General features: G+C 63.7%; 107 protein-coding genes and 2 pseudogenes (1 of these 109 only partly in view). 56 read left to right on the top strand and 53 right to left on the bottom strand.

The window, feature by feature from the left end; all coding sequences use genetic code 11:
• The 4 genes and pseudogenes from LB566_RS25640 to LB566_RS25625 all read right to left on the bottom strand — a co-directional run.
• Positions 1-345 carry the 5' end (the start) of an IS5 family transposase gene (locus tag LB566_RS25640; RefSeq protein WP_224628492.1) on the bottom strand. 747 nt of this gene lie to the left of the window's left edge, so only the first 345 of its 1,092 coding nucleotides appear in the window; its start codon is at positions 343-345; its stop codon lies off the left edge, out of view.
• Positions 346-651: 306 nt separating this feature from the next.
• Positions 652-1,272, bottom strand: coding sequence for an NADPH-dependent F420 reductase (locus LB566_RS25635; RefSeq protein ID WP_140552447.1), 621 nt, complete (start codon positions 1,270-1,272; stop codon positions 652-654).
• A 73-nt stretch (positions 1,273-1,345) separates the two neighbouring features.
• Entirely contained in the window at positions 1,346-2,299 is a 954-nt protein-coding gene (locus tag LB566_RS25630) for an SDR family oxidoreductase (RefSeq protein ID WP_140552446.1), read from the bottom strand.
• A gap of 46 nt (positions 2,300-2,345) precedes the next feature.
• Positions 2,346-2,993 (bottom strand): annotated as a pseudogene (locus LB566_RS25625) (NADPH-dependent F420 reductase); the annotation flags it as partial.
• 106 nt (positions 2,994-3,099) lie between these two features.
• Here LB566_RS25625 and LB566_RS25620 point away from each other — a divergent pair.
• Positions 3,100-3,678, top strand: coding sequence for a TetR/AcrR family transcriptional regulator (locus LB566_RS25620; RefSeq protein ID WP_140552444.1), 579 nt, complete (start codon positions 3,100-3,102; stop codon positions 3,676-3,678).
• 267 nt (positions 3,679-3,945) lie between these two features.
• Here LB566_RS25620 and LB566_RS25615 read toward each other — a convergent pair.
• Both LB566_RS25615 and LB566_RS25610 read right to left on the bottom strand, forming a co-directional pair.
• Positions 3,946-4,335 (bottom strand): annotated as a pseudogene (locus LB566_RS25615) (LysR substrate-binding domain-containing protein); the annotation flags it as partial.
• A gap of 46 nt (positions 4,336-4,381) precedes the next feature.
• Positions 4,382-5,275: an NAD(P)/FAD-dependent oxidoreductase gene (locus LB566_RS25610; RefSeq protein WP_140552443.1), complete on the bottom strand. Its 894-nt coding sequence runs from the start codon at positions 5,273-5,275 to the stop codon at positions 4,382-4,384.
• Between LB566_RS25610 and LB566_RS25605 the strand changes: the two genes are divergently transcribed.
• Both LB566_RS25605 and LB566_RS25600 read left to right on the top strand, forming a co-directional pair.
• Entirely contained in the window at positions 5,274-5,525 is a 252-nt protein-coding gene (locus LB566_RS25605; RefSeq protein ID WP_181172576.1) for a hypothetical protein, read from the top strand. The genes LB566_RS25610 and LB566_RS25605 overlap by 2 nt on opposite strands.
• 29 nt (positions 5,526-5,554) lie before the next feature.
• Positions 5,555-6,202 (top strand): TetR/AcrR family transcriptional regulator, encoded by a 648-nt coding sequence (locus tag LB566_RS25600; RefSeq protein ID WP_140552442.1) that lies wholly within the window; start codon positions 5,555-5,557, stop codon positions 6,200-6,202.
• A 73-nt stretch (positions 6,203-6,275) separates the two neighbouring features.
• Here the strand turns inward: LB566_RS25600 and guaA are convergent, their stop codons facing one another.
• The 4 genes from guaA to LB566_RS25580 form a co-directional block, all read right to left on the bottom strand.
• A complete protein-coding gene (gene guaA, locus LB566_RS25595) occupies positions 6,276-7,838 on the bottom strand; it encodes a glutamine-hydrolyzing GMP synthase (protein ID WP_224628491.1) in 1,563 nt (520 codons plus the stop codon).
• 55 nt (positions 7,839-7,893) lie between these two features.
• Positions 7,894-8,562 (bottom strand): 5'-methylthioadenosine/S-adenosylhomocysteine nucleosidase, encoded by a 669-nt coding sequence (locus tag LB566_RS25590; RefSeq protein WP_224628484.1) that lies wholly within the window; start codon positions 8,560-8,562, stop codon positions 7,894-7,896.
• Between the two features lie 155 nt (positions 8,563-8,717).
• On the bottom strand, positions 8,718-9,176 hold the full coding sequence (locus tag LB566_RS25585) for a PaaI family thioesterase (protein ID WP_027146613.1): 459 nt from the start codon (positions 9,174-9,176) through the stop codon (positions 8,718-8,720).
• A 128-nt stretch (positions 9,177-9,304) separates the two neighbouring features.
• On the bottom strand, positions 9,305-10,594 hold the full coding sequence (locus tag LB566_RS25580; RefSeq protein ID WP_140552439.1) for an RsmB/NOP family class I SAM-dependent RNA methyltransferase: 1,290 nt from the start codon (positions 10,592-10,594) through the stop codon (positions 9,305-9,307).
• A gap of 318 nt (positions 10,595-10,912) precedes the next feature.
• Here LB566_RS25580 and LB566_RS25575 point away from each other — a divergent pair, with 318 nt between their 5' ends.
• Complete coding sequence (locus tag LB566_RS25575) at positions 10,913-11,590, top strand: MIP family channel protein (RefSeq protein ID WP_224628482.1); 678 nt, start codon at positions 10,913-10,915, stop codon at positions 11,588-11,590.
• A gap of 76 nt (positions 11,591-11,666) precedes the next feature.
• On the opposite strand, the gene katG is transcribed toward LB566_RS25575, so the two are convergent.
• A complete protein-coding gene (katG, locus tag LB566_RS25570; protein WP_224628480.1) occupies positions 11,667-13,865 on the bottom strand; it encodes a catalase/peroxidase HPI in 2,199 nt (732 codons plus the stop codon).
• Positions 13,866-13,993: 128 nt separating this feature from the next.
• Between katG and LB566_RS25565 the strand changes: the two genes are divergently transcribed.
• Complete coding sequence (locus LB566_RS25565; protein WP_224628473.1) at positions 13,994-14,902, top strand: hydrogen peroxide-inducible genes activator; 909 nt, start codon at positions 13,994-13,996, stop codon at positions 14,900-14,902.
• 224 nt (positions 14,903-15,126) lie between these two features.
• Here LB566_RS25565 and LB566_RS25560 read toward each other — a convergent pair whose 3' ends face one another.
• The 5 genes from LB566_RS25560 to LB566_RS25540 form a co-directional block, all read right to left on the bottom strand.
• Positions 15,127-15,810 (bottom strand): SGNH/GDSL hydrolase family protein, encoded by a 684-nt coding sequence (locus LB566_RS25560; protein WP_224628472.1) that lies wholly within the window; start codon positions 15,808-15,810, stop codon positions 15,127-15,129.
• Between the two features lie 92 nt (positions 15,811-15,902).
• Positions 15,903-16,856: an ABC transporter permease gene (locus tag LB566_RS25555; RefSeq protein WP_224628471.1), complete on the bottom strand. Its 954-nt coding sequence runs from the start codon at positions 16,854-16,856 to the stop codon at positions 15,903-15,905.
• 3 nt (positions 16,857-16,859) lie between these two features.
• Positions 16,860-17,822 (bottom strand): ABC transporter permease, encoded by a 963-nt coding sequence (locus LB566_RS25550; protein WP_318012874.1) that lies wholly within the window; start codon positions 17,820-17,822, stop codon positions 16,860-16,862.
• 9 nt (positions 17,823-17,831) lie between these two features.
• Entirely contained in the window at positions 17,832-19,343 is a 1,512-nt protein-coding gene (locus LB566_RS25545; protein ID WP_224628462.1) for a sugar ABC transporter ATP-binding protein, read from the bottom strand.
• 68 nt (positions 19,344-19,411) lie between these two features.
• Entirely contained in the window at positions 19,412-20,458 is a 1,047-nt protein-coding gene (locus tag LB566_RS25540) for a substrate-binding domain-containing protein (RefSeq protein WP_411910515.1), read from the bottom strand.
• 348 nt (positions 20,459-20,806) lie between these two features.
• Between LB566_RS25540 and LB566_RS25535 the strand changes: the two genes are divergently transcribed.
• The gene (locus LB566_RS25535; RefSeq protein WP_140552430.1) at positions 20,807-21,457 is read left to right on the top strand and encodes an SGNH/GDSL hydrolase family protein; all 651 of its coding nucleotides are present in this window, start codon (positions 20,807-20,809) and stop codon (positions 21,455-21,457) included.
• A gap of 57 nt (positions 21,458-21,514) precedes the next feature.
• Positions 21,515-22,609: an ROK family transcriptional regulator gene (locus LB566_RS25530; protein WP_224628458.1), complete on the top strand. Its 1,095-nt coding sequence runs from the start codon at positions 21,515-21,517 to the stop codon at positions 22,607-22,609.
• Positions 22,610-22,814: 205 nt separating this feature from the next.
• Here LB566_RS25530 and LB566_RS25525 read toward each other — a convergent pair whose 3' ends face one another.
• Positions 22,815-23,471 (bottom strand): class I SAM-dependent methyltransferase, encoded by a 657-nt coding sequence (locus LB566_RS25525; RefSeq protein ID WP_224628453.1) that lies wholly within the window; start codon positions 23,469-23,471, stop codon positions 22,815-22,817.
• Positions 23,472-23,691: 220 nt separating this feature from the next.
• Here LB566_RS25525 and LB566_RS25520 point away from each other — a divergent pair, with 220 nt between their 5' ends.
• Positions 23,692-25,236, top strand: a complete 1,545-nt coding sequence (locus tag LB566_RS25520) for an alpha/beta hydrolase (RefSeq protein WP_224628452.1) — start codon at positions 23,692-23,694, stop codon at positions 25,234-25,236.
• Between the two features lie 157 nt (positions 25,237-25,393).
• Here the strand turns inward: LB566_RS25520 and LB566_RS25515 are convergent, their stop codons facing one another.
• Both LB566_RS25515 and LB566_RS25510 read right to left on the bottom strand, forming a co-directional pair.
• Positions 25,394-25,921, bottom strand: coding sequence for a c-type cytochrome (locus tag LB566_RS25515; protein ID WP_411910514.1), 528 nt, complete (start codon positions 25,919-25,921; stop codon positions 25,394-25,396).
• A 121-nt stretch (positions 25,922-26,042) separates the two neighbouring features.
• The gene (locus LB566_RS25510) at positions 26,043-27,266 is read right to left on the bottom strand and encodes an acetylserotonin O-methyltransferase (protein WP_224628451.1); all 1,224 of its coding nucleotides are present in this window, start codon (positions 27,264-27,266) and stop codon (positions 26,043-26,045) included.
• 656 nt (positions 27,267-27,922) lie between these two features.
• Between LB566_RS25510 and LB566_RS25505 the strand changes: the two genes are divergently transcribed.
• Positions 27,923-29,359, top strand: a complete 1,437-nt coding sequence (locus tag LB566_RS25505; RefSeq protein ID WP_224628450.1) for a PLP-dependent aminotransferase family protein — start codon at positions 27,923-27,925, stop codon at positions 29,357-29,359.
• A 12-nt stretch (positions 29,360-29,371) separates the two neighbouring features.
• Here LB566_RS25505 and LB566_RS25500 read toward each other — a convergent pair whose 3' ends face one another.
• The gene (locus LB566_RS25500) at positions 29,372-30,331 is read right to left on the bottom strand and encodes a DMT family transporter (protein ID WP_224628448.1); all 960 of its coding nucleotides are present in this window, start codon (positions 30,329-30,331) and stop codon (positions 29,372-29,374) included.
• A gap of 260 nt (positions 30,332-30,591) precedes the next feature.
• Between LB566_RS25500 and LB566_RS25495 the strand changes: the two genes are divergently transcribed.
• The 3 genes from LB566_RS25495 to LB566_RS25485 all read left to right on the top strand — a co-directional run bounded on the left by LB566_RS25495 (position 30,592) and on the right by LB566_RS25485 (position 33,417).
• Entirely contained in the window at positions 30,592-31,548 is a 957-nt protein-coding gene (locus LB566_RS25495) for an AraC family transcriptional regulator (protein ID WP_224628447.1), read from the top strand.
• Positions 31,549-31,677: 129 nt separating this feature from the next.
• Positions 31,678-32,379, top strand: coding sequence for a nitroreductase family protein (locus tag LB566_RS25490; protein ID WP_224628446.1), 702 nt, complete (start codon positions 31,678-31,680; stop codon positions 32,377-32,379).
• Between the two features lie 120 nt (positions 32,380-32,499).
• On the top strand, positions 32,500-33,417 hold the full coding sequence (locus LB566_RS25485) for an NADP-dependent oxidoreductase (protein WP_224628445.1): 918 nt from the start codon (positions 32,500-32,502) through the stop codon (positions 33,415-33,417).
• Positions 33,418-33,610: 193 nt separating this feature from the next.
• Here LB566_RS25485 and LB566_RS25480 read toward each other — a convergent pair whose 3' ends face one another.
• Positions 33,611-34,516, bottom strand: a complete 906-nt coding sequence (locus LB566_RS25480; RefSeq protein WP_224628433.1) for a LysR family transcriptional regulator — start codon at positions 34,514-34,516, stop codon at positions 33,611-33,613.
• Between the two features lie 117 nt (positions 34,517-34,633).
• Between LB566_RS25480 and LB566_RS25475 the strand changes: the two genes are divergently transcribed.
• Positions 34,634-35,056, top strand: coding sequence for a DoxX family protein (locus tag LB566_RS25475; protein WP_224628432.1), 423 nt, complete (start codon positions 34,634-34,636; stop codon positions 35,054-35,056).
• Between the two features lie 99 nt (positions 35,057-35,155).
• Entirely contained in the window at positions 35,156-35,974 is an 819-nt protein-coding gene (locus tag LB566_RS25470; protein ID WP_411910511.1) for an NmrA family NAD(P)-binding protein, read from the top strand.
• 245 nt (positions 35,975-36,219) lie between these two features.
• Here LB566_RS25470 and LB566_RS25465 read toward each other — a convergent pair whose 3' ends face one another.
• The 7 genes from LB566_RS25465 to hisS all read right to left on the bottom strand — a co-directional run bounded on the left by LB566_RS25465 (position 36,220) and on the right by hisS (position 44,345).
• Positions 36,220-37,041 (bottom strand): transporter substrate-binding domain-containing protein, encoded by an 822-nt coding sequence (locus LB566_RS25465; protein ID WP_224628430.1) that lies wholly within the window; start codon positions 37,039-37,041, stop codon positions 36,220-36,222.
• A 56-nt stretch (positions 37,042-37,097) separates the two neighbouring features.
• Positions 37,098-37,748, bottom strand: a complete 651-nt coding sequence (locus LB566_RS25460; protein ID WP_224628429.1) for an amino acid ABC transporter permease — start codon at positions 37,746-37,748, stop codon at positions 37,098-37,100.
• 9 nt (positions 37,749-37,757) lie between these two features.
• Complete coding sequence (locus LB566_RS25455) at positions 37,758-38,429, bottom strand: amino acid ABC transporter permease (RefSeq protein ID WP_224628428.1); 672 nt, start codon at positions 38,427-38,429, stop codon at positions 37,758-37,760.
• Positions 38,430-38,814: 385 nt separating this feature from the next.
• Positions 38,815-40,587 carry an AMP-binding protein gene (locus LB566_RS25450; RefSeq protein ID WP_224628427.1) on the bottom strand — a complete coding sequence of 591 codons (1,773 nt, stop codon included), beginning with the start codon at positions 40,585-40,587 and terminating at the stop codon, positions 38,815-38,817.
• Positions 40,588-40,847: 260 nt separating this feature from the next.
• Positions 40,848-41,546, bottom strand: a complete 699-nt coding sequence (gene hisG / locus LB566_RS25445) for an ATP phosphoribosyltransferase (protein WP_224628426.1) — start codon at positions 41,544-41,546, stop codon at positions 40,848-40,850.
• On the bottom strand, positions 41,543-42,664 hold the full coding sequence (locus tag LB566_RS25440) for an ATP phosphoribosyltransferase regulatory subunit (RefSeq protein ID WP_224628424.1): 1,122 nt from the start codon (positions 42,662-42,664) through the stop codon (positions 41,543-41,545). Before LB566_RS25440 ends, hisG begins: the two co-directional genes overlap by 4 nt.
• A gap of 175 nt (positions 42,665-42,839) precedes the next feature.
• Entirely contained in the window at positions 42,840-44,345 is a 1,506-nt protein-coding gene (hisS, locus tag LB566_RS25435; RefSeq protein ID WP_224628422.1) for a histidine--tRNA ligase, read from the bottom strand.
• A gap of 248 nt (positions 44,346-44,593) precedes the next feature.
• Here hisS and LB566_RS25430 point away from each other — a divergent pair, with 248 nt between their 5' ends.
• Positions 44,594-44,845: a hypothetical protein gene (locus LB566_RS25430; RefSeq protein WP_224628419.1), complete on the top strand. Its 252-nt coding sequence runs from the start codon at positions 44,594-44,596 to the stop codon at positions 44,843-44,845.
• Positions 44,846-44,847: 2 nt separating this feature from the next.
• Here LB566_RS25430 and LB566_RS25425 read toward each other — a convergent pair whose 3' ends face one another.
• On the bottom strand, positions 44,848-45,486 hold the full coding sequence (locus LB566_RS25425; protein WP_224628415.1) for a DNA-3-methyladenine glycosylase I: 639 nt from the start codon (positions 45,484-45,486) through the stop codon (positions 44,848-44,850).
• Between the two features lie 213 nt (positions 45,487-45,699).
• On the opposite strand from LB566_RS25425, the gene LB566_RS25420 reads away from it, so the two are divergent.
• Both LB566_RS25420 and LB566_RS25415 read left to right on the top strand, forming a co-directional pair.
• Positions 45,700-46,443, top strand: a complete 744-nt coding sequence (locus LB566_RS25420) for a L,D-transpeptidase (protein WP_140552410.1) — start codon at positions 45,700-45,702, stop codon at positions 46,441-46,443.
• A gap of 252 nt (positions 46,444-46,695) precedes the next feature.
• The gene (locus tag LB566_RS25415; protein WP_140552409.1) at positions 46,696-47,616 is read left to right on the top strand and encodes a bifunctional 5,10-methylenetetrahydrofolate dehydrogenase/5,10-methenyltetrahydrofolate cyclohydrolase; all 921 of its coding nucleotides are present in this window, start codon (positions 46,696-46,698) and stop codon (positions 47,614-47,616) included.
• Positions 47,617-47,779: 163 nt separating this feature from the next.
• Here LB566_RS25415 and glcF read toward each other — a convergent pair whose 3' ends face one another.
• The 5 genes from glcF to LB566_RS25390 all read right to left on the bottom strand — a co-directional run bounded on the left by glcF (position 47,780) and on the right by LB566_RS25390 (position 53,891).
• The gene (gene glcF / locus LB566_RS25410; RefSeq protein WP_224628412.1) at positions 47,780-49,105 is read right to left on the bottom strand and encodes a glycolate oxidase subunit GlcF; all 1,326 of its coding nucleotides are present in this window, start codon (positions 49,103-49,105) and stop codon (positions 47,780-47,782) included.
• Between the two features lie 10 nt (positions 49,106-49,115).
• Complete coding sequence (gene glcE / locus LB566_RS25405) at positions 49,116-50,321, bottom strand: glycolate oxidase subunit GlcE (protein ID WP_224628410.1); 1,206 nt, start codon at positions 50,319-50,321, stop codon at positions 49,116-49,118.
• A 76-nt stretch (positions 50,322-50,397) separates the two neighbouring features.
• Entirely contained in the window at positions 50,398-50,820 is a 423-nt protein-coding gene (locus tag LB566_RS25400) for an endonuclease domain-containing protein (protein WP_224628408.1), read from the bottom strand.
• Between the two features lie 92 nt (positions 50,821-50,912).
• On the bottom strand, positions 50,913-52,409 hold the full coding sequence (locus LB566_RS25395) for an FAD-linked oxidase C-terminal domain-containing protein (RefSeq protein ID WP_224628406.1): 1,497 nt from the start codon (positions 52,407-52,409) through the stop codon (positions 50,913-50,915).
• Positions 52,410-52,568: 159 nt separating this feature from the next.
• Positions 52,569-53,891, bottom strand: a complete 1,323-nt coding sequence (locus LB566_RS25390) for a DUF3422 family protein (protein ID WP_224628404.1) — start codon at positions 53,889-53,891, stop codon at positions 52,569-52,571.
• A 210-nt stretch (positions 53,892-54,101) separates the two neighbouring features.
• Here LB566_RS25390 and LB566_RS25385 point away from each other — a divergent pair, with 210 nt between their 5' ends.
• The 3 genes from LB566_RS25385 to LB566_RS25375 are packed head-to-tail and all read left to right on the top strand — an operon-like array spanning position 54,102 to position 56,874.
• The gene (locus tag LB566_RS25385) at positions 54,102-54,905 is read left to right on the top strand and encodes a FadR/GntR family transcriptional regulator (protein WP_224628403.1); all 804 of its coding nucleotides are present in this window, start codon (positions 54,102-54,104) and stop codon (positions 54,903-54,905) included.
• A gap of 25 nt (positions 54,906-54,930) precedes the next feature.
• Positions 54,931-56,067, top strand: coding sequence for an alpha-hydroxy acid oxidase (locus LB566_RS25380; protein WP_224628402.1), 1,137 nt, complete (start codon positions 54,931-54,933; stop codon positions 56,065-56,067).
• Positions 56,068-56,106: 39 nt separating this feature from the next.
• Positions 56,107-56,874 (top strand): metallophosphoesterase family protein, encoded by a 768-nt coding sequence (locus tag LB566_RS25375; RefSeq protein ID WP_140552402.1) that lies wholly within the window; start codon positions 56,107-56,109, stop codon positions 56,872-56,874.
• 41 nt (positions 56,875-56,915) lie between these two features.
• Here LB566_RS25375 and LB566_RS25370 read toward each other — a convergent pair whose 3' ends face one another.
• The gene (locus LB566_RS25370) at positions 56,916-57,056 is read right to left on the bottom strand and encodes a hypothetical protein (RefSeq protein ID WP_181165325.1); all 141 of its coding nucleotides are present in this window, start codon (positions 57,054-57,056) and stop codon (positions 56,916-56,918) included.
• Positions 57,057-57,338: 282 nt separating this feature from the next.
• Positions 57,339-58,037 carry a type 1 glutamine amidotransferase gene (locus tag LB566_RS25365; protein WP_224628401.1) on the bottom strand — a complete coding sequence of 233 codons (699 nt, stop codon included), beginning with the start codon at positions 58,035-58,037 and terminating at the stop codon, positions 57,339-57,341.
• 88 nt (positions 58,038-58,125) lie between these two features.
• Here LB566_RS25365 and LB566_RS25360 point away from each other — a divergent pair, with 88 nt between their 5' ends.
• The 5 genes from LB566_RS25360 (at position 58,126) to LB566_RS25340 (ending at position 62,528) form a co-directional block, all read left to right on the top strand.
• Positions 58,126-58,773, top strand: coding sequence for a hypothetical protein (locus LB566_RS25360; RefSeq protein ID WP_224628399.1), 648 nt, complete (start codon positions 58,126-58,128; stop codon positions 58,771-58,773).
• 31 nt (positions 58,774-58,804) lie between these two features.
• Positions 58,805-59,539 carry a 16S rRNA (uracil(1498)-N(3))-methyltransferase gene (locus tag LB566_RS25355; RefSeq protein WP_224628397.1) on the top strand — a complete coding sequence of 245 codons (735 nt, stop codon included), beginning with the start codon at positions 58,805-58,807 and terminating at the stop codon, positions 59,537-59,539.
• 238 nt (positions 59,540-59,777) lie between these two features.
• Positions 59,778-61,151, top strand: coding sequence for a glutamate--cysteine ligase (locus tag LB566_RS25350; RefSeq protein ID WP_224628395.1), 1,374 nt, complete (start codon positions 59,778-59,780; stop codon positions 61,149-61,151).
• Between the two features lie 98 nt (positions 61,152-61,249).
• The gene (locus LB566_RS25345) at positions 61,250-62,266 is read left to right on the top strand and encodes a DUF937 domain-containing protein (RefSeq protein WP_224628393.1); all 1,017 of its coding nucleotides are present in this window, start codon (positions 61,250-61,252) and stop codon (positions 62,264-62,266) included.
• Between the two features lie 37 nt (positions 62,267-62,303).
• Positions 62,304-62,528 (top strand): type II toxin-antitoxin system HicB family antitoxin, encoded by a 225-nt coding sequence (locus LB566_RS25340; protein WP_224628391.1) that lies wholly within the window; start codon positions 62,304-62,306, stop codon positions 62,526-62,528.
• A 136-nt stretch (positions 62,529-62,664) separates the two neighbouring features.
• On the opposite strand, the gene LB566_RS25335 is transcribed toward LB566_RS25340, so the two are convergent.
• A complete protein-coding gene (locus LB566_RS25335; protein ID WP_140552396.1) occupies positions 62,665-62,955 on the bottom strand; it encodes a DUF1127 domain-containing protein in 291 nt (96 codons plus the stop codon).
• A gap of 234 nt (positions 62,956-63,189) precedes the next feature.
• On the opposite strand from LB566_RS25335, the gene LB566_RS25330 reads away from it, so the two are divergent.
• The 3 genes from LB566_RS25330 (at position 63,190) to LB566_RS25320 (ending at position 66,982) form a co-directional block, all read left to right on the top strand.
• The gene (locus tag LB566_RS25330; protein WP_224628389.1) at positions 63,190-64,146 is read left to right on the top strand and encodes a LysR substrate-binding domain-containing protein; all 957 of its coding nucleotides are present in this window, start codon (positions 63,190-63,192) and stop codon (positions 64,144-64,146) included.
• Positions 64,147-64,222: 76 nt separating this feature from the next.
• A complete protein-coding gene (gene xseA / locus LB566_RS25325; RefSeq protein WP_224628387.1) occupies positions 64,223-65,854 on the top strand; it encodes an exodeoxyribonuclease VII large subunit in 1,632 nt (543 codons plus the stop codon).
• A gap of 9 nt (positions 65,855-65,863) precedes the next feature.
• Positions 65,864-66,982 carry a P1 family peptidase gene (locus LB566_RS25320; RefSeq protein WP_224628386.1) on the top strand — a complete coding sequence of 373 codons (1,119 nt, stop codon included), beginning with the start codon at positions 65,864-65,866 and terminating at the stop codon, positions 66,980-66,982.
• A 52-nt stretch (positions 66,983-67,034) separates the two neighbouring features.
• Here LB566_RS25320 and LB566_RS25315 read toward each other — a convergent pair whose 3' ends face one another.
• From LB566_RS25315 to LB566_RS25305, 3 genes are all read right to left on the bottom strand, one after another.
• Complete coding sequence (locus tag LB566_RS25315) at positions 67,035-67,286, bottom strand: DUF768 domain-containing protein (RefSeq protein WP_140498383.1); 252 nt, start codon at positions 67,284-67,286, stop codon at positions 67,035-67,037.
• Between the two features lie 409 nt (positions 67,287-67,695).
• A complete protein-coding gene (locus tag LB566_RS25310; protein ID WP_224628383.1) occupies positions 67,696-68,385 on the bottom strand; it encodes an SDR family NAD(P)-dependent oxidoreductase in 690 nt (229 codons plus the stop codon).
• 326 nt (positions 68,386-68,711) lie between these two features.
• Positions 68,712-69,731 (bottom strand): isopenicillin N synthase family dioxygenase, encoded by a 1,020-nt coding sequence (locus LB566_RS25305; RefSeq protein WP_140552391.1) that lies wholly within the window; start codon positions 69,729-69,731, stop codon positions 68,712-68,714.
• A gap of 373 nt (positions 69,732-70,104) precedes the next feature.
• Between LB566_RS25305 and LB566_RS25300 the strand changes: the two genes are divergently transcribed.
• Entirely contained in the window at positions 70,105-72,102 is a 1,998-nt protein-coding gene (locus LB566_RS25300; protein ID WP_224628381.1) for an ABC transporter ATP-binding protein, read from the top strand.
• Positions 72,021-73,853, top strand: coding sequence for an ABC transporter ATP-binding protein (locus LB566_RS30520; RefSeq protein WP_224628597.1), 1,833 nt, complete (start codon positions 72,021-72,023; stop codon positions 73,851-73,853). Before LB566_RS25300 ends, LB566_RS30520 begins: the two co-directional genes overlap by 82 nt.
• A 200-nt stretch (positions 73,854-74,053) precedes the next feature.
• Here the strand turns inward: LB566_RS30520 and LB566_RS25290 are convergent, their stop codons facing one another.
• From LB566_RS25290 to LB566_RS25275, 4 genes are all read right to left on the bottom strand, one after another.
• Positions 74,054-76,333 (bottom strand): xanthine dehydrogenase family protein molybdopterin-binding subunit, encoded by a 2,280-nt coding sequence (locus LB566_RS25290; protein ID WP_224628379.1) that lies wholly within the window; start codon positions 76,331-76,333, stop codon positions 74,054-74,056.
• A gap of 2 nt (positions 76,334-76,335) precedes the next feature.
• Positions 76,336-77,355 (bottom strand): FAD binding domain-containing protein, encoded by a 1,020-nt coding sequence (locus tag LB566_RS25285; protein ID WP_224628378.1) that lies wholly within the window; start codon positions 77,353-77,355, stop codon positions 76,336-76,338.
• A gap of 1 nt (position 77,356) precedes the next feature.
• Positions 77,357-77,977, bottom strand: a complete 621-nt coding sequence (locus LB566_RS25280; RefSeq protein ID WP_224628376.1) for a (2Fe-2S)-binding protein — start codon at positions 77,975-77,977, stop codon at positions 77,357-77,359.
• 215 nt (positions 77,978-78,192) lie between these two features.
• Positions 78,193-79,032 (bottom strand): 3-keto-5-aminohexanoate cleavage protein, encoded by an 840-nt coding sequence (locus LB566_RS25275; RefSeq protein ID WP_411910510.1) that lies wholly within the window; start codon positions 79,030-79,032, stop codon positions 78,193-78,195.
• A gap of 74 nt (positions 79,033-79,106) precedes the next feature.
• On the opposite strand from LB566_RS25275, the gene LB566_RS25270 reads away from it, so the two are divergent.
• Positions 79,107-80,522, top strand: a complete 1,416-nt coding sequence (locus LB566_RS25270; RefSeq protein ID WP_224628372.1) for an amidase — start codon at positions 79,107-79,109, stop codon at positions 80,520-80,522.
• Positions 80,523-80,531: 9 nt separating this feature from the next.
• Here LB566_RS25270 and LB566_RS25265 read toward each other — a convergent pair whose 3' ends face one another.
• The 5 genes from LB566_RS25265 to LB566_RS25245 all read right to left on the bottom strand — a co-directional run bounded on the left by LB566_RS25265 (position 80,532) and on the right by LB566_RS25245 (position 85,232).
• Positions 80,532-81,290 carry an ABC transporter ATP-binding protein gene (locus LB566_RS25265; protein ID WP_224628370.1) on the bottom strand — a complete coding sequence of 253 codons (759 nt, stop codon included), beginning with the start codon at positions 81,288-81,290 and terminating at the stop codon, positions 80,532-80,534.
• Positions 81,290-82,045, bottom strand: coding sequence for an ABC transporter ATP-binding protein (locus tag LB566_RS25260; RefSeq protein WP_224628368.1), 756 nt, complete (start codon positions 82,043-82,045; stop codon positions 81,290-81,292). The genes LB566_RS25265 and LB566_RS25260 overlap by 1 nt, the downstream gene beginning before the upstream one ends.
• Positions 82,035-83,015 (bottom strand): branched-chain amino acid ABC transporter permease, encoded by a 981-nt coding sequence (locus tag LB566_RS25255; protein ID WP_224628360.1) that lies wholly within the window; start codon positions 83,013-83,015, stop codon positions 82,035-82,037. The genes LB566_RS25260 and LB566_RS25255 overlap by 11 nt, the downstream gene beginning before the upstream one ends.
• Positions 83,016-83,025: 10 nt before the next feature.
• Entirely contained in the window at positions 83,026-83,925 is a 900-nt protein-coding gene (locus LB566_RS25250) for a branched-chain amino acid ABC transporter permease (protein ID WP_140642468.1), read from the bottom strand.
• Positions 83,926-84,002: 77 nt separating this feature from the next.
• Positions 84,003-85,232 carry an ABC transporter substrate-binding protein gene (locus tag LB566_RS25245; RefSeq protein ID WP_140552379.1) on the bottom strand — a complete coding sequence of 410 codons (1,230 nt, stop codon included), beginning with the start codon at positions 85,230-85,232 and terminating at the stop codon, positions 84,003-84,005.
• A gap of 107 nt (positions 85,233-85,339) precedes the next feature.
• Here LB566_RS25245 and LB566_RS25240 point away from each other — a divergent pair, with 107 nt between their 5' ends.
• Entirely contained in the window at positions 85,340-86,224 is an 885-nt protein-coding gene (locus LB566_RS25240) for a MurR/RpiR family transcriptional regulator (RefSeq protein ID WP_140552378.1), read from the top strand.
• Positions 86,221-87,552 carry an aspartate aminotransferase family protein gene (locus tag LB566_RS25235; protein WP_140552377.1) on the top strand — a complete coding sequence of 444 codons (1,332 nt, stop codon included), beginning with the start codon at positions 86,221-86,223 and terminating at the stop codon, positions 87,550-87,552. The genes LB566_RS25240 and LB566_RS25235 overlap by 4 nt, the downstream gene beginning before the upstream one ends.
• Before the next feature lie 25 nt (positions 87,553-87,577).
• Here LB566_RS25235 and LB566_RS25230 read toward each other — a convergent pair whose 3' ends face one another.
• Positions 87,578-88,603, bottom strand: a complete 1,026-nt coding sequence (locus LB566_RS25230; RefSeq protein WP_140552376.1) for a substrate-binding domain-containing protein — start codon at positions 88,601-88,603, stop codon at positions 87,578-87,580.
• A gap of 200 nt (positions 88,604-88,803) precedes the next feature.
• Here LB566_RS25230 and LB566_RS25225 point away from each other — a divergent pair, with 200 nt between their 5' ends.
• The 13 genes from LB566_RS25225 (at position 88,804) to LB566_RS25165 (ending at position 103,555) form a co-directional block, all read left to right on the top strand.
• Positions 88,804-89,640 (top strand): inositol monophosphatase family protein, encoded by an 837-nt coding sequence (locus tag LB566_RS25225; RefSeq protein WP_140552375.1) that lies wholly within the window; start codon positions 88,804-88,806, stop codon positions 89,638-89,640.
• 35 nt (positions 89,641-89,675) lie between these two features.
• Positions 89,676-90,716: an ABC transporter substrate-binding protein gene (locus tag LB566_RS25220; RefSeq protein WP_224628358.1), complete on the top strand. Its 1,041-nt coding sequence runs from the start codon at positions 89,676-89,678 to the stop codon at positions 90,714-90,716.
• Positions 90,717-90,818: 102 nt separating this feature from the next.
• A complete protein-coding gene (locus LB566_RS25215) occupies positions 90,819-93,005 on the top strand; it encodes an ABC transporter permease (protein ID WP_411910513.1) in 2,187 nt (728 codons plus the stop codon).
• 13 nt (positions 93,006-93,018) lie between these two features.
• Complete coding sequence (locus tag LB566_RS25210) at positions 93,019-94,128, top strand: ABC transporter ATP-binding protein (protein WP_224628354.1); 1,110 nt, start codon at positions 93,019-93,021, stop codon at positions 94,126-94,128.
• Positions 94,129-94,366: 238 nt separating this feature from the next.
• Complete coding sequence (locus LB566_RS25205; RefSeq protein ID WP_140552373.1) at positions 94,367-95,575, top strand: ABC transporter substrate-binding protein; 1,209 nt, start codon at positions 94,367-94,369, stop codon at positions 95,573-95,575.
• Entirely contained in the window at positions 95,572-96,372 is an 801-nt protein-coding gene (locus LB566_RS25200; protein WP_224628351.1) for an ABC transporter ATP-binding protein, read from the top strand. The genes LB566_RS25205 and LB566_RS25200 overlap by 4 nt, the downstream gene beginning before the upstream one ends.
• On the top strand, positions 96,365-97,069 hold the full coding sequence (locus LB566_RS25195) for an ABC transporter ATP-binding protein (protein ID WP_224628350.1): 705 nt from the start codon (positions 96,365-96,367) through the stop codon (positions 97,067-97,069). Before LB566_RS25200 ends, LB566_RS25195 begins: the two co-directional genes overlap by 8 nt.
• Before the next feature lie 7 nt (positions 97,070-97,076).
• Positions 97,077-97,964, top strand: coding sequence for a branched-chain amino acid ABC transporter permease (locus LB566_RS25190; RefSeq protein ID WP_140498405.1), 888 nt, complete (start codon positions 97,077-97,079; stop codon positions 97,962-97,964).
• Position 97,965: 1 nt separating this feature from the next.
• Complete coding sequence (locus LB566_RS25185; protein ID WP_140552371.1) at positions 97,966-98,943, top strand: branched-chain amino acid ABC transporter permease; 978 nt, start codon at positions 97,966-97,968, stop codon at positions 98,941-98,943.
• Between the two features lie 227 nt (positions 98,944-99,170).
• Positions 99,171-100,253, top strand: a complete 1,083-nt coding sequence (locus LB566_RS25180; protein WP_224628596.1) for an ABC transporter ATP-binding protein — start codon at positions 99,171-99,173, stop codon at positions 100,251-100,253.
• 38 nt (positions 100,254-100,291) lie between these two features.
• Positions 100,292-101,617 (top strand): ABC transporter substrate-binding protein, encoded by a 1,326-nt coding sequence (locus tag LB566_RS25175; RefSeq protein WP_224628349.1) that lies wholly within the window; start codon positions 100,292-100,294, stop codon positions 101,615-101,617.
• 143 nt (positions 101,618-101,760) lie between these two features.
• Positions 101,761-102,660 (top strand): carbohydrate ABC transporter permease, encoded by a 900-nt coding sequence (locus tag LB566_RS25170; protein ID WP_411908888.1) that lies wholly within the window; start codon positions 101,761-101,763, stop codon positions 102,658-102,660.
• 1 nt (position 102,661) lies between these two features.
• Positions 102,662-103,555 (top strand): carbohydrate ABC transporter permease, encoded by an 894-nt coding sequence (locus tag LB566_RS25165; RefSeq protein WP_140498410.1) that lies wholly within the window; start codon positions 102,662-102,664, stop codon positions 103,553-103,555.
• A 241-nt stretch (positions 103,556-103,796) separates the two neighbouring features.
• Here the strand turns inward: LB566_RS25165 and LB566_RS25160 are convergent, their stop codons facing one another.
• Both LB566_RS25160 and LB566_RS25155 read right to left on the bottom strand, forming a co-directional pair.
• Positions 103,797-104,915, bottom strand: coding sequence for a mandelate racemase/muconate lactonizing enzyme family protein (locus LB566_RS25160; RefSeq protein WP_224628348.1), 1,119 nt, complete (start codon positions 104,913-104,915; stop codon positions 103,797-103,799).
• 28 nt (positions 104,916-104,943) lie between these two features.
• Positions 104,944-105,690: an amino acid ABC transporter ATP-binding protein gene (locus tag LB566_RS25155; protein ID WP_140498412.1), complete on the bottom strand. Its 747-nt coding sequence runs from the start codon at positions 105,688-105,690 to the stop codon at positions 104,944-104,946.
• Positions 105,691-105,810: 120 nt separating this feature from the next.
• On the opposite strand from LB566_RS25155, the gene LB566_RS25150 reads away from it, so the two are divergent.
• The 10 genes from LB566_RS25150 (at position 105,811) to LB566_RS25105 (ending at position 113,878) form a co-directional block, all read left to right on the top strand.
• Positions 105,811-106,494 (top strand): GntR family transcriptional regulator, encoded by a 684-nt coding sequence (locus LB566_RS25150; RefSeq protein ID WP_140552367.1) that lies wholly within the window; start codon positions 105,811-105,813, stop codon positions 106,492-106,494.
• A gap of 15 nt (positions 106,495-106,509) precedes the next feature.
• Positions 106,510-107,181: an amino acid ABC transporter permease gene (locus LB566_RS25145; protein ID WP_140552366.1), complete on the top strand. Its 672-nt coding sequence runs from the start codon at positions 106,510-106,512 to the stop codon at positions 107,179-107,181.
• Positions 107,178-107,837, top strand: coding sequence for an amino acid ABC transporter permease (locus LB566_RS25140; RefSeq protein ID WP_210243380.1), 660 nt, complete (start codon positions 107,178-107,180; stop codon positions 107,835-107,837). Before LB566_RS25145 ends, LB566_RS25140 begins: the two co-directional genes overlap by 4 nt.
• Positions 107,838-107,872: 35 nt before the next feature.
• The gene (locus LB566_RS25135; protein ID WP_224628347.1) at positions 107,873-108,649 is read left to right on the top strand and encodes a transporter substrate-binding domain-containing protein; all 777 of its coding nucleotides are present in this window, start codon (positions 107,873-107,875) and stop codon (positions 108,647-108,649) included.
• Positions 108,650-108,719: 70 nt separating this feature from the next.
• Positions 108,720-109,829 (top strand): enolase C-terminal domain-like protein, encoded by a 1,110-nt coding sequence (locus LB566_RS25130; protein WP_140552363.1) that lies wholly within the window; start codon positions 108,720-108,722, stop codon positions 109,827-109,829.
• A 7-nt stretch (positions 109,830-109,836) separates the two neighbouring features.
• A complete protein-coding gene (locus tag LB566_RS25125; protein WP_224628346.1) occupies positions 109,837-110,868 on the top strand; it encodes a zinc-binding alcohol dehydrogenase family protein in 1,032 nt (343 codons plus the stop codon).
• Positions 110,865-111,626 (top strand): SDR family NAD(P)-dependent oxidoreductase, encoded by a 762-nt coding sequence (locus tag LB566_RS25120; RefSeq protein WP_224628345.1) that lies wholly within the window; start codon positions 110,865-110,867, stop codon positions 111,624-111,626. Before LB566_RS25125 ends, LB566_RS25120 begins: the two co-directional genes overlap by 4 nt.
• A gap of 26 nt (positions 111,627-111,652) precedes the next feature.
• Positions 111,653-112,342: an RraA family protein gene (locus tag LB566_RS25115; protein WP_224628344.1), complete on the top strand. Its 690-nt coding sequence runs from the start codon at positions 111,653-111,655 to the stop codon at positions 112,340-112,342.
• Positions 112,343-112,349: 7 nt separating this feature from the next.
• The gene (locus LB566_RS25110) at positions 112,350-112,646 is read left to right on the top strand and encodes a UxaA family hydrolase (protein ID WP_224628343.1); all 297 of its coding nucleotides are present in this window, start codon (positions 112,350-112,352) and stop codon (positions 112,644-112,646) included.
• Positions 112,643-113,878, top strand: a complete 1,236-nt coding sequence (locus tag LB566_RS25105) for a UxaA family hydrolase (RefSeq protein WP_224628341.1) — start codon at positions 112,643-112,645, stop codon at positions 113,876-113,878. Before LB566_RS25110 ends, LB566_RS25105 begins: the two co-directional genes overlap by 4 nt.
• Before the next feature lie 224 nt (positions 113,879-114,102).
• Here LB566_RS25105 and LB566_RS25100 read toward each other — a convergent pair.
• Positions 114,103-114,351 (bottom strand): TOBE-like domain-containing protein (locus LB566_RS25100; RefSeq protein WP_411910509.1); only part of this gene is annotated, 249 nt, incomplete at its 5' end.

The following is a 114,351-nucleotide window of genomic DNA, read 5'->3' as shown; positions in this document are numbered from 1 at the left end:
CAGCCGGTCACGATTCTTCGAGAACACTGAAGGGTTCCATGCCGCATCGTCGACGCCGATGCCGACGAACCAGCGGAATAAGAGATCGTATTCCAGCCGCTCCATCAAAAGCCGCTCCGAGCGGATCGAATAGAATGCCTGCAACAGCATCGCTCTGAGCAGCTTCTCGGGCGGGATCGATGGCCACCCGATCGACGAATACAGCGCCGCGAACTCCCCCTCCAGCGCCGACAGCGCCTCGTTCACGATCGCACGAATGGCCCGCAGCGGATGATCTCGTCGCACCCGCGCCTCATGGTCCACGTAGCTGAACAACTCGCCAGTTCGATCGTCGCCGCCGCGCACCCTTCACCTCCGAATCCCTTCGAAGCCAATGAATCACGCTCATGGCTCGGCGGCGAGTGACTTTTTCAACGGCCTGCTAGCGGCGTATAGGCGCCGTTCGAAGAGCGGGGGCGGTCAAGCGTGCGCCATGCGGCGGCCGCAATTGGTCGTAGAGCTTTGGGCTGCGGACTAACCGATTGCGCCGGCAGCGATGCCATGCGGCGGCGCGAAAAGGCACCTGGTTGCTGGGCGACGTCCCAAAGGGCGGAAGTATCGCGGTCAGTCTAATGATCCCTGACCAGCTGCATGAGGGCTGATGTCGGTGATTCAGCCGATATCGACGTTCATGGCGAAGTCCCAGGTGCCGGCGCCATTTTTGGCGAGGCCAATCATCATCAAACCGAGCGCCTCCAGCGTCTGGGCCATGTGCAAGCCGCCCACGTCGAGCGGACGCAGCCCGAGACTTTCGAGGAACGTCGAGACGCGCGCTTTCGCCTCCGCATCGTCGGCTGCGATGAACGCGTCGAGGCGTCCACCCTTCGCAAGCACGTGACCAAAGATCGTGTTGAACGCCTTCACAACATGCGCGCCGGCGGGGAGGCCCTTTGCGCTCTCCTGCGCGCCAGAACTGCCGTGGGGCGTGACGAGGCCCGAGAGGTCGGGGGCAACCGGGTTGGCGATGTCGACGATCACCTTGCCATCGAGCGCTTTCCCAAAGTCGGCCACAGCCGCCGCTGCACCGCTGTACGGCACGGCGAGGATGACGATATCGCCCGCGGGGGCGGCTCCGTATATCCCAGTGGTCGCTCCGGCTCCAAGTTGGTCGGCGAGCGCCCGCGCCTTGGCGGGGTCGCGGCCGACCACCTCGACAGTGTGTCCGGCCTTGGCGGTACGGCCCGCGATCGCGGCAGCCATGGTTCCAGAGCCAATGATGCTGATAATGCTCATGTGCTGTCTCCTATTGAGTGGGGGTATTGCTGGTAGTTTCTAAAAGGGGGATCCCGTTTGTTGGTTTGACGAATTACGGGGTCGCGATATGGCCCGCCGGGAAGTAATGGCCGTTGTCGAGGTCCTCGATCAGGCCCGGCTGAACTGGATGCCAGCCGAGAGTCCGGCGGGTGATGGCGTTGGACGCCGGAAGGTCCAGCGTGACCAAATTCGCGAGAAAGCCGAAGAAGCCCGGCAACATCAGTACGTCCGCAGGGATGGGCACGGCGGGCACGCCCATACGGGTGCCAATGGCCTCAGCGATCTCGCGGAACCGGATGCCGTCGCCCTCAATCCCGTGCCAAGTTTTGCCAGCCGGCCCCTTCTCCAGCGCCAGGCGGAACAGGGAGGCCAGGTCGCGGGCATGCACGGCTGGCCAGAGGTTCGCGCCGTCACCGGGGTAACCGATAACGCCCTTCTCCTTCGCGAGACCGATCAGCAGCTGGAGGAAGCCGGCATCGGTCGTGCTGTGCGCGATGGGAGGAATTCGGACGACCGAAGACCGCACGCCCCGCTCCGCGAGGCCGATCACGGCGAGCTCCACGGCGTTACGAACCCGCAGGGTGCCCTTGTATGCTTCGCCGCCGGGAAGAGCCGGATCTTCCTCGGTGGCTGGCCGGCCCAGGCCTTCCCACCCCGGCGAGCCGATGCTCCCCGAGACGACGAGCGGCTTTCCGGTCCCCGCCAGCGCCTCGCCGTAGGCGAGCATGATCTGGAGCTCCGCGGCGGCCACGGCGTCGATCCCGCCAGAGGGCAGCAGGTCTTGCCGGTGTGCGACGTGGATGACGCCGTCGGACTCCGCCGCCGCGGCCTTGAGCTTGTCGAGGTCGGTGATATCTCCGCGACGTACCTTGGCGCCGAGCGCCGACACCGCAGTCGCGGACGTGTCCGACCGGGCCAGGCCAATGACCTCATGGCCGGACGCGATGAGCTCGGGAATGATGTGCGAACCGATATGGCCGGTCCCGCCAGTAACTAAAACGCGCATACTGCTGCTCCTTGGGTAATGTGATGCGAGGCGTGGTGCCGCGGGCTCAGCCGAGGAGGCTGACGCGGATTGAGAAGTTGGTGTGTTTGATGGAGCGGGTCATGAGGCCCAGCCACAGCATGCAGGCGTGCTCCAGCGTCCGCGCCATAATCAGCCGCCCGGCATCCATCGGGCGCAGTCCGAGGCTGTCGATGAACGCCGAGACGCGCGCCTTAGCCTGAGCATCGTCCCCGGCGATGAACACGTCCAATGGATGGCCCCCGATCGGGCCGGCAGCCAGGACATGGGCGTTCTGGGTGTTGAACGCCTTGACGATAGTGGCATTTGCAGGAGCAACCTTGGCGATCTCCTGCGCGCCGAAACTGTCTTCAGGAGTCAGGAAACCCGTGAAGTCGGAGTTGATGGGGTTGGTGATGTCGACGAGGAGCTTGCCTGCCAGTGCTTTGCCGTACTGCTTCACCACGTCGAGAACGGCCGAATAAGGAACCGCCAGGATGACGATGTCCCCGACCGGGGCGGCGCCAAATGTTCCGGTCGTCGCGCCGGCTCCAACCTGCTCGGCCAGCGCCCGCGCCTTGGCGGCGTCGCGGCTCATCACCTGGACGGCGTGTCCGGCCTTGGCGGCGGCAAGGCCGCCGATCGCTGCGGCCATACCGCCTGACCCGATGATGCTGATAGTGCTCATGTTCGTGTTCCCATGACTTCGCTTTTCGGGTTGCCGGAAAGCGCCTTCGGCTCCATATACTTATGGATCAGTGATCCGTATATCTGGATCACTGATCCGATTGTCAAGGTGAACTATGCGAGCCGACGCCAAAAAAAATTACAGCCACATCCTTGCGGTCGCGCGCGAGGTCGTCACCCAGCACGGCGCCGACGCATCGATGCGCGATATCGCCCGTCGAGCCGAGGTCGGGCTAGCCACACTGCTTCGTCATTTCCCGACGCGAGAAGCCCTGTTCGAGGCGCTACTGTGTACGAATCTGGACGCACTGACGCAGAAGGCAGATGAACTCGAAACGTCGAACTCACCTGACCAGGCACTCATCTCCTGGTTCCAGGAATGGTTGGTGTTCGCCCAAAGCTACAGGGGCGTCGTCGCCATGATGGCCGCCGCCCACACGAACCCGGACTCCGCTCTTTATGCTTCATGCGCTGCGGTGCACTCGGCGAGCGCGCGACTGCTGGTCCGCGCACAGGCCGAAGGCGCGGCGCGGCCCGACATGAATGGGGATGACCTGTTCGCCCTGATGACGGCGCTCGGCTGGGTGGTCGACCAACCCTCATTTGCGCTGCGGGCCGATCATCTCTTTCGCATCATTACGGGCGCCATCCTGGCGAACCCGTCGAGCAAGGACGTCAAAAAGGCGACGCGGTGAATTCGATAGCATCGGATAGTCGATCGTCGCCCGGAAGCAGGCGAAAAACCGGCTGAGCGCCATCCGTCCATAAATGGGTCCACCTTGTTCCAGCCGTAGCAGCTGACGCAGACTGGTCCCCGCGCACAGAGGCCGTCAGCGATGGTGAAGTCCGTCGCGTCGGTAGCGTGGCCCTCGCGCCGGTTGCGCGCAACATTCGCGAATTGAACGGCGCTGCTTCAAGCGGACGCAGCTCGGCTTTCGACCGGATTATGGCAAGCGTCGCCGTCAACCCGCCAAGCGTCGGTCGCGCGATATGGACAGTCCCGCGAGAAGCGGAGCGTACGCCGCGAGCCTGCGGGATACGAATTCCGTGAAGAGCCGCACGCGCTTCGTCTTGCGTGTCTCCTCCTGCGTGAGAAGCCAGAGCGTTCCGTACATGTGCAGGTCGGTGTCCGGCACCCTCACCAGCAGGGGGTCGGCATCTCCGACGAAGCACGGCAGTGTCGTGATCCCGAGCCCTTGCCGTACAGCAACGATCTGCGCCTCGGCGTCCGTGGTCCTGAATGGAACCCCCGTGGTGCGAACCTCGCCCTCGCCGGCCCAGTCCGGAATTCCATGAATGCTTATGACGATCCACCGGATGGGATCAGGCGCGCCCGCATGCCATGCGGCCAGTCAGAATATGATTGTCCGCGGTAACCGGAGAAGGGAATCTGTGCTCTCAAACCAGCATCGACTGTTGGGCGAAGATGCCTGCCATGGCGCCTTGCCATGATGCCGTGGTGACCGAGGGCATTCCGGGGGTGGCGAGGTCGCCGGCGGCGTAGATGCCGGGCATGCTGGTTTCGCGGCGCTCGTCGACCTTGAGGGCGATGCCGCCGGGCGTATCGACCGTAGCGAGGCCCAGTGATTCATGCAGGCTTGCGGAGGGCTTGTTACGCGGATGGGCGAACAGGATGTCGACCGCGACATTGCGGCCGGTATCGAGATTGACGGTGGCGATATGGCCCCCGGGATGGGCGATCCCGGTGATCCGGCCATCGACGACAGGTATGTTGCGGCGCGCCAGATCAGCCCGGACATCGGGGGGAATGTCGTGACCATCGGCAAAGAGCGTCAACGTGTCGGTCCAATCGTGGAACAGCCTGACATGATTGGGCGACTGCGGGCCGGACCAGACGAGGCCCCAATGCCGGCCGGCGACTTCAAAGCCGTCACAATAGGGGCAGGGCACGATGGACGTGCCCCAGCCTTCGGCAAAGCCCGGAACATCAGGCATCTGGTCGGCGATGCCATAGCTCAGGATCAGGCGGCGCGCCGCAAGGCTTTCGCCATCGCCAGTGAGGACGGAGAAATCGTCGATGGCACCGGAGACGCTGTCGGCCCGGGCATTGACCAGCCTGATCGTGGGATAACGCGCCAGTTGCTGCCGCGCCTCGGCCAGGATGTCCAGCGGTGGCTTGTGATCGTGGCCGAGCAGGCCATGCGAATGGCCGGCGAAGCGGTTGCGCGGCAGGCCGGTATCGAGAACGGTGACCTTGCGGCGGGCACGGCCGAGCTGCAGGGCGCCGGCGAGACCGGCAAAGCTGCCGCCGATGATGATGACGTCATCCATGATGATGGGCTCCGTGTTGCGGATGGAGGGGTTGGGGCTGGGCCTGGCGCGAAATATCGTCCAGCGATACGCGCTCGAGACGGGCAGCGAGCAGGGCTTCGGCATCGACGAGAAAGTCGCCCATCACTGTTTTGGCCGGCCGGACAATGCCGCATCGATATCGCCGGGCGGCCCGAGGAAACTTGATTTGGAGGACACCTACCCATCGGCTTGCACATTTCAGATACTACATGGTATCGTAATGCAATAATTAGGATACTGTCAAGTACTGGAATTCTCGTGACCGAAGACAGCCAGGGCCGGCGCGGCCGGCCCGCCAACGAGGCGCTTGGCCAAACGATAGTCGACGCCGCGTGCGAACTCTTTGTGGAATTGGGTTTTCAAGCGACGACGTTGGACAAGGTCGCCCGGCGGGCCAAGATATCCAAGCTCAGCATCTATCGGCACTTCGAGAACAAGGAGGCGCTGTTCAGCGCGGCCATCGCGGCCCGCTGCCATCAGTTTGCACCACGGGCCCTTTTTGAAGGCGTCGACGGTTCGGCCGAAGATCAGCTCATGGCGGCGGGATCATCCCTGCTTCGCACGCTGTTGAGTTCGGACGTCCGCAATGTCGAAGCCATGATCATGGCCGACAAGACGAATCAAAAGTCGTTAAGCAGGCTCCATTACGAAGCCGGCCCCGCCCATGTCATCGCCGAAATCGAGGCCCTGTTGCGTCAGTTGCACGCGAAAGCGGTTCTGAACGTGCCCGATCCTCTCCGGTCCGCCCGCTTGTTTGCCGCGCTTTTCAAAGGATCCGATCTCCTGATCATCGCGCGCTTCGATCAGGCGAGAGCAGAGGACGACAACGAAATCGAATCCTATTGCCGGTCGGCCGTCGCCATGTTCATCGCCGCGCACGGTGGCAACGACCCCGCGGGCGAATAGCCTAGAGGAGGCCGCGAAGGAGTACTTGCTGGTGCCGAAGTAGGACCAGAACTCCCGCCTTCGGCGCGCCCCATCACTCCCACTCGATTGTCCCCGGCGGCTTCGAGGTCACATCATAGACCACGCGGTTGATGCCTTTTACTTCGTTGATGATGCGCGTGGCGGCCGCACCCAGGAAGGCCATGTCGTAGTGGTAGAAATCGGCGGTCATGCCGTCGACCGAGGTGACGGCGCGCAGCGCGCAGACGAATTCATAGGTGCGGCCGTCGCCCATGACGCCGACCGTCTGCACCGGCAAGAGCACCGCGAAGGCCTGCCAGATGGCGTCGTACAGCCCCGCCTTGCGGATCTCGTCGAGATAGATGGCGTCAGCCTCGCGCAGGATCTCCAGCTTTTCGCGCGTGATGCCGCCGGGGCAGCGTATGGCAAGACCCGGTCCCGGGAACGGGTGGCGGCCGATGAAACTTTCGGGCAGGCCGAGTTCCTTGCCCAGCGCGCGGACCTCGTCCTTGAACAGTTCGCGCAGCGGCTCGACCAGCTTCATGTTCATGCGCTCGGGCAGGCCGCCGACATTGTGGTGCGACTTGATCGTCACCGACGGGCCGCCGGTGAAGGAGACGCTTTCGATGACGTCGGGATAGAGCGTGCCTTGTGCCAGGAAATCGGCGCCGCCGAGTTTCTTGGCCTCCTCTTCGAACACCTCGATGAACAGCCGGCCAATGGTCTTGCGTTTCTTCTCGGGGTCCGCCTCACCTTCGAGCGCACCGATGAAACGATCCGACGCATTCACCAGAATGAGCGGCAAATTGTAGTGTTCGCGGAACATCGCAACGACGCCGGCGGCCTCGTCCTTGCGCATCAGACCATGGTCGACGAGGATGCAAGTGAGTTGATCGCCGACCGCCTCATGGATGAGCAGCGCGGCGACCGAGGAGTCGACGCCGCCCGAAAGCGCGCAGATGACCTTGCCCTTGCCGACCTGCTTGCGGATCGCCTCGACCGCGTGCTCGCGGTAGGCGCGCATCGTCCAGTCGCCCTCGATGCCGGCGATGTTGTGGACGAAATTCCTGAGCAGCCGGGCGCCGTCGGGCGTATGCACCACTTCCGGATGGAACATGATGCCATACATCCTGCGCTCGACATTGCCGAAGATGGCGAAGGGCGAGCCTTCCGACTTGCCGAACACCTCGAACCCCTTGGGCAAGGAGATGACGCGGTCGCCATGGCTCATCCACACCTGGTGGCGCTGGCCGATCGCCCACAGGCCTTCGAACAGCGGACTTTCCTTCTCGATCTCGACGAAAGCGCGGCCGAATTCGCGATGGTTGGAGCTTTCGGCGACGCCGCCCATCTGTACGCACATGGCCATCTGGCCATAGCAGATGCCGAGCACCGGCACGCCGGCGTCGAAGACGATCTGCGGCGCCCGCGGGCTGCCGATATCCGTGGTCGAGGCCGGACCGCCGGACAGGATCACGGCTTTTGGATTGATGCGCTTGAATGCCGCCTCGGCCGACTGGAACGGCACGATCTCGGAAAACACGCCGGCTTCGCGGATGCGGCGGGCGATGAGCTGGGTGAACTGGCTGCCGAAATCGACAATCAGGACGGTGTCGGGTTGATTGGCTGTTTTCATGGCGAGCGTTTAGAGAAAGAAACGAGTCGGCGCAATGGGTTGCGAAGCCTGACTTTCAGACCGGTCCTGCCACGTCACCAGGAGAACCCTTCCGAAGCAAGCCCGATCCGATCGCCTGTTCGAGGCGCATGACGGCATCCGCCAGCTTTTCGTCGATGACGTGCAGATATTCGGTCCAGTCGCCGACATGCCTGAGATCAGCCGCACCGTCGGAAATGCCGCGCAGCCCAATCAGGGGCACGTCGAACAGCTGGCAGGCGCGCAGGCAGGCGAAGGTCTCCATGTCGACCATGTCGGCGGCAATTGCATCAAAGGCCGCGCCGGTGATGATCGCACCGCCGGTCGACAGCGTCGCCTCCTTGACGTCAGGGATGCGCAACGGCAGCGGCACCGTAACCGGCAGGTCGAGGAACGGCGTCGCGCCTTTCTCGAAGCCAAGCGGCGAAGCGTCGATGTCACGATAGCTGACCGAGATGGCCTGGTAGATCTCCGTCTGCTCCAAGGTCCGGCTGCCGGCAGAGCCGAGCGATACGACGAGGTCCGGCAGCGCCTCTTGCGACTTCAGCCAGGACAATTCGGCGCCAAGCCGGACGGCTGCCTCGACCGGGCCGACACCGGTCATCAGCGGGGTGAACAGCCGCTGCAAATGCGGCCCGTATTCGGCCTGCGCCGCCATGACGAAGAGGACATCCTTGCCGGACAGTCGCGACACTTTGTCGGTCATGATGATCTACTCCTCCCTGCCCTGCCCGACCGCCGATGCTTGCGATAAAGGGGGTGATGTGCCCTCACCCGCGCCCGGCCCTCCGCTATGGCTCCGGGCGTTCGTCGCTCGAAAAGCCCATTTAGGGGCTTTTCGCCCGCTACGCGGGCCGCTCCTCACCCGGCAATCCCATCACGGCCGACCATGGTCATCATGGTGCCGGTCATGGTGGCGATCAACTTGGCCTCGCCGTCGGCGGCGAAGGCATAGGCCTGGCCGTCGGCGACGATGATGGTGCGGCCGGGCTTGGTCACCGAACCGCGGAACAGGAAGCGCTCGCCCCTGCCCGGCGCCAGCAGATTGACCTTGAACTCGATGGTCAGCACGCCGGAATTCTCCGGCATCAGCGAAAAGGCCGCATAGCCGCAGGCCGAGTCCAGCGCGGTCGAGATGACGCCCGCATGCAGGAAACCGTGCTGCTGGGTAAGTGCGGCCGAATAGGGCATCTCGATTTCGATGATGCCGGGCGTCACCAGCGTCAATTCGGCGCCGATGGTCGCCATCGCCTGCTGGCGCGCGAAGGACGCCCTGACGCGGTCTTCATAATCCGGGGCGGGTACGATCTTTGCTGCCATGGCCGTCGCTGCTTTCACCTTTGCCGAAAAGCTTATTGCAGAGGCGTGACCGGCAAGCAATCATCCGATGCTGCACTGCAGCAATTTGACCTCGAGGGCGCGCAGGACGGCTTCGCTTTCCGCTTCATTCAGGCTGCCCTGCGCAGCGCGCAGACGTAGAAACCGTCGGTGCCGCTCAGCGCCGGCGACAGGCAGATACCGCCCAAAGCGCCAAGCCGCATCGCCGTTTCATGGCCGGGAAAACGGCTGTCCCAGAGCCGGCGATGATCGACCGGGGCAAAACCGCCATTACGCTGGCAAAACGCGGCGACCTGTTCGCCATTCTCCTCGTCGAACACCGAACAGGTGACGTAGACCAGCAGGCCACCCGGCTTGACGAAGCTGCTGGCGGTATCGAGGATCGCCATCTGCTCGCCCTTGCGGGCGTCGAGCTGCCTTTGCGTCAGCCGCCATTTGGCGTCCGGGCGCCGTCGCCAGGTGCCGCTGCCGGTGCAAGGCGCGTCGACCAGGACAAGGTCCATATGGCCGGTGAGCGGCGACAGCTCCGCCGGCCTTGTGACGATCTGCACGTTGCGGTTTTCCGAGCGGCGGATGCGGTCGAAGATGGGCGCCAGCCGCGCCTTTTCGGCATCATGGGCGAAGACCTGGCCTGTATTGGCCATCGCCGCTGACAGGGCCAGTGTCTTGCCGCCGGCACCAGCGCAGTAATCGAGCACCTGCATTCCAGGCTCGGCGCCGGCAAGGGCGGCGGCGATCTGCGATCCCTCGTCCTGGACCTCGAACCAGCCTTTCTGGAAAGCCGGCTCGGCCTGCACGTTGGGATGCCTGCCGTCGCCGTCGATCGGCGGAATGCGAATGCCTTGTGGGGCGATGTGAGCTGCCTTGGCGCCGGTTTCGGCAAGTTCCGCCAGCACTTTGGCCCGATCGGCCTGCAAGGTGTTGACGCGGATGTCGAGTGGCGGGCGGGTGGCGAGCGCTGCGCCCTCCTCGACCCAAGTCTCGCCAAACGCGCGTTGCAAAAGCGGCTCGCACCAATCCGGTATGTCGGCGCGCACCGCGGGCGGCGCGTCGGCAAGCCGCCGCTCGTCGGTTGCCTGGAGCTCCGTGGCCGTCAGCAGCGGCGGCGCGAACCTGTCGCCGTCGAGCGCTTCGTTGAGCGAGCGCGCGGTCTGGCCCCATTCGAGCAGCAGGGCGCCGAAGCCGATGGCGCGCGGCGTGTCCCCGCCCAGCAGCCAGCCTGCCGAGCGCTTGCGGCGCAGCGCATCGTAGACGATGTTGCCGATCGCCGCGCGGTCGCCGCCGCCGGCAAAGCGGTGCGACAGGCCCCAATCCTTCAGCGCATCGGCCACCGGCCGGTGACGCCGGCCAATGTCTTCCAACACTTCGATGGCCGCAGCCAGCCGTCCGCCTAGTCGCATTCTTCAGTCCACCAAATCGAACGCATCATCTCGGCCTGCTCTTAGAGCCTTTCACGGTGAGATTGAACCCCGCTCCGTTTTGCGACGACAGGCAGCCTGTTGGCGATCGGCGAAAACTGCCCGAGCAATGAATCTGCCGGTGCGGTCAACAGCAAACCGTCAATAGATGCAAGATCTCTAATGTTCGTAACTGGCGGCTGCAAGCACCGCAGGGGTGCGACAGCTCAGCTTTCCAAGTTTTTCGGTTGGGAATACTCTTGCCGCCATGATTCGCGGCGCGAAAAGCGTGGACCGACGGATCGTCACGAGGAGAGGGCAATGAAGACTTATCTGGCGGAAGTTCTAGGCACATTTCTGTTGGTGTTCATCGGTACGGCGTCAGTGGTGACGGGCGGCTTCGGCGGCGCGCTGCCGCTCGGGCAGGAAGGCATAGGACTGGCCTTCGGCATCGGCCTTATCGCGGCCGCTTACGCGATCGGCCCCATTTCGGGCGCGCATCTCAACCCGGCTGTGACACTCGGCGTGTTCCTTGCCGGCCGGTTGCCAGCCAAGGACGTCATCCCCTACTGGATCGCACAGATCATCGGCGCCATCCTGGCCTCGCTGGCGCTGTGGATCATCGTCTCCGGCCAGGCCGGCGGACACACTGGCGGCTTCGGCGCCAATGGCTGGGACGAGACGAAATGGGGCGTCTCTTCGGCGTTCCTGTGGGAGCTGATCGGCACCTTCACCTTCGTCACGGTGATCCTCGGCGTCACCGCGGAAAGGCATGCCACGGCCTTCGCCGGACTGGTCATCGGCCTGACACTGGCGGGCATCCACTTCGCCATGATCCCGGTGACGGGAACCTCGGTCAATCCGGCCCGTTCTATAGGCCCGGCGCTGTTCTCGGGCGGCGCCGCGATCAGCCAGCTCTGGCTGTTCATCGTCGCGCCGCTGATCGGCGGCGCCATTGCCGGCGTCATCGCCAAGGCGCGCGTCTTCGAAAAGGACTGATTTCGAAAGCCTGGACAGGGAAAAGGCGCGGGGCCGAGCCTCGCGCCTTTTTTATTGGGTGGAAAATCCGCCTGGATCAGGCGGCGATATCGAAGCGGTCGGCGTTCATCACCTTGGTCCACGCCGCGACGAAATCCCTGGCGAATTTCTGCCCGGCATCCGCTGACCCGTACACCTCCGACAGCGCACGCAGTTGCGCGTGCGAGCCGAAGATCAGGTCGGCGCGGGTGCCGGTCCACCTGACCGCCTTGGTCTTGCGGTCGCGCGCTTCGTAGATCTCATCCGAACCCGCGACCGGATCCCAGACCGTGCTCATGCTGAGCAGGTTGACGAAGAAGTCGTTCGTCAGCGTGCCCGGCCTGTCGGTGAACACGCCGTGCCTGGACTTGCCGGTGTTGGCGCCGAGCACTCGCAGGCCGCCGACGAGCACCGTCATCTCCGGCGCGGTCAGCGTCAGCAACTGCGCGCGATCGACCAGCATCGCTTCGACCGACATTGGCTGCGGCCCCCGGACATAGTTGCGGAAGCCGTCGACTTTCGGCTCGAGCGCGGCAAAGGAGGCGACATCGGTCTGCTCCTGCGAGGCATCCATGCGGCCAGGCGTGAACGGCACCTTCACCTCGTTGCCGCCGTCCTTCGCCGCCTTCTCGATCGCGGCGACGCCGCCGAGCACGATCAGATCGGCCAGCGAGATCTTTTTTCCGCCGGTCTGTGCCACGTTGAACGCCTTCTGGATGGATTCGAGCGTGGCCAGCACCTTGGCCAATTCAGCAGGCTGGTTGACGTCCCAGTCCTTCTGCGGCGCCAACCGGATGCGCGCGCCATTGGCGCCGCCGCGTTTGTCGGAACCCCTGAACGTCGAGGCCGAAGCCCAGGCGGTCGAGACCAGTTCGGAAACGGACAGGCCCGAGGCCAGGATCTTGGCCTTCAGCGATGCGATATCCTGTTCGCTGACCAGTTCATGGTCGAGGGCCGGGATCGGATCTTGCCAGATCAGCTCTTCCTTCGGCACCAACGGGCCAAGGTAGCGCACGACCGGGCCCATATCGCGATGGGTGAGCTTGAACCAGGCGCGGGCGAAGGCGTCGGCGAACTGATCCGGATTCTGGTGGAACCGCCGCGAGATCTTCTCGTAAGCCGGGTCGACCCGCAGCGCGAGATCGGTGGTCAGCATGGCCGGCGCGCGGCGCTTGGAGGGATCATGCGCGTCCGGCACCGTGCCGGCACCGGCGCCGCCCTTGGGCGTCCACTGATGGGCGCCGGCCGGGCTCTTGGTCAGTTCCCATTCGTAGTTGAACAGGTTGTCGAAGAAGTTGTTGCTCCATTTGGTCGGCGTCGTGGTCCAGGTGACCTCGAGGCCCGACGTGATGGCATCGCCGGCAATGCCCGACGCGTGCTTGCTCGACCAGCCGAGCCCCTGCGCCTCGATGCCGGCGCCTTCCGGCTCGGCGCCGACCAGCGAGGCATCGCCTGCGCCGTGGGTTTTGCCGAAGGTGTGGCCGCCGGCGATCAGCGCCACAGTCTCCTCGTCGTTCATCGCCATGCGGGCGAAGGTTTCCCTGATGTCGCGTGCCGAGGCCAGCGGATCAGGCTTGCCGTTCGGGCCCTCCGGATTGACATAGATCAGGCCCATCTGCACGGCGCCGAGATGGCCGCGAAGTTCGCGGTCGCCGGAGTAGCGCTCGTCGCCCAGCCATTTGGTTTCCGATCCCCAATCGACGTCCTGCTCGGGTTCCCAGACGTCGGCGCGGCCGCCGGCGAAGCCGAAGGTCTTGAAGCCCATCGATTCCAGGGCGACGTTGCCGGTGAGGATCAACAGGTCGGCCCAGGAGATCTTGCGGCCATATTTCTGCTTGACCGGCCACAGCAGGCGGCGCGCCTTGTCGAGGTTGGCATTGTCAGGCCAGCTGTTGAGCGGCGCGAAACGCTGCTGGCCGGCGCCGGCGCCGCCGCGGCCGTCACCGATGCGGTAGGTGCCGGCGCTGTGCCAGGCCATGCGAATGAACAGCGGCCCGTAATGGCCGAAGTCGGCCGGCCACCAATCCTGCGAATCCGTCATGACATGGTGCAGGTCCTTGATCACAGCGTCGAGATCGAGGCTCGCGAATTCCTTGGCATAGTCGAAGTCCTCGCCCATCGGGTCGGAGAGGCTCGACTGCTGGTGGAGAACGCCGAGGTCCAGCTGGTTGGGCCACCAGTCACGGTTGGTCCTGGCACCGGGTCCATGCGCGACAGGGCATTTGCCCGCGCTGTTGTCGTCGGTTTTCGCGTCCATCTTGCACTCCAATTTTTGCCGAGGGTTCCGGGGCAGCCAGCGGCCGCCATCCTGGAATGATTCCAGACTAGGCCAGGCTGCCGATAAAAACAAATTGCCTTTCCTGTTCATTTCAATAGGATTTCCTTATGATAGGCCTGACCGTCCGGCAGATGCATTATTTCGACGCTCTTGCGCAGACGCTGCATTTCGGGCGTGCGGCAAAACTCGCAGGCGTCAGCCAGCCGGCGCTGTCCTCGCAGATCGCGGAAATGGAGCAGCGGCTGAATTGCCGGCTGTTCGAGCGCGGCGGCAAATCGGTGCGCATGACCGACGAGGCGGCAGCCCTTTTGCCGCGCATCGAAGGCATCCTTTCAGACATACGCGAGGTCGAGACGATGGCCCGGCGCGGCCGCCCGGCCATGGGAGGACGCTTCCGGCTGGGCATCATCCCGACCGTCGCGCCCTATCTCCTGCCGCGCGCCTTGCCCGAACTGAAGACGCGTTTCCCGGACTTGCTGCTCGAACTGCGCGAGGCGGTGACCGCCTCGCTCGTCGAGGACATCGCGTCGCAAAAACTCGACGCTTTCATCGCCGCGCTTCCGCTCGACCATCCCGGCCTGGTAACGGAGGCTTTATTCCCGGACCGGTTTTTCCTGGCCGTGCCGTCAGGCGATCCGGCTTTCGCCTCGCCACCGGTGCCGCCTGAAAGCCCGGCGCTGGAAAGGCTGATGCTGCTGGAGGAAGGCCATTGCCTGCGCGAACAGGCGCTGGCTGTCTGCGGCAATGTGCGGCCGGTGGCGATGGCAAGCTACGGCGCCACCAGCCTGACCACGCTTTTGCAGATGGTGGCGCACGGGCTCGGCGTGACGCTGATCCCCGAAATGGCCGCGGGACCTGCCGGCACTATCCCCGACCTCAAGATCGTGCCGTTCCAGGAACCCATGCCGCAGCGCACGATCTGCTTTGCCTGGCGGCGCAACAGCACCTTGCACAATGAGTGCATGGAGCTGGCAAGGATCATTCGGGGGCTGGGGTCGGCGGTGCAGGCGGCGTGAAGGACGACGAGCCCAAGCTTGCTATCGGCCAAGGCAAACCTCGAATGTGCGCTTGTTGGACGGCTCGAGCGGATATAGCTCGCCTTCATCCCAAGCAAGTGGATCAAGTGCCACGCTACGCATTGGGCAGAATTACGGACCGAACTCATCGTTGGGTCCGCAATGTGTATCGCAAATGCGACAAGCGACCCGGTCTGTGCGGCAAGCCGGCGGGTGTTGCGGCTTCAGGCGGCGGTGCTGGCGCGGCTTGGCTCAAGAATAGACTTGACCTTGTCGGCGACCGCGCGCCCGAGATCGGCGTTATTGCTAGCGGTGAAATGGATGCCGTCGACACCGTCCGTGGTGACGAAATCGCCGGCATTCAGGAAGTCGATCTTCATGAAATCCGCCATCGCCTTGTACTGCCTCGCCAGATCCCTGGATTTTTCGTGGCCGCCGCCGAACATGCCCTCGAACCAGGGATCTGGCATCGGGGTCAGCGGCGGCGGCGCGATGACCAGCGCCTTCGGAGCTGGATAAGGCGTGCCGATACCGCCGGCGCTCGTCAGGATCTGCCCCACCAGTTTCGCCATTCCGTTGGCGATCTCGTAGGGTGTCCGGCGAAAATAGGACTTCGTGTCATTGGTGCCGAGCATGACGATGACCAGATCCAGCGGCAGATGGCTGGCGATGGCCGAGGGCAGATAGTTGGCGCCATTGAGGCGCGGATCGTTGGGGTCGTCGAGACAGGTCGTGCGCGCACTCAAACCTTCTTCGATGATGTGGTAGCCTGCTCCCAGCGCCGCCGCCATCACACCCGTCCAGCGTTGATCATAGGGGTAGCGGTAGGTCGGCGACCCTTCCTTGACCGGCACCCAGCCCCAGGTCAGTGAGTCGCCGTAGCACATGATGTTTTTTGGCGGTGACATCCATGTTTCTCCATCTGTTTGCAGTTGTCTGAAGGTGCAGATTTATCGATCCAGGCGAACGCCGGTGCCGGCTTGCCTTTGGCTGTTTCGATTTATGGGGTTCGCACGCGCACTCCATAGAAGATCGCCGCGCCGAGGATGATGGCGCCCTGGGCGATGAGCTTGCCGGGTTCGTCGATGCCGAGCACCGTCATCACGACGAACAAAAGCGCGAAGCACAGCGAGCCGAAGAAAGGCCCCCAGACGCCGCCGTCGCCGCGACCGAAGGCGACGCCGCCAAGGATCGTCGCCGCGACTGCAAGGATCGGCAGGTCGAGACCGACGCGCACGCTGCCGACGGCGATCGAACCGGTCTGTACCAGGGCCGCGATCGCCGCGATCAGGCCGGCGAGCGTATGCGCCAGGATGACCGTGCGCTGGACGGGCACGCCGGAAAAATGGGCGGCTTCGGCATTCTCGCCAACCGAGGCCACGTAGCGGCCAAATACGGTCTGCGACAGAAGCAGCCACACTACGGCGGTCAGCATGATCCAGAACAGCACCGGCGTCGGAACCGACAGGAACTTCGTGTTGTAGAGGTCGTTGAACAGTTTCGGCACATCGCCGGGTGGATTGCCGCTCGACAGGAACTGCACCAGTCCGACCAGGATGATGCTTACTGCCAGCGTGACGATGACGGCCGACACCCGCCGGATGCCGATCATGAAGCCGTTGAACAAGCCGATGACGAGGCCCGTGGCGAGCGCCAGTACGATGAAGAAGGGCAGCGACGCACCCGGGAAACTGCCCGACGAGATGAAATAGTTGATCAGCAGGATAATGCCGCCGCCGGAGAGGTCGATCGACTTCACGCGCATGACGACGAGCTGCCCCAGCACGAGAATGCCGAGCGGAACGATCTGCCTGATGAAGATGCCCATGATGTTGAGGTTGAGCATGTTCGGCCGTGCGATCCACAGCGTGGCCAGAAGCACGAGGAAGACAAAGTAGGACGGCGGTATGCGAAGCAGACGCCGGGCGATCGGGTTTGCGAGAACGGCAGTCATCGCTCAGAGCCCCATCTTCTTGCGGGATTGCAGCCCGACCACCGCCAAGAGGATGCCGCCCTTGATCGCCGTCTGAACAAAGGGCGAGACGTTGGCGAGATTCATGCCATTGGCCAGCAGTGCGATCACAAGCGCGCCGATCACCGTGCCGTGCAGGCTGCCGATTCCGCCTGAAAGCTGGGTGCCTCCAAGTGCGACGGCGGTGACCGTGTCGAGTTCGAAAAGCAACCCGACATTTGGATCACCCGACACGATGCGCCCGGCCAGGAAGACACCGGCAACGGCCGCGAAACAGGAGCAGACCACATAGGCGAGGATGATGTTGCGGCGATCGGAGACGCCGAAATTGCGGGCAGCGCTTTCGGCCCCCGACGCGATGCCGCCGCCGATCGCAAACAGATGCAGGCCGTATCGCGATCCGTAGAGCAGCTTCCAGGCCAACAGCATCACGACGATTCCCCAAAAGACCGGATAAGGAATACCGAGGAAACTGCCTGAGACGGCAGCAATGACGATCTCCGGAACGGTGCCGCCGGAGACGGGACGCAAGATGCGCGTGATGCCAAGGACAATGTACTGCGTTGATAGCGTGGCGATGATTGGATGGACGTTGAAACGGGTGATCGCCACGCCGTTGATCAGCCCGATGAATGCGGCCAGCACGAAGACCGCCGGGATCAGCACGATCGCCGGCTGGTCGAGCGCCAGCACCGCCGTCGTGAAACTGATGACAGAGCCGACCGACAGATCGAGCCCGCCGACGAGCACGACGACGAGTTGTCCGACCGCCGCGATGACCAGCGGCATCGCCTGCGCAACCAGGTTGAACAGGTTTTCGGCCGTTGCGAACTGCGTCGCCTGAACAGACAGCCACAGCGAAATGAGTAAGGCAACCAACAATGGCAGACCCCATTGGCCCTGCCGTGTGTTCCGGCCACCCAGGATATTGGACAGGCTACGATACATGGCAGGCCCCTAGTGCCGGCGCGCCGGGCCGCCCGTCAGGGCCGCGTCGAGGATCTTGTGCTCCGTCGCCTGTGCTGCCGGCATTTCGGCCACGATTGTGTCGTGGTGGACGACATAGATGCGGTCACACAGCCCGATCAGCTCGATCGTTTCGCGCGACAGCACCAGCACCGCGCCACCCTCGCGGGTGAAGTCGCGCAGCAGATGGTAGATCTCGGACTTGGCGCCGATGTCGACGCCGCGGGTCGGCTCCTCCACCAGGAGAAGATCGAGATCCGCGGCGAGGTAGCGGCCGAGCAGCACTTTTTGCTGATTGCCGCCCGACAGCGAACCGACCGGAGCGGAGGGCCCTGTTGCCTTAATGTTCATGACCTCCATCATGCGGGCGATAACGCTTCGGTAGGGCCGCGCCGGCGCAAGTTCGCGGCGCCTCGAATGCAATCCGATGGCGATGTTGTGGGCGATCGGCAAAGCGAGAAAGAGCCCCTCCTCCTTGCGGTCCTCGGGGACGAAACCGACCTTCAGCTGCTGCAAATGGCGAACGCCTGATGATGTCGAGAGCGGCATGTCGAGCGTTTTGCCGTTGATGGAAATCGTCCCGGCAAAAGGATGGTAGCGGCCGATGAGGGAGCGCAGGAAGCGCTGCTGGCCCTGTCCCTCAAGCCCGGCGAGGGCGACGATCTCGCCCTTGTGCAACGTCAGCGACAGAGGCTGCGATGTCTCGGTGATCCTGAGATTCTCGACGCGCAGGATTTCGCCGCCCTTCTCGCCCGCGCGATCTGGGAACAGGTCCTGGAGTTCGCGCCCGACCATCATGGCGATGAGTTCGTCGGTGGTGATCTCGGACACCGTCCTGGTGCCGACCAGTGCGCCGTCCTTCAGCACCGTTACGGTGTCGCACAGATCGAAGATTTCTTCCATGCGATGCGAGATGTAGACGATTGCCTTTCCCTTATCGCGCAGGCGGCGGATGTTGCGATTGAGCATATCGACATCGGCCGCGTTGAGAGCCGCCGTCGGCTCGTCGAGAATAAGCACGCCGGTGTCAGCCTGGATGCAATGCGCGATCTCGACGAATTGCCGCTCGGCAATGGTCAGGTTGGAAACGAGGTGCGAGGGGTCTAGCGTGAGGCCGAGTTCGCCGAGTGCCTCGGCGGTTCGGCTGTTCATCGCGGAATAGTCGATCGAGCCGAACCGGTTCGTCGGCTCCCGGCCGAGAAACATGTTCTCGGCGATCGACAGATTGGGCAGCAGCGAGTGTTCCTGGAAAACGGTCGAGATGCCGGCATCGAGCGCGGCGCGCGGTGACTTCAGATCGAGCTTTTCCCCATTCATGAAGATCTCGCCGGAATCGGGCTGATACACGCCCGCCAGGATCTTCATCAAGGTCGATTTGCCGGCGCCGTTCTCGCCCATCAGGGCGTGAACGCTGCCGGCCTTCAGCTCAAGGGAAACGGAGTGAAGCGCCTTGCTCCCTCCGAATGCCTTCGAAATGTGCGACATCTCGATAAGATTGGCCACGAAATCCTCGCTTCACCATATGAAGGGCCTGCGGGGAATCCTTGTCCACTCCCCGCCGGCCACGCCTGTCACTTCTTGCCGTAATATTCCTTGAGCTTGTCTTCGGGGAGTTCGCTCGGCCACCAGACATTGGCCGTCAGGTCGTCGCGATAGTACTTCGCGGCCTTGTCCTTGTCCCAGCCGTCGGGGTTGTAGACATAGCGCTTGTAGAGCTGCTTGCCCTCGAGCAGGGCCACAGCGGCGCGCACGCCGGCAGCACCCTGGGCCGGGCTGTATTCCGGAGAGATCGACTTGAATCCATCCGTGATCCACTGGCCGAAATAGCCATTGTTGCCCTCGCCCGAAATCGGCGGGATCGGCGTGCCGAACTGCTTGAAGACATCGACGCAGGCGCGCGTCATGTCGGCGCCGGACGACCAGATGCCGTCGACCTGCGGATTGTTCAGATAGAGGGTCTCGCACAGCTTCTTGGCTTTGTCGTACTGCCAGTCGCCATGCTCCTCGGCGATGATCTGCACATGCGTGCCCTTGAGCGATTCCAGTAGCCCGTTGTAGCGGTTGGTGTCTTCCGGGTGGCCGGCAAGGCCGCGCAGGACCCAGATCTTGCCGTTGTCGCCAACGGTTTTCACCAGCCAGTCACCCATCACCTTGCCGAAGTGCTCGGCTCCACCCTGGATTTCGGTGGTGTAGGCATCGGAATCGATGCGGCCGGTGTGAAGGATGACGGGGATGCCGGCGGCGACCGCCTTGGCGATGCTGGCGTTGGCCGACGTGCTGGTCACCGGCTGAACGATGATCGCGTCGACATGCTGGGCGATCAGATCCTCGATATCGGCTACCTGCTTCTTCTGGTCGAAGCCGGCATCGAGCAGGATGAACTTCGAGATTCGCTTGTCCTTCGCCGCGGCATTTTCCGCCTCATGTGCGACCTGCACGGTCCAGGTGTTGGCGTTGACGCCGAAGTCGCTCATTCCAATGACCCAGGGGGGGTCCTTCTTGAATGCGCCGGCCGCGGTCATGCGCGTGTCGTCGGCGCGCGGCGTGACGCCATCCATCAGCTTGACATCTTCCGCATGCGCCAGCGACGTCACGGCAAGCGCTGATACAACGAGCATTCCCAGCCCGACGGTTTTCAGCAATCCTAACATTGAACTCCTCCTTGTGGTTGCTCCGGCCGTACGGACGCGCACGGGCCGCGAGACGCTCTCCCGATGCATGCTTGTCGTCGCGAACCGACCACGCAATTCTTCCGCCCCCGAACACATGTGTATCGAGGCCCAATTTCGGCTGGACGATGATGACGGTCGAGAACTCCTCCGGGCACTTTAGAAGCACAGTGGATTTGGCCTGTCAATAGTTAGTCATGTTGAATGACTATTCCTTTGCTTGCCTTTCACCACTCCGCTATTCATCATAAAGAGCGCTCGCCGAACCGGCGCGCGGTCGGTCCGGCGGGAAAAAACATGCGATCAGTCTTGTGCTACGGCGACTCCAACACACACGGCCAGATCCCCGGCAAGGGGCCGCTCGAGCGCTATGGTCCGGCTGAGCGCTGGCCGGGCATACTGCGCGCTCAGCTAGGCCCCGACTGGTATGTCATCGAGGAAGGATTGAGCGGCCGAACCACCGTCCACGACGATCCGATCGAGGGGGCACACAAGAACGGCAGAACCTATCTTCGCCCCTGTCTGCAGAGCCATGCGACGCTCGACCTCGTCATCATCATGCTCGGCACCAATGACCTCAAGATTCGCTTCAACAAACCGCCGTCGGAAGTGGCTATGGGCATCGGCTGCCTTGTCTACGACATTAAGGAACTGGCGCCCGGTCCGGGCGGCACCACACCCGAAATCATGATCGTCGCGCCGCCGCCGATGCAGGACGACGTCAAGGAGTGGAAGTCCATCTTCGCCGGCGCACCTGAGAAATCGCGCCTGCTGGCGCTTGAGTTCGAGGTGCTGGCGGATTCGCTCGAACTGCACTTTTTCGATGCCGGCTCGGTGGTGTCCTGCAGCGAAGCGGACGGATTTCACATCGATGCCGAAGCGCACAGACTACTTGGCACCGCAATCGCCCGCGCGGTCGATGCGATCGGCTGGAGCCGCTCGACATGAGCAACCAGCCCGCCGCCAGGCAATGCCCTCTTACCGACGGGGCGGCCCTTGCCTGACATGAGATTCGCACCACCCAATCCCTTGCGCATCGCCGATCGTGCGAGCGGGCTGAACGCGTTGAGCGTGCGCAGCTACAACGAGCGTCTGGTGCTCTCGCTGCTGCTTCAGAACGAGGGCATATCGCGGATGGAAATCGGCGAGAAGACCGGTCTGTCGGCGCAGACGGCCTCGGTCATCGTCCGCTCCCTCGAACGGGAAGGCCTGGTCTCGCAGGGCGAGGCGCAGCGCGGCCGTGTCGGGCCCCCCACCATCCCGCTTTCGCTCAACCCGGAAGGCGCCTACGCGGTCGGCGTCGGCTTCAGCCGGCGCAGGATCGACATCGCGCTCATCGACTTCATCGGCACCGTGCGCTTCCATACGCAGTTAACTGCGGACGAAGCCAATCCCTTTCCACAAAGCAGCGATTTGCTGGGGGCGATCAGGCAAGCCATGACGAGCCTGCCCGTCGAGGCGCGCAGCCGGGTCGCGGGTATCGGGCTGGCCGTTCCCGATGAGGTCGACGCCATGGCTGCAACCCGCAACGGATCGAGCACGTCTCTGAAGGCTTTGCAAAGCGAGATCGAAGAGCAGATCAAGCTGCCGGTCTTCGTGCAGAACGACATCACCGCGGCGGCAGGCGGCGAGAGCATGTTCGGCGTCGCAAAGCCGCTGAACGACTATTTGTTCTTCTATCTCGGAGCTAGGCTGCAGAGCAGGCTCATCCTCAACCACCAGATCTATAAGGGAAACTCCAGCGCCAGCTTCGATCATGGCCTCATGCGCCTGGAAAGCGAACTGACCATGCGCGGACGCTCGTCCGAAATCATCTGGAGCAGCAGCCCTGAGTGGCCTGATCTTGGAGAGGCCTACACCGAATGGCTGGGGGAATGCTCAAACCGCCTGAAAGCATCGATCTCGGCGCTGACCCAGTTTGTCGAGTTCAGGACGGTCCTCCTGTCCAGCTATGCGCCGCAGAAAATCGCCAAGACCTTATGCGCCGATATCGGCCAGGAATTTGCCGCTGTCCAAGCATTGCCAGCGCGGGTGACCATCAGCCCGAAAGCCGTCGGCGCGGCCAGCCTGCCGTTCAGCTCGCGGTTCATGATCCAATGATCGGAACACTAACAACAGAAGGGGTGCAGAGCCCATCTGAGACGGGATGCACCCCCGTTTGAATGTCGGTTAACTCCGGTGGAAGAAGCTGTCCCTCACGCCGTCTTCTGTGGCCTCGCGCATCAGGAACGGGATGCCGCAGACCGTCATCGGCAATTCCGCGCGGAAGCGGATGTGCGTGGGACCTTGTAATGCGCGATCTGGCCTACGGTAACGACTCGTCAGCCTGTCGGAGCACCGCGACGCCGGCGTAGTGGCTTCCCAGTTGCCAGAAGGGCAGCGGGAACCGCCCGCGCTCCTCTTCAACGATGCGGAAGCCCGCCGCTCGGATCAAGTGCAGCGGTTGGCGGTTGAGATGACAGCCGCCGGCGAGCCGTCCCCACGGCTTGTTCAGCCGCTCCTGCCATCTGCGGCCATGCGGCCCCTCGGCCTGGCCGTGCTCGATGAAGATCAACCGGCCCATAGGTTTCAGGATGCGGCGGATCTCGGTCAGCGCCGCGTCAGGGTCGGGAATGGTGCAGAAGGCATAGGTGACGACGACCGTGTCGGCGAGGCCATCGATCAAGGGCAGCCTTTCGCCGCTGGCACGGATGCAGTCGACGTCGAACGGCAGCGAACGGATCTTCGGTTCGGCCAGGCCGAGCATAGTGCCGTCGGGATCGATGCCGACCAGCCGCTCCACCCTGGCGGCGTCGTAATAGGGAAGGTTCAAGCCAGACCCGAAGCCGACTTCGACGACAATGCCCTGCGCCCGCGGGATCATGCGCCTTCGCATGCGCGCGAACACGTTTGCCGAACAGCCGGCGTGGACGAAATAGGGAGCAATGCAGCGTGCATACCACGAGAGACAGGATTGGCACATGTCTCAGCTTCCTTGCCCTGCGCTCGTGAAGTCGACAGGGGCGCTGCCCCCGGCAACTCGCTCGGACATGCAATGGTGGGATAGAGTATTGACCGGTGACATTTCTCGCTCCAAGGAGTCTCCTGATCGGGCCCGATCGGCCCGACGTCGTGGGGATGGATAGAAGGCCGGCGTCCCCTGAACGTCCTCTCAATATCCCGGGGCGGCCGCGTACAGGTCGATGGAGCGATTGGAGTTCCGACTTCTGGGTTTTCCGGAGTTCCGTCTGAACGGGCAGCGGGTGGAGCTCGCCTTGCGCAAGGCGGCCGCGCTTCTCATCTATATCGCCGAGGCCGGTGGTCCCGTGGGCCGCGAGGTCGCCGCCACGCTTCTGTGGCCCGAAACCGACGAAGAGGCCGCACGAGCGCGCCTCCGGCGCACATTGCATAAAATCCGCATCGCGTTCGGCACGGAGGTCATCGCCGCCACGGGGGCATCCCTCAGCCTGCACCCGGCGCTTGCCGTCGAGCTCGACTCCAAGGTTTTCGAGCATGCCTGCAATGTCGGCCCTCTCGACGAGGCGTCCGACATATATAAGGACGACTATCTCGGCGGGTTCTCACTCCCGGACTGTCCGGAATTCGACGAATGGGTCTTTTTCAGGCGCGAGGCCTTGCGTAGCCGGTTGGTGCAGGCGCTGGAGCGTACCATCGAAGCGAAGATCGCCGGGGGCGAGCCACGCAGCGCGGTCGTGCATGCAACGCGCCTGGCGGCACTCGACCCCTTGAGCGAAAGCGCGCACCGTCACCTGATCCGCGCGCACCTGGCGGCCGGGAACAGGGCGGCAGCCGAGCGCCAGGCCGAAAGCTGCGTACGGCTGTTACGAGACGAACTCGGCGTAGCGCCGGACCCGGCCACGCTTGCCCTGGTGCGGGAGCCAACTCAAGATGTCACTTTGGACGTGCCCAGGACGCGCTACGTCGAAGTGGACGGCATCCATCTCGCCTATCAGACCGTCGGTAGCGGACCGACCGACATCGTGCTTGTTCCCGGCTTCATTTCGCATGTCGAGCGTATCTGGGAAGACAGTCGCTGCCGCGCCTGGATATCAGCGGTTTCGCGCCTGGGCCGCCTGATCCTGTTCGACCGGCGCGGCATGGGACTTTCCGACCGCGTCGGCGTGCGCCCCACCGTCGAAACGACTGCGCAGGACATCTTGGCGGTCATGGATGCGGCCGGCAGCCGCCGGGCCTTGCTCATCGGCGCCTCGGAGGGCGGGCCGGGTTGTGTCCGTTTTGCTATCGATCATCCCGATCGGCTTATCGGCCTTGTCCTGTGGGGTTCGCTCGCGAAAGGCAGCCGCGCGTCGGACTACCCCTTCGCCTTGACCGCCGCGCAATACGATCTGTGGAAGCAGCGGCTGATCGCCGGCTGGGGCGGCCCGGCGGAAATCGAGACGTTCGCCCCGAGCCTCTCCGGAGACCGCCAGGCTCAGACCTGGTGGGCGGGATTGCTCAGGGCAGCCTCCAGCCCCGGCGCGGTCGCAGGCCTGCTCGAAGCGCTGCGTGATACCGATGTCCGTTCCCTGCTCGCAAAGGTCTCGGCCCCCACGATGGTTCTGCACCGCTCCGGCGACCGCGCCGTGCGCGTCGAGGCGGGGCGGCTCCTGGCGGCCGGAATCCCGGGCGCGCGGTTCATCGAGCTGGCCGGTGACGACCACTGGTTTTGGGTCGGCGACCAACAGCCGCTGCTCGAAAGCATCGGCGCGCTTGCACGAAGCAGCTGACGCGCGATGCGGCGTCAGCCGCCGTCAGTTCCGCTGTGGAAATGGCCGTGGGACTGGCCGCGAATAGCGAGGCCGGCGCGGATGCCATTTTGGCCATGCTCCGGGACGACGCCGGGCGGCGTCGAACATGACGTCCGGTGGAAGGCCGGTTTCCGGCCTATTTCGGTGCAGCGGCAGCGGTTCCGCCCGGCGGTATGATCCGCATCATGGGTGTCGACACCATGTCGCCAGGCTTGAACGGGCCCGGGACCTTGTTGCTTACCGGCTTCACGCTTTGCAGGAACGCCGCGATCGCCATGGCATCGTCCGCTGTGAGATGGGCAAAAGCAGGCCAGGGCATAATCGGCGCCAAGGTGCGGCCGTCCGGCCGCTGGCCGGTCTGGATCGCAGCGACGATCTGCTCCGGGGTCCAGCTGCCGATGCCGGTCTCCTTGTCGGGCGTGATGTTTCGACCGGGAAAGACACCGACGCCAGGTATCTCAAAGCCCACATCCGAGCCGCCGAGAAAGCGCGACATATCGGGTTTGCCGAAGAAGTAGCCGGGCGTGTGGCAGTCGTTGCAGCCGGCGATCGTAACCAGGTACTCGCCACGCGCAACCTGCGCGTCGTCGGCCATGGCGGCGTATGATGGAAGGGCGACGACCGAGGCTGTGAGCAATGCGAGACGAATTGACGCTGGAAACATGATTTCCTCCCTTGGTTTGTTCTTGGCTTCTCCTACGGCCTTGTCGTGCTCCCGTCGGGGGCTGCCGTTACGCAGCTCCCCCAGCCGATTGCGGCGCACCTGATCCGCTCCACGTTGCGCCTTACGGTTTGCGGCCGATCACGGCGCCGTTCGCGGCGGGAGCATCGAACCAGACCGTCTCGACGTGCCTGAATCCGGCTTCCTCGAGCCACTCCGAATACTCGGCCGGGGTGTAGTTTCGTCCTTCCGTCTCGATCAGCATGTTGAGGCTCATCAGCGCGGCCGGCGCCGGTCCGGTCTTTTCATCATTGACGAGAAGCTCGCTTATGACGACCGCGCCGCCGCTTGGCAAAGCCTCGAAGGACCGGCGCAGCAGGGCGCGGTTCTTCGCCTCGTCCCAATCGTGCATGATCATCGACAGGAGATGCACGTCGTGATCCCCGGGAAGCTGTTCAAAGAAATTGCCGCCCGCGGTCTCGATGCGGTCGGTCAAGCCGGCCTCGGCGATCTTGCCCGCGGCGATCGCGGCGACATGCGGCAGGTCAAACACGGTCGCACGCAACGCCTCATACTGTTTGCAAAGCTCGATGTCGTACGCGCCAGATCCGCCGCCGATGTCCAGGAGGCGGCGGAACTGACCGAGATCCACGGCTTCGCCGAGCTTGCGCGCGGTCATCGTGGAAAGCGAATGCATTGCCTCCCAGAAAAGCGCCAGCATCGTAGGATCCGCGCCCTCGAACATCGAGGATTGCACTGCCGGATCCCATGTGGTTGGCCGGTTCGTGCGCAGCGCCTCTGCAAGCCTTCCCCAGCCCGCGTAGAGCCGCTTGTCGGCCATCTGCACGAAGCCGCCGAAGTAATACGGCTTACCCTTCACGAGATAGGTTTCGCTCAAGGGCGTGTTGCGATAGCGGCCGCCGGCTTTCTCCAGGAGCCCAAGTGCAGCGCAGCCGGTCAACAGCATCTCTGCCGGGCGTTGATGCAGGCCGAGCGCTTCCGCCAGCTCCGCAACCGTGATGCCGGCGCCGCTCGCGAGGCGGCTGAAGAGGTCCAACTCATGCGCGGCGGCCAGAGTCTTGAAGGCCCAGAAACCGGTCGAAAGCGCCATTAGCGGGACAGCGGGAGGAAGCTCTTGCGTGGTGACGATCGATCGGTCGGCCGCGCGCAGCCCTGTCTCGCCCGGGATCGAACCGGGCTGGTGGGCAAGCGTTGTCATGCGCGTAGCAGCGCGCTGATGGTTGGGCATGGCACTCTCCCAAATGTTGACGGGTGGTTCGAAGCTTTTGAGCCGCGCGGTGACGGCGCGGGTTTCGAAAATGGCGCCGATCGAAGGGGCCACCAGCATGCGACGGCCGCCTTGTGCTCGCAAGGCTGCGCCGATGGCGCGCAATAGGGTCAGCCGTGGCGGCCGGTGTCGGGTCGGCTCCGTGGTCCGACAGACCGATGGCATGGACCCGATGTCCGCGCTCTTCGGGCGCCGTCACCCTTCCCCAGCACCAGCCGCCGTGCCATCCGCCATGAACGGGCAGGAACCGCATCACGCGTTACCTCATCGACATCAAGTTCGTGACTAAACCTGGCTTGACTTCAACCACTGGCGCGGGGGCCTCGCCATGACCGATGTCCCTCAACAGTTCGGCGGGCAAATCCGCGATTGCCCGACGTCCTGAGACGCATAATTGCCAGGTCTTGAGGGCCGCGACTGTGGTTTTCAGCACAGACCAAGGTAGTCGCACCCTCGACGGGTTATGGATTCGAGTTTCCGCTCGAGGCATTTCAGCCTCCCATTGCCGGCCATCCGCTTCTTCCCTTGCCGCCGAAGCAATGGTAAGGAGGCTAGAGGACCGATAGAAGTGCCAATTCAGGGATTCTTGGCCAGTCCAATTCCGGTTGGCATAGTGACACTTGCAAGGTCCTGCCGCTAAGGCGGCGCAGGACGCTGGAGGACTGGCCGCAGGCCGAATTCCGGTGCCTGCGTCAGACCAATTCCGTTGCTGAACAATGACGGCCTTTCACATAAGCCTGGTCGGGCGCAAGAATCTCAGCGGCGAGATTTATCGTCAGATACGGCGCGCCGTTCTGGATCGACGGCTGCGGCCCGGCGATCCTCTGCCGCCCGGCCGCGAACTGGCGCGGACGCTTGCCGTGTCGCGTGCCACCGTGACAGTGGCGTATGAACGGCTCGCCGCCGAAGGGTTCGTGACATCCAGGCAGGGGTCCGGGACGTTCATCGGCGAATTGGTGATGCCGGCCGGGCGAGAAAAGACCGGACGCCGATCTACCGGCGTGCTCCAGCCACGCCAGATCTGGGAGGCGATAGCCCCACCACCCGCATTCGAGCCGGTTCGTTTCGACTTTCACGCCGGGTTTTGCGATGCTTCGCTGTTTCCGCACGGGGCATGGCGGCGGTCGGTGGTTTGGGCGCTGCGTTCGGGCGAAGCGACCGCCGGCACTTACGAGCATCCCGCCGGACATCACGATCTCAGGGTCGCAATCGCCAGGCACATAGGCATCTCCCGAGGGATCGGGGCGGCTGCGGACGACATCATTGTCACAAACGGCACCCAGCAGGCACTGGATGTCCTGGCACGCGTCCTGCTGGCACCGGGCGATGCAATTGCCATCGAGGATCCGGGCTACGGCCCTCCGAGGCATTTGTTCAAGGCCTTGGGTATTCGTGTGGTCGGTGTACCGGTGGATCGCCAGGGGCTGGTCGTTGATGCGCTACCGCGCGGAATCCGAGCCGTGTATGTCACGCCGTCTCATCAATTTCCGCTTTCGGTAACGATGACGCTGCCGCGCCGACAGGCGCTGCTGGCCTGGGCCGAGCGAAATAACGCGGCCATCATCGAAGACGACTACGACAGCGAGTTCCGTTTCGGGGGCCGTCCCCTCGAGCCGTTGCAGACGCTCGACGCAAAAGGCCGGGTCATCTACGTCGGCTCCTTCTCGAAGACAATGCTGCCGACGCTTCGGCTGGGCTTCATATTGACGCCGCCATCGCTGCGAGCGGCCGTGCACAAAGCGAAATTCGTCAGCGACTGGCATTCGTCGACCCCGGCGCAAGCAGCGCTCGCGCGTTTCATCGATGAGGGCGCTTTTGCGCGTCACATCCGTCGGGTGAACGCAATCTATCGGGAACGGCACCAGATCATCGCGAACGCCATCGCCAATGATTTTGCCGAGCATCTCGAGCTCATCCCATCGACAACGGGGCTCCATCTCACCGCCCTTGCCCGGAAAATGTCGGCGGACCGGATCGCCGAGGTCGCCCGCCGCGCAGCCGATCGCGGCGTCGCCGTCCAGATTCTGTCACGGTTCGCCGTGAACGCCATCCCGCGGGCCGGGATCATGCTGGGGTATGGCGCCATTCCGACGCCCCGCATCGAAGAAGGGGTGCATTTGCTGCGCGCCTGTTTCGACGGTGAATCGCCCTGACCTTCAATTTGTCTACGCCACGCGTGGCTGGGCTGGCCTGGGTTTGACCACGGTGGCGAGGACGATACCGGCGACGATGAAGGCCGCGCCGACCAGATCGTAATCGTGCAAGCCCTCGCCGAGCAGCAGATAGGCAAGCATGGCGACGAACACCGTCTGCAGGTAGAGCAGCATGCTCGCTCGGCTCGCGCCGAGCGTTTCCACGCTTTTGTTGTAGAGATAGTACATCAAGGCGCCGCCCGGACCGGCCAGATAGGCGAGCGCGAGTATGCTATGGACGTCCATGGCGGAGCGTTCGTCGTTGAACAATTCCCAGACATGGAACGGCAAGGCGACCAGCGCACCGGCGCCGAGCAGCAGCACGACCATCGGCAGGAGTTCGATGCCGAATTTGGCACGCCGCAAAAGTACGGTGTACAGGCCCCAGCAGAACGCACTGCCGACGATCCAGAGCTCGCCGGCGTTGAACTTGAGTTGCAGCAGCGCCGTCAGGTTCCCGTGGGCAACGATGAAGATCTTTCCGGCGAGCGCAACCAGCGCGCCAAGCGACTTCCACAGCCCGAGCGGCTCGCCAAGCACGAAACGGGCGAGCACCATCGTCATCACAGGCGACAGCGCCATGATGATGCCGGCGGTGGTGGCGTCGGTGTCGTTGAGGCCATGATAGATCATGCCCTGGCACAGGGTGAGGCCGATCGCCCCGACGGCGACGACCTCCACGGCGCGCGTTCGCAACAGCCCGATCATCGCGTCGTGATGACGGTGCACGATCGGCAGCAGGATGGCGCAAGCAAGCGTCAGCCGCCAGAAGCACAGGCCCCAGGGCGGCATTTCAGGCGCCACCCATTTGGCCGCGATATAGACACCGGCCGAAAGCAGCCAGCACAGGACGGCGGCGGGATAGCTGGCCAAGGAGGATATGGGCCCGAGCTCGGGTTGCGCAGCGTGATGCGCTATCGGCATTGCCTGCATGTCATGCCCTCCCCTTCGATGACGTCGGCCCGATGGGACAATATAGCCTGCGCGGTTGGGTCGTGCATCCGTTTTGAAAGGCGAAAGGCATCTGCGCTCGATCGCGGCGTCTGATACAGGCCTCTGTTCCGATCGTGGGGCGCTCGGTGGCTCGCTCCCGATCCAGACGCGGTCGAAGCCAGGTTGGAAATGTGAGCGACAGATAGAACCAGTGCACAATTGCGATAAGATGCTTCACTATCTCCGGTTCTCGAGGTCCAATGTCTGAAGCGGACTGGCTCAGCCATCTCTTGCAAATCATCACCGTCACCGGCCAGCTCGAGGTCCGCTGCGCCTACGGTGCGCCGTGGCGCGTTGCCTGGAGCAAGGCTGCCGCCAACGAAATTCCCTACCACGTCATAGTCAAGGGCCGGGCCATTTTGGAGGATCCGGAGACGAGAGCAGCAAGGGAGCTGGTGAGCGGAGATATTGTGCTGCTGCCTCACGGCGCGGCGCATGTACTGCACGACGGCAGCGGGCAAACACCAATCCCTACCCAGCAACGCCGGGGGGCTGCCGGATGGATGCTGAGCGAGAACGATGGCCGGGGCGAGCAACTGGATCTGCTGTGCGGGCGATTTTTTATCGCGCCGCCCCATGATCGGCTGGTCCGCAACTACCTGCCTGCGGATCTGGTGGCGCGGTCCATGGACGGCGATGAAGAAAACGGCATCGGCTCCGCCTCCAGCCAACTGGCCGGTCTGGTGAGGCTGATGCGACTGGAGTCCGTCGGTGACAGAGCCGGAGGACGCGCCATTCTCAACGCGCTTTCTTCGGCCCTGTTCACACTGGTGCTGCGCGCGGCGAGCCAATCCGGGAAAGCCCCCGAAGGCTTGTTGGCCCTGGCCGGCAATCCACGACTTGCTCCAGCCATTTCCGCGATGTTCGCCGATGCGGCACGGCCCTGGAAACTGCCCGATCTGGCCGATTTGTGCGGGATGTCGCGCGCTACATTCATGCGCCAGTTTCAGGACAAGCTGGGTTGCTCTGCCCTCGATTTGTTGACCGATCTGCGCATGAGCCTGGCCGCCAACGAATTGAAGAAGCCGGGGATCAGCACCGAGGCCGTGGCCGAGACCGTCGGGTATCAATCCGTTTCGGCATTCCGGCGTGTCTTTGCCGAAAGGATGGGAATGACGCCGGGGGAGTGGCGGCGGCTGGCGCACAAGGGCGAATAAGACCGCGGCCTGGAATCGGGAAGGCACAGTTTGATCCTTTCACGCATTAGATTGAGCCAATTCAGTCTCGAAATAATCACTCCTCCTCGTAAATTAGGCTCCGCAATCACTTGATAAGGGAGCCATCCAATGAACTGCCTCGCCACCACCGGACCCGCAACCCGCGTAGCCGCCGAAAGCCTCGGGGAGACCGGGAAGAGCGAAAACGCATTCGCGACGAATGCCGTCATCGAAACGATCCTGAGCCGCAGTGCCGCCAAGTACTACGACCCTGCTGCCACCCTGAGCGACGACCAGATCCGCGACCTGGTGCGTATCGGCACGTCCGCGCCAACCTCCTTCCACCTGCAGAACTGGCGCTTCATTGCCGTACGCTCGGCAGAAGCCAAGGCGCGGCTGCGTCCGATCGCCTGGAACCAGCCCGCGATCACCGACGCGGCCGTGGCTTTCATCATCATCGGCAGGCTGGCCGATGCCAGCACGGTCCCCGACCGTCTGGCGCCCGTGGTGGAAGCCGGTATCATGCCGGCGCAGTTGGTGCCGGAATGGGAGATCCCCGCTCGCGGTCTGTATGACGATCAGCCGCAGCGCCAGCGCGACGAAGCCGTGCGCTCGGCGACCTTCGGCACCGCGGCGATCATCTACGCGGCCCGTTCGCTGGGCCTGGGTTCGACGCCGATGATCGGTTTCGACGCCGAGGCGGTGCACCGCGAGTTCGGCCTGGCCGAAGACGAAGTGCCGGTCATGCTGCTGACCGTAGGGCTGGAGCGAGCCGGCAACTGGCCGCAGAAGCCGCGCATGCCGGTGGCCGATGTGCTGGACTTTGCATAATCGCCAGCCAAGTCAAGATCTTACGGAGGCTACAACGGCAAGAACTGCGTGAGAGATCGAAAAGTCCTTCCACGCCGGTAAATTACCCCGAACCAACAAATGTCTGAGGAGACAATTCCCATGAAAGCGATCGTAGTGACGGACCAGGCCGCAGGAACGGCCGGGATGAAGCTGGTGGAGCGGCCCGAGCCACAGGCGGCGATAAACGATGTCGTCGTACAGGTTCATGCGGCGGGATTCGTCAACACCGAACTGGAGTGGCCCTCGACTTGGGCCGATCGAGCCTTCCGCGACCGGACGCCGTCGATCCTCGGCCATGAGCTGGCCGGTGTGGTCACTGCGCTCGGCTACGGCACCACGGGGCTTTCAATCGGTCAGCGGGTGTTCGGCATCGCGGACTGGCATCGCGACGGCACCCTTGCCGAGTATATAGCCATCGAGGCTCGCAACCTCGCGCCATTGCCGGGCGACGTCGAGTTCACGGTGGGCGCGAGCCTGCCGATCTCGGGCCTGACCGCGTGGCAGGGACTGTTTCAGCATGGCCGCCTTCAGGCGGGGCAGAGCGTCCTTGCGCATGGTGCGGCCGGCGCCGTCGGGTCGATGGTGACGCAGCTCGCACGAGAGGCCGGCGCCTACGTCATCGGTACCGGACGCTCTGCCGACCGTCAGAAGGCGCTCGATTTCGGCGCGAATGAATTCGTCGACCTCGAGAACGACGCCCTGGAAGACGTGCGCGGCATCGATCTGGTGTTCGATGTCATTGGCGGTGACATCCAGAAACGGTCCGCGGCGCTGATCCGAGCCGGAGGTACGCTGGTGACCGTCGTCGGACCGACCGACGCGCGGCCCGTGGATGGCCTGGCGGTCGACTTCGTCGTCGAGTCCGATCGTGCCCAGCTAAGCGAGATCGTCCAGCGGGTGCGGGACGGACGGCTGCGGACGAACATCGGCAAAGTCGCGACCATCGACGAGGCGATCGCCGCCTTCAACTCGACCGAGCGACGCGCGGGGAAAACGGTCATCCGCGTTCGCCCGTGAGGATTTGGGGGAGAGAGGACGGTTCCTCTCTCCCCGATTTCGTCTAGACGGGCGGCCCCGGATAGGTTGCGAGCGGCGAGACCTGATGTCTGGTTCGCCGGCTTAGGTGTCGCATTCTGTTGGGCCGCCGACCGCCGACTGGCAGACACACTCGGAATGGTGATTTCGAGGCCGGACGAAGATGTTCGTCTCGCTATTCCAGATACGGCGTCAGCACATCTTCGATCCATTTCATGAATGCGCGGACTCGGCGCGACAGATTGCTGCGATGCGCGACGACGAAGGACACGGGGATCGCCCGGCGACGCAAATTGGGCATGATCTCCACCAGCGCTCCACTCTTCAAATATTGGCCAATCCCCAGGAGTGGCGCCTGAATCAGGCCAAGGCCGGCAACGGCAGCAGCATCGTAGGTCTGCGCGCTGTTGACGTGTAGCGCGCCTGGCAAGTGAAGCGTCGCGTAGCTGTCGCCGTCCGGATATTCCCATCCATGGGGCCTCGCGCCGAGCATCGTCGAAAAATGAACTGTCCGATGTTCCTGGCGCCGGAGATCGTCCAGCGATCGAGGGATGCCATAGCGCGCCAAATAGGCGGGACTGGCGGCGTTGACCACGCGCAACAGGCCCAACGGGCGGGCAATCAGCGTCTCGTCCCCGATGGGACCAAGCCGCAACACGCAGTCAAACCCCTCTTGAACCAGATCGACTTGCCGATCGGTACTCGACACCTCCAGCTCCAACTCGGGGTGAGCCGCCATGAAATCCGGCAAGGCCGGGACGATCGTCGTGCGCGCCACTTCGGTCGGAAGATCGACCCGTAAACGCCCGCGAAGCGCGACGCGATCGCCTGCGAACATCGAGTGCAGATCATCGACTTCAGCAAGCAGATCGCGGGCACGGGCATGAAATGCGCGCCCGTCCTCCGTCAACCGCACGCTGCGCGTCGTCCGGTGCAGGAGCCTGACACCGACATCTTCTTCCAGTTTCCGGACCGCCGTCGAGGCCCTCCCCTTCTGGATACCCAGGCTATCGGCCGCGCGGGTGAAGCTCCCCATTTCCGCTACCGTTATGAAAATGAGGACGGGTTCGAGATTCTGCATTTCGTGCCTCGTATTGTTTTATAAAAATAGAACAGTTGGTTCATTTCCTCGGTGTTTATCACACTCAGGAGGCACAGTAAGTTTCGGATATGGGATCTCCCCATCGGAGAACGACAAGTGTCCGAAACCATGAACCCACGTGAGACAGCCGAAACCATGACCTTGCATCGCGCCCTGTGGGCCGGCCGGATCATGAGCGCGTTTGTCGTCATCGTCCTGGTGGCAGACGGCGCCATTCAGCTTTTCGCGCCGGCACAGATCGCGAGCACGTTGCAGGAAACCGGGTTCGCGATGGACCTGACCCGTGTCGTGGGTCCAATCATCCTCGCCTGCGCCATCCTTTACGCCATTCCGGCCACCGCCGTACTCGGCGCGATCCTGGTGACGGGCTTTTTGGGCGGTGCCATCTGCGCCCATGTCCGCATCGGTGAGTTGGGGTCGCCGCCGGAGATCATTTCGCTGCTTCTGGGAGCGCTGACATGGGGCGGCCTCTATCTGCGCGATCCCCGAGTCCGGGCCATTCTACCGCTCATCCATTGAACCAACCGGGGTAGCGCCCCGTCCCTCGACATCAGGAGAAAACACATGTTTCTAGTAACGGGAATCACGGGAAAAGTTGGCGGCGCGACGGCAAGGCATTTGCTGGCGCAAGGCAAGAAGGTGCGCGCGCTGGTCCGCGACCGCGAGAAGGCGGTTAACTGGGCGAACCAGGGCGTGGAGCTGGTTGACGGCGATTGGAATGATCCGGCAGCCATCGAGCGAGCGCTCAAAGGCGTCGAAGGCGCGTTCGTCATGTTGCCCCCTGTCTGGGCGCCGTCGCCCGATTACAAGGAAGCAAAGGGCGTGATTGCAAACTATGTCGAGGCGCTCACCAAGGCAGCGCCGCCGCGAGTGGTTGCGCTTTCGTCGATGGGTGCGAACCGAACCAGCGGGCACGGGGTGATCGCAGCCCTGTCGCTTCTGGAGCAAGGGTTTCGCGACCTGAAATCGCCAGTCGCATTTGTGCGCGCCGGCGGTTTCTTCGAAAACTTCCTCTACGGCTTGCAGGTTGCGCAGGGCGGAACGCTACCGGTCTACTACAATCCGACAAACCGGAAATCGACCATGGTCGCAACGAACGACATAGGCGCGGCGGCCGCAACCCTTTTGACCGGACCGGCGTGGTCGGGGCGGCGCTTCGTCGAGCTTGGTTCCATGGTCACCGCGGATGACGTCGCGGGGCAGTTGGGCGAAGTCCTGAATCGCGACGTGAAAGCCTTTGCGATCCCGCGTGCGGGGTGGTCGGAAGCCTTCGAGCAATTCGGCATCCCGAAAGGCCACTCCGGACCTGCCGAAGAAATGTTCGAAGCCGTGAATGCAGGGTGGATGGACCTCGGCGTCGAGGGAACGGAGCACGTAGCGGGTACCACGTCCGCACGCGATGTATTCGAGGCTGCACAGAACGCCGCCAAGGCGTAAGTCCGGGAGAGACGGAGACTTCCCGCGTCAGACGCGGCGCGGGAAGTCTCAACAATTCAAAGTAACGTGAAGCACTCCCGTCTTTTCGTATCTCCGGGAGGATTTCGTTTCTGTTTCCTGCTGCATGCATGCGGTGGCGCGTACGTGACGCGTGTCCCAGTATTCACGGTCCACGCGCTCTTGATGACGAACAGGAGAAAACGCCAGATGCCCGTCCGTGATTCAGATCGTGCCGATCACGTTGACTAGAGTTTGGGCATCGGCGGCAACTCGCCAAGGGGAGCGCCGAACCAGCGTTCGTTGATTTTAGACAGCTCGCCATTCTTTTCGATCTCGGCAATAAATGTGTTCGCGTATTCCTGCAGCGCCGTATTGGACTTGCTGAATGCCATGCCGTTCGCCTGGGACTTCAGCGTAATCTTCGGCTCGATCTCCATTTTCGGATAGTCTTTGGTGAGTTGCGCCAGGATGGTGTTGGAAGCGCCGAGCGCCTGCACTTGTCCGGAAATGAGCGCCTGCAGTGCAGTGGCGTCGTCGTCGAAGCGCTTGATTTCTGTCCCCTGCGGGGCCATCGCCGTAATAGCTGTATCCTGCGTCGATGCGCGCGCGACGCCGATGCTGACGGATTTGAGATCTTCCGGACCTTTAACCGTCAGACTTTTCGGGGCAAGCACATAGATCGTCAGCGCGGAATAGGGATTGGAAAACAGCACCTGCTTAGCTCGCTCGGCTGTGATGCCGAAGGTAGCGATCAGCACGTCGATCTTATTGGTCAAAAGATAGGGAATGCGGTTGGGGCCAGTGACGGGAACAAGCTCTAGTTTCACGCCGAGCGATTTCGCCAGAAGCGCTGCGACGTCGGCGTCGTAGCCCGCAGGCTGCTGGTTGGCATCGGTGCCGCCAAACGGCGGATAGTCGACTAGAACGCCAACTCGGAGGGTGCCGGCTTGCTTGATTTCGTCGGGAGTTGCGGCGCTAGCCGTGCCAGTGCTCAGAAACGCTGTGGTTATGCCGGCGGCAAAGAGCGTGGCGAAACCGCGTCGCGTGATCGAGTTCAAGATCGTCATACACATTTCTCCCAGGATGTTAGTTTCGACTGCTCTGCGATCCGCGTTTGCCGTTTTCAGCGTCCGGTGACGCCAAGCTTACGCTCCATGCGTCTGCTGTAGGCCGACAGCGGCCAGCAAACGACAAAATAGGCCAGTGCCACAAGCCCGAAAATCGTGAATGGATGAAAGGTTGCATTGTTCACTACCTGCGCAGCGCGCGTCAGTTCGACGAAACCGATGATGGAAGCAAGCGAAGTCCCTTTGATGAGCTGTACCAAAAAGCCGACAGTTGGAGGAATGGCGATCCGTACAGCCTGCGGTGCGATGACCAGCATCATTTTCGGCCAGTAACGCAGCCCCAGAGCCGTCGCGGCTTCAGATTGGCCCCCCGGGACGACCTCGATGGCGCCCCGCCATATTTCGCCTAAGAAGGCGCTGGCGTGGAGCGACAGGCCAAGCGCCGCCGCCGTCCAGGGATCGACGGAGATACCGAAGATGCCGGGCGCGAAGAAGGCGAGGAAAAGCTGCATCAGAAGCGGTGTGCCCTGAAAGACCTTGATGTAGCCAGAGACGAGCATTCGCAGCCACGGGAACTCGCCGGTACGCGCGAGTGCGACAAGCACGCCGCCGATGGAACCGCCTATAAAAGCGATGATCGACAGAAGCAGCGTCCAGCGGACAGCGCCGATAATATAGAGAATGTCGCCGGAGCTAAGTTCGCGCACGGTCGCCTCCTATTGCCGCGCCGGCTTGCGCAGCAGGGCTCTCTCGATTGCGCCAAACACGCCCCAGAAGAACAGGGACATGACGAAGTACATACAGGTGATGACGAAATACACCTCGAACGAGCGGAAAGTCCGCGACTGAATGTCGCCGGCGGCGGCCGTCAATTCGGTAGCGGCAATAGCCGAACAGACGCTGGAATTCAGTAGGAGCAGGATGAACTGACTGGTGAGCGAAGGATAGATCGCCTGGATCGCGGGTTTGAGTACGATGAGGCGGAAAATCTGGAGCGGCTTCAGGCCGAGCGCCCGGCCTGCCTCGATCTGTCCCTTGCCGATACTTTCGATGCCGGCGCGGATGATCTCGATGCCGTAGGCGCCGACATTGACGACCAGCGCTATCACCGCAGCCGTATTGGAAGATAAGCGAATGCCGAGCGACGGCAGGCCGAAGAAGATCATGAAAATCTGGATGAGGAACGGTGTGTTCCGGATCAACTCGATATAGACATCTATGACGATACGTAACGGCTTTGGGCCGGAGGTCTTGCCGAGCGCGCCGGCAACCGCAACGACCATGCCCATGGCCATTGCAAGGCCGGACATGACAAGAGTATTGAGCGCGCCTTGTGCTAGCTCGGGCCATGCGGCAAAGACGTCCGCGAAATCAAACTCATAGCTCATCGTATATATCCATGTACAAGTTAATTTCGCACATTACACATAGTCGTGCTCGACCTTGCGCCAGAGATTCGGCTCCAGCTAATTCCAAGCAGACTTCACGCCCGTCATGAATTCTTGGTATCGACCGGATCACTGATATCTACGTCGAAAATCTCATAAGCTGCCATTGAGGTCCCGATCCATCCATATGGACGTCCATCTCGTCATGGATTTGGGGCATTGTGTCCGTGTAAGTCAAATTGCGTGCCCGCAATGGGTCGCCGGCGGAATGTCAGCTTTCTGGCTCATGCATCCTGAAGCCCGACTGACCACTCTCCGCCCCAAACGCGACATTTCACAATTGTCTTGGCAACCGCGCAGCCCAATCCGGCGCGCGGAAACGCCCTCACGCGGTCTTCTGCGTCACCAGCCCCAGTTCCTCCACCATCGCCTGGCGCATCAGGAATTTCTGCGGCTTGCCGGTCACCGTCATCGGCAGTTCCGTGCGGAAGCGGATGTGACGCGGAACCTTGTAATGCGCGATCTGGCCGGCGCAGAAGGCCTTGATCTCCTGCTCGGTGGCGATCTGGCCGGGCTTGAGCACAATCCAGGCGCAGAGCTCCTCGCCATATTTGGCGTCGGGAATGCCGAACACCTGCACTTCCCTCACCTTGGGATGGCGGTAGAGGAACTCCTCGACCTCGCGCGGATAGACGTTCTCGCCGCCGCGGATGACCATGTCCTTGACCCGGCCGACGATGTTGCAATAGCCCTCGGCGTCGATCGTGGCGAGGTCGCCCGTATGCATCCAGCCGTCGGCATCGATCGCCTCGCGGGTCTTGTCGTCGTCGTCCCAATAGCCCTTCATCACGGAATAGCCGCGCGTGCAGAGCTCGCCCGGCGCACCGACCGCGACGGTTGCGCCATCGGCATCGATGGCCTTGACCTCGACATGGGGATGAACGCGCCCGACGGTCGAGACGCGTTTTTCCAGGGGATCGTCGACGCTGCTCTGGAACGAGACCGGGCTGGTCTCGGTCATTCCGTAGGCGATGGTCACTTCGGACATATGCATCAGCGACACCACCTTCTTCATCACCTCGATCGGGCATGGCGAGCCGGCCATGATGCCGGTGCGCAGGCTGGACAGGTCGAAGGCGGCGAAATCGGGATGGTCGAGCAGGCCGACGAACATGGTCGGCACGCCGTAGAGACCGGTGCAGCGCTCCTGCGCCACGGCGTTCAATGTCGCGCCGGCATCGAAGCCCTCGCCGGGAAAGACCATGGTCGCGCCCTTGGTGACGCAGCCCATCGTGCCCATCGACATGCCGAAGCAATGGTAGAGCGGCACGGGAATGCAAAGCCGGTCGTCCACCGTCAACTTGATCGCCGAGGTGACGAAATTGCCGTTGTTGACGATGTTGTTGTGGGTCAGCGTCGCGCCCTTGGGCGCGCCCGTGGTGCCACTGGTGAACTGGATGTTGATGGCATCGTCCGGCTTCAGCCCTTCGGAGATGCGGTCGAGGCTGTCATGCTCGTCGCGCCCCGCCATGGCCAGCACATCGGCGAAGTTGAACATGCCTGGCGAGTTCTCCTCGCCCATGCGGATGACGATCCTGAGCGCCGGCAGCTTCTGCGCCTTGAGCTCGCCGGGTGTCGCCTTCGCGATCTCCGGCGCCAGCGTCTCGATCATGCCGAGATAATCCGAGCTCTTGAAGCTGGCCGCGGTGACCAGAGCCTTGCAGCCGACCTTGTTCAGCGCATAGTCCAGCTCGGTGAGCCGGTAGGCCGGGTTGATGTTGACCAGGATGAGGCCGATGCGGGCGGTGGCGAATTGCGTCACCAGCCATTCCCAGCGGTTGGGCGACCAGATGCCGACGCGATCGCCCTTTTCGAGGCCCAGCGCCAGGAAGCCGGCGGCCAGCGCATCCACCGTGTCGGACAGCTCGCTCCAGGTGAAGCGCTTGTCCTGGCCGACGAAGACGGCGGCATCGAGCGTGGCGTATTTGACGGCCGTGTCGGAGAACAGCGCGGGGATGGTCTTGTCGAGCAGCGGCACGGCGCGCTCACCGGAGACATGCGCCTTGCCGTCGACGGGCGCGACAAAGACGCTGCCGGCGTACGCGCCGCGTCCGCGCAGATTGGTGGCGTTCTTCAGCTCGTCGAGATTGACCGGCATCGCTCTCTCCTCCCAGAACATCCGAGCCTATCAGCCTGCCGGGACGGTGGAAATCCCGCCGAAGGTAGGGCGGGCTTCGGAAGGCGGGCCGCGCCGCCTTCCAGGGTCGTGAGAATGGCGCAGAAACGAAAAACCCGCCTCGACGGGCGGGTGGCGCAAATCATCACCATACCGATATTTGTAGCATAGTTGCCGGCACAAAGCAAGAACAAAATTTGTCCGCCGCCAGGCACGACGATCGCCGAGGCATGCTGGACGGGCTATGCCTTCACCGAGGCCATGCTCGCCGCTATGTCGCGCAGGATCGCCTCGTCGGCCGTGGAACGCACCTTTCGCGACGCGACAAGGCACGCCTGCGACCGCAGCACGACGCCGTCGGCCAGCACCTTGAGATGGTTGGCGCGCAGGGTCGAGCCCGTGGTGGTGATGTCGACGATGACGTCGGCAAGGCCGGCCGCCGGCGCGCCCTCGGTGGCGCCCAGGCTCTCGACGATGCGATAGACCTGGATGCCGTGCTTTTGCGAGAAGAATTGCTGGGTCAGCCGCCAGTATTTGGTGGCGATCCTGAGCCGCCTTCCGTGACGCTGGCGGAAATCGGCGGCGACATCATCGAGGTCGGCCATGGTCTCGACATCGAGCCAGATGTCGGGCACGGCCACCACGACATCGGCATGGCCGAAGCCGAGACGGGCGACGATTTCGGCGCGCGCCTCCCAGTCGGCGAGGTTCTCGCGCACGAGGTCCTCGCCGGTGATGCCGAGATCGACGGCCCCTTGCCCGATCTCGCCCGATATTTCGGAGGCGGACAGGAAAACGACCTCGACATTGTCCATGCTTTCGACGCGGGCGTGATATTTGCGCTCGTCACCGGGCAGGCTGATGGCGAGGCCGGCTTTTGCCAGCACCTCCAGCGCCTGCTCCTTCAACCGGCCCTTGGACGGGATCGCCAGCGTGATCATCGCGCGTGCTCCCGCAATGCCTCGATGCGGTCGAGCCAGACCGAGAAGCCGACGCCGGGGATCGGCGTCTTCGCGCCGAGCAGCGTCAGCAGCCGGTCGTAGCGGCCGCCGCCGGCCAGCGGCCGGTCGGCATCCTGTGCCGCGATCTCGAAGACCACGCCGGTGTAGTAATCGAGCGGGCGCCCGAAAGCGGCATCGTAGCGGATTCCTTGCGCCGGCAAGCCATGTGCCTCGATTGCCTTGGCGCGCGCCGCGAATTTTTCCAGCGCGGCACCCAGCGATAGGCCCGCGTCGGCGGCAAAGCTCTCCAGCGCCCGTGTCGCCGCGTCGAGCGGCACGTCGATCGCCAGAAAGGTCTTCAACGCCGCGAAGGCTTCGTCGGACAGCCGCACGCTGCGCAGCTCGGCCTTTTCGATCAGCCGCCGCGCGATATCGGCCGGCGCGCGTCCAGCCGAAGCCGACAGGCCGGCCTCTTCCATGCCGCCGGCTATATGCGCGGAGAGACCGTCCAGGTCACCGTCGAGCACGAGTGCCGCGACCGGGCCGGAGAGCTGGCTGTTGCGCGGCGGGTTGGCGAGATCGGCAAGGGCTGCCTCCAGCATCGGCGCCGAGCCGAAGGCGCGGGCGAGCCGCATGCGCCAGCCGCGCGGCAGGCCGAGAGCCGCCAGCACCGCCTCGAAGACGGCCTGGTCGCCGAGCGTGATCGCCAGCTTCTGGTCCGGCAGCGCCAGGGACAGCAGCGCATGCGCATCGGCCACCGAACGGGCATCGGCCGCAGCCGTGTCGCGGTCGCCGAGATCCTCGATGCCGGCCTGGAAGAACTCGTTGCCGCCTTCGCGGCGCTGGCGGAACACCTCGCCCAGATAGGAGTAACGGCGCGGCGTACCGGCCTGGCTGGCGATATGGTCGAGGCAAACGGGAATGGTGAATTCCGGCCGCAGGCAGAGCGTCTGCCCGGTCTCGCTCTCGGTCAGGAAAATGCGGCGGCGCAAATCCTCGCCCGCCATGTCGAGGAAGGGATCAGCCGGCTGCAGCACGGCGACCTCGACGGCGTGCGTGTCGCGGGCGGCGAAGAGGTTGGCGATGTCGGCGGAGATGGCGGGATAGCGGGAGGTCATTGATAGGTTGGGCGCGAGGCCCCCCCCTCTGTCCTGCCGGACATCTCCCCCTCAAGGGGGGAGATCGGCAGCTTGAGGCTTGGCGCCTCTTCAACGCTGGAGATTGGCGAAAGCCCAAACGACGTCCAATCTCCCCCCTTGAGGGGGAGATGGCCGGCAGGCCAGAGGGGGGCGCTCAAGCGCCATCCTTCGCATGATCGGAGGCCTGCGCCGCCAGTATCTTCTTCACCTGCGCAACCAGCTCGCCTTCCGGCACCGTGACCTGCGCCGGGCGGGCGGCGCGCCATTCGGCGTTATCCGTGATCTCGGCCGACAGCCGCGCGCCTTCGATCAGGTCCTTGATCTGCAATTCGCCCTTGGCGCGCTCGTCGCCGCCCTGGATGACCGCCACCGGGCAGCCGCGGCGGTCGGCATATTTGAGCTGCGCCTTCATGCCGGCGCCGCCGAGATACATTTCGGAGCGGATGCCTGCGGCGCGGAGCTCGCCCACCATCTTCTGGTAACGGCCGAGGCTTTCGGTGTCCTTGTCCATGACCAGCACGACGACCGGCGCGATCACGTCGGCGCTGTCGAGCTTGCCGAGGTTCTTCAGCGCCGTCATCAGCCTGGAGACGCCGATCGAAAAGCCGGTCGCCGGCACCGGCTCGCCGCGGAAGCGCGACACCAGCCCGTCATAGCGGCCGCCGCCGCCGACCGAACCGAAGCGCACGATCTGGCCATCCTCGTTGGGGATCTCGGCCAGGAGCTCGGCCTCGAAGACCGGACCGGTGTAGTATTCGAGGCCGCGCACAACGGAGCGGTCCATGGCGACGCGATCTTCGCCGTATCCCGCCGCCCTGACCAGGGCCTCGATGGTCGCGAGCTCGCCAACGCCCTCCTGGTAGACGGCGTTCGCACTGACGCTGGCATCCTGGCCGGCCTGCGCATTGCGTGCGGTCGCCAGAAGAACCGCCTCGGCTTGCGCATCATCCAGCCCGGCGCCCTTGGCGAAGTCGCCCTCGCCTTCCTTGCCGCCGTCCCAGCGCCCCGGGCCAAGCAGTAATCGGACGCCTTCCGGCCCGAGCTTGTCCAGCTTGTCGATGGCGCGCAGCACGGTAAGCCGGCGGCCGGCATTTTCTTCGCCGCCGAGGCCGATCGCCTCGAGCACGCCGTCCAGCACCTTGCGGTTGTTGACGCGGATGACGTAGTCGCCGCGCTTGATGCCGAGCGCCTCCATGACATCGGCCATCATCATCGCCATCTCGGCGTCGGCCGCGACGCCCGGCGTGCCGATCGTGTCGGCGTCGAACTGCATGAACTGGCGGAAGCGGCCGGGACCAGGCTTCTCGTTGCGGAACACCCAGCCGGAACGATAGCTGCGATAGGGTTTTGGCAAGCGCTCGAAATTCTCGGCGACGAAACGCGCCGTCGGCGCGGTCAGGTCGTAGCGCAGCGACAGCCACTGGTCGTCGTCGTCCTGGAAGGAGAACACACCCTCGTTCGGCCTGTCCTGGTCGGGCAGGAATTTTCCGAGCGCATCGGTGTATTCGATCAGCGGCTGGTCGGCGGGTTCGAAACCGTAGAGTTCGTAGACCGAGCGGATCGTCGCCATCATCTTCTCGACGGCGCGGATGTCCTCGGCGCTGCGGTCGGCAAAACCGCGCGGCAGCCGCGCTTTCGTCTTTTCCGATTTGTCGGCCATGGGATTCGCCCGGTGTTTTGTGTTGCTGAAAACTCACAGCGTTGCGATTTTCGCAACGGGCGTGTCCTAACCGAACAGGTCCTACCGGGCAAGGCCGGCGGCAGGCGCTGTCTCTACGCATACGAGGAGGCACGCGGGCGTTCGCCGAAACAAAAACGCACCGAAAATGAAACAATCCCGCCATCGGCGCGGCATCGTGCCGACATAATCGAGGCCGATACAGCGCACCGCAATGAAGGGGTCGGGACATGATCAGCGCGGTGGAATTTCAGGACAACAGGGATGCGGGCGACATGCCGGCACGCCTGCGCGCGGCGGGTGGCCATGCTCCCAGGATGATCGGCCAGCCGGCCGGACCGTTCGAGGTTTCCGCCGATACCGGCAAGGGGCCTTCCATGCGCGATGCATTGGTGACCGGCCTGCTGGTGATCTATCCGACGGTCGCCACCGTGGTCGCGATCGTCGCCGGCCTGTTCCTGGGAAGTGCCAATGGCAGCTGAGGCTATCTCGGCCGTTTAAAAGCCTTCCGCTCCTTCTCGACCTGCTTGCGGCACACACATCCCTCGAGATGATCGTTGACCAGACCCATCGCCTGCATGAAGGCGTAGACCGTGGTCGGGCCGACGAAGGTCCAGCCGAGCTTCTTCAGGTCCTTGGAAATGCGGATCGAGACCGCCGTGGTCGGATTGGCGCGCAGATGGGCGAGGTCGACGACCTGCGGCCGTTCCTCCTTGCCGGGTTCGAACTTCCAGAACCAGGCAGCCAGCGAGCCAAATTCGTCGACCATTTCGCGGGCGCGTTTGGCGTTGTTGATGGTCGAGACGATCTTGCCGCGATGGCGAATGATGCCGGCATCGCCAAGGAGGCGCTCGACATCCTTCTCGGTGAAGGCGGCGACCTTGTCGAAATCGAAGCCGGCGAAAGCGGCGCGAAAATTCTCCCGCTTGCGCAGGATGGTCAGCCAGGACAGGCCCGACTGGAACCCTTCGAGACAGATCTTCTCGAACAGCCGGCGGTCGTCCGCCACCGGGCGGCCCCATTCATGGTCGTGGTAATGCAGATAGTCTGGTAGATTGCCGTGCCAGAAGCAGCGCGCGACACCGTCCGGTCCGGCGAGAAGGCCGGTTTTTTCATTGTCCATGGCGAGAATCCATTCGTTAACGCGCTGGTTGCGCTGCTTTACCTTGGCTTTACCAGATTCCTGAACGCGGCGGTAACCACACCGAAAGGTTTACTGACAATTCCGCATTTTACACATTCCGATTCATGTTTCGGTTGCTGTTCCCGCGCCAATGATCGCTGAACCGGGAGGCCGTTTCCACCCGGTTTGTCAGACGATCAAGGTGCGTTCCCGATGAAGAGAGTCTTGTTTCCCGTGCTCGGCGCCGTGGCTGCGTTTGCTGCCGGCGTCACACCTTCCACGGCCGGAGACCGCTATGCCGACAGACCGCCGGTGATGGTGAGCCCCGACCTTTCCGCCCCCTGGGTGCTGCAGCTTGGCCATGCGCCGGGCATCGTGCGGCAGAACCGGCAGGTCACGCAGCAGCCGCGCCCGCGTTATGCGCAGCCGGCGCGGCCCGACCGCGTGCAGACGGCGGCCGTGCAGGCACCGGCCAAGCGCATGGTAATGCGCCCCCAGATCAACCCGATCTACCTGCCGCAGGAAGTCGCCTATGACGGCACGCAGAAGCCGGGCACCATCGTCATCGATACCCGCGAGAACTTCCTCTATCTGGTCGAGAAGAACGGCAAGGCGCGGCGCTATGGCGTCGGCACCGGGAAGCCGGGCTTCGAATGGTCGGGCACGCACAAGATCACCAACAAGCGCGAGTGGCCGGACTGGCGCCCGCCGGCTGCAATGATCAAGCGCGAGGCCGCCAAGGGACGCTACCTGCCGACCTACCTGGCCGGCGGCATGGAGAACCCGCTCGGCGCGCGCGCGCTCTATCTCGGCAGTACGGAATATCGCATCCACGGCACCAACCAGCCCTGGACGATCGGCGGCGCCGTGTCGTCGGGCTGCATCCGCATGCGCAACGAGGATGTCGTCGACCTTTACGAACGGGTCAATGTCGGAACCACTGTCGAGGTGATATAATAGTTGCTGCGAATCACCCGATCCGGAAGCGCGGCGCTTCCCGGGATCGGAAGAAATAACGGGGGACGGGCCGTATGGGGATGCGGCCGGTCAGAAAGGGCGGCACGGGAAACCGTGCTGCCCTTTCCGTTTCGGGCGAAGCACTGCCGCGCCCGCACGTCGCGCAAAAGGCATGACGGTTCGCATTCGTGCTGCCATTGCCGCTGTTCTTTTGCTATGGCAAGGCAACGCCCAGGTCAGAAGAGTCCGATCATGTCACTGTCCGACGACAGCCGCTATCTCAAGGGCGGCCCGGTTGCCCGGCGCATCATCGCCGCCGTACGCGAGGATGCGGCGATCGCAAGGGCCGAAGGGTTCCCGCCCAAGCTGGTGTCGATCACCGTCGGCGATACGGCGGCGGTGGATGTCTACGTACGCAACCAGCGCGCCAAGGCGGAGCTGGCGGGTATCGATTTCGAAGAACGGCGCTTTCCCGCCACGATTACCGCGGGCGAACTGGAAGCGGCGATCCACGGCCTGAACGCCGATCCGCGCGTTACCGGCATCATCATCCAGCGGCCGGTGCCGGCACATATCCCGATCAGGACGTTGCAGGCGGCGGTGCATCCGCTGAAGGACGTCGAAGGCATGCATCCGGCCTCGATCGGCAACATCGTCTACAACCAGCTCGATCTGGCGCCCTGCACGGCGGCCGCCTCGGTCGAACTGCTCAAGGAAACCGGCCTCGACCTCAAGGGCCTGGAGGTGGTGATCGTCGGCCACTCCGAGATCGTCGGCAAGCCGATCGCCTTCCTCTTGATGAGCGAGGGCGCGACGGTCACGGTCTGCCATCACATGACGCGCTCGGTCGCCGCGCACGCGCGCCGCGCCGATGCGCTGTTCGTCGCTGTCGGCAAGCCGCGCCTGATCAAGGCCGACATGGTAAAGCCCGGTGCGGCCGTCATCGATATCGGCATCAATTCCGAGACGCTGCCGGACGGTTCCACCCGTATCGTCGGCGACGTCGACACCGACAGCGTGAAGGACGTTGCCTCCTGGATCACGCCGGTGCCGGGCGGTGTCGGCCCGATCACCGTTGCGATCCTGCTCCGCAACACGATGGTGGCGCTCAGCCGCCAGCGCGCGCTCTACGAGGCGACCTACGGCACGATCGACAGGCTGGCAGCGGAATAACGCAGGGGGGCGCCAGCCCCCTCACCCAGCCTCCGCTTCGCTCGGCTGACCTCTCCCCGAGGGGAGAGGAGATTTCCCACGCCTGCGCCAACCTCTTCTCCCCAGCTGGGGAGAAGGTGGCCGCGAAGCGGCCGGATGAGGGGCGGCGCCTACGACCGTCTTATCACTCCGCGGCAACGAGGCCGGATTCCGCGACACCTTCCGGCCTCGGCCCGCCATAGGCCCAGTCGAGCAGCTTGATCGTATGCACCACCGGCAGCTTCGCGGCGGACGCGATCTGCGTTATGCAGCCGATATTGCCGGTGGCGACGACCGAAGCGCCTGTCGCCTCGATGTTTTTCACCTTGCGGTCGCGCAGCCTGGCCGAAATATCCGGCTGCAGAATGTTGTAGGTGCCGGCCGAGCCGCAGCACAAATGCCCTTCGCGCGGCTCGCGCACGACGAAACCGGCTTTGGCCAGCAATTCCCTAGGCTGTCGGGTGATCTTCTGGCCGTGCTGCATCGAGCAGGCCGAATGATAGGCGACGACCGTGCCCGGCTTGCGCACCGGTTCGGGCAGGTCGATGGCGACCAGGTATTCGGTGATGTCCTTGGCCAGCGCGGAGACACGTGCAGCCCTTTCGGCGTAGGCCGGATCGAGCCGCAGCATGAAACCGTAGTCCTTGATGGTCGTGCCGCAGCCCGACGCGGTGATGATGATGGCATCGATCCCGCCTTGTTCGATGGCGCGGGTCCAGGCATCGACATTTTGCCTTGCCGAAGCAAGGGCGGTGTGCTCGCGGCCCATGTGATGGACGAGCGCGCCGCAACAGCCCTCGCCCGGCGGCACCACGACCTCGACGCCAAGCCGCGTCAGCAGCGAAATGGTCGTGTCGTTGATGGCGGGATCGAGCACCGATTGCGCGCAACCGGTGAGGATGGCGACGCGCCCCCTCTTCGCCCCCTGCCCGGTATGGGTGCCCGGCGAAGTCATAGGCGATGGTCCCGGGATCGATTCCGGCGCGAGCTTGAGCATTGCGCCAAGCGGCTTCAATGCCGGGATCTTCTCGAACAGGCCGATGAACGGCTTGCCCAGTTTCGCCAATTTGAGCGCCGCGCGAAAACGCCGGGGATAGGGCAGGACGAAGGCCAGCATGGCGCGGGTCAGGCGATCGAGCAGCGGCCGCCTATAGGTCTGCTGGATGTGGGCGCGGGCATGGTCGACCAGATGCATGTAGTTGACGCCGGACGGGCAGGTGGTCATGCAGGCCAGGCACGACAGGCAGCGATCGATATGGGTGACGATCTCCTTGTCGGCCGGGCGGCCATTTTCCAGCATGTCCTTGATCAGGTAGATGCGCCCGCGCGGTGAATCGAGCTCGTTGCCTAGCGTCACATAGGTCGGGCAGGTGGCGGTGCAGAAACCGCAATGCACGCATTTGCGCAGGATCTTTTCCGACTCGGCAACATGCGGGTCGGCAAGCTGTGCGGGCGAGAAATTGGTCTGCATCTCTGATGTCCTAGGCCATGCGGCCGGGATTGAGAATGTTCTTGGGGTCGAATTCCTGCTTCAGCCGCTGGCTGAGCGCTGCCAGTGAGGGAGCCTGCGGCTCGAACACCGGCAAGGCGGCGCGATGCGAAGGTGCGGCGCGCACCAGCGTCGCATGGCCGCCGCCATGCTTTCTCAGGAGTCCGCGCAGCAGCGCCGCTTCCGGGTCACCCTCCTCCATGCGCAGCCATACCAGTCCGCCCTGCCAGTCATAGAAGGCGCTGACGGCCGCCTGCATGCGCAGCGTCAGAACCATCTGGTGCGCCTGGGCCGGCGCCATCGATACGCGCCAGACCGGTTTGTCGCTGTTGTCCGCGAAAGGCCTGCAATCGCGCACGTCACGCCACAGGGCAGCCGACGCTTCGCTGGAAATCTCCTCCAGCGGTCCGGCATCTCCGAGCAACGCCTTCAGCGCGGCGATGCGATAGGCGACGGAGGGGCCAAAACCTTCCACCCGCAGCAGCGTGGCCGCATCATTGCCGAGCACGCCTGCGGCAACCCGTGCGGCAATCCGCTCCGGCAGGTGCGCAGCGCTCGATACTTCCGCACTGGAGCCGAGCGCCAGGGCCATGGCCGCGGCGGCCGCATCGTCGAGCAGGCCGCGGACGGCGAGCGTAACCTCGGTCTCGGCCGACGGCAGCACCTTGAAGGTGACGTCGGTGAACACGGCCAGCGTGCCCCAACTGTTGGCCATCAGCTTGGACAAATCGTAACCGGTGACGTTCTTCACCACGCGGCCCCCGGATTTGAAGGCCTCGCCGCGCCCGGAAACCACGTGGATGCCCAGGATATGGTCGCGCGCCGCGCCCGCCTTCAGCCGGCGCGGGCCGGAGAGGTTCGCTGCAAGCGCACCACCAAGCGTGCCCTTGCCCGGCTCACCGCCGAGCAGCGGGCCGTAATCCATCGGCTCGAAAGCGAGTTGCTGGCCGTTTTGAGCCAGCAGCGTCTCGATTTCGGCCAGCGGCGTGCCGGCCTTTGCCGACAGCACCAGTTCGGCCGGTTCATAGAGCGTCACCCCGGCGAGCTTCGACAGGTCGAGCGTGTGCTCGGTCTGCAGCGGACGGCCGATGCCGCGCTTGGAACCATGGCCGAGGATTTCGAGCGGCGAGCCTTCCGCCGCCGCCCAGGCGACGGTGGAGAGGACTTCGGCAGGGGTGGTGGGAGTGAAGGTGGTCATGTTCGCGCCCAGTTCCTCGCCCCCGCAAAGCGGGGGAGAGGTGGCTCGGGCGAAGCCCGAGACGGAGAGGGGGCCATCATAGAGCACTATCTCCTATGCTCTTGGCAGCGAAAACAAACCTCAGATCTGCTGCAACTACATCTTCAGAAAGCCGTCCTTCCAGCGCTGCAAAGATCGTCTCGCAAACGCTCCTCGTGTCCTTCAACACATCAAGATTCCAGAAGCGCAAAACCGAGAAGCCTGCGTTACGCATAAATTCGTCACGCCGCCTGTCGTAGCTGCTTTCGGCGTGCTGGCTGCCGTCCAACTCGATAATCAATCGTTGTTTTCGACACGCGAAATCCGCGAAGTATGGACCGATGAGCATCTGGCGAACGAATTTGTACCCACTCAGCTTTTTGGCTTTCAGCTCATTCCAGAGGGTTGCCTCCGCCTGGTTGTCACCGTGGCGAAGCGCTCGTGCGCGAGCAATCTTTTCCGGCGAGCGGCGGCTCGGCACGTCGGGCGTCCCCCTCTCCGTCTCGGGCTTCGCCCGAGCCACCTCTCCCCCGCTTTGCGGGGGCGAGGAGCCCAAATTCTGAGACGCTGCCATCAAAACCTCGGAATATCCGGAAACGCCATCTGTCCGCGATGCACATGCATGCGCCCCAGCTCCGCGCAGCGGCGCAGCTGCGGGAACACCTTGCCCGGGTTGAGCAGATGGTTGGGATCGAAGGCGCATTTGACCCGCATCTGCTGGTCGAGGTCTATCTCGTTGAACATTTCCGGCATCAGGTCGCGTTTCTCGACGCCCACCCCATGCTCGCCGGTCAAGACGCCGCCGACCTTGACGCACAGTCGCAATATGTCCGCGCCGAAACTCTCGGCCTTGTCGAGTTCGCCCGGCACGTTGGCGTCATAGAGGATCAGCGGATGCAGATTGCCGTCGCCGGCATGGAAGACGTTGGCGACGCCAAGCCCGTATTTCTCGGAGAGCTCACGCATGCCGGCCAGCACGCGCGGCAGTTCCTTGCGCGGGATGGTGCCGTCCATGCAATAGTAGTCGGGCGAGATGCGGCCGACCGCGGGGAAGGCCGCCTTGCGCCCTGCCCAGAAGCTCAACCGCTCCTGCTCCGACTGCGAAATGCGGCAGGTGGTCGAACCGTTGCGGATGGCGATCGCCTCGACCTCGGTGATGAAATGATCGACCTCGACGCTGGGCCCATCGAGCTCGACGATCAGCAGCGCCTCCACATCCAGGGGGTATCCGGCATGGACGAAATCCTCCGCCGCATGGATCGCCGGGCGGTCCATCATCTCCATGCCGCCCGGAATGATGCCCGCGCCGATGATGTCGGCGACGCATTGGCCACCCTGCTCGCTGGTCGGGAAGCCGATCAGCAGCGCACGTGCCGTCTCCGGCTTCTTCAGAATGCGCACCGTGATTTCGGTGACGACGCCCAGCAAGCCTTCGGAGCCGGTCATGACGCCGAGCAGGTCGTAGCCTTCCGCGTCCAGATGCCTGCCGCCGAGCCGCACCACCTCGCCGTTCATCAGCACCATCTCGATGCCGAGCACATTGTTGGCGGTCAGGCCGTATTTGAGGCAGTGCACGCCGCCGGAATTTTCGGCGACATTGCCGCCGATCGAGCAGGCGATCTGGGAGGATGGATCGGGGGCGTAGTAAAAACCCTTCTGCTCGACGGCGGTGGTGATGCCGAGATTGGTGACGCCCGGCTGGGCGACGACGATGCGATTGGGGAAATCGATCTCGATAACGCGGTTGAAGCGGCTCATGACCAGGAGCACCGCGTCCTCCAGCGGCAGCGCGCCGCCCGACAGCGAGGTGCCGGAGCCGCGCGGCACGACACGGATGTTGCGGTCGTTGCAGTATTTCAGCACGCGCGAAACCTGCGCCACCGTTTCGGGCAGCACCACGACCAACGGCAATTGCCGATAGGCGGTCAGGCCATCGCTCTCGAAGGCGCGCATTTCGTTGGCCGCGTCGACCACGCCCTCGCCCGGCACGATGATGCGCATGTCGGCGACGATCTCGCCGCGCCGGCGCATCGTGGCGTCGTCTGGCTTGGGCATGGCAAGGCCGGACATCGGCAGCCTCATCTCGCTTGACTGGTCAAAATCTTTTACCAGTGAAGCGCGTCGGTTGCAAACCCGCTTTGACCGAGAGCGGGCACGGACGCAACGGACGCCTTCCGCAGCGGCAATCTGCCGCTGGCAGGCCTTATCCTGTGGGAAGTAAAGGCGCGCCTACTCGCCCGGATGTTTCGCCGGCTCGGAATGCATGCGCCGCACCCGCCGCACGCCCCACCAGACCAGCAGGATGGCGAGCGGCACGCACGCCGCCGTGACCACTTCGGGCGCGAAGGCATGGCCGAAGATCGAGGCGCCCTTGGCGACATAGCCGACGAGGCCGACGACATAGTAGGAAACGGCCGCGACCGACAGGCCTTCGACGGTCTGCTGCAGGCGCAGTTGCAACCGGGCGCGATTGTTCATCGAGGCGAGCAGGTCGCGGTTCTGCTTCTCGACCTCGACATCGACCCAGGTTCGCAGCAGCGTGGTTGCGCGCGTCAGCTTGCGCGACAGATTGGCCTGACGCTCCTCGACCGAACGGCAGGTGCGCATGGCGGGCGCCATGCGCCGCCGCAGGAACCCCGCCCAGGTGTCATATCCCTGTACGGCCTCTTCCTCGAGCGCTTCCAGCCTTTCGCCGACGATGCCGTCATAGGCACGGCTGGCGCCGAAGCGGTAGAGGCTCGACGCCGCGTCGGCCTCCAACTCAGCCGCGAGTTCGGTCAGGTCGGCAAGCAATTTCTGGCTGTCGCGGGTCTCGGCGAGCTTCATCTCCAGCGTGATCTGGGCCAGCCTGTCCTCGATACGACGGGCGCGGCCCGACAAGGCCAGCGCCAGCGGCAGGCCGAGCATGGCCAGCGTGCGGTAGGTCTCGATGTCGATCAGCCGCTGCGACAAGGCGCCGGTGCTGGCGGGCGTCAGGGCGCGGTCAAGGATCAGCATACGGGTCAGGCCGTCGCCATCCTGGCGGAAATCGGTGACGATCGCAGCATTGCCGCGTTCGACCAGCGAATAGCAGAGGCTGGTCGGATCAAAGCCGGCGATCGACCGCTCGCCCGCCTGCGTCCATTTGCGGATCTCGAGCCGAATGCCTGAAATAACGGTTCCGGGTGGAGAAAATCCGTTGCCGAACGGCGAATCCTCCTGGCCCTTGCCGCCTTCGGCAAGCGGCCCTTCCCACAGATAGGTGGAGAATTCGGTATGCCGCTCCCAGCGCAGCGAGCCCTGGCCCCATCTCATGGCGTGATGGCGGGCCTGACGGTCGGGCGCGGCTATGCCGAGCCGGCGCGACAGCTCGGAAAGCACCGAATGATCGACGCCGGCGCCACCCTCGGTCATGAAGGCGAGCTGGATCAGCACACGCGGCTTCTCGATCAGCGGGTGCGGACGGGCATGGACTTCGCCCAGCGCACCAGGCCGTCCCTCATGCGCCGGAAAGCCGAGCACGCTGCCCTTGGCGCGCGGTTGAAATTCGAGATTGGACGGGTCCTGCGACACGGCTTGTTCCCCGGGTTTCTTTGAACCCTCTTGCAGTTGCGTCCTCTAGAGCCAATAGGCCGGTGACGCAAACAGCAAAGTTTAGCCGAAGACGATATGGACGCGAGCGGGGAAGCCGACACGCTTCGACCAATTGGATAAATAATTTGACCAGTTGGCGACGCTGGCTTTATCTTGCGCGACACCGGTTCAACACTCCCAGGCATGCAGTTGAGCGACATTTTTTCCAGGATCGAGCACTCGCGAACCGCCGACGAGGTGGTGCAGCAGATCGAAAGCCTCATCCTCGAAGGCGTGTTGCGCACCGGCGACCGGCTGCCTGGCGAGCGCGAGTTGGCGCGCCAGTTCGATGTGTCCCGGCCGATCCTGCGCGACGCGCTGAAGGCGCTCGAGGGACGCGGCCTTTTGACGACGCGGCCGGGCGGCGGCACATATGTCGCCGACATCATCGGCCAGCTGTTCACCAAGCCGGTGGCGGACCTGATCTCGACGCATCGCAAGGCGGTGGCCGATTACCTGGAGTATCGCCGGGAGGTGGAGGGGATCGCCGCCGAATATGCGGCGCGGCGCGCCACGCCGGAGGACCTGGCCCTGCTCGACCGCATCATGGCACGCATGGACGAAGCGCACAGCACCGGGGATTTCGACGACGAAGCCGAGATCGATGTCGAGTTCCATCATGCGATCTGCGAATGCGCGCACAACATCCTGCTCCTGCATACGCTGCGCTCCTGCTATAGGCTGCTGTCGGAAGGCGTGTTCCAGAACCGGTTGCTGGTGTTCACCGTGCCCGGCGCGCGCGATGCGCTGCTGGCCCAGCACCGGGCGATCCACATCGCGGTCAAGGCCGGCGACCCGGCCGGCGCGCGGCAGGCGGCGATGGACCACATGATCTATGTCGAGCGGTCGATGGCACAAGCCGAGCGCAGCGGCGACTGGCAGCGCGTATCGCGGCTCAGGCTCAGGCAACGCTCTGAAGCCGGCGATGCCGAGCCGGCGCGCAAACGCTCCTGAACGATATCGATCAAGCGGGGACACGATGAGCGACATTCTCACCATTGCCGACCTCAAGGACCTGGCGCGACGGCGCGTGCCCAGGATGTTCTTCGAGTATGCCGATTCCGGCGCATGGACCGAGAGCACCTACCGGGCCAACGAGGACGACTTCCAGAAGATCAAGTTCCGCCAGCGCGTGCTGGTCGACATGAGCAACCGCTCACTGGAATCGACCATGATCGGCGAGAAGGTGGCCATGCCGGTGGCGCTGGCCCCAACCGGCATGACCGGCATGCAGCATGCCGACGGCGAGATGCTGGCGGCGCAGGCGGCCGAGGAATTCGGCGTGCCGTTCACCCTGTCGACGATGAGCATCTGCTCGATCGAGGATGTCGCGTCGGTGACGAAGAAGCCGTTCTGGTTTCAGCTTTACGTACTGCGCGACAAGGACTTCGTGCTCGATCTGATCGACCGGGCAAAGGCGGCGAAATGCTCGGCGCTGGTGCTGACGCTCGACCTGCAGATCCTCGGCCAACGGCATAAGGATGTCCGCAACGGACTTTCGGCGCCGCCCAAGATGACGCTGGCCAACATCGCCAACATCGCGGTCCGTCCGCGCTGGTGGATGGGCATGGCCGGCACGAAGCGCCGCACGTTCCGCAACATCGTCGGCCACGCCAAGGGCGTCGGCGACGTGGCTTCGCTGGCGTCATGGACGACGGAGCAGTTCGACCCGCATCTGTCGTGGAAGGATATCGCCTGGATCAAGGAACGCTGGGGCGGCAAGCTGATCCTGAAAGGCATTCTCGACAAGGAAGACGCGTTGATGGCCGCTGAAACGGGCGCCGACGCGATCGTGGTTTCCAACCATGGCGGGCGTCAGTTGGACGGCGCATCCTCGTCGATCATGGCGCTGGAGGAAATCGCGGACGCGGTCGGCGACAGGATCGAGGTGCACATGGATGGCGGCATCCGCTCCGGCCAGGACGTGCTGAAGGCGCTGTGCCTCGGCGCCAGGGGCACCTATATCGGCCGGCCGTTTCTCTACGGCCTGGGCGCGCTCGGCAAGGAAGGCGTTACCAAGGCGCTGGAAATCATCCGTAAGGAGATGGACATCACGCTGGCGCTGTGCGGAAAGCGTCTGGTGACCGACATGAGCAAGGACCAGATCCGGCGCTAGCCAGGTCGGCGACGGCCTGATCACGGAGACAGCGATACGTTGGCAGAACCCGACATTCATTTCCTGGACGCGCGCGGTCCGGACGGCATGCGGCTCTACGCAATCGGCGATGTCCATGGCCGGCTCGATCTGCTGGCCGCCATGCATCAGCGAATCGAGAGCGAGCTCGAATGGAAGCCGGCTCGCGACTGGCGCGTCATCCACCTCGGCGACTATGTCGACCGCGGACCGGACTCCAAGGACGTCGTCGATTTCCTGATCGAGGCGCGCAAACGCGATCCGCGAAACGTGATGCTCGCCGGCAATCACGATCTCGGCTTTCTCGATTTTCTCGATACCCCTGACCCGGACGGGCTTTTCATGCGCTATGGCGGGGTCCAGACGGCGCTATCCTACGGTGTGCCGCTCGCTGCCGACGCCGGCTGGTTCGGCAGGATGGAGACGATGAGACGGGGACATCAGGCTCTGCTCGAAGCCGTACCGCAACGCCACATCGACTTCCTGCGTTCGCTGCCCTTCTCAATCAGCTTCGGCGACTTCTTCTTCTGCCATGCCGGCATCAGGCCAGGAATTGCCCTGGAGAACCAGAATCCGCAGGATCTGATCTGGATCCGCGACGTTTTCCACGATCACGCCGGCCTTTTCCCGAAGATCGTAGTGCACGGCCATACGCCCGTTCCCGAGGCGGAAGTCATGGCCAACCGCGTCAATGTCGATACGCTCGCCTGGCAATCAGGCATGCTGAGCGCGCTCGTTGTCGAGGGCGCCGACAAACGCATTCTGACAATGACAATAAGGGAAGCTTGAGTGGCGCGCGCCGCGGATAGGACGCGAACGGTCCGGCTGTTTCAGCGCAGCGAAGCGGTGACCCCGTAGCCATCGACGGCGTTGTGGTTGTTGGCGGCATCGGCCGCATAGATGCCGAGACCGCAAATCACGATGGCGGACATCATGGCAAAGGACAGAAGCGCTGCTTTCACGGACGTCATCTCTTGTTGAGCTTCCTGCATCTGTGCACGAGGCGGTTACCAATGCGTTGAAACGGAAAATACGTCTCAAAGTTTCGACGATTTCGCGCTTCTAGGCATGTTCTGTATCGGCGGTGTGTCGCACGGGCCACACCAAGGTCCCATCGCGGTTGCACCGGTGATGCAGAGCGCGCGCCTTCTAGGATGGCGGGCGTACACAAGCCAAGGACGAAACCGGTTTTCCCCAGGCGGATTCACCGCCGCGTGCCAATTTTGCCACGCCCTGGTCCGCAGAGATGATGCTCAGATCGTCGCCACCCATGCGCGGGCGATGGCCAGGCCGGCAGCATCGGCATCCGGTCCGTTACGGGCCATTTCGCCATCGAGCTTGCCGGCCCAGTCGGGGTGGCGCGCTGCAATGATCGGCGCGAAAGAGGTGCTCCAGTCCTTTACCAGCGGCCGGTCGGCCTCGAAATGGAACTGGAAGCCGTAGACGGCGCGGCCGACACGGAACGCCTGGTTCTCGGCGACATCATTGCTGGCGAGCCGCACCGCGTCTTCGGGCAGCACGAAAGTGTCGTCGTGCCATTGGAAGATCGGGAACTTTTCCGGAAGCTCGGCCAGCACCGGATCGGCCTTGGCGTCCGGCGTCAGCGACACGCCGCGCCAGCCGAATTCGTTGGCGCCGCCGATGCGGTTCTCGCCGCCGAAGGCGCGGGCCACCAGCTGGCTGCCGAGGCAGATGCCGAGCACGGCGCGGTCCTGGCCGGCGAAATCGCTGATAAGTTCGAGCAGCGCCGGAAAATAGGGATATTCCTCGTCGGCCAGCGCGTTCTGGCCGCCGCCGAGCACCACCATGGCGTCGTGGCCGTTCGCATCGTCCGGCAGCGGATCGCCCCTGTAAGGAAGGCGGATGTCGAGATCCGCACCGGCTTCCGCCAGAGCCGCGCCGACCTGGCCGAGGCCGGTATTGTCGTAGTTCTGGACCACCAGCACCCGCATCGCAAAACCCTGCTGACATGAAAACGGTGCGGCGAGCGATATCATGGCGCCGGCATTTCAGCCAAGATGCGGGCGCGCGGAGAAAACTATGCCACTGCAAAACCGGGTCGATCCGTTCGGCGCCATCCACGCCGTGCCCGAGCGCGGCCTGTTCATGGGCAATCGCGGCATCATCCACGATCCCGAGACCAGGACGCTGTTGAAAAAACGCTGGGCGCTTCACGCCTGGATCATCTGCGTCTGCGACTTCCGCGGCGTGCGGCGCGAGCCGATGGGCCGCAACCGGCCGGGAGGAAAGGCCGGCTGGACCGAGCTGTTCTTCCTCGACGAGGTGACGGCACTGGCCGCCGGACATCGCCCCTGCTTCTTTTGCCGGCGCGAACGGGCCAAGGACTTTGTCCAGCGCTTCGGCGAAGCCTTCGCCATTGCCGAGCCGCGCGCGCCGCAGGTCGACAAGCGGCTGCACACGGAACGGCTGGCTTCGGGCGGCAAGCCCTCGGTGGTGGCGGCCGACGAGCTTGCAGGCCTGCCAGACGGCACGATGATCGACGGCGGCGGCGATGCCTACGCCCTGCGTCGCGGCAGGGCGCTGCGCTGGTCGTTCGCAGGATATTGCGGGGCGCGGGATTTCGACGGCCTCGCTGGCCGGACACTGCGGCTGTTGACGCCGCGGACCACCGTGCGCGTGCTGAGGCAAGGCTACCAACCCGTCTGGCATCCTTCCGCCAAGACTTGACGCCAACCGCCGCCTCGCCCATTCCTCGGCGATGCGCGCCAACTACAAGATGCAACGCCTGTTCGTGCCCGACGATCTCGGGCCGGACGCCGAATTCGATGCCGGTCAGCAGCAAAGCCATTATCTTCAGCATGTGCTGCGGCTTGGCGAGGGCGCCGAGATCCTGTTGTTCAACGGCCGCGACGGCGAATGGTCGGCGGCCATCGCGGCCAAATCCAAGAAGGCGGTGAAGCTGAGGGTGCTGGCGCGGCAACGGCCGCAGCCGCCGCTGCCCGATCTCGTCTACTGCTTCGCACCGCTGAAGCAGGGCCGGCTCGACTATCTCGTGCAGAAGGCGGTCGAGATGGGCGCCGGAGTGCTGCAGCCGGTCATTACCCAGCACACCCAAGTGGCGAAACCCTCCATCGACCGGTTGCGCGCCAACGTCGTGGAGGCGGCCGAGCAATGCGGCATCCTTGCGGTGCCGCAGGTGCGGGAAGCGGAAAGGTTCGAACGCCTGCTGACCGGCTGGGACAAGGAGCGGCGGCTGATCTTCTGCGACGAGGACGCTTCGACCAACAATCCCTTGTCCGCGCTGCAAGCGTTGAGCGAAAGGAAGCTCGGCCTGCTGGTCGGGCCGGAAGGCGGATTTTCCGACGAGGAGCGCAAGGTGCTGCGCGCCTTGCCCTTCGTCACCGCCATTCCGCTCGGCCCGCGCATCCTGCGCGCCGATACGGCAGCCGTGGCCGCACTGGCGGTGATGCAGGCCACGATCGGGGATTGGTAGGGTTCTTCCTTCTCTTTTGTGGAAATGGGAAGAGCCGCATCGTTCAATTCCTGTTGACCTCTGGCTCAGGATTTTTCGCTTGATCGGCTACTGACATTTCGTCCATCTAGCGCCGGCGGTCGTCCGGCCGCCCTGCAGTGCCACGCGTCGACGCGCAAAGGCTGCTGTAGTACTTTGATTTTGGCGCATATCCCGGAAATCGAGGTCGATTTCGGTCGTGTGCCGCAGGGGCTTGATGATGGCGCGCGACACAACCGATTTCCGGCCGATCGAAGGCATGGACGAACTCGTCGAGCACCTGGCCGAGGGCAACAAACCGCGAGACAAGTGGCGCATCGGCACCGAGCACGAGAAATTCCCGTTCTACGTCGACGGCAACGAGCCCGTGCCCTATGGCGGCGAGCGCGGCATACGCGCCATCCTCGAAGGCATGCAGTCAAAGCTCGGCTGGGATCCCATCATCGATGACGGCCGCATCATCGGCCTGGTCGAGCCGACCGGCCAGGGCGCGATTTCGCTGGAGCCCGGCGGCCAGTTCGAACTCTCCGGCGCGCCGCTGGAGACAATCCACCAGACCTGCCGCGAGGGCAACGCCCACCTGGCGCAGGTGCGCGAGATCGCCGAGCCGATGGGCATCCGCTTCCTCGGCCTTGGCGGCAGCCCGAAATGGTCGCTGGCCGAGACGCCGAAAATGCCGAAGTCGCGCTACGAGATCATGACGCGTTACATGCCCAAGGTCGGCACCAAGGGCCTCGACATGATGTACCGCACCTGCACGATCCAGGTTAACCTCGACTTCGAGAGCGAGATGGACATGCGGCGCAAGATGCAGGTGTCGCTGAAGTTGCAACCGCTGTCGACGGCGCTGTTCGCCAACTCGCCCTTCACGGAGAGCCGGCCGAACGGCCTGCAGAGCTGGCGCGGCGACATCTGGCGCGACACCGACAACCAGCGCTCGGGCCTGCTCGAATTCTGCTTCTCGCCCGATTTCGGCTTCGCCGATTATGTCGAATGGGCGCTCGACGTGCCGATGTATTTCGTCATCCGCGACGGCCAATACCATGACATGACGCACGTCACCTTCCGTCAGTTCATGGCCGGGGCCGCCCGCAATGAAATCCCGGACGGATTGCCGACGATGGGCGACTGGGCGAACCATCTGTCGACGCTCTTCCCCGACGTGCGGCTGAAGCGCTTTCTCGAGATGCGCGGCGCCGACGGCGGGCCGTGGCGACGCATCTGCGCCCTGCCGGCCTTCTGGGTCGGGCTTCTCTATGACGAGGCTGCGCTCGATGCGGCCGAGGCGCTGACCTCGAGCTGGACCTATGAGGAAGTGCTGGCGATGCGCAATGCCGTGCCCGAACAAGGCATTTCGGCGCCGTTCCGCAACACCACGCTTCGCGACATCGCGCGCGACGTGCTCGCCATCTCGCGCATGGGGCTGAAGAACCGCGGCAAGAAGAACCGCGACGGCTATGACGAGACCTCGTTCCTCAACACGCTCGACGAAGTCGTGGCGCGCGGCACCACCAGTGCCGAGGAGTTGCTGTCGGCCTACCACACGCGCTGGGGCGGCTCGATCGAGCCGGTGTTCATGGAATACGCCTATTGACCCTCGGCTTCGAGGCGGCCGAGGTCTTCCAAAAGGCGCTTCAATCGGCGGTGGAAACGAATTAGGCTTCTCCGGCGGGATTTCCGGAGGAGAGACCAATGCCTTCCTTGTTCGACATGCTGGCGCAGGCCCAGAACGGCAACGGCATGCAGGCGCTTGCCCAACAATATGGGCTTTCCATGCAGCAGACGCAGGCGGCGGTCGCCGCGCTGCTGCCGGCCTTTTCGCAGGGGCTGCAGCGCAACACCGCAGACCCCTATGGGCTCGGTGCCTTCATGACGGCGATGGCAAGCGGCCAGCACGCCAAATATTTCGAGGACGCGACCCGGGCCTTCTCGCCGCAAGGCGTCGATGAGGGCAACGGCATTCTGGGGCATCTGTTCGGCTCCAAGGATCTGTCGCGCGCCGTTGCCAGTCAGGCGGCGCAGGCGAGCGGCGTGAGCCAGCAGGTGCTGCAGCAGATGCTGCCGGCCCTGGCCTCGATGCTGATGGGCGGGCTGTTCAAGCAGACGACAAGTCAGATGCAGGCGGCCGGCGGTTTCGGCGGTGGCGGCAACAATCCTCTGGGCGAGATTATCGAGCAGATGATGCGGCAAGGCGGGGGCGTGCAAGCCCCGGCGCCACAACCGCGCCAGGCACCACAGCCGCAGGCCCCGATGGACAATCCGCTCGGCAAGGTCTTGCAGGACATGTTCGGTGGCGGAACGCCGCAGCCACAAAGCCAGCCTCAGCCGCCCCCCGATCCCTACGGCGACAATCCGCTCGGCAAGGTGCTGCAGGATATGTTCGGTGGCGCGCCGCAGCCGCAAGGCCGGCCCCAGCCGCAGCAGACCCAGAGCCCCTATGGCGACAGTCCACTAGGCAAGATCTTCGAGGAGATGCTGCGCCAGGGCGGCGGCGGTGTATCCGGCGGCGGGCAGCCGGCGCCGCAGCCTCAAGCTCGGCAGCAGCCCCAGGCGCCGCAGCCGCAGACCAATCCGAGCGGCAGGCCGAGGAACCCATTCGACGATCTGTTCGGCAAAATGTTCGAGACCGGGGCGCAGCAGCGCGACGACTACCAGAAGGGCATGGAGTCGATTTTCGACCAGTTCAAGCGCGGCATGGATCGGCGATAGCGAAAACTCGTAACATTCATCGACGAGGCAAAGAGACATGATGGGCAGGCTTGAGTATCCGGTCATCATCGCGCCGCTTGCGATGGAGGACGGAGGTGGGTTTTCGGCCCTTGTGCCAGATCTTCCGGGTTGCATGAGCGACGGTGAAACTCCCGAAGAAGCCATCGCGAACGTTCAAGACGCCATTGCGTCCTGGATAGAAGCCGCGCACGAACTCGGTAGATCGATACCAAGACCGTCGCGCAAGCTGGCGTTGGCCTAAAAAGAAAGCCCGGTCCTTGGGAGGACCGGGCAGCGTGCAGGCAGGCCGGCGGGGGACCGGCAGGGAGTGGGAAGCCTGCATGAACCTTGGTCGCGCTGATTGCTGAAAAGGTTCAGCGGGACCGAAACTCAACCGATCAGGCCACCCTGCGGGCGATGTCCTCGATCGTTTCGACGCGATCGCTGGCGATTTCGCGCAACATCGCCGTCGGATCTCGGCCAAACGGCACGTCGATGGCGACGTGCAGGTCGGCGCGCGTGAGGCCGATATCGGCGAGTTCGGCGTCCGACATCTCGCCGAGGCGATAGAAGGCACGGCGGTTTTTCCAGGCGCGGTAAGCGTTGGAGACGGTATTTGCCACGCGCGTCGCAACGGCCGGACGCGTGGTGATGCGCGAGGTCTCGGTGGCGAAATCAAACGTGGCCATGTCGGTCTCCTTCAGACTCGAACGGGCAAAACCAGGCAATCGGCGCTTAGCAAACAGCGACCGTTCCGGTTTCGATTCACTTCAAGAAATGCATGTCTTTGGCCCAGAGCCGGTGTCCACTTTGGGCGACATGCATTGGTTTCATGTGGACAATGCCAATTTGCCACCACGCGATTGATTAATCCAACGAATGTTTCTAATCTTTAGCATCAACATCAATGATGGATTGAACCGATGAAAGCGCCGCTCGATCTCGATCAGTTGCAGACCTTCATCTCGATTGCCGATACCGGCAGTTTTACGCGTGCGGCCGAAGAGGTGCACCGCACCCAGTCGGCGGTGTCGATGCAGATGCGCCGGCTGGAGGAGCGGATCGGCAAGCCGCTGTTCGAAAAGGAAGGGCGCAGCAACCGACTGACGGAGGAAGGCGACAAGCTGCTTTCCTACGCAAGACGGCTGCTCTATCTCAACCGCGAAACGCTTGCCGCCTTCGACGACCGGCGGCTCGAAGGCACCATCCGCATCGGCACGCCGGACGACTACGCCGACCGTTTCCTGCCCGAGATCATGGCGCGCTTCACGCGTTCCAATCCACGCGTCGAACTGACCGTCGTCTGCGAGCCGACGCCGGGGCTGGTCGAACACATCAAGCGCGGCAATCTCGACCTGGCGCTGGTGACGCATAACGACGTGCGCGGCCAGTCCGAGGTGGTGCGGCGCGAACCGCTGCTGTGGGTCACATCGGCCAACCACGCCACGCACGAGCAGGAAACGCTGCCGATGGCCTTTGGCCGGCCAAACTGTATCTGGCGGCGCGCCGCCGTCGACGTGCTTGACCAGCAGAACCGCGACTATCGCATCCTGTTCACCAGTTTTTCCGCAACCGTCATCACCGCAGCGGTGCTGTCGGGCCTGGCGATCTCCGTGCTGCCGGAATGCGCTTTGCGGCCCGGCATGCGGGTGCTGGGCGAGGCCGACGGCTTCGGCACCCTGCCCGACTGCCGCATCGGCATCATGCGCGGCCAAACCTCGCGGCCGGAGATCGTCGATGCGCTGGCCCGGCACATTTCGGAAAGCCTGGACAACATCTCGGTGCCGCTTGGCGAAGAGACGGGAACGTTCGATTTCGCGGCACTCGCCTTCAGCAAGATGCGGCGAACCAAGCCGAACCAGATCCTGCCGGGCTGGTAGGCGGTCGGACGCAACTGAACGCTGACCTGAAAACAGCCAGCTTGACGCCGGCGCGCAACCACCCCCCAATCGGCCGATGAGCGAAGCAGCATCCGAATCACGCAGCAACGCCACCGAATACACGGTGAGCGAAATATCAGGCGCGCTGAAGCGCACGGTCGAGGATGCCTTCGGCAATGTGCGGGTGCGCGGTGAAATCTCGGGTTATCGCGGGCCGCACTCCTCCGGCCATGCCTATTTCACGCTGAAGGACGACCGCGCGCGGCTCGACGCCGTGGTGTGGAAAGGCACGATGGGCCGGCTGAAATTCCGCCCCGAAGAAGGAATGGAGGTGATCGCCACCGGCAGGCTCACCACCTATCCCGGCAAATCCAACTACCAGATCGTCATCGACAATCTGGAACCGGCGGGCGCCGGAGCCTTGATGGCGCTGCTGGAAGAGCGCAAGCGCCGGCTGCAAGCCGAAGGCCTGTTCGATGGGGGCCGCAAGCGGTTGCTGCCCTTCATGCCGCGCGTCATCGGCGTCGTCACCTCGCCGACGGGTGCCGTCATCCGCGACATCATCCACCGGATCAAGGATCGTTTTCCACTGCATGTGCTCGTCTGGCCGGTGCGGGTGCAAGGCGAAACCGCGGGCGCCGAAGTGACCGCCGCCGTCAATGGCTTCAACGCGCTGGCATGGGACGGCATCATCGAACGCCCGGACCTGCTGATCGTGGCGCGCGGCGGCGGCAGCCTCGAGGACCTGTGGGGCTTCAACGACGAGGCGCTGGCCCGTGCCGTCGCCGCCTCCGCCATTCCGGTGATCTCGGCCGTCGGCCACGAAACCGACTGGACGCTGATCGACCTTGTCGCGGATGTGAGGGCGCCGACGCCGACGGGGGCGGCCGAAATCGCCGTTCCGGTGAAGGCCGACCTCGAAGCGGCGCTCGCCAGTCTCGGCGCACGGCTCAAGGCGGCGGTTTCGCGCAATTTCGAGCGCAAGCGACAGTCGGTGCGCGCGGCGGCGCGTGCGCTGCCCTCGCCCGATCAGTTGCTGGCGCTGCCACGTCGTCGCCTCGACGAGGCGGCGAGCCGGCTCGGGCGCGGCCTCATGGTTTCGACCGAACGCAAGCGGGGACGCTTCCTCGCCCTGAAACTGACACCGGCAATGCTGTCGCAGCGAATTGCCGAGGCGCGGCGGACCAACGAGCGCAATCTCCTGCGGGCACAGGGCGCGTTGCGCACGCTGACGAGAGCGCGGCGCGCGGAGCTCAATCGCGCCGCCGATCAGTTGCCGAAATGCGCGCGGGCGTCGCTGCAGCGGCACCGGCAGCAATTGGCGGCGCTGCAGGGCCGCATCACCATAGAGCCTACGGCGCGGCGGCAGCGGACCCAAAGGGATTTCCTGACCGCGCTGACGCGGCGCAGCACGCATGCGGCATCGCTGAGGCTTGAGCGACTGCGCAGCCGCGTCGCCCAGGCCGACCGCTTGTTGGCGACGCTGTCGCACAAGGCCGTGCTGGCACGCGGCTTCGCCCTGGTGAAGGATGCCGACGGCGCCGTCGTCAAGCGTGCGGCAGAATTGTCGGCGGGGATGGCGCTGTCCCTGGAGTTCGCCGACGGCACGGCGGATGCGGTCGCAACCAGCGGCTCGGCGCGGCCAAGACCCGTCGTCAAACCCGCGGCCAAGGCCAAGGAGCCCGGCAGCCAGGGTTCCCTATTCTGAAGCCGTGACATGACAGACAATCCGCATCATCGGAAAACGCCCTCCGGCAAGCCGCGCGCGCGAAGCTTCGGCATCGGCTTCGACGGCACGCCTGGCCCGTTCAACGCGATCACCGACGTAGCCGGCGTGTCGGTCGGTTATTCCACGCTGATTTCCGGCGACGGCCCGCTCGTCGTAGGCCAGGGACCGGTGCGCACCGGCGTGACCGCGATCCTGCCCAGGCCGCGCAGCGAGCTCGCCACGCCGGTCTTTGCCGGCATCTTCAGCCAGAACGGCAATGGCGAACTGACCGGCTCGCACATTGTCGAGGAGACCGGCGCCTTCAACTTCCCCATCACCGTCACCAACACGCATTCCTGCGGCGTTTCGCGCGACGCCACGCTGCGCTGGATGAGCCAGGTGCTGCCGGCGGCACTCGACAGCGGCTGGGGACTGCCGGTGGCAGCGGAAACCTATGACGGCTTCCTCAACGACATCAACGGTCACCATGTGACATCAGACCATGTTGCCGAGGCGCTCGACGGTGCCGCCAGCGGACCGATCGAGGAAGGCAGCGTCGGCGGCGGCACCGGCATGATCGCCTTCGGCTTCAAGGCCGGTTCGGGCACCGCGTCGCGCATCACCGAATGGCAAGGGCGTGCCTATACTGTCGGCGCCTTCGTGCAGGCGAATTTCGGCAAGCGGCGCAATTTCACGCTTCGCGGCCTGCGCGCCGGGCCGGAGCTCGTCGAACCGGCGATCCGCGAAGGCACGCCACGTGCCGAAAAAGGCTCGATCATCGCCGTTATTGCCACCGACGCACCGTTCCTGCCGCATCAGATGAAGCGGCTGGCCCGTCGCGTGCCGCTCGGCGTCGCCATGACCGGCGGCTTCGGCTATCACAGTTCCGGCGACATCTTCCTCGCCTTCTCTACCGCCAATCCCGACGCGGCCCTGGCGCCGCCGGGCCGGATCGCTCGCGCCGAGTTCATCCCAGACACCGACATCGATCCGTTCTTCGATGCCGTGGTCCAGGGCGTCGAGGAAGCCATCCTCAATGCGATGATCGCCAACGAGGACATGACCGGGCGCGACGGCAATTTCGTGCCGGCGCTGCCGAAGGCGTGGCTGAAGGAGAAATTCGGCTGAGACAAATACGCGGACCGAATGGTCCGCGTATTCATACAGGATTGCTTCTGAATTATTCCGCGGCCTTGCTCGCGGCCTGCTGGTGTTCGTCGGCCTCGGCCGCTTCCTCGAGCCGGGAGGCAATGAGTTCCTGGATATCGCCGACTTCTTCCTGGATATCCTCCAGCGGTATGCCGACCTCGGCCGCCTTGGCAGCGCATTCCCTGGCCAGTGTTTCGGCCTGCTTCTCGATCCTGGCGTGGGACTGGCAATGGACTTTTTCGCCAATCCATCCCTGCAAGAATTCGATGGCGTGCTCACTCATATTGCTTTTCCCTGGCGGCGAAGCCGGTTGGTAATCATAAACGTCGGCATCCGGTGAAGGATGCATGTCCCCATTCCAGCCGAGTCGCCACCGGACGGCAAGCCGATGTCGTCCAAGGTCCACAGAGCCAAAGGAAATAGAGGATTGAAGAACATTTTCTGTTTCTGGGGGGCGGGTATCGATTGGCGGGAAGCCTGTCCCGCCTCGAGAGGCTGCTTCTACTTGCTTCTTACGGTTTTCAGGTCCGTTTGCATCTCAATGGCTGTCACAACAGCTGCCCGATGACGTTGCCGTTTCCAGGCACAAGCCATCGAAGCCGCCGCTATATAGTGACATCGCCATGCAATGTCGACTCTCCCCGCCGCCTTGCATGGAAGCCCCGCGAAAGCCGCATAGGTCACCGTGCCGATCAGAAGGTCTCGACCCAGGGTCTGAGCTCGAGTTCCCAGGTCCAGGCGCTGCGGTTCTGGCGATGGATGCCGAGATAGGCCTCGGCGATCGCGTCCGGCGACAGCCGTCGCTCCTGCGGGTCGGGAGCCTCTCCCGGCGCGGTCGAGGCAATGGCGCCATCGATGACGAAATGCGCGACATGGATGTTCTTGGGGGCCAGTTCGCGAGCCATGGATTGCGCCAGTCCACGCAAGCCGAACTTGGGCATCGCGAAACCGGCCGAGCCGGCGAATCCCTTGACGCTTGCCGTCGCGCCGGTGAAGAAGATCGAGCCCGAGCCTTGCGAAAGCAGCCGGTTGGCCGCTTGCTGGCCAACCAGGAAGCCGCCATAGGCCCCCACCAGCAAAGCCTGCCTGACGGCCTCTGGATCGAGTTCGGCGATCGGGCCACGGGCGCGTCCGCTGGCATTGAAGACCACGAGCGACAGCGGCCCGGCCTTGTCAACTATCTCGAACAGGCGCTGCACCGACGCGGCATCGGAGACATCGGTTGCCACGGCTTGGGCGCGGGTCTGCGCCAGCAATGGGTCGAGCTTCTCGACGTTGCGGGCGGCCAGCACGACACGAAACCCTTCCCTTGCAAGAAGGCGCGCAAGCGAGGCGCTCAATCCGGATCCCGCTCCGGCAATGACGGCGACATTGGATGTCATGAGCATCTCTCTTTCGCGGTGGTGACTGGATTTGGACAGGGTTGCGCCTTCCCAGGTGGAACGCAAGAGAAAGCACTCCAAGAAAATCGCGTGTCGTCGTGGCGCGCTTCCCAGGCCGCCAAAACTGCTCCCGGCAAAGAAAAATGGCCGGGCGCGAAGACGGCCCGGCCAGAAAGAAGGTCATAACCTTCAGAGGGGAACACCGTTCGGAGGAATGGGAGGAAACCTCGAACGATAATTTTATCTTGAGCCCATTTTCGTGCGCTGGCGACGAATAGGATCCTAAAATCGTGCTGTCCTACAAAAATTTCTACCTGCCGAATGGCTCAGCCTGCCCGGGTCTCGGGCTCAAGCAAATCAGCATAATGACGCCGCGCGACGTCGGGATGGGAGCGCAGCCTGCTCTTCAGCACATTTGTTCCGACATCGCGAAACAGCGGATTGTCGGGATCGCTGGCCGGCCCGCGCGCCTGCGCCGCCAATTCCTCGGGAAGCTCCAGCAGCGGTATCGTGGCATCGAGCCTGGCGCTGAAGAAGAACGGCACCGAGATGCGTTCGACGCCGGCGGGCGGCGTCACGACGCGATGCACGGTGGCTCTCAAATAGCCGTTCGAGGCGAGTTCCAGCAGCTCGCCGATGTTGACGACGAGCGTTCCGGGAATCGGTTCCACGTCCACCCAGCTTCCGTCATAGTCGACCTGCAGGCCCTTGTTCTCGTCCTGGAGCAGCAGCGTCAGGAAGCCGCCATCCTTATGCGCGCCGACGCCCTGGTCGCCGCCGGTCGCTTCGCGGCCGGGGTAGCGCACGATCTTCATGCGATGATTGGGTTCGCCGCGATAGATCGGATCGAAAGCGTCCTCGGCCTGGTCGAGCGACAGCGCGAAGGCCTTGAGCAGACGAATGGCCACGGCCGTCGCCTTGACCTGCCAGGCCAGCAGCGCCGGCTTCAGCTCCGGCAACGCCGACGGCCACTGGTTCGGGCCCTGCAGCCGCGTCCAGGCAGGAATTCCCGGACCTTGCGCGATGGGCGGGCGCTCGACGCCGATGTCGAGCTGCTCGCGCCAGTCGGCACTGCCCCTGGTCAGTTCGCCGCCAGCGCGGGTATAGCCGCGGAACTGCGAGGAATTGACCATCTCTATCGACAGCTTGTCGGCTTCCGGCAAGGCAAAGAAACCCCGCGAAGCGGCGAGAGTCTCGCTGATGTCGGCCCATGGGATGCCGTGGCCGGCCAAATAGAAAAAACCGATATCGCGCGAGGCGGAGCGCAGATCCGCCAGAAACGTCCGGCGCTCCGACGCGCCTTGGTCGAGACGGCTCAGATCGAGCACGGGCACTATTCTGGGCATGTCAGCTCCTTTCCGGGTTCTTTCCGGGCGCTGCTTGAAAACGTCGCCCGGAAAACCGGGCCCGTGGATGTGCTGCTCCTTTTCCAGCGGCCGAAGCCACCATCGATGCCCCAAATCTCACGGAGTTCAGTGCGCCGGGAAAGGAACGATCGGCTTTTCGATGCCGCCGGGACGAACAATTTTTCTATTTGGGCGGGCAGCCTGACGATGAGCGCGATCATTGCGCGAAACACCGGTGCGTCATTTCAGGCACAGTGCGAAGCCGTCATTGGCCCTTGAACGGCCGCGCGGGAGGCGCGTAACATCACGCCACTTGAATTTGAGTCTGTTTCATTCGTCCGGGCTAAAGTCCGGATCGGTTTGGATAATTTCCTTGAACACGCAAGCAATCGGCAGCGCGGCGGGGCGCGGCAAATCGTTTGCCCATGTGGCGCAAGCCTCGTGGGGCAAGGGCCTTGGCACCTTGCTGCGCATCATGCGCATGACGCTGCGCCACCCTTGGCAGGTCGCCATTACCATCATCTCGACCTTCATCGCCGCGACGCTGCAGCTTTTCATTCCGCGCCTGCTGGGACACGCCATCGACCAGGCGCAAGGCGTGGTGGCTGCCGGTGCAAATGCCGCGGCCGAGCAGGCGCTGTGGAATACGGCGCTGACGCTGCTCGTCGTCAGCATCCTGCGCGGCCTCTTCACGATGGCACAGAACTATTTTGGCGAGGCGGTCGGCCATCGGACCGGCTATGAGCTGCGGCTGGCCTTCTACGAGAAGATCCAGCGGCTGAGCTTCTCCTTCCACGACAAGGTCCACACCGGCGACCTCATCACGCTCGGCCTGCTCGACCTCGACGGCGTGCGCATGTTCTTTTCCACCGGCATACTGCGCGTGGTGCTGCTTGGCGTGCTGATCGGCGTCGGCGCCTATCTGTTGATCAGCACCGATCTCGTGCTCGGGCTCTTGAGCCTGAGCTTCGTGCCGTTCGTCGCCTGGCGGTCTTCGGTTACCCAGCTCAGGCTGCGCAGCACCTGGCTGATGCTGCAGGAGCGGCTGTCGGTGCTGAGCCGGGTGATGGACGAGAACCTCGGCGGCATCCGTGTCGTGCGCGCTTTCGCGGCGCAGAAGCATGAGATGGAAAAGTTCGATCGGGCCAAGCAAAACGCGCTGGACCTCGCCAATGAGCGCGTCGATATCCGCGTCAGCAACACCAGCGCCATGAATTTCTCGTTCCTGGCCGCCATGGGCCTCGTGCTGTGGTTCGGCGGCCAGAAGGTGATGGCAGACCAGATCAGCGTCGGCACGCTGGCCCAGTTCCTCACCTTCATGACCATTTTGCAGATGCCGGTTCGCCAGCTCGGCCTGATGGTCAACTCCTTCGCGCGCGCTTCGACTTGCGGCACGCGGCTGTTCGAACTGCTCGACGCCGAACTCGACATCAAGGATGCGCCCGACGCCAAGGACCTCGTCATCAGCGACGGCGTGCTGCGCTTCGAGGATGTCGGCTTCCGCTATGAGGGTGCGGGCGAGCGGCCGACGCTTTCCGGCATTTCCTTCGAGGCCAGGTCCGGCGAGACGATCGGTATCGTCGGCCCGCCAGGCAGCGGCAAGTCGACCATCGCACACCTGATCCCGCGCTTCTATGACGTCACCTCGGGCGCTATTACCATCGACGGCCAGGACATCCGCGGCGTCACGCTGCAATCGCTGCGCAAGGCGGTCGGCGTGGTACAGCAGGACGCGTTCCTGTTCACGACCTCGATCGAGAACAACATCGCCTATGGCAATCCCTGGGCGCGGGAGACCCGCATCGGCCAAGCCGCAGAGTATGCCCAGCTGCACAATTACATCATCGGGCTTCCGGCGGGCTACACCACGGTCGTCGGCGAACGCGGGGCGTCGCTCTCCGGCGGCCAACGCCAGCGCCTGACCATCGCGCGCAGCCTGATGCTGCGACCGTCGGTGCTGGTTTTCGACGATTCGACCGCCGCGATCGATGCCGGCACCGAGCAGCGGATCCGGGCGGCGATGAAGCGCTTCGCCAGGGACCGTGTGACGCTGATCATCTCGCACCGGCTGAGTTCGCTGATGCATGCCGACCAGATCCTGTTCGTCGAGGGCGGCCGCATCGTCGAGCGCGGCACGCATGAGGAATTGCTGGCGCTCGGCGGACGCTACCGCGCGCTTTACGACCTGCAGCTGCGGCCGGACGACGACCGGCTCGAGGGAGCCGCGCGATGTCGACGCAGGACGATGACGAGAAGGAAGACAAAAGCGGGCGGCCGACAAAGGCGGTCGTGGGCTCGCACCGCGACGAGGAGGAGGTTTTCGGCAAAGCCTATGATCCGCGCATCGTGCGGCGTATCTGGAGCTTCGTGAGCCCGTATCAGGGGCGGATTTACATCTCGGTCGCGGCGGTGCTGGTGTTCACGCTGACGCAACTGGCGATCCCGCTGGTCATCCGCTACGCGATCGACCATGGCATGGCGCCAGGCAGGCTCGACCGGTCGGTGATGATCTGGGCGACTGGCATCTTCGCCGTGATCATCCTGATCAACTATGCCGCCAGCCATGTGCAGGAAAGCGTCGTCGGCAAGGTAGCCGAGAACGTGCTGTCGGATCTGCGCCGCGCCATGTTCAGCCACCTCCAGCGCGTCTCGCTGAGCTTCATGGACAAGACCGAGGTCGGCCGCCTGATGTCGCGCCTGCAGGGCGACGTCAATTCGATGCAGGAATTCCTCGAAACGTCGGTCATGTCGGTGGGCGATATCGTGCTGCTGTTCGGCATCGTCAGCGTGCTTTTGTGGCTCGATTTCCGGCTCGGGCTGCTGACGCTGTCGACCATGCCGATGCTGTTCATCGTGCGCCTGTTCTGGCTGCCGCGCGCCAAGGTCGCCTTCATGGCAGCGCACGAAACCAATTCCATCGCCAACGGCGCTCTGGCCGAAGGCATTCACGGCGTGCGCACGGTACAGAGTCTCGAACGCCAGCACGTCAATTTCGACCTCTATGACGAGAAGGTGCTGTCCAATCTCAATGCGCATCTGAGGTCGGCGAAATACGCGCAGGTGATGGTGCCGATCGTCGACACGCTGACCGGCATCGCGATGGCCACGGTCATCGTCGTCGGCGGCTCCATGGTGCTCTCGCACAAACTCGACGTCGGCATCATGGTGGCGTTCCTGTTCTATATCCAGCGCTTCTTCGACCCGATCCGCTCGCTTACCATGCAGTACAGCGTCATGCAGCGCGCCATGGCCTCGGGGCAGCGCATCTCCGAAGTGCTCGACGTGCCGGTGGAGGTCAACGACAGGCAAGGCGCCATCGCGCTGTCGGGCGCCATGGACGGCTCCGTCGAGTTCAGGAACGTCACCTTCGGTTACCGGCAGAACCTGCCGGTGCTGAAGAACATCTCCTTCCGCGTCAATCCGGGCGAGACCGTGGCCCTTGTCGGCCCGACCGGTTCGGGCAAGTCGAGCTCGATGGCGCTGGTGCACCGCTTCTACGATGTCTGGTCGGGCCAGGTGCTGGTCGGCGGGCATGACGTGCGCGACCTCACGCAGGACTCGCTCGGCGAGCAAGTGGCGATGGTGCTGCAGGAGCCGTTCCTGTTCTCCGGCACGGTGCTGGAGAACATCCGCTATCACAAGACCGATGCCACCCGTGAAGAGGTGGTGCGCGCCGCGCAAGCCGTAGGCGCGCACGACTTCATCGAGGACCTGCCCGACGGCTACGACACCGAACTCGAGCAGCGCGGCGGCAATCTCTCACTCGGCCAGCGCCAGTTGATCAGCTTCGCGCGGGCCCTGGTGGCCGATGCCAAGATCCTTGTCTTGGACGAAGCCACGGCCAGCATCGATTCCTACACCGAGATGCTGATCCAGAAGGCGCTGATAAAACTGCTGGAGGGCCGCACCGGCCTGGTCATCGCCCACCGGCTGGCCACCATCCGCGGCGCCGACCGCATCATCGTGCTGCAGAACGGCGAGATCGTCGAAAGCGGCAACCACGACCAATTGATGCAAAGACAGGGCCTCTACGCCCGCCTCTACAACATGAACTACGCCTCGTTCGACGACATTTCGGAAGGCGAGATGGAAATGGATGGGGCCGTCGGCAAGGCGACGTGATCGCGCATCGACCCAACGCTGAGCGCTCTTACGGTCAGTTCCGTCCGATGGGGCACGAAGGGTTCCGGCTGTTCCGATCACCCTGGCACGAAACAGTCAGGTCTCCTGACGCATCAGCCATCCCGATCCGCAAGGCAGTGAACTCGGGCGAGGACAAACCCGCGCCTGTTGCGCCGCAGCACTCCTCATCGCCAGGGTCTTCAAACGATCAGATCGTCAATTCTGATCGGCAAGTCGCGGATCCGCTTGCCGGTCGCGTGATAGACGGCGCTGGCGACGGCAGCGGCGGTGCCGACATTGCCGAGTTCGCCCAGGCCCTTCACACCAGCCGGATTGACCTCATGGTCGATCTCCGGAACGAGTATGACCTCGAGATCCCTGATGTCGGCATTCACCGGTACCAGATAATCCTGCAGGTCGCGATTGACGTAGCGGGCATAGCGGGTGTCGATCTCGGTCGCCTCATGCAGGGCCTGGCCAATGCCCCAGATCATGCCCCCCATCAGCTGGCTGCGCGCGGTGCGCGTGTTCATGATGCGGCCGGCGGCGAACGCCCCGACAATGCGCGGCACACGGATTTCGCGGGTGTAACTGTTGATGTGCACCTCCACGAATTCGGCCCCGAACGCATATTTCACCGAATCCTCATCGGACTCGCCGCCGTGGAATTCCGCCTGGCCGGCATAGAGTTTCTTGAGCGCTTCGGGGGTCGAGCCCTTCGGCGCGAATTCGGCATATTCCTCGATAGCGCCTACCTGCATGGCCTTGAATATATCGGCAGTGCTTGCCGATGCCCCGCCCTTGGTGCGGATCCGTCCCTCGTGGAGGTCCAGCTCTTCATTGTGCGAGCCTGCAAGAGGCCCGCCCTCCGCGACCGCTGCCGCGAACAATTTCGTGCGCACAGCATCACACGCCTTGAGCACTGCGGAACAGACGCTGGCGGTGGAAATCGAACCTCCCGATACTGGTGCCGGCGGCAAGGCGCTGTCGCCCATCTCGACGGCGACCTTGCCGATGTCGACACCGAGGCGTTCCGCCGCCATCTGGCCGGCAACGGTTCGCACACCGGTGCCGATTTCATGCGAGCCGCACTGCACGCGCACGTCTCCTTCGGCCGTCAGGCGCACGCGGGCCGCGCATGGCGCGGCCGCGGTCGGGTAGACTGCCGTCGCGCATCCCATGCCGATAAGCCAGTCGCCGTCACGCATCGAGCCGACTTTCGCATCCCGTCTCGACCAGCCGAAGGCATCGGCGGCCTGATCGTAGCATTTCATCAGCGACCGGCTGGAGAACGGCTTGCCGCCGATCGGCTCCTTCTGGGGCTCGTTGACCCGGCGAAATTCGACCGGATCCATGCCGAGCGCGAGGGCCATTTCGTCCATGGCGCTCTCGAGCGCATAGACGTAGGGCGTCTCGGGCGGCGAGCGCATATAACCGGGCGTGTTGCGATCCGCCTGCACAAGCGAGACATGCGTCAGCACCGAGCCATAGGCATACATGCGACCGGTGGCCGAAGTCCCGCCGACGACATAGGAATCGGGTCTCGAGGTCACCTCCCAGCCTTCATGGCCGAAAGCAGTGATGCGGCCGTCCTTGCCGGCGCCGATGCGGATGCGGTGCCGGGTTTCGGCCCGATAGGTCTGGGTGCCGAACGCCTGCATGCGGCTGACCACACAGCGCACCGGCCGACCAAGCCGCCTGGCGGCCACAGCCGCGATGGCCGTTCGCGCCGTCATCGGCCCCTTCGAGCCGAACGCGCCGCCTACGTTAGGGCAGACGATGCGCACATTCGCGGGGTCGAGCCTCAATTGCCGCGCCAACTCGACCTTCCAGCCGGTCACGTTCTGCGAGGGCTCGTAAACGGTCAGTTGGTCGCCTTGCCAAACAGCGGTGGTCGAGAACAGCTCTATCGGGTTGTGATGCTGGGTCGGCGTCGAATACCGCGCATCGATCTTCAGCGGGGCCGATTCATAAGCGGCATCGAAGTCGCCGGCCTTGACGTCCTCCTTGAACAATGGGCTTTTGCCGGCGGCGTCGATGGTCTTTGTCCCCGGCATGTCGAAACTGGCAGTCGGTTTTTCCTCGGCATAGTCCGCGCGGATTCTTTGCCCCGCCTCCTCGGCCGCCTCGAAGGTCTCGGCGACCACCAGCGCAATGATCTGACCGTCGTGGAAGATCGCCTTGTCATGCAGCGGCCCGATAGAACTCGCGCCGGTGTTGCCGAATTTCGGCGTCTCGACCTTGTCGAGGTCGCCATAGGTGACGATGTCGAGCACGCCGGGCACCGAGCGCGCGTCATCCAGGTAAAGCCTGGCGACCTTGCCCCTGGCGATGCTGCTCGTCGCGAGCACGGCGTGCGCAATGTTGGCGGCCGGGAGATCCGCCGCATATTCGGCCTGACCAGTCACTTTCAGCCGCGCATCGATACGCGGCAGCGGCTGTCCCATATTTTCCTTCGGCTGTGGAGCGGCGACGTTCATGATCACACCTTCATGTCACGGGTTTCGAGCAGCCCCCTGATCAAGGTTCGCTTGCCGAGTTCTATCTTGAACGCGTTGTGCCGACGCGGCTGGGCCTCGGCGAACGCGGCTTCGGCCGCCTCGGCCGCCGCTGTCTCGTCGAGCACCTTGCCGCGCAGGGTCTCCTCCGCCGCTCTCGCCCGCCAGGGTACGGTCGCGACGCCGCCAAGCGCGATGCGCGCCTCGTTCACGGTCTCGCCGTCGAGGTCGAGGGCGACCGCGGCCGATGCAAGGGCAAAGGCGTAGGATTGCCGATCGCGGATCTTGAGATAGCGCGAACGCCTGGTCCATGCGCCGGCGGGCACCTCTATGGCGGTTACGATCTCGTCGGGCGCCAGGTCGGTCTCTATGTGAGGGCTGTCTCCTGGCAGGCGATGCAGGCTGGCAAATGGGATCTTTCGCCGCCCGCCATGCCCCTGTACATGAATCGTGGCGTCAAGCGCGATCAGGGCTTGGGCAAAATCACCGTGATAGGTGGCGATGCAGTTCTCACTGGTCCCTAGCACGGCATGCTGGCGGTTGAACCCCTCCATCGCCGCGCAGCCCGAGCCGGGCTCGCGCTTGTTGCATGGCCATGAGGTTTCGCGGAAATATTCGCAGCGGGTCCGCTGCAGGATGTTGCCGGCAAGGCTTGCCATGTTGCGCAACTGGCCGCTTGCCGCCAGTTGCAGGCTTTCCGCGATCACCGGATACCGACGCTTGATCTCGGCATTCTCGGCCGCGTCGCCCATCCGCACAAGAGCGCCAAGGCGCAGACCCTCACCGCCGGTCTCGATCCGCCGCAGTGCCGGTTCGGAGAGACCATTCAGATCGAGCAAGCGTTCCGGCCGGGCGACGTTGAGTTTCATATAATCGGCGAGATTGGTGCCGCCGGCGATGAACTGTGCGGGGGCTTGCGTCGGCGGATACCTGGTGGCCGAGCGCGAGGCGACGGCGACCGCCGCGGAGAGGCTGGCGGGCCTCTCATAGACGAAAGGACGCATCTCAGGCTCTCCTGATCTGGTCGCGGGCCTGGACGATTGCCGCGACGATGTTCGGGTATGCCGCGCATCGGCAAAGATTGCCGCTCATATATTCGCGAATGTCGTCCTCTGAACCGGCATGTCCTTCGTCGACGCACCCGATCGCGGACATGATCTGGCCGGGCGTGCAATAGCCGCACTGGAACGCATCGTGATCGATGAAGGCCTGCTGCATCGGATGCAGGCTGCCATCCGTCGACGCCAAGCCTTCGACGGTGGTTACCGCCTTGCCCTCGTTCATCACCGCGAAGCTGAGGCAGGAGAGCACGCGATGGCCATCGACCAGCACCGTACAGGCGCCGCATTGGCCATGGTCGCAGCCTTTCTTCGTGCCCGTCAGGCCGACATGGTCGCGCAAGGCGTCGAGCAGGCTGGTTCGGCTGTCGAGAGCCAGATTGTATGGCTGCTTGTTGATGGTCAGTGTTGTCATGACAGGCTCGTATGGCTTGGCGGCAGCAGCCGGGGGCTCCTCGGACCTGGCTGTCGAGGCCAGAAGCGGAGTCACCGCAGCCGCGGAAACGGTCGCGGTCATGAAGCTTCGTCTGCTGAGACCGGAGGAGTTTGGGGGAACATGCTTGGACATCGCTGGCTCCGTCGCTGGCTACGTCGCGACCAAACCCCTCATTGTGGCCATTGTTCCGGGCCATCCGCGATAAAACGCAAAAGGAAGACGGCTCGCAGGGCAAGCCGCCCGCTTTGGATGCAGGATCGGAGCGCTCCGTTCGAGCCCGTGCCCGTCCTAGCGAATTTGCAGAACTCTCGGCGTATGGCCGATCCCCTAACAAGGTGCGAGGGCCCTCACTGCTGGCGGGCAATTCCGAGAATATCAAGCGCCTGCGCGGCAGAAGCGATCGGGCGTCCCGTGCGACCGGCGGCCTCGACGATTGCGGCGACCCGTTCGGCATTGTCGCGGGCGAGGCTGCCATCGGCGTGCCAGAGAGAGTTTTCGAAGCCGACCCGCACGTGCCCTCCCGCCGCGATCGCCGCCGTCAGCGCCAGGGTTTCGCCCCGTCCGAAGGCGCAGACCGACCATACGGCGCCTTCAAGACCATGCGCGTCGAGCCCTTCAAGGAAGACATCGAGGTCTTCGGGCCGACTTTCCTGATCGGCGGCATAGCGCCCGAGGACGAACAGCAGCCGTGGGGTTGTGGGCTCCGTCAGAATGCCTCGCCGCCGCAGATCGATGAAACGGTCGAGATCGGCCCGGTCATAGAGAATGTGCTGGACCGCGATGCCTTCCCGGCCGGCCCATGCGAAGAAGCGGGCCGGCTCCGCCTCGCCATCGCTGATTATCTCACGCAAGCCGATCGAGACGGAGACCGGATGAAGCGCCCGAACAAGGTCCATCTGTTCGCGTGGCGAATAGAGCCCGACAGCTTCGGTCGTGATCTGGATCGCCATAACGCCCTGCGTCCGCTCCCGGATCGCCGCGATGGCATCCCGGTAAAGCGCGGCGTCAAGCGTGTGCCGGCCTGAAGCATCGCGGACATGCACATGGATGGCGGCGGCGCCGGCGGCGAGACACTGCCTCGCTGTTTCGGCAAGTTCGTCGGCGGTCATCGGCAGAGCCGGATGATCGGCCTTCGTTCTGCGCGCTCCGTTCGGCGCAACCATGATCAGCAACGGCTTCAATTTCATCTCCGGGCCCAATTGGCTCTCCCGCAAGCTGGTTTTCCATGCTTCATTTCACCGACTCGCATAGGTAGGACAGCATGAACGCCACCGCCCAAGGGATTTCCGCCTTCGCCACCGCCGCCGAACTCGGCCGCGCGCTCGCCGATGGCAACACATCTTCGACCGAGATCGTCCGGCGCGCGCTGGATCGTGTCGGCGTTCATGACAATTCGCTGCATGCGTTCGTCCGGCTGTTTCCCGAAGCTGCGCTCCAAGCCGCCGGTGAAGCCGACGAGCGTCGCCGTCGAGGCGCCTCGAAAGGGCCGCTGGACGGTATCCCTTTCGCGGCCAAGGACCTGCTTGACGTCGAAGGCTATCCGACCCTGGCAGGTTCGAAAGCGCTTGCCGGCGAACCCGCAACCGCCACGGCAACGGCAATCGAACGCCTTGTCGCGGCCGGGATGATCCTGCTGGGCAAGGTCCACACCGTGGAATTTGCTTTCGGCAGTTGGGGGACCAACCCGGTCGCCGGTACGCCCCTGAACCCGCGTGACAGCGCCACCCCGCGCGCGCCGGGCGGATCGTCGAGCGGTTCGGGCGTAGCCGTCGCCGCCGGACTGGTGCCGGTTGCGCTCGGCACCGACACTACGGGCTCCATCCGCAATCCGTCCGCCATGTGCGGAATCGTGGGCCTGAAGACGTCCTTCGGCCTTGTCGGGCGCGGCGGGTTGCTGCCGCTTGCCATGTCCTTCGACAGCATCGGTCCCATGACCCGGTCGGTGCAGGATGCAGCCCTTCTGCTGGCCGCGCTCGAGGGTCCCGATCCCGGCGATCCGGCAACCTATGGGGTGGCGCCGACCTTGCCGCTCGAAGGACTCGAGCGGAGCATATCGGGCGTTCGCCTGCGCATCCCCTCGGCCGCGGACCTCGCCGGTGTAGACCCCGGCATACTGGACCGCTTCGACTCCACGGTCGCCGAACTGGAGGCGCTCGGCGCCAAGGTCGATCGGATGCCGATGCCGCAATCTTACGACACCTACAAGGCCCTGGCCGGCGACATCATGGCCGTCGAAGCCTGGCATCATCTCGGCCGTTATGTGGAACCCGCGGACAGCGTCGTCGGCACGGCGATCCGCATGCGGGTTCTCAAGGGCAGGGAAATCGGCCTCGCGGCTTATCACGAGTTGATCGCAAGGCGCCGGGCCGCGCAGATCGAGTTTCATCGCGATCTCGAGGGCGCCGATGCCTTCCTGACGCCGACGGCGCCGATTACCGCGCCGCCATTGTCCGACATCGATGAGACAACGACGCCGCTTGGGACGTTTACCCGCATGGTGAACCTCCTCGACATGGCAGCGCTCAGCGTCCCCATCGGTCTCGTCAATGGTCTGCCCGCAGGATTGCAGATCGCGGTTCGCCGCTTCCAGGATCCGCTGGCGCTGAGGATCGGGCGGGCGCTCGAGATCCGGTGCGGCGGCCTGTTCGAACAGCCGCCGGGCTACGCCACGCCGTAAGCTGCCCGTTCATTCACCGCTCGCATACAGCCAACGTGCGACGAGAGCGTCGGTGTCGGCACCGAAATCCGCGCGCGCGCCTTCGGAAAAAACCGTGCCGTTCTTGACCACATAGACGTAGTCGGTGATGGCAAGCGCTGCGCGAATATCCTGGTCGACCAGCAGCACGGCCTTGCCGAGTTCGCGGGCAAGATCGCGGACGATGTCGTAGATCGTCTCGCTGGTCTGGGGATCGACGCCCGCGGTCGGTTCATCGATCAGGTAGACCGACGGATCGGCCATCAGGCTGCGTGCGATCTCGACCTGCCGCTGCTGGCCTCCCGAGAGCTGGCCGGCAGGCTGCGCGCGTTTCTCGCGAACGACGGGAAACCGCTCATAGACATGTTCCAGTTTCTCGGTCAGAACCGTCTTCTTCGGCCTTGCATGCCAGAGACCGAGTTTCAGGTTCGATTCGACCGAGAGATGAGGGAAAAGGCTCGGCCGCTGCGGCAGGTAGGCCAGGCCAAGGCCAAGCATCCGGAAGGGCGGGTTTCCGGTGATGTCCACGTCTCGCAGAAGCACCCGGCCGGCACTCGGTTTCAAAAAGCCGAACAACGCCTTGAGAAGCGTCGACTTGCCGGTGCCGTTCGGCCCGACCACACAGGAAATGTGGCCAGGCCAGGCCCTGACCGAAACGTCGCGCAATATGTCGATGTCGCGCGTATAGCCGGCGACAAGGTTCTCGCAGGCGACCAGCGGCGGAGTCGATGCCAGGGAAGCTGATTCCATCATGGTGCTTCCCGATGCGTTCCGCGGGATCCCGTATAGGCGTGCACGACCTCGGGATTGCGCAGTACCTCGGCGACCGCGCCGTCGGCGATCTTGCGCCCCCGCGCCATCACCATGACGCGCGTTACGACCGACTGGATGGCCTCGAGGTTGTGATCGACAACGACGATGGTGTGACCGTCGCGATTGAGGCTCCTTATGTGCTCGATGATCTCCTCCAGCAGGCGCGGGTGGACGCCGGCGAAGGGCTCGTCCAGAAGCAGCAATCTCGGTTTCAGCATCAGCGCCCGGCCGAGTTCCAGCAGCTTCTGCTGGCCCCCCGAAAGCGCTCTTGCATAATTGTCGGCGAGATGATCGAGCCTCAGGAAAGCAAGAACCCCACGGGCGCGCTCCTCTGCCGCGCCGCGCCGTTCAGCCGGGTCGGAAAGCGCCGGCACGATCAGGTTTTCCAGCACGGTCATGCGGCGGAACAGGCGAGGAACCTGAAAAGTACGGGCAACACCGCGGCGCGCGAAAAGATTAGCCGGCGAGCGCGCCATGTCGGTGCCTTCGACGAGGATGGCACCGCCGTCGGGTTTGAGCGCGCCCGTCACCATGTTGATGGTGGTCGTCTTTCCCGAGCCGTTGGGACCGATCAACCCGACAATTTCGCCGCGGGCCAAGGCAAAGGATAGGCCTTCAACGGCATGGATGCCGCCGAAATGCTTGGCAAGCCCGCTGACCGAGAAAAAACTGGTGTCCCTCTCAACCGGCATGGGGTTCCTCGGTGGTAGCGGCAGGAACAGGAGCTTGTTCCCGCGGCCGTGCGCGGAAACGCGCCCAGTTTTCGACCATCGGATACAGGCCGTTCTGCGCGAAGCGTTGCACCAGGATAAGCGCCAGGCCCATCAGCACGAAACGCCATTCGCCGTAGGACCGCAGCGTCTCGGAAAGCAGGAAGACGACGACTGCGCCGACCACGGCGCCGGGCAGGCTTTCGATGCCGCCGATCACCGCCATCGCTATGACCAGACCCATTTCCGGCAGGATAGCCATGTTGGGCGTCAGGATGCCGATGAAATGGCCGTAATAAATGCCGGCTATAGCCGCGATCACGCTGGTTACCACGAAGACGAGGATCTTGTAGCGTGTGGTATCCACGCCGCTGGCGCGCGCGGCGCCCTCATCTTCCCGGATGGCACGCAGAAAAAGACCGACGCGGGTCGCCAACAAGGCGTTCATTCCCAATACTGCCAGGACGACGAGCGCAAGGCCGAGATAGTAATAGGGCAGGTCCGATCGACCTGAAAAGAGGCCTGGTACCGGCAAGCCCAGCATGCCGCGTGTGATGTCTTCCTCCGCGACCAGCACGAGGCGGAAGATTTCCGAAATGGCAAGCGTGAAGAGGGCGAGATAAGGTCCGGAAAGCCTCAGCACGAGCGCGCCGATCAGGGCGCCGGCCATGACGGCAAGAGCGATGGCGGCAAGAATGGCAAGCGGCAGCGGCATGCCGATCTGGCCAACGAACAAGGCCGAGGCATATCCGCCCAGCGCGGCAAAAGCGACATGGGCGAAGGAGAACTGACCGGCGAAACCGGCAAGCAGCGCCCAGCTCGCGGCAAGCAGCGCATAATACCAGGCGATGGCGCCGACGTGGGTCCAGTACGGCCCAACGCCGAGCGGCACCAGCAACGCCACCACGAGCAGAATCGCCTGGGCCGATTGCGAGAATGTTGGACGGATCATTGCCGTGATCCTATTCCAGCCGCAGATGCGAGCGGCCGAACAGGCCGGTCGGCCGGAAGAGCAACGCAATGACGAGCAGCAGCGCTCCGAACGCCTGCGTATAGGCAAGCGCGCGATTGGGGTCCGGCAGATAGCCGACACCCAGCCCTTGCACCAGGCCAAGCAGGATGCCGCCGGTGATGCTTCCGCCGACGGATCCCATGCCGCCGAGCACGATGATGATGAAGGCCTGCACGGCAGGCAACTCACCCATCGACGGCGACAGGGCGAAGATCGGCGCGATCAACGCCCCTGCCCCGCCTGCAAGTGCCGAGCCGATGCCGAAGGCGATGGTGTACATGCGGCGTGGATCGATACCGATGACCGCGGCGGACTCGCGGCTCTGGCTGACCGCATCAAGTGCCTGGCCGAGCGAGGTGCGCTTCAGGAAAAACGTCAGACCAACAAGCAGGACGACGGCGGCGACCGCCGCGATCAGCCGGTCGTAAGGCAGGATCAACGGACCGAGGATCAGCGCTCCCGTCATGAAGGACGGCGGCGCCTTGGCGAAGGGACCGAAGACGACGAGGCCGAGATTGGTGATCAGAATGGTGAGGCCGAAGGTGACGATAATGGCATATTCGTCCTTGCGCTCGACCTTGTCGGTGTACATCGGCGCTATGACGAGCCTCTCGAAGAGGACGCCGAAGATGAACAGGGCCACCATCGCGCCGGCGACACCGACAAGCGGCGGCGCATGGAACCAGCCAATGATGTAGTAGGACGCATAGCCGCCCAGCATATAGAGCGATCCGTGGCCGAAATTGACGACCTTCAGCACCGAGAAGACCAAAGTGAGTCCCGCTGCCGTCAGCGCGAAAATGAGGCCGATGACCAGGCCGTTGACGGCCAGGAGGAGGAAATAGCTCATGGGTTCACATCACCTCGTTGTCGGCCGCCTGTCCTGCGAAGCGGCCGCCGGCGGCCATGGAGCCGCCGGCGTGCCGTTCATTTGCCGGGCATGACCTTGTCGGTGGTGGCCCACTTCTTCGGATAGACGATCGCAGCGTCCTCCGGCGCCTGGTCCACGGCCGTGTATTGGATGATCGTGAACGGCACGTCGACGAACTGATGGAAAGCCCAGTCGGGAGATTTGGTGGTCGGGAAGGTGTAGGTGGCATTCACCCCTTCATATTTGATCTCTTCCAGTGCCTTCACGATCGCCGCGCGGTCGGCCGAGCCTGCCTTCTTGATCGCTTCGACGACGACACCGAACGTGTCATAGGCCTCCATGGCCACGCCGGTCGGCGCCCTGTTGTAGCGTTCGGTGAAGGCCTTCACGAATGCCTTGGCCTTGTCGTTCCATTGCGACTTGGGCTGTGCGACGTTGACGATGAGAAGATTGTTGGCGCATTCGCCGTCGACTTCCCACACTTCCTTTTGCAGCAGACCCGAGGAGCCGATGAGGGCCGTGTCGGCAGTCGGTGCGAGGCCGAGCTGGCAGGCCTGCTTGACGAGCTGATACTGTGCCTGTCCGGCGATCACCATCTGGATCGCGTCAGGCCTCGGGCTCTGGTTCATCAGGCGCAGCAGCGCGGGCGTGAAATCCTGCTGGTTGAGGTCGATCGTCGCCAGCGTATAGGGGACGTTCTTGGCCTTGAGCTCATCGGCGATGACCTTGGCCCCGCCCTGGCCGAAATCCGTGTTTTCGGCGATAATGGCGATGTTCTTGAAACCTTGCTCGACCGTCCAGTCGGCTGCCTTGACGTAAACGAGCGAGTTGGCCGGAGCGAGACGATAGACTTCCGGATACTGCTTGGCCGTGATGGCATCCGCCCATACGTCGGTGCCGACCCAGGCGACGCCGTATTTGTGCGCCTCCTCGATTTCGGCGAGAGCGACCGAGGAATGGAATTCGCCGAAGATCGCGGCGACGTTGTCCTTGGTGATGAGCCGAACCGCCGCCGCGCTGCCGTCGGCCGGCTGCCCTTTGGTGTCCTCGTAGCTCACCTTCAGCTGACGGCCGAGAACGCCGCCGGCCTTGTTGACCTCGTCAACGCCGAGCTGCACCGCCCATTGCATCTCCTGGCCGCCGGAATAGTTGCCGGGCGGCGACAGCGGCCCCACCCAGCCCAGCGCGATTGGATCCTCGGCCAGAGCCGGTGCGGCTGCGAACGGCAAGGAAGCCAGCGCGAGTGCCGCCAGCGCTCCCAAACGACTGGATATGGTCTGTTTCATGCGAATTTCCCCTGTTCTTGTTTTCTGATTGAATGAAACACTACGCTCATTTATAGCAGATTGAAATATTCATTGCAGCTCGTCAACGGCCGGCGTAAATTCGCCCCATGTTGGAACCCGCCTTCCGCTCGCGCCTGCTCGAGAGTTTCGAGACGATGCCGCGCCAGCTTCGCGCGGCGGCGCAATGGGTGCTCGACAATCCGCGTGACGTTGCCCTCCTGTCGATGCGCGTCCAGGCGCAGCGCGCCGGGGTGACCCCGGCATCGATGACGCGGCTTGCCCAGCGCATGGGCTTCGACGGCTACGATAGCCTGCGCGATCTCTACGCCGAGCAACTTCGCCGCGGCGAGAAGGAGTTTTTGGGCAAGGCCGAAGCATTGATGGCGCGGCGCAAGCGCGGAGGAGACGGCGCTCTGGCCTTCGAGCTGGCCGAAACGCTCGAGCGCCATATGGCGAAGCTTTGCGATGCGGCGACGCTGGAGACGGTGACCCGGGCGGCCGCGGTGCTGGCAGGCGCCAAGCGCATCTATGCGCTGGGCTATCGGTCGAGCTACCCCGTCGCTTGCCATTTCGCCTACATCTATGGTCTCGCCGGCGGCGCGGTGCGTCTGCTTGACGGGGTCGGCGGAACCGGACCTGATCCTTTGTGGGAAGCGGGAGCGGGCGACGTGCTTCTGGCGATCAGCGTAAAGCCCTATACGCGCGCGGCCGTCGAACTCGTTGACTATGCACGCAGCCGTGGGCTCGAAATCGTGGCGATTACCGACAGCGTCGTCTCGCCGCTCGTCAACCGGGCAGGCGCCGTCATCATCGTGCCGACCGAGAGCCCGTCCTTTTTCCACACCATGGCACCGGCCTTTGCCATCGCCGAAACGCTGGCCGCGATCCTGGCGGCCGCCGCCGGCGATCGCGCGCTGGCCGCCATGCGCGACGTCGAACGTCAGTTCGACACCCTTTCCACGCATATCTACGAAACCAGGCAGCGGTCATGACGCACATTCTCCATCGCCAGATCCACCACGATTATCCCGTTGCCGTCGGCGGCGATGGCGTCACCGTCATCGACAGCGAGGGACGCCGCTATATCGACGCCTCCGGCGGCGCGGCCGTCTCATGCCTTGGCCATCAGCATCCGGCCGTTCTTGCCGCGATGCATACCGAACTCGACCGGCTCGCCTATGCGCATAGCAGCTTCTTCACCACCCGGCCGGCGGAGGAACTGGCGGACGAACTTGCCGCTCACGCGCCGGGCGATCTTCATCACGTCTATTTCGTCTCCGGCGGCTCGGAAGGCATCGAGACCGCCCTGAAGATGGCGCGGCAATATTTCGTCGAGCGCGGCGAGCCGCAGCGCCGCCGCTTCGTGGCCCGTCAACAGAGCTATCACGGCAATACGCTGGGCGCGCTTTCGGTGGGAGGCAACGCCTGGCGCAAAGCGCCGTTCGAACCCATGCTGATCGAAAACCATCATATCGAACCATGCTACGCCTATCGGCATCAGCGGCTGGATGAAGGCAGCGAGGCCTACGGCCTGCGCGCCGCCGATGCGCTTGAGACGAAGCTGCAGGAACTCGGGCCGGAAATGGTCATTGCTTTTGTCGCAGAGACCGTGGTCGGGGCTACTCTCGGGGCCGTGCCACCCGCACCCGGTTATTTCAGGCGCATCCGCGAGATTTGCGATCGCCACGGCGTGCTGCTCATCCTCGACGAAGTCATGTGCGGCATGGGTCGCACCGGAACACTGCATGCCTGCGAGCAGGAAGGCGTCGCACCCGACATCATGGTGGTCGCCAAAGGGCTCGGCGGGGGCTACGCCCCGCTCGGCGCGGTGCTGGCGTCCGAGCGCATATTCGATGCCTTTTCGCAAGGCAGCGACTTCCAGCACGGTCACACCTATGTCGGTCATCCACTCGCTTGCGCGGCCGGCCTCGCCGTCCAGCGGGTCATCGAGCGTGATGGTCTGCTTGCCAACGTCGCGGCGCGAGGCACCACGCTCGAACGGCGGCTGCGCGAGCGCTTCGGCAACCATCACCATGTCGGAGACATTCGCGGGCGCGGCCTCTTCCAGGGCATCGAACTTGTCGCGGATCGCTCGGCCAAGGCCCCGTTCGATCCGCGCCTGAAGGTCCACGCCCGGATAAAATCGGAAGCGATGCAGCGGGGGTTGATGGTTTATCCCATGGGCGGCACTGTTGATGGGCGGGCTGGCGATCACATCCTGCTTGCGCCGCCATTCATCGTCGACGACAGCACGGTCGACATCATCGTCGACCGTTTGGGCGACGCCGTCGATGCCGCGATCGGCAGCATTGCTATCTAGCGCACGAGACGCTCACCGACCGGCATCAGCCCCGACCCGGCCTCACAGTGCCGCGCCAGACCATCGGCGCATGGCAGGTCAGGCGGCTGCCGACACCGGCTTCCTCGCGCGAACCGGTGGCCAGTCGCACGGCGTGCTTGGCAATCTCCTCAATCGGCGGCGCAAAGGTCGTCAGCCGGTAGGAAGCCCAGTCAGCCTGCTCGATGTCGTCGAAGCCGGCGACGCAGAGATCGCGCGGGACGTCGAGACCGAACTCGTGGCGCGCCGCGTCCAGAAAACCGCAGGCGATCAGGTCGGTCACACAGAATGCCGCATCCGGTCGCTGCCGGCCCGACAGCAGGCGCCTTGCGCCTTCTGCCCCGGTCGCATAACCCGTGCGGCCCTCGCGCCACTGGATCACCTCCAGCCCTTCCTTGCGCGCCGCGGCAAGAAACGCCGTCTCGCGCGCCACCAGACTGGGCGTGCCGGCTGCCGACGTCACCAGGGCAGGCCTGGTGCAACCGGCACGAAGAAAGGCGTGAAGTGCCGCCTCGGCGGCGGCGGCGTTGTCGACGCCGATGTTATGCGGCCCGTCGAACCGGTCGTCGCGATTGATCAGGATCAGGCGCTGCCCGTTCTCGAGGCAGGTTCGGATCAGCTCCTGCGGCGGCGTGCCGGACAGCACGATCGTCGCATCGGCACGATAGTTCAGCGTGTTGCGCAACGCCTGGTCGACATGGTGGCTGGGGCCCGACGTGTTGAATACCATGGCCACTTTGCCGGCATCCCTCAAATGCTGTGTCAGCGCCCGCAGGATACGGGCCTGATAGGGCGTGTCGCCATCGGCGACGACAAGGCAGACGATGCCCGTCGATGCCCGCATCAGGCCGCGCGCCAGATGGTTGACGTGATAGCCGAGCTGCTCGGCCGCCAGCAGCACCCGCTCGCGGGTTTCTTCCGAAACGCTGGCGCCGGGCGTGAAGGTGCGTGACACGGCCGAGCGCGAAACGCCGGCAAGGTCCGCGACCTGCTGGGCACTGGAAAAGCCAATACGGCCTCTTGGCGTCGTCATGCACACTCCCACTGGCGTTCGCCGATTCCTTGCACGCACGTGCAGCATAGCGCAAGCCAGTCGCAGGTGTCACCGCCACCCTTGACACGCATGCGTAAATGAAACAGCTTTGCACAGCCGTGCATGAAACCGGCGCCGGAGGCTACCTTGCCCATTTCTTCGCAGACCGCATCGGAGCTGCCATTGCCTGGACGAACAGCATGAACAGCGTAGCGGTGCGGTCGAAAGCGAGCCGGATGTCCGAAGCCGAACTCGACAGGCGCGCCGATGTTTGCCGGCAACTGCTCCTGTCGTCGGGAAACATGGCGATGCAGGGCTACAGCCAAATCGACGCCGCGCAGCCTGTGGAGATGAAGGGGCCGCAGGATTTCCTGACCGAGACCGACGGCAAGGTCGAGAATCACATCCGCACGACGTTGGCCGCGGCCTTTCCCGAGGACGGGTTTTTGGGCGAGGAAACCGGCGGCAGCGGCGGCTCTGATCGAATGTGGGTCGTCGACCCGATCGACGGTACGGCGAATTTCATGCGCGGCATTCCGCATTTCTGCGTTTCGATCGCCTTCGTCCAGGACGGCCGCAGCGAGATCGGCGGGATTGCCAATCCGGCCATCGGGGAGGTCTATTTTGCCCGCCGCGGGCACGGTGCGACGCGCAATGGCGCGGCGATCCGTGTTTCGCGCACGCAGGCCTTCGACCGCGCCTCCGTGGAGTTCGGCTGGTCGCCGCGGATTCCCAACCGGGACTACCTGGACAAGGTGGCCCTGGTCTGGTCGCTGGGCGCCAATGTACGCCGCTCCGGTTCGGGGGCGCTGGGCCTTGCCTATGTGGCCGATGGCCGCTCGGATGCCTATGCCGAGCTTCATATCAATGCATGGGACTGTCTGGCTGGATTGCTGCTGGTCGAGGAAGCCGGCGGGCGCGTGAACCGCTTTCTCGACGGCGACGGCATGGCGAAGGGCAATCCGGTGCTTGCTGCGGCGCCGGGCGTGGCGGCGAGATTGTCCCAGGTGATCGGAGTGCCGTTGGACGACGAATAATCAATTCCAAAGAGCATAAAAGGGAGGAATTATCGATGAAAGGTCCATTTGATCGCAGCAGGACATGGCTTGGCCTTGCGGTGCTGGCCATTTTCGGGCTGGCCGGCGGCGCCCATGCGGCGGATCGCAGCCTCGTGATGTATTGCGGCGTCGACGAGGCCTGGTGCCGGGCCATGGCCACGACCTACCAGAAGGAAACCGGCGTCAGCGTCGACATGACCCGCATGAGCGCCGGCGAGATCTACGCGCGCCTGCGGGCCGAGAAGGACAATCCGCAAGCCGATATCTGGTGGGGTGGTACCGGCGACCCGCATCTTCAGGCGGCGGAAGAAGGTCTCACCCAGGAATACAAGTCGCCGCAGCTGGCGAACCTGCGCGACTGGGCGCTGAGGCAGGCCGAACGGGCCAAGAACCGCACCGTCGGCATCTATCTCGGCGCGCTTGGCTACGGCTACAACGAGGAAGACCTGAAACAGCGCGGCCTGGCGGCGCCGGCCTGCTGGGCAGATCTGGTCAAGCCCGATTTCCAGGGCGAGATCGAGATGGCCGACCCCAATTCCTCGGGCACTGCCTGGACGATGCTGGCGACAATCGTGCAGCTGATGGGCGAGGACAAGGCTTTCGACTATCTCAAGCAGCTCAACAAGAACATCGCCGAATACACCAAGGCGGGCGCCGCGCCCGCGCTCGCCGTGGGCAAGGGCGAGACGCTGGTCGGCATTTCCTTCCAGCACGACGTCATCAACGCCGCCAAGCAGAATCCGGCTGTCAAGGTGGTCTCGCCCTGTGAAGGCACCGGCTTCGAGATCGGGTCGATGAGCATTGTTGCCGGGGCCAAGCATATCGACGAGGCGCAGAAATTCTACGACTGGGCGCTGACGCCAGACGCGCAGAAACTGGCGGCTCCTAACGGCAGCTACCAGATCCCGTCGAACACCGGCACCCCGGTGCCGCCCGAGGCGCCGGACCTCAGCAAGATCAAGCTGATCGACTACGACTTCGCCAAATACGGATCGTCAGCGGAGCGCAAGCGGCTGTTGAAGAAATTCACCGATGAGGTCCGCAACGGCGGCTGATCTGGTCCGTACGGCCGATCCGCCGGCTGCCTGCGAGGCAGCCGGCGCAACCCCGACCATACCGAAGGAAGATGTCGAATGGCGCGGGCTTCGCCCTATCCCATGGCCAATGACCTCCCGGGGCGCAGTGCCGCCGGATGGCTGGCGCTGGCATGGGCGAGCTTCATTGTGCTGCCATGGTACAAAGTCGAAGGCGGCTTCCTTTCCTTTGACTGGCTGGCGCGTCCGGCGGAGGCGGCACCAGCCATCCTGCTGTCGCTGAACGGTCGGCTTTGGCTGCTTCCCTTGATCCTGCCACTTCTCCTGGCAAGCCGGCTCGTCGCGCGCCGGGACCTCCCCGGCCTGGCAGTGGCGGGCGCAGCCGGCCTCGCCTGGCTGGCGATCGAGGGTTTTTCCATCATCCATTCGGGTTGGGGATTTGCCTGGCTCGGGCATCTTGCCAGTACGCCGGGGCCGGTGCAGCCGGGGCTCGGCTGGGGTGCCGTGCTGTACGCGGTGTCGATGCTGATGTTCATCGCCGAGGCGCTGGCGGCGCGTGGCTGGTGCAAGGGCGACCGGTTTGTCGTCGGCTCGCTGTTGATCGTGATCGCTTCGCTGATCCTGTTCGTGGCTTATCCGCTGTTGTCGATCCTCGCTTCCGCCATCGAGGACAATGACGGCAATATCGTGCCGGCCCTGTTTGCCGAAAAGCTGTTCAGTGCCAACATCTGGAGCCTGCGCTGCCTCTACGGCGACGGTTCCTGCGGCGTGGCGTGGAATACGGTGGCGATCGCGGTGCTGGTCGGATTCTTCTGCACAGCGTTGGGCCTGGCGCTGGCGCTGATTGCGCTGCGCACCAGGCTGCCTGCCAAATGGCTGCTGCGCGGCCTCTCCATCCTGCCGATCATCACGCCGCCTTTCGTCATCGGCCTGGCGCTGATCCTGTTGTTCGGTCGGGCCGGCATCGTCACCAACCTTTTGTCCGAACATCTGGGCATTCCGCGCAGCCGTTGGATCTACGGCATGGCCGGCATCACCATCGCGCAAGTGCTGGCCTTCACGCCGATCGCCTTCCTGGTCCTGGCCGGCGTGCTGCAGGGCGTCAGCCCGAGCATGGAGGAGGCCTCGCAGACCTTGCGCGCCGGCCGTTGGCGCACTTTCAGCACAATCACCTGGCCGCTGATCCGCCCGGGGCTGGCCAGCGCCTTCCTGATCTCGTTCATCGAGAGCATGGCCGACTTTGCCAACCCGCTGGTGCTGGGCGGCAACTTCAACGTGCTGTCGACGGACATCTTCTTTGCGGTGGTGGGCGCTGCGCATGATCAAGGCCGTGCGGCGGTGCTGGCGATCGTGCTTCTGGGATTCACACTCGCCGCTTTCGTCATCCAGCGCCGCTGGATCGGCAGCCGCAGCTACGTCACCGTCGCGGGCAAGGGCGATGGCGGTGTTCCGGCCACGCTGCCCAAGGGCTTGCGCATCGGCTGCTACGCCGCCGTCATTCCCTGGCTGCTTCTGACCGTCGTGGTCTATGGCATCATCCTGGGCGGCGGCTTCGTGCAATCGATCGGCCGCGACAACACGCCGACGCTCGAATATTTCCTCACCGCTTTCTCCGTCGAGAAAGGCGTCAATGGCTGGTTCCTGAGCGGGTCGGCCTGGCCGTCGCTGCTGACGACCATCGGCCTTGCGCTGGTGGCGATGCCGTTCACCGCCGCGCTCGGCATCCTGACCGCCTATCTGCTCGACCGGCAGCATTTCGCCGGGCGCACGATGTTCGAATTCCTGGCCATGATGAGCTTTGCCATTCCCGGCACGGTCGTCGGCGTCAGCTATATCCTCGCCTTCAACGTGCCGCCGGTGCAGTTGACCGGCACCGGACTGATCATCGTCATCTCGTTCATCTTCCGCAACATGCCGGTGGCGATCCGTGCGGGCCTCGCCAATCTTGGGCAGATCGACAAGAGCCTGGACGAGGCATCGCTGACACTGGGGGCGCGTTCCTTCGCCACCTTGCGGCGGGTGATCCTGCCGATCCTGAAGCCGGCTATCGTGACAGCGATGATCTACAGTTTCGTGCGTGCGGTGACTGCGGTCAGCGCCGTCATCTTCCTGGCGACCGGCCGCTTCAATCTCGCCACCGTCTACATTGTCGGGCGAGCCGATGTCGGCGAATACGGCATCGCCATCGTCTATTCGGCGGTGCTGATCGTCGTCATGATGATCATTCTGATCGGCATCCAGTTGCTGGTCGGGGAACGCCGGCTTGGCCGGCGCCGGGCCGAAGCGCAAGCCGTCGTGGCACCAATCTGATCGGGAGAAGCGTATGGATCAAACGGCGAAGAACGCTGCCCCCGGCGTGATGGACAGACCGGCAGTGCGTTTCGAGGGCGTCACCAAGAAATACGGCGCCGTCACTGCCGTCGACAATGTCAGCTTCGACATCGCACCGGCCAGCCTGGTGACGCTGCTCGGACCCTCCGGCTGCGGCAAGACGACGACGCTCAGGCTGATTGCCGGGCTGGAGCACGCAAGCCACGGGCGCATCGTCATCGACGGCAAGGACGTCACCTTACTGTCAGCCGCCGAACGCGACGTCAGCATGGTCTTCCAGTCCTATGCGCTGTTCCCGCACATGAACGTCATGGAAAATGTCAGCTACGGCCTGCGGGCGACGGGGCTCGGCAAGGTCGAGGCCGCAGGGCGCGCCGCCGAGAAGCTGGCACAGGTCGGCCTGTCCGGCTACGAGAAGCGCCAGCCGAGCGAACTTTCGGGCGGCCAGCAGCAGCGCGTGGCCGTGGCGCGCGCCATCGTGCTGGAGCCGAAGGTGCTTTTGTTCGACGAGCCGCTGTCCAATCTCGATGCCAAGCTGCGCCGGCGCGTGCGCGATGAAATCCGCGGTCTGCAGCAGGATCTCGCGCTGACGGTGGTCTATGTGACGCATGACCAGGAGGAGGCGCTCGCCGTGTCCGATCGCATCATCGTCATGAACGCGGCCCGCGTCGCCCAGGACGGGACCCCGCGCGACCTCTACAACGAACCCACGAGCCCTTTCATCGCCGACTTCATGGGCGACGCCAACCTGCTCGATGTCGAGGTTCTCGCCAACAACGGGACCAATGCCGAGGTAAAGGTCGGGCCGCTGCGGCTCGACATGCCGCATCGCGGAATCGCGCCGGGGCCGGCGGTGCTGGCCGTCCGGCCCAATGCCGTACGCCTCGTCGCCGGCCAGCCGGCAGCCGACGGTATGAGAGGGCGCGTGGTCAAGAGTTCTTATCTCGGCGACCACATGGAATACCGCGTCGCGATAAACGATCCGGCGGTGGAGCTGTTTGCGACGTCGCCGATCGTCACACCCGCCCTGCCCGAAGGCAGCGTCGTCGCGGTCGATTTCGACCCGGCAAAGATCGTACTGATAGCGCGCGACAAGTCCTAGCCAGCAGCGCACACCGGCACCGGTGCGCCTGATACGAAAATAGTGGTTCTCGATGTTCCATGTGGATGTTACCAATCTCTGTGCATTCCGAATGTGCGCTTGTGACCATGTGTTCTGGCACTTTGGAACTGTGGCGAGCACAGGACGTATTCTTCACGCGGGACCAGACGGTGCACTCGAAGCCGTCACAGGGCCGCGATGGGCGTTTTCGACAGTGGCCACAAGGGAGGAAATACCAGTGAAAGCATCCTATCTCATCTCAGCCGCGCTGCTTGTGGGGACCGCGATGCCAGCGGCAGCAGCCGAAATTTCCGACGGCAAGGTCAAGATCGGCATCCTCAACGACCAGTCGGGTGTCTATGCCGATTTCGGCGGCAAATGGTCGGTCGAGGCGGCCAAGATGGCTGTCGAGGATTTCGGCGGCAAGGTCCAGAATGCGCCTATCGAGGTCATCAGCGCCGACCACCAGAACAAGCCGGACATCGCCTCCAACATCGCGCGCCAGTGGTACGACACCGAGCAGGTCGACGCCATAATGGAACTGACCACCTCCTCGGTGGCGCTCGCAGTGCAGGGACTTTCCAAGGAAAAGAAGAAGATCGACATCGTCACCGGCGCGGCCGCGACCGACCTTACCGGCAAGCAGTGCTCGCCCTACGGTTTCCATTGGGCCTACGACACCCATTCCCAGGCCGTCGGCACAGGCGGTGCCCTGGTGCAGCAAGGCGGCGACAGCTGGTATTTCATCACCGTCGACTACGCCTTCGGCTATTCGCTCGAGGAGCAGACCGCCAAGCTCGTCAAGGATCGCGGCGGCAAGGTGCTTGGTGAAGTGCGCTATCCGCTCGGCTCGACCGACTACTCATCCTTCCTGCTGCAGGCGCAATCCTCCGGCGCCAAGATCGTCGGCCTTGCCAATGCCGGTCTCGACACTTCCAACTCGATCAAGCAGGCGGCCGAATTCGGCATCGTCGCCGGCGGCCAGCGGCTCGCGGCACTTCTGTTCACGCTGGCCGAAGTGCATGGCCTCGGCCTGCAGGCGGCCCAGGGCGTCGTGCTGACCGAAGGCTTTTACTGGGATCGCGACGACAAGAGCCGCGAGTTCGCCAACCGCTTCTTCAAACGCACCGGCAGGATGCCGAACATGATCCAGGCCGGGACCTATTCGGCGGTGTCGCAGTATCTGAAGGCCATCGACAAGGCCGGCACAGACGAAACCGAAGCCGTGGCCAAGGAATTGCATTCGATGCCGGTCAACGACGTCTTCACCGCCAATGGCAAGGTGCAAGCCGACGGCTCCATGGTGCACGACATGTACCTCTATCAGGTCAAGAAGCCCGAGGAGAGCAAGAAGGATTGGGACTACTATACCTATCTTGCGACCATTCCGGGCGACCAGGCCTTCATGAAGGCCACCGATAGCGGCTGCCCGCTCGTCAGCAAGTGACGACGGCAACCGCCGCGGCCGTCAGGCCTGACGGCGATGGAAACGTGCCGCGGGTGGTGCTTTCCGCCCGCGGCCTCAGGCGCGATTTCGCCGGGTTCGTCGCGGTGAAGGATGTCGATCTCGACGTTCACCACGGCAGGATTCACGCCTTGATCGGACCCAATGGCGCGGGCAAGACCACGATCTTCAACCTTTTGACCAAGTTCCTGCAGCCGACCAGCGGCACGATCGAACTGCTCGGCACCGACATTACCCGGACACCGCCGGCCAAGGTGGCGCAGATGGGCCTCGTGCGCTCGTTCCAGATATCGGCGATCTTTCCGCATCTGAGCGTGCTCGACAATGTGCGTGTCGCGCTGCAGCGGCCAGGCAGGTTGGGCTTCCAGTTCTGGCGTCCGCTTTCGGCGCTCGACCAGCTGACGCCGCGGGCGCGCGAGCTTCTCGGCACGGTCGGCCTCGACGACGCGGCGCACCGGCTCGCCGGCGATCTCTCCTATGGCCGCAAGCGCGTGCTCGAGATCGCCACCACGCTGGCGCTCGATCCAAAGGTGCTGCTGCTCGATGAGCCGATGGCCGGCATGGGGCACGAGGATGTCAGCATGATCTCCGGGATCATCCGCGCCTTGGCCCGCGATCGGGCCGTGCTCATGGTGGAGCACAATCTGACCGTCGTTGCCGATCTTTGCGACTGGATCACCGTGATGCAGCGCGGCAAGGTGCTCGCCGCCGGCGACTATCCGACGGTCAGCCAGGATGAACGCGTCCGGATAGCCTATATGGGAACCGAGCATGAGTGAGCCGCTGCTTGCCGTGCGCGATCTTCATGCCTGGTACGGCGAGGGCCACGCGCTGCACGGCGTCGACCTCGATGTGTTCCGCGGCGAAACCGTGACGCTGCTTGGCCGCAACGGCGTCGGCAAGACCACGACGCTGCGCGCCATCATGGGGCTGATCCGTAAGCGCACCGGCAGTATCGTCTTCAACGGCAACGATTTGATCGGCCTGCCCTTGCACCGTGTCGCCCACCAAGGCATCGGTTTCGTTCCCGAGGAGCGCGGCATCTTCGCCACGCTGACAGTCGACGAGAACCTGATCCTGCCACCGGTGGTGGCCAAGGGCGGCATGAGCGTCGAAGAGATCTTCGACCTCTTCCCCAACCTGAAGGAGCGCCGCAACAGCCGGGGCACCAGGCTGTCCGGCGGCGAGCAGCAGATGCTGGCGATCGCCCGCATCCTGAGGACGGGCGTCCGGATGCTGCTCCTCGACGAGCCGACCGAAGGCCTGGCGCCGGTCATCGTGCAGCGCATCGGCGAATTGCTTGCGACGTTGAAGAAGCGCGGCATGACGATCCTGCTCGTGGAGCAGAATTTCCGTTTCGCCGCCCGCATTGCCGACCGCTTCTACCTGATGGAGCACGGCAGGGTGCTGAGCGGGTTTCCTGTCGGCGAACTGGCCGCCCACGACGCTCAACTGCACGAGGTGCTCGGAGTATGATGGCGCCATGACGATGATCTTCGGCATCCCCATCCAGGCCTTTCTGGGGCAGTTGCTGGTCGGGCTGATCAACGGTTCCTTCTACGCGATGCTGAGCCTTGGCCTCGCCGTCATCTTCGGCCTCCTGCGCATCATCAATTTTGCCCACGGCGCGCTCTACATGCTGGGCGCCTTCATCGGCTATCTGCTGCTTGTCCATCTCGGCATCGGCTATTGGCCGGCGCTGATCCTGGTGCCACTCGCCGTCGGGCTGTTCGGCATTGTGGTCGAGCGTGCAGCGCTCTCGCGGCTCTACCAACTCGACCCTCTCTACGGCCTGCTCTTCACCTTCGGCCTGGCCTTGGTCATCGAGGGCGTCTTCCGCTATTATTACGGCGTCTCGGGAAATCCCTATGCCGTGCCGGCGCTGCTTGCGGGCGGCACCAATCTCGGCTTCATGTTCCTGCCCAACTATCGCGGCTGGGTGGTGCTGGCATCGCTTCTCGTCTGCCTGGGCACATGGCTTTTGATCGAGAAGACCAGGCTTGGTTCCTATCTGCGCGCCGCGACCGAAAATCCAGAACTGGTCCAGGCTTTCGGCGTCAACGTGCCACTGCTTTTGACACTCACCTACGGACTGGGCGCCGCACTTGCCGGGCTTGCCGGAATCCTGGCTGCTCCCGTCTACCAGGTCAGTCCGCTGATGGGATCGGATCTGATCATCGTCGTCTTCGCCGTCGTCGTGGTCGGCGGCATGGGCTCGATCCTGGGCGCCATCGTCACCGGCTACATGCTCGGCCTCGCCGAGGGCCTGACCAAGGTGTTCTATCCCGAGGCGTCGAACCTTGTCGTCTTCGTCATCATGGCGATCGTGCTTCTGCTGCGGCCGGCCGGCCTGTTCGGAAGGGACGCCTGAGATGAGCGAGTTGACGGTTCTCGAAAAGCGCGCCGCGGCCTCCGTGCGGCTGGAACGGGCCCTGGTGGCGCTGGCGGTATTGGCGCTCATCGCCGCGCCGTTCTTCGTCTACCCGTTCTTCCTCATGAAGATGCTGTGCTTTGCGCTGTTTGCCTGCGCCTTCAACCTGTTGCTCGGCTACACCGGCCTGCTGTCCTTCGGCCACGCGACCTTCTTCGGCGGCGCAGCCTATTTCTGCGCGCATGCCGTCAAGGTATGGGGCTGGCCGCCGGAGGCAGGCATTCTGCTGGGTACGGCCGGCGCGGCGCTGCTCGGTCTGGTCATGGGCTTCTTTGCCATCCGCCGGCAAGGCATCTATTTCGCCATGATCACGCTGGCGCTGGCGCAGATGTTCTTCTTCTTCTGCGTGCAGGCACCGTTCACGCAAGGCGAGGATGGCATCCAGGGCGTTCCGCGCGGCAACCTCTTCGGCATCATCGATTTGAACGCCACGGTCAACATGTACTATGTCGTGCTGGCCATCTTCCTGATCGGCGTCTTCGCGATTTGGCGGATCGTCAACTCGCCCTTCGGCATGATCCTGCGCTCGATCCGCGAGAACGAGAACCGCGCCATCTCGCTCGGCTATTCCGTCGCCCGGTATAAACTCGCCGCTTTCGTCATGTCGGCCGCGCTAGCCGGGCTTGCCGGCGCGGTCAAGGCAATCGTTTTCCAGTTCGCGACGCTCACCGACGTGACATGGCAGATGTCGGGCGAGGTGATCCTGATGTCGCTGCTTGGCGGCATCGGTACCATGGTCGGGCCGGTCGTCGGCGCCGGCTTCGTCGTCGGCCTTGAAAACACACTCGCCACCTCAGGCTTTCCGGTGACCATCGCCACCGGCCTGATATTCATGGTCTGCGTGCTTGTCTTCCGGCGCGGCATCGTCGGCGAATTCCATGCGCGGCTGCCCAGGCCGGCGGACGGTGCAAGTGGTTGATCTTCATCCCGTGGCCGATCTCCCTGCTGTCTCCAGCCATGTGGTGGGCAGTCCAGTGAGCAACCGGGAATGCAGCCTGGATGTTTATCGAAGCGCCTGCTTTACAGGCAGGTTTGGTAGCGCTACCGTCGCCGTGTCGCGTGACCACATGGAGGTTGGAGGCCGTCGCCGGGAGAGGTCAGCGGTTCCTTCGAAGACGTCGCGGGAATCGTTCGGGAGGAGGATCGATGGCGTCTGTCGCGATTAGCGAGGTTTACAAATCATTCGGGACCACCGAGGTTCTGCACGGCGTCAGCGTGAACATCGACGACGGCGAATTCGTCACGCTGGTCGGGCCGTCGGGTTGCGGGAAATCAACCCTGCTCAGGATGATCGCCGGCCTGGAAAAGATTTCGCGGGGCCATATCGCGATTGGCGAGCGTGTCGTCAACAACGTTGCGCCGAAGGAACGCGACGTCGCCATGGTCTTCCAGAACTATGCGCTGTACCCGCATATGACCGTCGCCGAGAACATGGCGTTCTCGCTCATGCTCAAGGGCGTTTCGAAGGCTGAGAGCGGCGCCGGCGTTCAGCGCGCTGCGGAGATTCTGGGGCTCGTGCCGCTGCTGGCGCGCTATCCCCGCCAGCTTTCCGGCGGACAGCGCCAGCGGGTTGCCATGGGGCGGGCGATCGTGCGCGATCCGGCGGTTTTCCTGTTCGACGAGCCGCTGTCCAATCTTGACGCCAAGCTCAGAGTGCAGATGCGCGCCGAGATCAAGGAACTGCACCAGCGCCTGAAAACCACGACGGTCTACGTTACCCACGACCAGATCGAAGCCATGACCATGGCAGACAAGATCGTGGTCATGCATGACGGCATCGTCGAGCAGATCGGGCCGCCGCTGGAACTCTATGACAGGCCGGACAATCTCTTCGTCGCCAGTTTCATCGGCTCGCCCGCCATGAACTTGCTGCGGGGCGAAATCGCGACGGACGGGTCGCCGTCCTTTCGGGGCGCCGGCGGAATTTCCGTGCCGTTGGACGCAGCATCGTCCGTCAAAGGCGGCGAGCCGGTGGTGCTGGGTATACGGCCCGAGCATTTGCGGCTGTCCGATCAGGGCATTGCGGTCACCGTCGCGGTCATCGAACCGACCGGGTCGGAGGTACAGCTCATCGGCCGGACAGCCGGCGGTGAAGAGATCGTGGCCAACTTCCGGGAACGTCATTCCTTCACGCCGGGCGAAACCATCCGACTCACCGCCGAACCCGGGCTCATTCATCTCTTCCACGGCGAAACCGGGCAGCGGCTTCAAACGCGCAGCAAGCTGTAGAGACCAAAGGGCAAGAGAAACAAACAGGAGGAACGAGCATGAAATTCACCAGACGTGATGTGATCCGCACGACGGCCGGCGCTGCTGCTGGCGTTTTGGGAAGCCGCTTCGCCGGCTCCCCGGCATTCGCCCAGGAAAGCCTGAAGTACAAGCCGGAGGACGGTGCGAAGCTCAGGCTTCTGCGCTGGTCGCCTTTCGTGCAGGGCGACGAGGACCAGTGGCTGAAAAATACCAAGCGGTTCACCGAAGCGACGGGCGTGGAGGTGCGTGTCGACAAGGAAAGCTGGGAAGACATTCGCCCCAAGGCAGCGGTCGCCGCCAATGTCGGTTCAGGTCCGGATCTGATGTTCGTCTGGTTCGACGACCCGCATCAGTATCCCGACAAGCTGCATGACGTGACGGAACTGGGCGAGTATCTGGGGTCGAAATACGGCGGCTGGCACGACGGACCAAAGCAATATGCAACGCGGGAAGGTAAATTCATCGGCCTGCCGCTGGCCACCATCGGAAATGCCATCGTCTATCGGGAAAGCTGGGTAAAAGAGGCCGGCTTTTCGGAGTTCCCCAAGGACACGAAAGGCTTCCTCGAACTTTGCAAGGCCCTGCAGGCGAAGGGGCATCCGGCCGGCTTCACGCATGGCCATGGTGTCGGCGACGGCAACAACTATGCGCACTGGCTGCTGTGGAGCCATGGCGGCCAGATGGTCGACGAGAGCGGCAAGGTGACGATCAACAGCCCCGAGACCCTCAAGGCGATCGAATACGCGCAGGAACTCTACAAGACTTTTATTCCAGGCACCGAAAGCTGGCTCGACGTCAACAACAATCGCGCCTTCCTAGCTGGCGAACTCAGTGTGATCGCCAATGGCATTTCCGCCTACAACACGGCCAAGATCAACAAGGACAATGATCCGAAGCTGGCGGAAATGGCCAAGGACATACGCACCACCAACCTGCCGATCGGCCCTGTTGGCAAATCCGTCGAACTGTTCCAGGTGACCACGGCCGTCATCTTCGACTACACGCCCTACCCCAACGCGGCCAAAGCCTATCTGCAATTCATGTTCGAGGACCCGCAAATGCCGGACTGGATCACCTCCTCGGCGGGTTACTGCTGCCAGACGCTCAAGGCGTTCGACAACAATCCGGTGTGGACAGCCGATCCGAACAATGCCGCTTATGCCAAGGCTTCGGCGACACTGCGGCCCAACGGCTATGCCGGGCCGCTCGGCTATGCCTCCGCGGCGACCATGGCCGACTATGTCCTGGTCGACATGTTCGCCAAGGCTGTCACGGGACAGGCCACGCCCCAGGAGGCAATGGAAGAGGCGGAGAAGCGCGCAAACCGGTATTACCGCGTTTGATCCATGCCAGCTGAGCCTGGCGGCTCTGCCCCGCGCTATCGGACCCTCCGGAAGCGCGGGGCGGCCGCCAGGCCGATCAACGAGACCTTGCAGGGAGCCCGCCCATGGCCGTGCCGTCCGTCGCCGCTCAGCCGCGTTCCTCGATGCTGTCGCGCCTGGCCGAGAGCAGGAACGCACTTGGCTTCGGCTTCATGCTGCCGGCGGCGGCATTGCTGCTTGTCTTCCTGACCTATCCGCTCGGGCTTGGCGTCTGGCTCGGCTTCACCGATGCCCGCATCGGCCGTCCCGGCATCTTCATCGGCATCGAGAACTATGAATATCTGTGGAGCGACGCCGTCTTCTGGCTCGCCGTCTTCAATACCCTGCTCTACACCGTCAGCGCCTCGATCCTGAAATTCGCGCTCGGCCTCTGGCTGGCGCTCATCCTCAACCAGAACCTTCCCTTCAAATCGTTCTTCCGCGCGATTGTCCTGCTGCCGTGGGTGGTGCCGACGGTGCTCTCGGCAATCGCCTTCTGGTGGATTTACGATTCGCAGTTCTCGATCCTGTCCTGGGCGCTCCAGCAGATGGGCCTGATCGACCACCGCATCAATTTCCTCGGCGATCCGCAGAACGCACGCGCTTCGGTGATCGCGGCCAATGTCTGGCGCGGCATCCCTTTCGTGGCCATCACGCTGCTTGCCGGCTTGCAGACGATCCCCCAGTCGCTTTACGAGGCCGCCACGCTCGATGGCGCCAACCGCTGGCAATTGTTTCGCCATGTGACGCTGCCGCTGCTCACCCCCATCATCGCCATCACCATGACGTTCTCGGTGCTGTTCACGTTCACGGATTTCCAGCTGATCTATGTGCTGACCCGCGGCGGACCGGTAAATGCCACCCATCTGATGGCGACGCTGTCGTTCCAGCGCGGCATTTCGGGCGGCCAGCTCGGCGAGGGCGCCGCGATCGCGGTCGCCATGATCCCATTCCTCCTTGCCGCGATCCTGTTCAGTTATTTCGGCTTGCAGCGCCGCAAATGGCAGCAGGGGGGCGGAGACTGACATGGCTGCGACCAGGAAGACAAAACAGCCGCAGCTCGACGAAGGCGGCATGGGCTATTTGCAGAGCGTGCCGCGTCGTGTGGTGACGGTCTATCTCCCCCTGCTCGTATTCGTCATCGTGCTCTTGTTCCCGTTCTACTGGATGACGATCACAGCGGTTAAGCCCAATGTCGAAATGACCGACTATGCCAATTTCAACCCGCTTTGGGTCGTGCATCCGACGTTGGAGCACATCCGCTATCTTCTCTTCGAGACGTCCTATCCGGGCTGGCTACTCAACACGATCATCATCTCGACCGCCGCCACTTTCCTGTCGCTGGTGGCGTCGGTTTTCGCGGCCTATGCGATCGAGCGGCTGCGGTTCTCCGGGGCACGGCAGGTCGGCCTCGCGGTGTTCCTCGCCTATCTCGTGCCGCCCTCGATATTGTTCATCCCCTTATCGGTGATGGTGTTCAACCTCGGGCTTTACGACACACCCTTCGCGCTCATCCTCACCTACCCGACCTTCCTGATCCCCTTCTGCACCTGGCTGCTGATGGGTTACTTCCGCTCCATCCCCTTCGAACTGGAAGAATGCGCGCTCATAGACGGGGCAAGCCGCTGGCAGATCCTGAGCAAGATCGTGCTGCCCCTGTCGGTGCCTGGCCTGATCTCGGCGGGCATATTCGCATTCACCCTGTCATGGAACGAATTCATCTATGCCTTGACGTTCATTCAGTCGTCCGAAAACAAGACCGTGCCGGTCGGGGTGCTCACCGAACTCGTCCGCTCCGACGTCTATGAGTGGGGTGCCCTGATGGCGGGCGCGCTGATCGGATCCCTGCCGGTCGTCGTGCTTTATTCGTTCTTCGTCGAGCACTACGTCTCCTCGATGACCGGCGCGGTGAAGGAATAGCGCCGTCCCGATGCCGCGGGCGCTTTTCCTGGAATTGTCCTAGCGCAGTTCACCGTTTCACCGAAACGGCGAACTGCCCTACCTCTTTGTTTTGACGCAATTCCAGACGGAAAACCGTCCACACTTTTCCTGGAATTGCTCTAGCGCAGTTCACCCTTTCACGGAAACGGCGAACTGCTCTACCTCTTTGTTTTGACGCAATTCCGGACGGAAAACCGTCCACACTTTTCCTGGAATTGCTCTAGCCCAGGCTTTTGCCGTAGCGGGCAAAGCTTTCGGCCAGGACGGTCGTGCTCGCACCGGCCCGTTCGGGCCGTTTGTAGATGCCGCCTTCGACGCGGATCGGCTCCTCGAAGTGATCCTTGATCCAAGGGATGTATTCGAGGATCGTGGATGTAGGGTGCCAGTAGCTCAGATGCACATGCACCTGGCTCATCTCGCCTGCATGCGGAACGACGGGAAGCCGATGCGCCAGTGCCAGGTCCGCGACCTGGATGTATTCGGTTATTCCTCCGAGCCGCGTGACGTCCGGCTGGACGTAGGCGACGGCTCCTGCATCGACAAAGGAGCGGAACGCGTCGATCGTGTAGAGCTGCTCGCCGAGCGCGATCGGGATCGATGTATTGCGCGCGAGCGTGGCGTGACTGGCGACGTCGTCATACCAGAGCGGCTCCTCGAACCAGTAGATGTCGAGGTCGCGCGCCAGCGCGCAGAATCGCTGGCAGGTCGGAAGATCCCACTTGCCGTTGCCGTCGATCGCGATCCGGATCCTTGATCCGACACGTTTGCGCACAGCCGCCAGGCGCTCGACGTCGACATTTGGGTCGTCATGGCCGACCTTGATCTTGATGCGCGTGAATCCATCCTCCTCGACGGCTTTCGCGGAACCGCGCAGCAACGTGTCCAGATCGAACGAAATCCAGCCGATATCGGTATTGTAAGCCTCCAGGGCATCGGTGCGCGCGCCACCGAGATAACTCCACAGCGGCAGGCCCGCCCGTTTCGCCTTCAGATCCCACAACGCGATATCGATTGCGGCCAGCGCCAGATGCGTGATGCCGGCCCGACCGACCCATTGAAGCGAAGGATGGCGCGCAAGCCTGGTCCATAGACGCTGATGGTCCGAGGCGTCCTCGCCCAACAGAAGCGGCGCGTAACACTCACCGATGCAGGACGCTATCAGCCGGTCGGAGGCCAGATGGGCATGCGTGCCGGTGAAGCCATAACCTTCCAGCCCATCCGTGGTGACGATCTTCGTACCCACGACACCCCAATGGGTAATGCTGTGGGTCGAGTCCGAAATGGAGTCGGAGGTGAGTGGAAGATGAAGAATAAACGGGCGGACGGAGGCGATTTTCATCTATGATCCCTGACGGATATGAATTTTGTCAATGAAGGAGCTGTGAGAGGAATTCGCGTGCACGCTGATGCTTCGGGGCTGCGAAGAACTCCTTCGGCGTGGCCTCCTCGAGTATCCGACCCTTGTCCATGAACACGACCCGGTCGGCCACCTGGCTGGCGAAGCCCATTTCGTGCGTCACGCAGATCATCGTCATGCCTTCGGATGCCAGCGAGACCATGGTGTCGAGCACTTCCTTGACCATTTCCGGATCGAGAGCCGAGGTCGGTTCATCGAAGAGCATGATCTTGGGCTGCATGCAGAGCGCGCGAGCGATCGCGACGCGCTGCTGCTGGCCGCCGGAAAGCTGGGACGGATACTTGTCCGCCTGATCTGCGATCCGTACCTTGTGCAACATCTCCAGCGCTCTCTCCGAAGCGTCCTTGCGGGATTTTCCGAGCACGCGGACCGGCGCCAGCGTACAGTTCTCGATCACCTTGAGATGCGGGAAGAGGTTGAACTGCTGGAACACCATGCCGATGTCCCGGCGCGGAACCATACGTCCATGGGACTTCTCGACCAGCGGTTTGCCGTCGATTTCCACCGAGCCTTGCTGCAGGTCTTCCAAGCCGTTGATGCAGCGGATCAAGGTCGACTTGCCTGAGCCCGACGGCCCGCAGACGACAATCTTTTCGCCCTTCGCCACCTCAAGGCTGACGTGATCGAGCGCCTGAAACCCGCCGAACATTTTCACCGCATCGCGCAGTTTCACAAAGGCGCTGCCGTTGGCGTCCATGAACTCCTCCTTATTGCGAGGTCTGGCTTGTAACCCGAAAGATCGCAATTCGAAAATAAAAAATTTTCTATTTTTAATTTTTCTGTTGCGCCGAACCGGAACCTGATCGATGCTTGGGCCATGAGCATGATCAAGACAACATTGGCCGAGCAGGCCTATCAGGAGCTGCGGTCGCGGATTGTCGGCGGCAGGCTGGCAGGCGGGCAGCGCCTGTTGCCAAACGAATTGGCGGCGGAACTGGGCATCAGTCCCACGCCTGTCAAGGAAGCCTGCCTGCGGCTGGAGGCGGACGGGCTTCTCGTCAATTCCTCGCGGCGCGGCATGGTGGTCCGCAGCTTCAACGAGGAGGCCGTCGAGGAATTATACGCGGCCAGGACACTGCTCGAGAAAGGGGCCGTGGAAGCAGCCTTCGACGCAGGGCGACTCGATGAGGCTCTGCGGGTGAAGCTCCATGACAGCCTGGAAAACCACAGGCGCTTTGCCAAGGGGTCGTCGCTCGACGACCTGGCCAAGGCGCTCTCCCATGACCGCGCCTTCCACAGTTCGCTCGTCGGCGCGGCGGGAATACCGATGATCTCCGAGGCTCATTCCCGCATCGTCGGCCAGACGCATACGGTCTTCGTCTCGATTCCAGGCGACTACAGCCGCTCGGTCGAGGAGCACCAGGATATTCTCGATGCGATCGTCGCCGGCAAGAAGAGCCAGATCCTCGCGGCGCTTCAGCGACATCTCGAGAGAAGCCGGCAGAACACCTTGCGCCAGGTGAAAGTCCTTGCGCGAGCGATCGAACCGAACCTTGTTTAAAGACCGGGGACGAGTGTGGAGTATCTAGATTTTTCCGGGACATTCGCGCGCGGCGACCTGTTCGTGCACGCCGCCATGCTGACCGTCGGCCTGTCGGCCGCCGCGCTGGTTCTGGGCATGTGCGTCGGCATCGTCGGCGCCCTGATGAGACTTTCGAGTTCGAAAGTCCTCTCCTCAATGGCGGCCGCCTATGTGGAAATCATCCGCAACACGCCGTTTCTGGTGCAGATCTACATCATCTATTTCGGCCTGCCCTCGGTCGGCATCCGCATCTCCGAAGTGACGGCGGCCATCCTCTCCCTGACGCTCTACGCGGGCGCCTATATCACCGAGATCGTCCGTGCCGGCATCCAGACGATCGGCAAGGGACAGCGTGAGGCGGCGCACACGCTTGGCATGTCACCGTATCTCACCTTCCGCTATGTCGTTCTGCTGCCGGCGATTTCAGCGATCTTCCCGGCACTGACCAGTCAGTTCATCCTGATCATGCTGGCCTCCAGCGTCGTTTCCGTCATCTCCGTCCCGGAACTGACCGGCGTCGCCAATGATGTGCAGGGCCTGACCTTCCGAAGCCTGGAAGCCTATCTCGTGGTCGCGGCTATCTACCTTGTCCTGACGGCTGCATTCAAAGGCGTCTTCGCGCTGATTGACCGTGCCCTCTTCTCCTTCCGCTTTGCAGGGCGATGACGATGTTCCAGACATTCAATCTCCATCATGTCGGGTTTCTGCTGCAATGTGCGACGTGGACGGTCGTCCTCTCGGGAATTGCGCTTGCAGGCGGCGCCATCGGCGGATCGATTATCGCCCTCATTCGCCTCTCCCGTTTCGCCTGGCTGCGTTGGATCGCGCAGGCCTATATCTATGTCATCCAGGGAACGCCCCTGCTCGTCATTCTCTTCATCGCCTATTTCGGCGTCGCCAATCTCGGCTATGACCTTCCGGCGATCTACGCGGCCGGCCTTGGATTTACGCTCTACAGCAGCGCGTTCCTCGGCGAGATCTGGCGCGGGTCGATCCAGTCGATCAGCAAGGGGCAATGGGAAGCGTCGTTCGTGCTGGCGCTTGGCTGGCGGCACACGATGACCGACGTCATCATCCCGCAGGCGCTTCGCGTCGCCATTCCTCCGACGGTCGGCTTCTCCGTTCAGGTCGTCAAGAACACCGCGCTTGCTTCGGTCGTCGGCTTCATCGAACTGACGAGAGCAGGACAGATCGTCTCCAGCGCCACGTTCCAGCCGCTGCCCGTCTATCTGACGGTCGCGGCCATCTACTTCTGCATCTGCTCCATACTGTCCCATGCCAGCCGCCGCCTGGAGCGCCGCCTGCACCAGGCAGCCAACTGAATATTCCGGTTCATCACACCAGGGAGGAAAGTATCATGCTACTGAAGAGACTTGCTGTCGGGCTCGCCGCCATGCTGGCGATGATGTTGCCCGCAAAGGCCGAGAGCACGCTGGACGCCATCGTGCAGCGCGGCACGATCAATGTCGGCGTCGGCCTTGGAACGCCGCCTTATGGCCTGATGGACAGCAGCATGCAGCCCGACGGCTATGACGTGTCCGTGGCAAAGGCAATCGCCCGCGATCTCGGCGTCAAGGTCAACATCGTCGACACGACGGCAGCCAACCGCATCCCGAACCTGACTTCGGGCAAGCTCGACATCGTGATCTATTCGTTCTCGATCACCGCCGAGCGCGCCAAGGCCATCGCGTTCACCAACACCTACTATGTCGACCAGCAGGTCTATGTCGGCCCCGCCGACCAGCCGATCACCAAGATCGAGGATCTGGCCGGCAGGAAGATCGGCGTGACGCGGGCCAGCACGAACGACATCGTGATGACCAAAAAGGCCGTCGAAGGCGCACAGATCCAGCGCTATGACGATGACGCGTCGACATCCCAGGCGCTGTTCGCAGGCCAGGTCGAAGGCATCGTGACCAGCGGAGCGCTTGCCCGCGCCGTCGAGGAGCACGACCCGAACCTCAAGAAGCAGTTCGTCGTGGCGCAGGCGCCGATGGGCATAGGCCTGCGCCGCAACGACCCGGACTTCCTGCACTGGCTTAATACCGAACTCTTCATGCTCCAGTCGACAGGTGAGCTGCAGGCCCTGCAGAAAAAATGGATGGGTGTCGAAGTCGACCTGCCCCGCTTCTGAGAATGACCTGGATCCGGGGCTCCCCCGGATCCACACACGCCGCTGCGATCGGTTTATCGAAGGTTTTTCCATGAAAATCACGGATGTGAAGGTGCGCTGCTGCCAGCGCAAACCAGGCGATTTTGCCGCCAGCGCGTTTCGAACCGGGGATTTCGCGAAGTTCGAATTTCTCACCGTCACCATGACGACGGACACCGGGCTCGAGGCAACCGCCTTCGGGTTCGCCGGTCGTTCGGCGGCGGGCGCCGGCAGGCTGATCGCCGACACGCTGCGTCCGTTCTTCATCGGCCGCGACCCGCTCGACCGGGAAAAGGCATGGCACGATTTCCGGGTCGCCGACCGCTGGTGGGGCCATTTGCCGATCTATGCCTACGGGCCGTTCGACACCTGCCTCTGGCTGCTGTCGGCCACCGCCGCCGGGCAGCCTCTCTATAAATATCTTGGCGCCTTCCGCGAAAGCGTGCCGGTCTATGGCAGCTCGATGATCCTGTCGGGGCCGCAGGACTATGTGAACGAGGCGCTGCGCGCCAAGGCCGAAGGGTTGCGGGCCTACAAGCTCCATACACCGGGACTCGACCTCGACTACGACATCGACGTCCACCGCCAGGTCCGCGCCGCCGTCGGGCCGGATTTCACGCTGATGTCGGACCCGGTCTCGATGTTCAATCTCGAGCAGTCGATCCGCTTCGGCCGCGAACTGGAACGGCTCGACTTCTACTGGCTGGAAGAGCCTTTATACGACGAGGACGTTCATTCGCTGCGGGAGCTCGCCCGCACCCTCGAAATCCCGCTCGTCGGGACGGAAGTCCTTGCAAAGCACCCTTACAGCATCGCCGAATGCATCTCGACGCGTGTCGTCGATCGCGTTCGGGCAGACGTTTCCTGGACGGGCGGCGTCACGGGCGTCATGAAGACGGCCCGCCTCGCTGAAGCCTTCGGCGTCAATTGCGAGATCCATACCGCCATCTTTCACCCGATGGAGATCGTCAACCTGCATTGCGCCGCGGCGATCAAGAACTGCGACTTCTTCGAAGTGCTCTATCCGATGGAGAACTTCGCCTTCGGCCTCAAACAGCCGCTGCCGATCAAGGACGGCTACGCAACGCCGCCGTCAGCCCCCGGCCTCGGCATCGAGATCGACTGGGACGCCATCGACAACAGCACGATCTGTGAGGTCTGAGCGCCATATGAAAGCTGTTTGCCTCGAGGAACCCGGCAAGATCTCGCTGGTCGAATTGCCCGAACCAAAACCCGGCCCGGGCGAAGTCGCGGTGCGGATGGAGTATGTCGGGTATTGCGGTTCCGACCTGACGTCGTTTCGCGGCCTCAATCCGCTAATCTCCTACCCGCGCGTCCTGGGCCATGAAATCTCCGGCACCATCTCGGCGCTCGGCGACGGCGTCAGCGCGCTTGCGGTCGGCCAGTCCGTGACCATTCTTCCCTATTTCAATTGCGGCAAGTGCCATGCCTGCCGCCTTGGCAGGCCGAACGCCTGCAAGGACAACCGGACGATGGGCGTCCAGCGCGAGGGTGCGATGGCCTCGATCATCGTCGTTCCCGCGGGCAAGGTCATTCCGGTCGAGGGCATGCGCCAGCGGGACCTCGCGCTGATCGAGCCGCTTGCCGTCGGATTCCATGCCGTCCGCCGCTCCGAGCTTTCGGCTGGAGAAACCGTCGTTATACTGGGCTGCGGCGTCATCGGGCTCGGCGCCTTGCTCGGCGCTGTCAGGCGGGGCTCACGCGTGATCGCAGTGGACCTTAGCTCCGACAAACTCGCCATTGCCAAGGCGCTCGGCGCCGCTGACATCATCGATGCGTCGCGCGAAGATGTCCTGGCGCATGTCCTGGAACTGACCAATGGGGACGGTCCGCAGGTCGTCATCGAGGCGGTCGGCGCGGATGCGACCTTTCGGCAGGCGATCGATCTCGTGGCGTCCTGCGGCCGCGTCGTCTATGTCGGCTACGCCAAGAACAAGATCGCCTATGACACCAAGTTCTTCCTGCTCAAGGAGATGGATATCCGCGGGTCACGCGGCTCCGAGATCGCCGATTTCCACGACGTCATCGGCTATCTGAAGCAACATCGGGACGCCGGCGACCGCATCGTCTCACGCGTCGTGCCAATCGAGGAAGCCGGTGCGGCCATGCAAGCCTGGGACAAGAACCCCGGAGGCTTCACCAAGATCGTGATCCGGATCGAAGCGAAGGAAGACGCATGAGCATCAAGGATGTCTTCGGGCTGGAGGGGCAGCATGCGCTGGTGACCGGCGGCGGAAGCGGCCTCGGCCTTGCGATCGCCACCTGTTTCGTCGAAGCCGGCGCCAGGGTGACGATCGTCAGCACCAACGCCGCGAAGCTCGCTTCCGCCTGCGAGACGCTGGGGCCTTCCGCCACGAGCCATGTCTTCGACGTGACCGACACTGCCGGTGCCACGGGTTTCGCCAGCGACGTGGCAAAAAAATTCGGACGCGTCTCGATCCTCGTCAACAATGCCGGCAACACGGTCAAGAAGCCGCTCGGCGAGATGAGCGTCGAGAACTTCAATTCGGTGCTGAACGTCCATGTCGGCGGCGCCTTCGCCCTCTCGCGCGCCTTCCTGCCGCAGGTGACGGAAGCAAAGGGCAGCATTCTTTTCACCGCCTCGATGAGCTCCTTCCTCGGCATTCCCAACGTCATCGGCTATTCGGCCGCGAAAGCCGCCTATGTCGGCATGGTGAGGGCGCTGGCGACCGAACTTGCGCCTAGCGGGGTGCGCGTCAACGGTGTGGCACCAGGCTGGATCGACACCGCGCTTCTACGCCAGGCCACCGCAGCCGATCCGGAAAGGGCGCGCAAGATCAACAGCCGCATTCCCATGGGTCGTTTCGGCGAGGGCGCCGACATCGGCTGGGCCATGACATATCTCGCCTCACGCGCCTCGGCCTATGTGACCGGCCATATACTGGTGGTCGATGGCGGCGCGCTGCACGGCTTCTGACACCATACTTTTCGAGGGAGAAACAGATGACGACCGATACTGACAAGGCGATCTTCGAAGTCATCCGCAAGGAACTCTTCACGGCCGTCGTCGGTGACGTGCTTGATGTAATGGGCCACCGCCGGCAGTTCCTGCCGGCGGGTATCGCGCCGTTGCAGCCGGAGATGAAAGTCATCGGCCGCGCGATGCCGGTGCTGGAGGCGGACGTGTTTTCCGACGGTTCGCCGGATGCGCACGGTCCGCTCGCGAACAAACCGTTCGGCCTCATGATGGAAGCGCTGGACAGCCTGACGGAGAACGATGTCTATATCGCCAGCGGCTCCTCCTTCCGCTACGCGCTGTGGGGCGGGCTGATGTCCACCCGTGCCCAGAAGCTGAAGGCTGCCGGCGCCGTCCTCAACGGCTATGTCCGCGATTCCTGGGAGATCGAGAAGCTAGGCTTTTCGGTCTTCTCGCGCGGCATCTATGCCCAGGACCAGGGCCCGCGAGGCAAGGTGATCGACTATGGCTGCCCAATCGAGATCGAAGGCATCCTGGTAACGCCCGGCGACCTGATCTTCGGCGACCGCGAGGGCGTGCTTGTGATCCCGCGCGAGGCGGAAAAGGAAGCGATCGAGCGCGCGCTCGAGAAGGTCAGCACCGAGAATAAGGTCGCAACCGCGATCCGCGGGGGCATGAGCGCCTGCGAAGCCTTCCGTACCTTCGGCGTCATGTGAGCCGGCGATGGACGATCCTCGTCTGCTCCTGCTCTGCGACCAAGACAATGTGCTGGTCGCCTGCCGGCGCATCGAAGCTGGTGAAACCATCATCGTCGGCGGCGAGCCGCACATTCTGGTCAAGGCCGTGGAGCTCGGCCACAAGCTGGCGCGGCTGCCGATCGCCCCGGGAGTGAAGGTCGTCAAATACGGAGTCCCGATCGGCTCGGCGACGCAGTCGATCGGACCTGGCGAGCACGTCCATATTCACAATCTGAAGAGCGACTACACCAAAACGCACGTAATAGCGGAGACCGGATCATGACCGGCGAACAGTCCACCATCCTCGGCTATCTCAGGCCGGACGGTCGCAAGGGCATCCGCAACATTGTGGTCGTGGCCTATCTGGTAGAGTGCGCGCATCATGTCGGTCGCGAAATCGTCTCCCATTTCCGCGGCAGGGACGTGCATCTGATCGGCTTTCCAGGCTGCTTTCCCAATCCCTATGCGCAGCGGATGATGGGGCGTCTGTGTACGCATCCCAATGTCGCCGCGGTATTGCTGCTGTCACTGGGATGCGAAAGCTTCAACAAATTCTCGCTCGCCCGCACCGTCGAGGCAAGCGGGCGGCCCGTGGCAACGCTGACGATCCAGGAAAACGGCGGCACGTTGTCGACGATTTCCGACGGCATCGAATGGGTCGGGCAACGCCTGCAAGAGCTGGGCGCGGTCGCGAGAGTGCCAATGGATGCGAGTGAACTCATCGTCGGCACGATCTGTGGCGGGTCGGACGGCACCAGCGGCATGACCGGCAACCCCGCCGCCGGCCTTGCCTTCGATCGGCTGGTCCGTGCGGGAGCGGCCTGTATTTTCGAGGAGACCGGCGAGCTGATCGGCTGCGAAGAGATCATGGCGAGCCGCGCCGTGACGCCTGAACTCGGCGTCGAGCTGCGCGCCTCCGTGGCAAAGGCAGCGCAATACTACGCGACGTTAGGCTATGGCAGTTTCGCTCCGGGCAATGCCGATGGCGGCCTATCCACCATCGAGGAGAAATCGATGGGTGCCTATGCCAAATCGGGCTCGTCGCCGATTTCGGGCCTCATCAAGCCGGGCGACATTCCTCCTAGCGGCGGGCTCTACCTCATGGATGTCGTGCCGGACGGGGACGTGCGTTTTGGCTTCCCTAACATCTCGGACAATGCCGAGATCGTGGAGCTCATCGCTTCCGGTTGTCACCTCACGCTGTTCGTCACCGGCCGCGGTTCGGTGTCGGGGTCGGCGGTCGCGCCGGTCATAAAGATCTGCGCCAATCCCGAAACATACCGTCGCCTGTCGGGCGACATGGACGTCGATGCCGGACGTATCCTCGAAGGGGCCGCAACCTTGTCGGATGTCGGCGACGAAATCTTCAATCTGGTTCTTGCTGTCGCCAATGGCCATGCGACGAAATCCGAACAACTCGGGCACCGCGAATTCATCCTGACCTACAAGACTTTCGAACCGATCGGGCCCGCATGTCTGCCGGGCGCACAGCCAAGAGCTGGTCACCGAGGCTGAAGCTGCCGGCGTTTGCAGTGTGCCTGCGAGCGCTGTTTGCGTCTGTGCTGAAGCTGCGCGATCCTTGACCAGCGCAGGAGCAATGCATGGCGGGCCGAACAATCCGGCGACAAGCTCACTCGTTTGTTTGAAGCGCGGCACGCCGAAACGGATTCATGCGAAAGGGTCGCGGCAAACCAGCATTGGGCTGGCGGCTCGCAACAGCCTCACCCCATGCGGACAATTCAAATCAGCGGGCCTGCGTCAGCCATACGCCGCTTCCTGATATCTGGGGGAAGCGTCTTCTCGTTTTGGCGAGGGTTCTGTTCCGCGGGCGCGAATGAGCTGCCTGCCTGGTCGGAGAAAAAGAGCTTCCAGCGCCGTGGCCGGAATGCCACCCGGTTCCTCTGTGCGCCCGGATGGTCGACGGGCAGCTCGATTTCGACGCGCTGGCGTTCGCCGCCGATCTCGAGTTCCACCCGGCGGGTGCCGGC

The sequence above is a fragment of the Mesorhizobium sp. CA13 genome (genome assembly GCF_020165235.1).
In the GTDB taxonomy this organism is placed as follows: domain Bacteria; phylum Pseudomonadota; class Alphaproteobacteria; order Rhizobiales; family Rhizobiaceae; genus Mesorhizobium.
Note: the sequence above shows the minus strand (reverse complement) of the source record. Positions and strands in the feature narration are given on the sequence as shown.

Coding starts and splice junctions, on each gene's coding strand:
- LB566_RS25580 (WP_140552439.1), bottom strand. CDS start 10,594: ATGCGACTAGGCGGACGGCTGGCTGCGGCCATCGAAGTGTTGGAAGAC.
- glcE (WP_224628410.1), bottom strand. CDS start 50,321: ATGACCACCTTCACTCCCACCACCCCTGCCGAAGTCCTCTCCACCGTC.
- LB566_RS25510 (WP_224628451.1), bottom strand. CDS start 27,266: ATGCTGGTGGCCCCTTCGATCGGCGCCATTTTCGAAACCCGCGCCGTC.
- LB566_RS25270 (WP_224628372.1), top strand. CDS start 79,107: ATGAACGCCACCGCCCAAGGGATTTCCGCCTTCGCCACCGCCGCCGAA.
- LB566_RS25320 (WP_224628386.1), top strand. CDS start 65,864: ATGACAGACAATCCGCATCATCGGAAAACGCCCTCCGGCAAGCCGCGC.
- LB566_RS25140 (WP_210243380.1), top strand. CDS start 107,178: ATGACGATGTTCCAGACATTCAATCTCCATCATGTCGGGTTTCTGCTG.
- LB566_RS25155 (WP_140498412.1), bottom strand. CDS start 105,690: ATGGACGCCAACGGCAGCGCCTTTGTGAAACTGCGCGATGCGGTGAAA.
- LB566_RS25395 (WP_224628406.1), bottom strand. CDS start 52,409: ATGTCCGGCCTTGCCATGCCCAAGCCAGACGACGCCACGATGCGCCGG.
- LB566_RS25415 (WP_140552409.1), top strand. CDS start 46,696: ATGTCACTGTCCGACGACAGCCGCTATCTCAAGGGCGGCCCGGTTGCC.
- LB566_RS25425 (WP_224628415.1), bottom strand. CDS start 45,486: ATGGACAATGAAAAAACCGGCCTTCTCGCCGGACCGGACGGTGTCGCG.
- LB566_RS25130 (WP_140552363.1), top strand. CDS start 108,720: ATGAAAATCACGGATGTGAAGGTGCGCTGCTGCCAGCGCAAACCAGGC.
- LB566_RS25150 (WP_140552367.1), top strand. CDS start 105,811: ATGAGCATGATCAAGACAACATTGGCCGAGCAGGCCTATCAGGAGCTG.
- LB566_RS25485 (WP_224628445.1), top strand. CDS start 32,500: ATGAAAGCGATCGTAGTGACGGACCAGGCCGCAGGAACGGCCGGGATG.
- LB566_RS25420 (WP_140552410.1), top strand. CDS start 45,700: ATGAAGAGAGTCTTGTTTCCCGTGCTCGGCGCCGTGGCTGCGTTTGCT.
- LB566_RS25220 (WP_224628358.1), top strand. CDS start 89,676: ATGAAAGGTCCATTTGATCGCAGCAGGACATGGCTTGGCCTTGCGGTG.
- LB566_RS25255 (WP_224628360.1), bottom strand. CDS start 83,015: ATGATCCGTCCAACATTCTCGCAATCGGCCCAGGCGATTCTGCTCGTG.
- glcF (WP_224628412.1), bottom strand. CDS start 49,105: ATGCAGACCAATTTCTCGCCCGCACAGCTTGCCGACCCGCATGTTGCC.
- hisS (WP_224628422.1), bottom strand. CDS start 44,345: ATGGCCGACAAATCGGAAAAGACGAAAGCGCGGCTGCCGCGCGGTTTT.
- LB566_RS25345 (WP_224628393.1), top strand. CDS start 61,250: ATGCCTTCCTTGTTCGACATGCTGGCGCAGGCCCAGAACGGCAACGGC.
- LB566_RS25315 (WP_140498383.1), bottom strand. CDS start 67,286: ATGAGTGAGCACGCCATCGAATTCTTGCAGGGATGGATTGGCGAAAAA.
- LB566_RS25635 (WP_140552447.1), bottom strand. CDS start 1,272: ATGAGCATTATCAGCATCATTGGCTCTGGAACCATGGCTGCCGCGATC.
- LB566_RS25440 (WP_224628424.1), bottom strand. CDS start 42,664: ATGACCTCCCGCTATCCCGCCATCTCCGCCGACATCGCCAACCTCTTC.
- LB566_RS25265 (WP_224628370.1), bottom strand. CDS start 81,290: ATGGAATCAGCTTCCCTGGCATCGACTCCGCCGCTGGTCGCCTGCGAG.
- LB566_RS25430 (WP_224628419.1), top strand. CDS start 44,594: ATGATCAGCGCGGTGGAATTTCAGGACAACAGGGATGCGGGCGACATG.
- katG (WP_224628480.1), bottom strand. CDS start 13,865: ATGGACGCGAAAACCGACGACAACAGCGCGGGCAAATGCCCTGTCGCG.
- LB566_RS25235 (WP_140552377.1), top strand. CDS start 86,221: ATGACGCACATTCTCCATCGCCAGATCCACCACGATTATCCCGTTGCC.
- LB566_RS25450 (WP_224628427.1), bottom strand. CDS start 40,587: ATGCCGGTCAATCTCGACGAGCTGAAGAACGCCACCAATCTGCGCGGA.
- LB566_RS25110 (WP_224628343.1), top strand. CDS start 112,350: ATGGACGATCCTCGTCTGCTCCTGCTCTGCGACCAAGACAATGTGCTG.
- LB566_RS25195 (WP_224628350.1), top strand. CDS start 96,365: ATGAGTGAGCCGCTGCTTGCCGTGCGCGATCTTCATGCCTGGTACGGC.
- LB566_RS25190 (WP_140498405.1), top strand. CDS start 97,077: ATGACGATGATCTTCGGCATCCCCATCCAGGCCTTTCTGGGGCAGTTG.
- LB566_RS25535 (WP_140552430.1), top strand. CDS start 20,807: ATGCGATCAGTCTTGTGCTACGGCGACTCCAACACACACGGCCAGATC.
- LB566_RS25365 (WP_224628401.1), bottom strand. CDS start 58,037: ATGCGGGTGCTGGTGGTCCAGAACTACGACAATACCGGCCTCGGCCAG.
- LB566_RS25330 (WP_224628389.1), top strand. CDS start 63,190: ATGAAAGCGCCGCTCGATCTCGATCAGTTGCAGACCTTCATCTCGATT.
- LB566_RS25135 (WP_224628347.1), top strand. CDS start 107,873: ATGCTACTGAAGAGACTTGCTGTCGGGCTCGCCGCCATGCTGGCGATG.
- LB566_RS25175 (WP_224628349.1), top strand. CDS start 100,292: ATGAAATTCACCAGACGTGATGTGATCCGCACGACGGCCGGCGCTGCT.
- LB566_RS25245 (WP_140552379.1), bottom strand. CDS start 85,232: ATGAAACAGACCATATCCAGTCGTTTGGGAGCGCTGGCGGCACTCGCG.
- LB566_RS25550 (WP_318012874.1), bottom strand. CDS start 17,822: ATGTATCGTAGCCTGTCCAATATCCTGGGTGGCCGGAACACACGGCAG.
- LB566_RS25610 (WP_140552443.1), bottom strand. CDS start 5,275: ATGGATGACGTCATCATCATCGGCGGCAGCTTTGCCGGTCTCGCCGGC.
- guaA (WP_224628491.1), bottom strand. CDS start 7,838: ATGAAAACAGCCAATCAACCCGACACCGTCCTGATTGTCGATTTCGGC.
- LB566_RS25285 (WP_224628378.1), bottom strand. CDS start 77,355: ATGCGTCCTTTCGTCTATGAGAGGCCCGCCAGCCTCTCCGCGGCGGTC.
- LB566_RS25290 (WP_224628379.1), bottom strand. CDS start 76,333: ATGAACGTCGCCGCTCCACAGCCGAAGGAAAATATGGGACAGCCGCTG.
- LB566_RS25250 (WP_140642468.1), bottom strand. CDS start 83,925: ATGAGCTATTTCCTCCTCCTGGCCGTCAACGGCCTGGTCATCGGCCTC.
- LB566_RS25240 (WP_140552378.1), top strand. CDS start 85,340: ATGTTGGAACCCGCCTTCCGCTCGCGCCTGCTCGAGAGTTTCGAGACG.
- LB566_RS25275 (WP_411910510.1), bottom strand. CDS start 79,032: ATGAAATTGAAGCCGTTGCTGATCATGGTTGCGCCGAACGGAGCGCGC.
- LB566_RS25565 (WP_224628473.1), top strand. CDS start 13,994: ATGATAGGCCTGACCGTCCGGCAGATGCATTATTTCGACGCTCTTGCG.
- LB566_RS25575 (WP_224628482.1), top strand. CDS start 10,913: ATGAAGACTTATCTGGCGGAAGTTCTAGGCACATTTCTGTTGGTGTTC.
- LB566_RS25355 (WP_224628397.1), top strand. CDS start 58,805: ATGCGCGCCAACTACAAGATGCAACGCCTGTTCGTGCCCGACGATCTC.
- LB566_RS25310 (WP_224628383.1), bottom strand. CDS start 68,385: ATGACATCCAATGTCGCCGTCATTGCCGGAGCGGGATCCGGATTGAGC.
- LB566_RS25230 (WP_140552376.1), bottom strand. CDS start 88,603: ATGACGACGCCAAGAGGCCGTATTGGCTTTTCCAGTGCCCAGCAGGTC.
- LB566_RS25505 (WP_224628450.1), top strand. CDS start 27,923: ATGACGGCCTTTCACATAAGCCTGGTCGGGCGCAAGAATCTCAGCGGC.
- LB566_RS25120 (WP_224628345.1), top strand. CDS start 110,865: ATGAGCATCAAGGATGTCTTCGGGCTGGAGGGGCAGCATGCGCTGGTG.
- LB566_RS25380 (WP_224628402.1), top strand. CDS start 54,931: ATGAGCGACATTCTCACCATTGCCGACCTCAAGGACCTGGCGCGACGG.
- LB566_RS25210 (WP_224628354.1), top strand. CDS start 93,019: ATGGATCAAACGGCGAAGAACGCTGCCCCCGGCGTGATGGACAGACCG.
- LB566_RS25465 (WP_224628430.1), bottom strand. CDS start 37,041: ATGACGATCTTGAACTCGATCACGCGACGCGGTTTCGCCACGCTCTTT.
- LB566_RS25515 (WP_411910514.1), bottom strand. CDS start 25,921: ATGTTTCCAGCGTCAATTCGTCTCGCATTGCTCACAGCCTCGGTCGTC.
- LB566_RS25305 (WP_140552391.1), bottom strand. CDS start 69,731: ATGCCCAGAATAGTGCCCGTGCTCGATCTGAGCCGTCTCGACCAAGGC.
- hisG (WP_224628426.1), bottom strand. CDS start 41,546: ATGATCACGCTGGCGATCCCGTCCAAGGGCCGGTTGAAGGAGCAGGCG.
- LB566_RS25480 (WP_224628433.1), bottom strand. CDS start 34,516: ATGCAGAATCTCGAACCCGTCCTCATTTTCATAACGGTAGCGGAAATG.
- LB566_RS25455 (WP_224628428.1), bottom strand. CDS start 38,429: ATGAGCTATGAGTTTGATTTCGCGGACGTCTTTGCCGCATGGCCCGAG.
- LB566_RS25360 (WP_224628399.1), top strand. CDS start 58,126: ATGCCACTGCAAAACCGGGTCGATCCGTTCGGCGCCATCCACGCCGTG.
- LB566_RS25525 (WP_224628453.1), bottom strand. CDS start 23,471: ATGTGCCAATCCTGTCTCTCGTGGTATGCACGCTGCATTGCTCCCTAT.
- LB566_RS25170 (WP_411908888.1), top strand. CDS start 101,761: ATGCTGTCGCGCCTGGCCGAGAGCAGGAACGCACTTGGCTTCGGCTTC.
- LB566_RS25160 (WP_224628348.1), bottom strand. CDS start 104,915: ATGAAAATCGCCTCCGTCCGCCCGTTTATTCTTCATCTTCCACTCACC.
- LB566_RS25115 (WP_224628344.1), top strand. CDS start 111,653: ATGACGACCGATACTGACAAGGCGATCTTCGAAGTCATCCGCAAGGAA.
- LB566_RS25225 (WP_140552375.1), top strand. CDS start 88,804: ATGAACAGCGTAGCGGTGCGGTCGAAAGCGAGCCGGATGTCCGAAGCC.
- LB566_RS25215 (WP_411910513.1), top strand. CDS start 90,819: ATGGCCAATGACCTCCCGGGGCGCAGTGCCGCCGGATGGCTGGCGCTG.
- LB566_RS25105 (WP_224628341.1), top strand. CDS start 112,643: ATGACCGGCGAACAGTCCACCATCCTCGGCTATCTCAGGCCGGACGGT.
- LB566_RS25590 (WP_224628484.1), bottom strand. CDS start 8,562: ATGACCGACAAAGTGTCGCGACTGTCCGGCAAGGATGTCCTCTTCGTC.
- LB566_RS25530 (WP_224628458.1), top strand. CDS start 21,515: ATGAGATTCGCACCACCCAATCCCTTGCGCATCGCCGATCGTGCGAGC.
- LB566_RS25585 (WP_027146613.1), bottom strand. CDS start 9,176: ATGGCAGCAAAGATCGTACCCGCCCCGGATTATGAAGACCGCGTCAGG.
- LB566_RS25495 (WP_224628447.1), top strand. CDS start 30,592: ATGTCTGAAGCGGACTGGCTCAGCCATCTCTTGCAAATCATCACCGTC.
- LB566_RS25500 (WP_224628448.1), bottom strand. CDS start 30,331: ATGCAGGCAATGCCGATAGCGCATCACGCTGCGCAACCCGAGCTCGGG.
- LB566_RS25350 (WP_224628395.1), top strand. CDS start 59,778: ATGGCGCGCGACACAACCGATTTCCGGCCGATCGAAGGCATGGACGAA.
- LB566_RS25560 (WP_224628472.1), bottom strand. CDS start 15,810: ATGTCACCGCCAAAAAACATCATGTGCTACGGCGACTCACTGACCTGG.
- LB566_RS25490 (WP_224628446.1), top strand. CDS start 31,678: ATGAACTGCCTCGCCACCACCGGACCCGCAACCCGCGTAGCCGCCGAA.
- LB566_RS25335 (WP_140552396.1), bottom strand. CDS start 62,955: ATGGCCACGTTTGATTTCGCCACCGAGACCTCGCGCATCACCACGCGT.
- LB566_RS25605 (WP_181172576.1), top strand. CDS start 5,274: ATGATGATGGGCTCCGTGTTGCGGATGGAGGGGTTGGGGCTGGGCCTG.
- LB566_RS25370 (WP_181165325.1), bottom strand. CDS start 57,056: ATGACGTCCGTGAAAGCAGCGCTTCTGTCCTTTGCCATGATGTCCGCC.
- LB566_RS25280 (WP_224628376.1), bottom strand. CDS start 77,977: ATGTCCAAGCATGTTCCCCCAAACTCCTCCGGTCTCAGCAGACGAAGC.
- LB566_RS25180 (WP_224628596.1), top strand. CDS start 99,171: ATGGCGTCTGTCGCGATTAGCGAGGTTTACAAATCATTCGGGACCACC.
- LB566_RS25620 (WP_140552444.1), top strand. CDS start 3,100: ATGCGAGCCGACGCCAAAAAAAATTACAGCCACATCCTTGCGGTCGCG.
- LB566_RS25125 (WP_224628346.1), top strand. CDS start 109,837: ATGAAAGCTGTTTGCCTCGAGGAACCCGGCAAGATCTCGCTGGTCGAA.
- LB566_RS25630 (WP_140552446.1), bottom strand. CDS start 2,299: ATGCGCGTTTTAGTTACTGGCGGGACCGGCCATATCGGTTCGCACATC.
- LB566_RS25185 (WP_140552371.1), top strand. CDS start 97,966: ATGAGCGAGTTGACGGTTCTCGAAAAGCGCGCCGCGGCCTCCGTGCGG.
- LB566_RS25165 (WP_140498410.1), top strand. CDS start 102,662: ATGGCTGCGACCAGGAAGACAAAACAGCCGCAGCTCGACGAAGGCGGC.
- xseA (WP_224628387.1), top strand. CDS start 64,223: ATGAGCGAAGCAGCATCCGAATCACGCAGCAACGCCACCGAATACACG.
- LB566_RS25540 (WP_411910515.1), bottom strand. CDS start 20,458: ATGCTCGTTGTATCAGCGCTTGCCGTGACGTCGCTGGCGCATGCGGAA.
- LB566_RS25340 (WP_224628391.1), top strand. CDS start 62,304: ATGATGGGCAGGCTTGAGTATCCGGTCATCATCGCGCCGCTTGCGATG.
- LB566_RS25555 (WP_224628471.1), bottom strand. CDS start 16,856: ATGACTGCCGTTCTCGCAAACCCGATCGCCCGGCGTCTGCTTCGCATA.
- LB566_RS25520 (WP_224628452.1), top strand. CDS start 23,692: ATGGAGCGATTGGAGTTCCGACTTCTGGGTTTTCCGGAGTTCCGTCTG.
- LB566_RS25260 (WP_224628368.1), bottom strand. CDS start 82,045: ATGCCGGTTGAGAGGGACACCAGTTTTTTCTCGGTCAGCGGGCTTGCC.